At 67.8% G+C, this 115,343-nt stretch carries 99 protein-coding genes, 1 tRNA gene, 1 other RNA gene and 2 pseudogenes (2 of these 103 only partly in view); 21 read left to right on the top strand and 82 right to left on the bottom strand.

All coding sequences use genetic code 11. The features are described 5' to 3' along the window. Positions 1–341, bottom strand: the 5' end (the start) of a protein-coding gene (gene typA / locus BKK79_RS18575; protein WP_071013783.1) for a translational GTPase TypA. 1,480 nt of this gene lie to the left of the window's left edge; the window shows 341 of its 1,821 coding nt (coding positions 1–341); its start codon is at positions 339–341; the stop codon falls past the left edge of the window. 204 nt (positions 342–545) lie between these two features. Between typA and BKK79_RS18570 the strand changes: the two genes are divergently transcribed. The 4 genes from BKK79_RS18570 (at position 546) to BKK79_RS18555 (ending at position 5,538) form a co-directional block, all read left to right on the top strand. Next, positions 546–1,010, top strand: a complete 465-nt coding sequence (locus BKK79_RS18570) for a MarR family winged helix-turn-helix transcriptional regulator (protein ID WP_071013785.1) — start codon at positions 546–548, stop codon at positions 1,008–1,010. Positions 1,011–1,076: 66 nt separating this feature from the next. Then, a complete protein-coding gene (locus tag BKK79_RS18565) occupies positions 1,077–2,624 on the top strand; it encodes an efflux transporter outer membrane subunit (RefSeq protein WP_071038210.1) in 1,548 nt (515 codons plus the stop codon). Positions 2,625–2,669: 45 nt separating this feature from the next. Next, positions 2,670–3,923, top strand: a complete 1,254-nt coding sequence (locus BKK79_RS18560) for an HlyD family secretion protein (RefSeq protein ID WP_071038209.1) — start codon at positions 2,670–2,672, stop codon at positions 3,921–3,923. A 1-nt stretch (position 3,924) separates the two neighbouring features. Further along, positions 3,925–5,538, top strand: coding sequence for a DHA2 family efflux MFS transporter permease subunit (locus BKK79_RS18555; protein WP_071038208.1), 1,614 nt, complete (start codon positions 3,925–3,927; stop codon positions 5,536–5,538). A 26-nt stretch (positions 5,539–5,564) separates the two neighbouring features. Here the strand turns inward: BKK79_RS18555 and BKK79_RS18550 are convergent, their stop codons facing one another. The 11 genes from BKK79_RS18550 to BKK79_RS18505 form a co-directional block, all read right to left on the bottom strand. Then, positions 5,565–6,212, bottom strand: coding sequence for a hypothetical protein (locus BKK79_RS18550; protein WP_071038207.1), 648 nt, complete (start codon positions 6,210–6,212; stop codon positions 5,565–5,567). A gap of 123 nt (positions 6,213–6,335) precedes the next feature. After that, a complete protein-coding gene (locus tag BKK79_RS18545; protein ID WP_071013798.1) occupies positions 6,336–6,716 on the bottom strand; it encodes a GreA/GreB family elongation factor in 381 nt (126 codons plus the stop codon). 370 nt (positions 6,717–7,086) lie between these two features. Continuing rightward, positions 7,087–8,037: a tRNA pseudouridine(55) synthase TruB gene (truB, locus tag BKK79_RS18540; RefSeq protein WP_071038206.1), complete on the bottom strand. Its 951-nt coding sequence runs from the start codon at positions 8,035–8,037 to the stop codon at positions 7,087–7,089. A gap of 91 nt (positions 8,038–8,128) precedes the next feature. Continuing rightward, the gene (gene rbfA, locus BKK79_RS18535) at positions 8,129–8,497 is read right to left on the bottom strand and encodes a 30S ribosome-binding factor RbfA (RefSeq protein ID WP_071013803.1); all 369 of its coding nucleotides are present in this window, start codon (positions 8,495–8,497) and stop codon (positions 8,129–8,131) included. Positions 8,498–8,556: 59 nt separating this feature from the next. Continuing rightward, positions 8,557–11,442: a translation initiation factor IF-2 gene (gene infB / locus BKK79_RS18530; protein ID WP_071013805.1), complete on the bottom strand. Its 2,886-nt coding sequence runs from the start codon at positions 11,440–11,442 to the stop codon at positions 8,557–8,559. A gap of 88 nt (positions 11,443–11,530) precedes the next feature. Beyond that, positions 11,531–13,006, bottom strand: coding sequence for a transcription termination factor NusA (nusA, locus tag BKK79_RS18525; protein ID WP_071013808.1), 1,476 nt, complete (start codon positions 13,004–13,006; stop codon positions 11,531–11,533). Further along, positions 13,003–13,491 (bottom strand): ribosome maturation factor RimP, encoded by a 489-nt coding sequence (gene rimP, locus BKK79_RS18520; protein WP_071038205.1) that lies wholly within the window; start codon positions 13,489–13,491, stop codon positions 13,003–13,005. The genes nusA and rimP overlap by 4 nt, the downstream gene beginning before the upstream one ends. 245 nt (positions 13,492–13,736) lie before the next feature. Continuing rightward, positions 13,737–15,629, bottom strand: coding sequence for a 23S rRNA pseudouridine(2605) synthase RluB (gene rluB / locus BKK79_RS18515; protein ID WP_071038204.1), 1,893 nt, complete (start codon positions 15,627–15,629; stop codon positions 13,737–13,739). Between the two features lie 4 nt (positions 15,630–15,633). Beyond that, positions 15,634–16,539 (bottom strand): SMC-Scp complex subunit ScpB, encoded by a 906-nt coding sequence (gene scpB / locus BKK79_RS18510; protein ID WP_071013813.1) that lies wholly within the window; start codon positions 16,537–16,539, stop codon positions 15,634–15,636. A 205-nt stretch (positions 16,540–16,744) separates the two neighbouring features. Continuing rightward, positions 16,745–17,125 carry a hypothetical protein gene (locus tag BKK79_RS40415; protein WP_157128441.1) on the bottom strand — a complete coding sequence of 127 codons (381 nt, stop codon included), beginning with the start codon at positions 17,123–17,125 and terminating at the stop codon, positions 16,745–16,747. Positions 17,126–17,151: 26 nt separating this feature from the next. Next, positions 17,152–17,910: a sulfite exporter TauE/SafE family protein gene (locus BKK79_RS18505; protein ID WP_071013816.1), complete on the bottom strand. Its 759-nt coding sequence runs from the start codon at positions 17,908–17,910 to the stop codon at positions 17,152–17,154. Positions 17,911–17,990: 80 nt separating this feature from the next. On the opposite strand from BKK79_RS18505, the gene fnr reads away from it, so the two are divergent. After that, positions 17,991–18,716, top strand: a complete 726-nt coding sequence (gene fnr / locus BKK79_RS18500) for a fumarate/nitrate reduction transcriptional regulator Fnr (RefSeq protein ID WP_071013819.1) — start codon at positions 17,991–17,993, stop codon at positions 18,714–18,716. A 75-nt stretch (positions 18,717–18,791) separates the two neighbouring features. Here the strand turns inward: fnr and BKK79_RS18495 are convergent, their stop codons facing one another. The 18 genes from BKK79_RS18495 to ugpB form a co-directional block, all read right to left on the bottom strand. Beyond that, positions 18,792–19,037: a hypothetical protein gene (locus BKK79_RS18495; protein ID WP_071013821.1), complete on the bottom strand. Its 246-nt coding sequence runs from the start codon at positions 19,035–19,037 to the stop codon at positions 18,792–18,794. Then, positions 19,034–19,252, bottom strand: a complete 219-nt coding sequence (locus BKK79_RS18490) for a hypothetical protein (protein ID WP_071016462.1) — start codon at positions 19,250–19,252, stop codon at positions 19,034–19,036. Before BKK79_RS18490 ends, BKK79_RS18495 begins: the two co-directional genes overlap by 4 nt. Before the next feature lie 122 nt (positions 19,253–19,374). Next, on the bottom strand, positions 19,375–20,844 hold the full coding sequence (ccoG, locus tag BKK79_RS18485) for a cytochrome c oxidase accessory protein CcoG (protein WP_071013824.1): 1,470 nt from the start codon (positions 20,842–20,844) through the stop codon (positions 19,375–19,377). A 52-nt stretch (positions 20,845–20,896) separates the two neighbouring features. Then, positions 20,897–21,811, bottom strand: coding sequence for a cytochrome-c oxidase, cbb3-type subunit III (gene ccoP / locus BKK79_RS18480; protein WP_071013826.1), 915 nt, complete (start codon positions 21,809–21,811; stop codon positions 20,897–20,899). Continuing rightward, a complete protein-coding gene (locus tag BKK79_RS18475; RefSeq protein WP_071013828.1) occupies positions 21,808–22,005 on the bottom strand; it encodes a cbb3-type cytochrome oxidase subunit 3 in 198 nt (65 codons plus the stop codon). Before BKK79_RS18475 ends, ccoP begins: the two co-directional genes overlap by 4 nt. Before the next feature lie 4 nt (positions 22,006–22,009). Next, positions 22,010–22,678, bottom strand: coding sequence for a cytochrome-c oxidase, cbb3-type subunit II (gene ccoO / locus BKK79_RS18470; RefSeq protein WP_071013831.1), 669 nt, complete (start codon positions 22,676–22,678; stop codon positions 22,010–22,012). A gap of 18 nt (positions 22,679–22,696) precedes the next feature. After that, positions 22,697–24,145: a cytochrome-c oxidase, cbb3-type subunit I gene (gene ccoN / locus BKK79_RS18465; RefSeq protein ID WP_071013834.1), complete on the bottom strand. Its 1,449-nt coding sequence runs from the start codon at positions 24,143–24,145 to the stop codon at positions 22,697–22,699. Positions 24,146–24,308: 163 nt separating this feature from the next. After that, positions 24,309–24,458, bottom strand: a complete 150-nt coding sequence (gene ccoS / locus BKK79_RS18460; RefSeq protein ID WP_071013837.1) for a cbb3-type cytochrome oxidase assembly protein CcoS — start codon at positions 24,456–24,458, stop codon at positions 24,309–24,311. A gap of 2 nt (positions 24,459–24,460) precedes the next feature. After that, positions 24,461–27,061, bottom strand: a complete 2,601-nt coding sequence (locus BKK79_RS18455; protein WP_084084780.1) for a heavy metal translocating P-type ATPase — start codon at positions 27,059–27,061, stop codon at positions 24,461–24,463. A gap of 170 nt (positions 27,062–27,231) precedes the next feature. Next, positions 27,232–28,329: a cell division protein ZapE gene (gene zapE / locus BKK79_RS18450; protein WP_071013839.1), complete on the bottom strand. Its 1,098-nt coding sequence runs from the start codon at positions 28,327–28,329 to the stop codon at positions 27,232–27,234. 156 nt (positions 28,330–28,485) lie between these two features. Then, a complete protein-coding gene (gene lpdA / locus BKK79_RS18445; RefSeq protein ID WP_071013842.1) occupies positions 28,486–29,910 on the bottom strand; it encodes a dihydrolipoyl dehydrogenase in 1,425 nt (474 codons plus the stop codon). A gap of 105 nt (positions 29,911–30,015) precedes the next feature. Then, on the bottom strand, positions 30,016–31,260 hold the full coding sequence (odhB, locus tag BKK79_RS18440; RefSeq protein WP_071038203.1) for a 2-oxoglutarate dehydrogenase complex dihydrolipoyllysine-residue succinyltransferase: 1,245 nt from the start codon (positions 31,258–31,260) through the stop codon (positions 30,016–30,018). A gap of 92 nt (positions 31,261–31,352) precedes the next feature. Continuing rightward, complete coding sequence (locus tag BKK79_RS18435) at positions 31,353–34,205, bottom strand: 2-oxoglutarate dehydrogenase E1 component (RefSeq protein ID WP_071013845.1); 2,853 nt, start codon at positions 34,203–34,205, stop codon at positions 31,353–31,355. 364 nt (positions 34,206–34,569) lie between these two features. Beyond that, positions 34,570–35,358 carry a glycerophosphodiester phosphodiesterase gene (gene ugpQ, locus BKK79_RS18430; RefSeq protein ID WP_071038202.1) on the bottom strand — a complete coding sequence of 263 codons (789 nt, stop codon included), beginning with the start codon at positions 35,356–35,358 and terminating at the stop codon, positions 34,570–34,572. A gap of 1 nt (position 35,359) precedes the next feature. Beyond that, positions 35,360–36,457: a sn-glycerol-3-phosphate import ATP-binding protein UgpC gene (locus BKK79_RS18425; protein ID WP_071013849.1), complete on the bottom strand. Its 1,098-nt coding sequence runs from the start codon at positions 36,455–36,457 to the stop codon at positions 35,360–35,362. Positions 36,458–36,485: 28 nt separating this feature from the next. Further along, entirely contained in the window at positions 36,486–37,334 is an 849-nt protein-coding gene (ugpE, locus tag BKK79_RS18420; protein ID WP_071013850.1) for a sn-glycerol-3-phosphate ABC transporter permease UgpE, read from the bottom strand. Between the two features lie 21 nt (positions 37,335–37,355). Next, on the bottom strand, positions 37,356–38,237 hold the full coding sequence (gene ugpA / locus BKK79_RS18415; RefSeq protein ID WP_071013852.1) for a sn-glycerol-3-phosphate ABC transporter permease UgpA: 882 nt from the start codon (positions 38,235–38,237) through the stop codon (positions 37,356–37,358). Positions 38,238–38,313: 76 nt separating this feature from the next. Beyond that, positions 38,314–39,630: a sn-glycerol-3-phosphate ABC transporter substrate-binding protein UgpB gene (gene ugpB / locus BKK79_RS18410; RefSeq protein WP_071013853.1), complete on the bottom strand. Its 1,317-nt coding sequence runs from the start codon at positions 39,628–39,630 to the stop codon at positions 38,314–38,316. Positions 39,631–39,856: 226 nt separating this feature from the next. Between ugpB and BKK79_RS18405 the strand changes: the two genes are divergently transcribed. Continuing rightward, positions 39,857–40,648: an HAD-IIB family hydrolase gene (locus tag BKK79_RS18405; protein ID WP_071038201.1), complete on the top strand. Its 792-nt coding sequence runs from the start codon at positions 39,857–39,859 to the stop codon at positions 40,646–40,648. A gap of 113 nt (positions 40,649–40,761) precedes the next feature. On the opposite strand, the gene ntrC is transcribed toward BKK79_RS18405, so the two are convergent. The 4 genes from ntrC to BKK79_RS18385 all read right to left on the bottom strand — a co-directional run bounded on the left by ntrC (position 40,762) and on the right by BKK79_RS18385 (position 45,651). Further along, complete coding sequence (gene ntrC / locus BKK79_RS18400; protein ID WP_071013857.1) at positions 40,762–42,294, bottom strand: nitrogen regulation protein NR(I); 1,533 nt, start codon at positions 42,292–42,294, stop codon at positions 40,762–40,764. Between the two features lie 91 nt (positions 42,295–42,385). Next, on the bottom strand, positions 42,386–43,543 hold the full coding sequence (gene glnL, locus BKK79_RS18395) for a nitrogen regulation protein NR(II) (protein ID WP_071038200.1): 1,158 nt from the start codon (positions 43,541–43,543) through the stop codon (positions 42,386–42,388). 4 nt (positions 43,544–43,547) lie between these two features. Continuing rightward, positions 43,548–44,102, bottom strand: a complete 555-nt coding sequence (locus BKK79_RS18390) for a DUF4124 domain-containing protein (RefSeq protein ID WP_156811290.1) — start codon at positions 44,100–44,102, stop codon at positions 43,548–43,550. A gap of 133 nt (positions 44,103–44,235) precedes the next feature. Further along, positions 44,236–45,651, bottom strand: a complete 1,416-nt coding sequence (locus BKK79_RS18385) for a 3-hydroxylaminophenol mutase (protein ID WP_071013863.1) — start codon at positions 45,649–45,651, stop codon at positions 44,236–44,238. A 502-nt stretch (positions 45,652–46,153) separates the two neighbouring features. Here BKK79_RS18385 and BKK79_RS18380 point away from each other — a divergent pair. After that, positions 46,154–46,618: a rhodanese-like domain-containing protein gene (locus tag BKK79_RS18380; protein WP_071013866.1), complete on the top strand. Its 465-nt coding sequence runs from the start codon at positions 46,154–46,156 to the stop codon at positions 46,616–46,618. Positions 46,619–46,739: 121 nt separating this feature from the next. Here BKK79_RS18380 and BKK79_RS18375 read toward each other — a convergent pair whose 3' ends face one another. From BKK79_RS18375 to hrpA, 6 genes are all read right to left on the bottom strand, one after another. Further along, complete coding sequence (locus BKK79_RS18375; RefSeq protein ID WP_071038199.1) at positions 46,740–47,540, bottom strand: competence/damage-inducible protein A; 801 nt, start codon at positions 47,538–47,540, stop codon at positions 46,740–46,742. Positions 47,541–47,551: 11 nt separating this feature from the next. Next, positions 47,552–48,442, bottom strand: a complete 891-nt coding sequence (locus BKK79_RS18370) for an EI24 domain-containing protein (protein ID WP_071013871.1) — start codon at positions 48,440–48,442, stop codon at positions 47,552–47,554. Between the two features lie 89 nt (positions 48,443–48,531). Continuing rightward, the gene (locus BKK79_RS18365; RefSeq protein ID WP_071038198.1) at positions 48,532–49,506 is read right to left on the bottom strand and encodes a sterol desaturase family protein; all 975 of its coding nucleotides are present in this window, start codon (positions 49,504–49,506) and stop codon (positions 48,532–48,534) included. After that, positions 49,506–50,408: a polysaccharide deacetylase family protein gene (locus BKK79_RS18360; RefSeq protein WP_083384112.1), complete on the bottom strand. Its 903-nt coding sequence runs from the start codon at positions 50,406–50,408 to the stop codon at positions 49,506–49,508. The genes BKK79_RS18365 and BKK79_RS18360 overlap by 1 nt, the downstream gene beginning before the upstream one ends. A 22-nt stretch (positions 50,409–50,430) precedes the next feature. Next, complete coding sequence (locus tag BKK79_RS18355; protein ID WP_071038197.1) at positions 50,431–51,411, bottom strand: YVTN family beta-propeller repeat protein; 981 nt, start codon at positions 51,409–51,411, stop codon at positions 50,431–50,433. A gap of 152 nt (positions 51,412–51,563) precedes the next feature. Then, positions 51,564–55,667: an ATP-dependent RNA helicase HrpA gene (hrpA, locus tag BKK79_RS18350; protein WP_071038196.1), complete on the bottom strand. Its 4,104-nt coding sequence runs from the start codon at positions 55,665–55,667 to the stop codon at positions 51,564–51,566. 23 nt (positions 55,668–55,690) lie between these two features. Between hrpA and argA the strand changes: the two genes are divergently transcribed. The 3 genes from argA (at position 55,691) to BKK79_RS18335 (ending at position 58,257) form a co-directional block, all read left to right on the top strand. After that, positions 55,691–57,127 carry an amino-acid N-acetyltransferase gene (gene argA / locus BKK79_RS18345; protein WP_071038195.1) on the top strand — a complete coding sequence of 479 codons (1,437 nt, stop codon included), beginning with the start codon at positions 55,691–55,693 and terminating at the stop codon, positions 57,125–57,127. Positions 57,128–57,283: 156 nt separating this feature from the next. Further along, positions 57,284–57,556, top strand: coding sequence for an oxidative damage protection protein (locus tag BKK79_RS18340; protein ID WP_071013883.1), 273 nt, complete (start codon positions 57,284–57,286; stop codon positions 57,554–57,556). Positions 57,557–57,852: 296 nt separating this feature from the next. Beyond that, positions 57,853–58,257, top strand: a complete 405-nt coding sequence (locus BKK79_RS18335; RefSeq protein ID WP_071038194.1) for a cupin domain-containing protein — start codon at positions 57,853–57,855, stop codon at positions 58,255–58,257. 32 nt (positions 58,258–58,289) lie between these two features. Here BKK79_RS18335 and rpiA read toward each other — a convergent pair whose 3' ends face one another. After that, entirely contained in the window at positions 58,290–58,976 is a 687-nt protein-coding gene (gene rpiA / locus BKK79_RS18330) for a ribose-5-phosphate isomerase RpiA (RefSeq protein WP_071013888.1), read from the bottom strand. Positions 58,977–59,168: 192 nt separating this feature from the next. Between rpiA and tal the strand changes: the two genes are divergently transcribed. Then, on the top strand, positions 59,169–60,113 hold the full coding sequence (tal, locus tag BKK79_RS18325; RefSeq protein ID WP_071038193.1) for a transaldolase: 945 nt from the start codon (positions 59,169–59,171) through the stop codon (positions 60,111–60,113). Between the two features lie 428 nt (positions 60,114–60,541). After that, positions 60,542–61,414 carry a DMT family transporter gene (locus BKK79_RS18320; protein ID WP_071038192.1) on the top strand — a complete coding sequence of 291 codons (873 nt, stop codon included), beginning with the start codon at positions 60,542–60,544 and terminating at the stop codon, positions 61,412–61,414. 19 nt (positions 61,415–61,433) lie between these two features. Here BKK79_RS18320 and BKK79_RS18315 read toward each other — a convergent pair whose 3' ends face one another. From BKK79_RS18315 to rnr, 4 genes are all read right to left on the bottom strand, one after another. Then, positions 61,434–62,192 (bottom strand): SIR2 family NAD-dependent protein deacylase, encoded by a 759-nt coding sequence (locus BKK79_RS18315; RefSeq protein WP_071013896.1) that lies wholly within the window; start codon positions 62,190–62,192, stop codon positions 61,434–61,436. Between the two features lie 271 nt (positions 62,193–62,463). Then, positions 62,464–63,729: a GGDEF domain-containing protein gene (locus BKK79_RS18310; RefSeq protein WP_071038191.1), complete on the bottom strand. Its 1,266-nt coding sequence runs from the start codon at positions 63,727–63,729 to the stop codon at positions 62,464–62,466. A 326-nt stretch (positions 63,730–64,055) separates the two neighbouring features. Continuing rightward, entirely contained in the window at positions 64,056–64,802 is a 747-nt protein-coding gene (rlmB, locus tag BKK79_RS18305) for a 23S rRNA (guanosine(2251)-2'-O)-methyltransferase RlmB (protein ID WP_071013901.1), read from the bottom strand. 84 nt (positions 64,803–64,886) lie between these two features. Next, positions 64,887–67,484 carry a ribonuclease R gene (rnr, locus tag BKK79_RS18300; RefSeq protein ID WP_071013904.1) on the bottom strand — a complete coding sequence of 866 codons (2,598 nt, stop codon included), beginning with the start codon at positions 67,482–67,484 and terminating at the stop codon, positions 64,887–64,889. A 70-nt stretch (positions 67,485–67,554) separates the two neighbouring features. Between rnr and BKK79_RS18295 the strand changes: the two genes are divergently transcribed. The 3 genes from BKK79_RS18295 to BKK79_RS18285 all read left to right on the top strand — a co-directional run bounded on the left by BKK79_RS18295 (position 67,555) and on the right by BKK79_RS18285 (position 69,271). Beyond that, positions 67,555–67,641 (top strand) — tRNA-Leu (locus tag BKK79_RS18295). A gap of 481 nt (positions 67,642–68,122) precedes the next feature. Further along, complete coding sequence (locus BKK79_RS18290) at positions 68,123–68,557, top strand: Rrf2 family transcriptional regulator (RefSeq protein ID WP_071038190.1); 435 nt, start codon at positions 68,123–68,125, stop codon at positions 68,555–68,557. Positions 68,558–68,659: 102 nt separating this feature from the next. Next, positions 68,660–69,271, top strand: a complete 612-nt coding sequence (locus BKK79_RS18285) for an NAD(P)-dependent oxidoreductase (protein WP_071013909.1) — start codon at positions 68,660–68,662, stop codon at positions 69,269–69,271. A 64-nt stretch (positions 69,272–69,335) separates the two neighbouring features. Here BKK79_RS18285 and BKK79_RS18280 read toward each other — a convergent pair whose 3' ends face one another. The 17 genes from BKK79_RS18280 to ndk form a co-directional block, all read right to left on the bottom strand. Next, positions 69,336–69,896 (bottom strand): phosphoribosyltransferase, encoded by a 561-nt coding sequence (locus BKK79_RS18280; RefSeq protein WP_071013912.1) that lies wholly within the window; start codon positions 69,894–69,896, stop codon positions 69,336–69,338. 136 nt (positions 69,897–70,032) lie between these two features. Beyond that, positions 70,033–71,373, bottom strand: coding sequence for an adenylosuccinate synthase (locus BKK79_RS18275; RefSeq protein ID WP_071013913.1), 1,341 nt, complete (start codon positions 71,371–71,373; stop codon positions 70,033–70,035). 118 nt (positions 71,374–71,491) lie between these two features. Beyond that, positions 71,492–72,643 (bottom strand): ATP phosphoribosyltransferase regulatory subunit, encoded by a 1,152-nt coding sequence (locus BKK79_RS18270; RefSeq protein WP_071013916.1) that lies wholly within the window; start codon positions 72,641–72,643, stop codon positions 71,492–71,494. Between the two features lie 95 nt (positions 72,644–72,738). After that, entirely contained in the window at positions 72,739–72,927 is a 189-nt protein-coding gene (locus BKK79_RS18265; protein WP_071038189.1) for a DUF2065 domain-containing protein, read from the bottom strand. Between the two features lie 94 nt (positions 72,928–73,021). Continuing rightward, the gene (gene hflC / locus BKK79_RS18260; protein WP_071013921.1) at positions 73,022–73,918 is read right to left on the bottom strand and encodes a protease modulator HflC; all 897 of its coding nucleotides are present in this window, start codon (positions 73,916–73,918) and stop codon (positions 73,022–73,024) included. A gap of 11 nt (positions 73,919–73,929) precedes the next feature. Beyond that, the gene (hflK, locus tag BKK79_RS18255; protein WP_071016467.1) at positions 73,930–75,315 is read right to left on the bottom strand and encodes an FtsH protease activity modulator HflK; all 1,386 of its coding nucleotides are present in this window, start codon (positions 75,313–75,315) and stop codon (positions 73,930–73,932) included. 95 nt (positions 75,316–75,410) lie between these two features. Further along, positions 75,411–76,676: a GTPase HflX gene (hflX, locus tag BKK79_RS18250; protein WP_071013929.1), complete on the bottom strand. Its 1,266-nt coding sequence runs from the start codon at positions 76,674–76,676 to the stop codon at positions 75,411–75,413. Positions 76,677–76,912: 236 nt separating this feature from the next. Then, complete coding sequence (gene hfq, locus BKK79_RS18245; protein ID WP_006577126.1) at positions 76,913–77,152, bottom strand: RNA chaperone Hfq; 240 nt, start codon at positions 77,150–77,152, stop codon at positions 76,913–76,915. Positions 77,153–77,362: 210 nt separating this feature from the next. Further along, a complete protein-coding gene (gene der, locus BKK79_RS18240) occupies positions 77,363–78,706 on the bottom strand; it encodes a ribosome biogenesis GTPase Der (RefSeq protein ID WP_071013931.1) in 1,344 nt (447 codons plus the stop codon). 215 nt (positions 78,707–78,921) lie between these two features. After that, entirely contained in the window at positions 78,922–80,103 is a 1,182-nt protein-coding gene (gene bamB, locus BKK79_RS18235; RefSeq protein ID WP_071013934.1) for an outer membrane protein assembly factor BamB, read from the bottom strand. Positions 80,104–80,145: 42 nt separating this feature from the next. After that, on the bottom strand, positions 80,146–80,778 hold the full coding sequence (locus BKK79_RS18230) for a YfgM family protein (protein ID WP_071013937.1): 633 nt from the start codon (positions 80,776–80,778) through the stop codon (positions 80,146–80,148). 110 nt (positions 80,779–80,888) lie between these two features. After that, positions 80,889–82,196 carry a histidine--tRNA ligase gene (gene hisS, locus BKK79_RS18225; protein WP_167366690.1) on the bottom strand — a complete coding sequence of 436 codons (1,308 nt, stop codon included), beginning with the start codon at positions 82,194–82,196 and terminating at the stop codon, positions 80,889–80,891. A 91-nt stretch (positions 82,197–82,287) separates the two neighbouring features. Next, the gene (gene ispG, locus BKK79_RS18220) at positions 82,288–83,580 is read right to left on the bottom strand and encodes a flavodoxin-dependent (E)-4-hydroxy-3-methylbut-2-enyl-diphosphate synthase (protein WP_071013942.1); all 1,293 of its coding nucleotides are present in this window, start codon (positions 83,578–83,580) and stop codon (positions 82,288–82,290) included. A gap of 38 nt (positions 83,581–83,618) precedes the next feature. Continuing rightward, the gene (locus BKK79_RS18215) at positions 83,619–84,653 is read right to left on the bottom strand and encodes a helix-turn-helix domain-containing protein (protein ID WP_071013944.1); all 1,035 of its coding nucleotides are present in this window, start codon (positions 84,651–84,653) and stop codon (positions 83,619–83,621) included. Further along, positions 84,646–85,422 carry a type IV pilus biogenesis/stability protein PilW gene (gene pilW, locus BKK79_RS18210; protein WP_071038187.1) on the bottom strand — a complete coding sequence of 259 codons (777 nt, stop codon included), beginning with the start codon at positions 85,420–85,422 and terminating at the stop codon, positions 84,646–84,648. Before pilW ends, BKK79_RS18215 begins: the two co-directional genes overlap by 8 nt. After that, complete coding sequence (gene rlmN, locus BKK79_RS18205; RefSeq protein WP_071013949.1) at positions 85,419–86,582, bottom strand: 23S rRNA (adenine(2503)-C(2))-methyltransferase RlmN; 1,164 nt, start codon at positions 86,580–86,582, stop codon at positions 85,419–85,421. The genes pilW and rlmN overlap by 4 nt, the downstream gene beginning before the upstream one ends. Positions 86,583–86,670: 88 nt before the next feature. Further along, entirely contained in the window at positions 86,671–87,096 is a 426-nt protein-coding gene (gene ndk / locus BKK79_RS18200) for a nucleoside-diphosphate kinase (RefSeq protein ID WP_071013952.1), read from the bottom strand. Positions 87,097–87,437: 341 nt separating this feature from the next. Here ndk and BKK79_RS18195 point away from each other — a divergent pair, with 341 nt between their 5' ends. After that, positions 87,438–88,139 carry a Bax inhibitor-1/YccA family protein gene (locus BKK79_RS18195; RefSeq protein WP_071013954.1) on the top strand — a complete coding sequence of 234 codons (702 nt, stop codon included), beginning with the start codon at positions 87,438–87,440 and terminating at the stop codon, positions 88,137–88,139. A 109-nt stretch (positions 88,140–88,248) separates the two neighbouring features. Here BKK79_RS18195 and rlmD read toward each other — a convergent pair whose 3' ends face one another. Continuing rightward, entirely contained in the window at positions 88,249–89,655 is a 1,407-nt protein-coding gene (gene rlmD / locus BKK79_RS18190) for a 23S rRNA (uracil(1939)-C(5))-methyltransferase RlmD (protein ID WP_442873235.1), read from the bottom strand. 107 nt (positions 89,656–89,762) lie between these two features. Here rlmD and BKK79_RS18185 point away from each other — a divergent pair, with 107 nt between their 5' ends. Beyond that, positions 89,763–90,617 carry an endonuclease/exonuclease/phosphatase family protein gene (locus BKK79_RS18185; RefSeq protein ID WP_071038185.1) on the top strand — a complete coding sequence of 285 codons (855 nt, stop codon included), beginning with the start codon at positions 89,763–89,765 and terminating at the stop codon, positions 90,615–90,617. Positions 90,618–90,674: 57 nt separating this feature from the next. On the opposite strand, the gene BKK79_RS18180 is transcribed toward BKK79_RS18185, so the two are convergent. From BKK79_RS18180 to surE, 5 genes are read right to left on the bottom strand one after another with little or no spacing between them, the layout of a single operon-like run. Next, a complete protein-coding gene (locus BKK79_RS18180; protein ID WP_071013963.1) occupies positions 90,675–91,520 on the bottom strand; it encodes a 3'-5' exonuclease in 846 nt (281 codons plus the stop codon). After that, positions 91,517–92,680, bottom strand: coding sequence for an RNA polymerase sigma factor RpoS (rpoS, locus tag BKK79_RS18175; protein WP_071013966.1), 1,164 nt, complete (start codon positions 92,678–92,680; stop codon positions 91,517–91,519). Before rpoS ends, BKK79_RS18180 begins: the two co-directional genes overlap by 4 nt. 6 nt (positions 92,681–92,686) lie before the next feature. Further along, positions 92,687–93,544 carry a peptidoglycan DD-metalloendopeptidase family protein gene (locus BKK79_RS18170; protein WP_071038184.1) on the bottom strand — a complete coding sequence of 286 codons (858 nt, stop codon included), beginning with the start codon at positions 93,542–93,544 and terminating at the stop codon, positions 92,687–92,689. Between the two features lie 8 nt (positions 93,545–93,552). Beyond that, positions 93,553–94,443, bottom strand: coding sequence for a protein-L-isoaspartate(D-aspartate) O-methyltransferase (locus BKK79_RS18165; protein WP_071013971.1), 891 nt, complete (start codon positions 94,441–94,443; stop codon positions 93,553–93,555). Between the two features lie 37 nt (positions 94,444–94,480). Then, complete coding sequence (gene surE, locus BKK79_RS18160; protein WP_071013974.1) at positions 94,481–95,233, bottom strand: 5'/3'-nucleotidase SurE; 753 nt, start codon at positions 95,231–95,233, stop codon at positions 94,481–94,483. Positions 95,234–95,420: 187 nt separating this feature from the next. Here surE and BKK79_RS18155 point away from each other — a divergent pair, with 187 nt between their 5' ends. Next, positions 95,421–96,395: an NADPH:quinone oxidoreductase family protein gene (locus BKK79_RS18155; protein WP_071013976.1), complete on the top strand. Its 975-nt coding sequence runs from the start codon at positions 95,421–95,423 to the stop codon at positions 96,393–96,395. Between the two features lie 158 nt (positions 96,396–96,553). On the opposite strand, the pseudogene BKK79_RS18150 reads toward BKK79_RS18155, so the two are convergent. Next, a pseudogene (locus BKK79_RS18150) lies at positions 96,554–97,111 on the bottom strand (porin); the annotation flags it as partial. Between BKK79_RS18150 and BKK79_RS18145 the strand changes: the two are divergent. Further along, positions 97,091–97,680, top strand: a pseudogene (locus BKK79_RS18145) (response regulator); the annotation flags it as partial. The pseudogenes BKK79_RS18150 and BKK79_RS18145 overlap by 21 nt on opposite strands. Continuing rightward, positions 97,677–98,537, top strand: a complete 861-nt coding sequence (locus tag BKK79_RS18140) for a sensor histidine kinase N-terminal domain-containing protein (protein WP_071038183.1) — start codon at positions 97,677–97,679, stop codon at positions 98,535–98,537. The pseudogene BKK79_RS18145 and the gene BKK79_RS18140, both read left to right, overlap by 4 nt. Here BKK79_RS18140 and BKK79_RS18135 read toward each other — a convergent pair. From BKK79_RS18135 to BKK79_RS18080, 12 genes are all read right to left on the bottom strand, one after another. After that, entirely contained in the window at positions 98,534–99,175 is a 642-nt protein-coding gene (locus BKK79_RS18135) for a hypothetical protein (RefSeq protein WP_071038182.1), read from the bottom strand. The two genes, BKK79_RS18140 and BKK79_RS18135, sit on opposite strands and share 4 nt — an antisense overlap. Before the next feature lie 257 nt (positions 99,176–99,432). Then, entirely contained in the window at positions 99,433–100,224 is a 792-nt protein-coding gene (locus tag BKK79_RS18130) for an ABC transporter permease (protein WP_071013989.1), read from the bottom strand. 30 nt (positions 100,225–100,254) lie between these two features. Then, positions 100,255–101,067, bottom strand: coding sequence for an ABC transporter ATP-binding protein (locus BKK79_RS18125; RefSeq protein ID WP_071013992.1), 813 nt, complete (start codon positions 101,065–101,067; stop codon positions 100,255–100,257). Between the two features lie 127 nt (positions 101,068–101,194). Beyond that, entirely contained in the window at positions 101,195–102,238 is a 1,044-nt protein-coding gene (locus tag BKK79_RS18120; protein ID WP_071013994.1) for an ABC transporter substrate-binding protein, read from the bottom strand. Between the two features lie 213 nt (positions 102,239–102,451). Beyond that, positions 102,452–103,453: a Bug family tripartite tricarboxylate transporter substrate binding protein gene (locus BKK79_RS18115; RefSeq protein WP_071016469.1), complete on the bottom strand. Its 1,002-nt coding sequence runs from the start codon at positions 103,451–103,453 to the stop codon at positions 102,452–102,454. Between the two features lie 209 nt (positions 103,454–103,662). After that, on the bottom strand, positions 103,663–104,637 hold the full coding sequence (locus tag BKK79_RS18110) for a hydroxymethylglutaryl-CoA lyase (protein ID WP_071038181.1): 975 nt from the start codon (positions 104,635–104,637) through the stop codon (positions 103,663–103,665). Next, a complete protein-coding gene (locus BKK79_RS18105; RefSeq protein ID WP_071014000.1) occupies positions 104,634–105,830 on the bottom strand; it encodes a CaiB/BaiF CoA transferase family protein in 1,197 nt (398 codons plus the stop codon). Before BKK79_RS18105 ends, BKK79_RS18110 begins: the two co-directional genes overlap by 4 nt. Before the next feature lie 258 nt (positions 105,831–106,088). Further along, complete coding sequence (locus BKK79_RS18100) at positions 106,089–106,994, bottom strand: LysR family transcriptional regulator (protein WP_071014003.1); 906 nt, start codon at positions 106,992–106,994, stop codon at positions 106,089–106,091. A 55-nt stretch (positions 106,995–107,049) separates the two neighbouring features. After that, positions 107,050–107,664: a recombination mediator RecR gene (recR, locus tag BKK79_RS18095; protein ID WP_071038180.1), complete on the bottom strand. Its 615-nt coding sequence runs from the start codon at positions 107,662–107,664 to the stop codon at positions 107,050–107,052. Between the two features lie 61 nt (positions 107,665–107,725). Next, positions 107,726–108,058, bottom strand: a complete 333-nt coding sequence (locus BKK79_RS18090; protein WP_071014008.1) for a YbaB/EbfC family nucleoid-associated protein — start codon at positions 108,056–108,058, stop codon at positions 107,726–107,728. Positions 108,059–108,134: 76 nt separating this feature from the next. Then, complete coding sequence (locus BKK79_RS18085) at positions 108,135–110,405, bottom strand: DNA polymerase III subunit gamma/tau (protein ID WP_071038179.1); 2,271 nt, start codon at positions 110,403–110,405, stop codon at positions 108,135–108,137. A gap of 108 nt (positions 110,406–110,513) precedes the next feature. Next, positions 110,514–113,015 carry an adenosylcobalamin-dependent ribonucleoside-diphosphate reductase gene (locus BKK79_RS18080; RefSeq protein ID WP_071038178.1) on the bottom strand — a complete coding sequence of 834 codons (2,502 nt, stop codon included), beginning with the start codon at positions 113,013–113,015 and terminating at the stop codon, positions 110,514–110,516. A gap of 177 nt (positions 113,016–113,192) precedes the next feature. Between BKK79_RS18080 and ffs the strand changes: the two genes are divergently transcribed. Further along, positions 113,193–113,291: signal recognition particle sRNA small type (ffs, locus tag BKK79_RS18075), an RNA gene on the top strand. Between the two features lie 239 nt (positions 113,292–113,530). On the opposite strand, the gene BKK79_RS18070 is transcribed toward ffs, so the two are convergent. Next, positions 113,531–115,343 carry the final stretch of a UvrD-helicase domain-containing protein gene (locus BKK79_RS18070; protein WP_071038177.1) on the bottom strand. It continues 1,817 nt past the right edge of the window, so the window shows 1,813 of its 3,630 coding nt (coding positions 1,818–3,630); its start codon lies off the right edge, out of view; the stop codon is at positions 113,531–113,533.

The raw sequence follows: 115,343 nt of genomic DNA, 5'->3' as shown, positions 1-115,343 counted from the left end.
CGGGTCACGAAGCGCGTCTGCGGCATCGGGCCTTCAACCGCGTCGACCAGCAGCAGCACGCCGTCCACCATCGACAGCACGCGCTCGACCTCGCCGCCGAAGTCAGCGTGGCCCGGGGTGTCGACGATGTTGATGTGGGTGCCGTTGTATTCGACCGCACAGTTCTTGGCCAGGATGGTGATCCCGCGCTCCTTTTCCAGGTCGTTCGAATCCATCACGCGCTCAGCGATCTGCTGGTTCTCGCGGAAGGTGCCTGCCTGGCGCAGGAGCTGGTCGACTAGGGTGGTCTTGCCATGATCGACGTGGGCGATGATGGCGATATTGCGGATGGCGCGGGTCATTGCTGCGTCTCGCTGAAAGCGGGCCTCGAAAGATAACCCGGCATTCTAGCATGCTGCGTCGCAAAACCTTCTACGTCCAGGCGATGGGAACGCCCGGCCGGCCACGCTATTTATTGCGGATCCCGGAATAGACAATTTCCATCCTTGCCGATAGTGATTCGTAAACATATATTTGCCAGGGCAAAGATTGCATTGGCAAAAAACATGTCGGCCAACCTGATGACGCCTTCCCTGAATCCCGCCGAGTACAACATGCAGGATAGCATCGGCTATCTGCTGGCGCGGGCGAAATCCGCCTTGACGCACGAGGTCGAGCAGGAAGTGAGCGCCCTCGACATCACCCATGTGCAGGCGGTGTGCCTGATGATGCTGGGCACCGGCCGCGCCAGCACCGTCACCGACCTCGGCCGCGAAATGGGCACCGACATGGGATCGGTGACGCGGCTGCTGGGCCGCATGGAAAAGCGCGGCCTGATCGAGCGCCAGCGCAGCACCTCCGACCGGCGCGTGGTGGAACTCTCGCTGACCGAACAGGGCCGGGCCATGATGGTGCACCTGCCCGCCATCTTCATCCGCGTGGTGGAACGCCGCCTGCGCGGCTTCTCGCCGGATGAAATCACCTGCCTGCGCACCATGCTGACGCGCGTCATCGATAACAACAGCGGATAGCGCCCGGCCGCACCGCCACGACAAGACTTGAAAACCAACAGCATGGCTCCGCCTCGGAGCGACACGATGAAATCAGCCCTCCCCTTCCCGCCCGCGCGGGCCGCGCATTTCCTGATGCGTCGCGCCGCCCCGCTGGCGCTGACCGCGCTGGCCGCAGCCGCGCTGGCCGGCTGTGCGGCCTTCGGCGATGCGCACAGCACGCTGAGCAAAACCGACCCGGCCGCGCTGGCCGCCTCGCAGACGCTGCCGGCCGAGCACGGCCAATGGCCTTCGATGGACTGGGTCGACCAGTTCCATGACCCTCAGCTGCGCACGCTGGTGGATGAAGCCATCCAGAACAGCCCGAGCCTGCAATCGGCTTATGCCCGCCTGGCCGCTTCGCGCGCGATGGCCGATGCCACACGCGCCGCGCTTTACCCCAGCGTGGATTTCGAAGGCAGCCTGACACGCCAGCGCTTCTCCCAGACCGACCTGTTCGCCGGCACCCCGTTGGCCGGCGCCTGGGAGAACCAGGGCCGCATGCAGCTGGGCTTGAATTACGATCTCGATTTCTGGGGCAAGAACCGCGCGGCCTTGCAGGCAGCACTGTCCGACGACCGCGTCACCGAGGCCGAAGCCCAGTCGGCGCGCCTGGTGCTGACAACCGCGGTGGCACGCGCCTACGCGCAACTGGCCGCGCTCTACGCCCAGCGCGACGTGGATGTGCGTGCCATCGCCCAGCGTGAAGACCTGAGCAAGCTGTCGCGCGACCGCCTGGCCGCGGGCCTCGACACCCAGGTCGAGACCACCCAGGCACGCGGTACCGTCGCCGCGGCACAGACCGACCTGCAGCGCGTGGACGAGCAGATCGCTCTGGTGCGCAACCAGCTCGCCGCACTGCTGGGCCTGGGCCCCGACCGCGGCCAGGCCATCACCCGCCCCACGCTGCTGGCCAACGCCTCGCCAAACGTGCCTGACGACCTCGCCATCGGCCTGCTGGGCCGGCGGCCCGACCTGGTCGCTGCGCGCTGGCGAGTGGAAGCCGCGTCCAAGGATATCGATGTGGCCAAGGCAGAATTCCTGCCCAACGTCAGCCTGACCGCCTTCGCCGGCTTCGCCTCGCTCGATACCAGCAAGCTGCTGATGGGCATCAGCCGCACCTTCGGCTTCGGCCCCTCGCTGACCCTGCCGGTCTTCGAAGGCGGCCGCCTGCGCGCCAACCTGAAGGGCAAATACGCCAAGTACGACTCGGCCGTCGCCAGCTACAACCAGACGCTGGTCGACGCACTGCGCGAGACCGCGGATGCCATGACCAGCATCCACAGCGTCGACCAGCAGATCCAGACCCAGAAACAGGCGCTGGACCTGGCCGAGCATGCCTATTCGCTGGCCACCACCCGTTACAAGGCCGGCCTGGGTACGCAGCTCACCGTGCTCAACGCCGAGAGCAACGTGCTGCAGCAGCGCCGCCTGGCCGCCGACATGATGTCGCGCCGGCTCGACCTGCAGATGAGCCTGATGAAGACGCTCGGTGGCGGCTACCGCGAGGAGGCCGGCGAAGCCGCCGAGTCCGGCGCCACCCCGGCGCCCGCCAGCCGGTCCACGGCAAATAACGAGGCGGCGGCGCGCGGCTGACGCGGCGCCTTCCGGATTGCACAGCCTATTTCCAGAAAGACAATCATGAGCGAAAACCAGAACGCGGCCGGCAAGCAGCCGCAACAAACCTCGAATCCCAACGGCAAGCGCAAGCGCATGCTGCTGACACTGACCACCGTGATCGTAGTCGCGGGCGTGGCCTACGGCGCCTACTGGGCCATGTACGGCCGCTACTTCGAGAACACCGACGACGCCTATGTCGCCGGCAACGTGGTCCAGGTCACGCCGCTGGTGGCCGGCACCGTGGTCTCGATCTCCGCCGACGACACCCAGCTGGTCACGTCCGGCCAGCCGCTGATCCAGCTCGATCGCGCCGATTCGCAGGTGGCACTCGAACAGGCCGAGGCGCAGCTCGCGCAGGCCGTGCGCGAAGTGCGCACGCTGTATGTGAACAACGGCTCGCTGGCCGCCAATGTGTCGATGCGGGAGGCCGATCTCGCCAAGGCCCGCGAAGACCTGCGCCGCCGCCAGGCGATCTCCGGCACCGGCGCGGTGTCCAGCGAGGAGATCTCGCATGCCCAGACCGCGCTCAAGGCAGCCGAGTCCTCGCTGCTGGCCGCCCGCGAGCAGCTGGCCTCGAACCAGGCGCTGACCGACCACACCACGGTCGAGAAGCATCCCAATGTACAGCGCGCCGCCGCCAACCTGCGCTCGGCCTACCTGGCCTATGCGCGTTCGACGCTGCCGGCGCCGGTCACCGGCTACGTGGCCAAGCGGTCGGTACAGGTAGGCCAGCGCGTCGCCGCCGGCAGCCCGCTGATGGCAGTGGTGCCGCTCGACCAGGTGTGGGTCGACGCCAACTTCAAGGAGGTCCAGATCACCCATATGCGCGTGGGCCAGCCGGTCACGCTGGAAGCCGACGTCTACGGCTCCAAGGTCAAGTACCAGGGCAAGGTCGAAGGCTTCTCCGCCGGCACCGGCTCGGCCTTCTCGCTGCTGCCGGCGCAGAATGCCACCGGCAACTGGATCAAGGTGGTGCAGCGCCTGCCGGTTCGCATTGCGCTCGACCCGCAGCAGCTCAAGGACCATCCGCTACGCGTCGGCCTGTCGATGAACGTCACCGTCGACGTACGCAAGGAGGAAGGCGCCGCCATGGCGGCCGCACCAGCGCCGCGCCCGCTGCAGACCGACGTCTATGAGAAGGTCGGCCACGATGCGGACGCGCTGATCGAGCGCATCATCTCGAACAACAACGGCGGCCGCCCGGCCAGCCTGCCGGCAACCCCGCAGGCCGACAGCGCCAGCGCCAAGCCAACGGCCGCCAACGCCAACAGCTGACATGGCCGCTACCGCCTCCGCTCCGGCCAGCCCGGACCGCAAGCCGGACACGGCTGCGCGCCCGGCGCCGCGGCCGGCTGCACCCGCCCCGCTGACCGGCGGCCGGCTGATCATCGGCACCATCGCGCTGTCGCTGGCCACGTTCATGAACGTGCTCGACTCGTCGATCGCCAACGTGTCGATTCCGGCCATCTCCGGCGACCTTGGCGTGGCGCCCAACCAGGGCACCTGGGTGATCACCTCGTTCGCCGTGGCCAACGCCATCTCGGTGCCGCTGACCGGCTGGCTGACCACCCGCTTCGGCGCGGTGCGGCTGTTCATCACCTCGATCCTGCTGTTCGTGCTCTCGTCGTGGCTGTGCGGCGTGGCGCCGAACCTCGAGGTACTGCTCGCCGCGCGGATCCTGCAAGGCGCCGTGGCCGGCCCGATGATCCCGCTGTCGCAGTCGCTGCTGCTGTCGAGCTATCCACCGCAGAAGAGCACCATGGCGCTGGCCTTGTGGGGCATGACCACACTGGTCGCGCCGATCATGGGACCGTTGCTGGGGGGCTGGATCTCCGACAACATGACGTGGCCGTGGATCTTCTACATCAACATCCCGGTCGGCCTGATGGCGGCCTACGCCACCTGGGTCATCTACCGCGAACGCGAGACACCCACCAAGCTGCTGCCGATCGACCGTATCGGACTGGCGCTGCTGGTGATCTGGGTCGGCTCGATGCAGCTGATGCTCGACAAGGGCAAGGAACTCGATTGGTTCCACTCCACCGAGATCGTGGTGCTCACGCTGGTGGCGGTGGTCGGCTTCCTGTTCTTCCTGATCTGGGAAAGCTACGAGAAGCATCCGATCGTCGATATCAGCCTGTTCAAGGGCCGCAACTTCAGTGCGGGCGTGGTGGCCATCTCCGTGGCCTACGGACTGTTCTTCGGCAACCTGGTGATCCTGCCCCTGTGGCTGCAGACGATCGTGGGCTATACCGCCACCGATGCAGGCATCGTGATGGCCCCGGTGGGGATCTTCGCCATCCTGCTGTCCCCGGTGATCGGCCGCAACCTGCCGCGGATGGATGCGCGCTGGGTCGCCACCACGGCCTTCATCACCTTCGGCATCGTCAGCCTGATGCGCGCGGGTTTCACCACGCAGGTCGACACCCGCACGCTGATGATCCCGACCCTGATCCAGGGCGCGGCGATGGCGATGTTCTTCATCCCGCTGACCTCGATCATCCTGTCGGGCCAGCCGCCGGAGAAGATCCCCGCCGCCTCGGGCCTGTCGAACTTCGTGCGGATCACCTTCGGCGCGATCGGCGCGTCGATCTCGACGACGGTATGGGAGAACCGCTCGGCGCTGCACCACGCGCGGCTGGTGGAGAAGGTCAACCCCTATGACACGGCCTATCTGGACCAGCTCAACCACCTGATGCAGATGGGCATGAGCCAGACCCAGGCCACCGGGGTCATCGAGCGCAATCTCAGCCTGCAGGCGTCGATGCTGGGCGCAAACGATATCTTCTGGATCTCCGGAGTGCTGTTCTTCGTACTGATCGGCTTCGTCTGGCTGACCAAGCCCGCCAAGGGCGGGGGCGGCGCCGACGCAGCGGCCGGCGCGCACTGAGCCCCCGCCGGCGCCGCGGTGCCCCCTCAGGCACCGCGGCGCCGGCCAAGTACCGTCTCGCCGCGCCAGCCCGCCTGCCCTGTCTCGATCCCCACGCGCAAGGCCTGCCATCCCGACGGCCGAGCCGGATTGCTTGCCAGCACATAGGCGGCTCGCAGGCAGCGATAGGGACCGAAGCCGAACCATTCCACCACTGGCAGCGTGCCGAGCACGTCGGGTGCGACGGGCATGGCGGGCTCCGCCAGCAACACTGCGCAGACCGCGTACGGTGTGCCACCCAAGCCGGCGGCTTCAGCGGCCGCCTGTGCATCGACGCTGGCGAGCGCGGCATCCACTGCCTCGAGCCATGCCGCCGGCCCGACACGGCCGATCCGGCCGCCGCTGCCGTTACCGCTGCCGATCGCATCGCCGAGCACGGCCACATGAAGCCGCATCGGCGCCCCTCCCGCGATCTGCGCCACGCAGCAGCCGTGCACCGGCTCATGGTCGACCCGCCCGAGCAACGCGGCCCCCTGCGCTGCCAGCGCGTCGGCCAGGTCCTGGCAGACGAGCCGGTCGCGCAGCCAGCGCCGCTCACCTTCCGGCAACTCCAGCGCGGCGACCTCGACACGCTCCCGCGCCCGGGCAGCGGACATTGGCCAGCGCTGCGCCCCCATCCAACGCATGATGGACATCCCTCTCTTCTCCCCGCTTTGCACACCCGCGGGCGGGCGGCGGCCAGCCGTTAGCGCCGCCCACCCCGCATGACCACGCGCAGCGCCAGTGCAGCGCGTATCGACTGGAAGCGACCGCCGCCCTCAGCCCGGCAGCACTTCCTCGACCAGCAGTTCGAGCGCCTGGCCGTCGCCCTCCACCGGCAAGCGCACCGGGCATCCCACAGGCGTACCCAGCAGCGCGACACCGGCCGGCGACAGAACGCTGAGCCAGCCGCGGCCGAAATCCGCCTGTTCCGGATAAACGATGCGCCAATGGAAGTGCTCGCGATGGCGCACCTCGATGCAGAGAAATGGCGCGTGCAGGCGCACCACCGCCGCCGGCAAGGCCTGGGCGGGACGGATCTCGGCCCGATCGAGCACGGCATGCAAGGAGCGGCGCAGTTCGGGCGCCGTGCGGGTGGAGACTGCCAGCTCGCGCAGGCGTGCGGCTTCGGCCGCGGTCAGGAAAACCGTGTTTCGCATGGCGACTCCCAAAGTCAGGGACGGCGCCGCGCTGGGAAGCGCGTGCCATCGTGTGCAGACAGGGCGCGCCGCGCTGCGCGCCCGAACAGGGTCTTGACGGGAGCGGGTTTCGGCCCGGTGCCTCGGCCTGGCGCGGACAGCGTCAGACGAGGGACCGGGCGGAGATGAGGACGGCGGCTGTCGCCGCGCGCAGGAGATAGGTGACGGCGGTGATCATGGTCGACGGTTCAACGTCCTGGCGATGTCGACATCGACAACCAGGACGGAAGCACCATTCAACCAGATTTCACAACAAAAGTGAAGGATTTTGCCGACGTTGGCCGCAGAAACAGACATTTCGCGAAACCAGGCGATCGAGGCCGCGGTTTGGCTAGAGCCTGACCAGTCGTTCGGGACGCAGCGCCCCTTCGCGCATGCGCGCCACCCCGAGCAACCGCCCGTCCTCCGCCGCGTACACGCGCGCCAGCATCTCTTCCTGCAGAGCCGGTGCGCCGGCCGGCAGGTCGCGCCTTGCGATCCGCTGTCCCTGCAGGAAGCGCGCACTCGCCGCAGCATCGAGGGACACGGGCGGACAGCGCTGCAACAGGGCATCGACGGGCGCCAGCAAGGCCGGACGCTGTTCGTCCGCCTGCTGCTCGATCTGTTCCAGCGTGACAGCACCCGCCAGGCTCAGGTCGCCCACTTGCGTGCGGCGCAGGGCGGTCAGGTGGGCACCACAGCCCAGGGCTTCACCGATGTCTTCGGCCAGGGTGCGGATATAGGTGCCCTTGCTGCAGCGGACACGCATGGAAAAACCCGGTTGTGCCGGCAACGTGCAATCGAGCAGGGCAAGCTCGTGGATGGTGACGCGCCGCGCGGCGCGCTCCACGGTTTGCCCGGCACGGGCATATTCGTACAAGGGCCGGCCGTCCTTCTTCAGCGCCGAGTACATCGGGGGCACCTGCTCGATCTCGCCGATGAAACGCGCCAGCACCGCATTCAGCGCTTCGGGCCCGCACGTCACGGGACGCCGCTGCAGGACCTCTCCCTCCGCATCGCCGCTGGCGGTGGTCACACCCAGGCAGACGGTCGCCTCATAGGTCTTGTCGGCTTCGAGCAGATCCTGCGAGAACTTGGTGGCTTCGCCGAAGCACAAGGGCAGCAGCCCGGTCGCCAGCGGATCGAGTGTGCCGGTATGTCCGGCCTTGTTCGCGCGCAGCAGGCGCTTGGCACGCACCAGGGCGTCGTTGGACGACAGCCCGAGCGGTTTGTCGAGCAGCAGCACGCCATGCACGTCGCGGCGCGGCAGGCGCGGCGGGCGGGACGCGTTGGAATCGGTCATCGGAATCTGGAAGGAAGCGCGGCGGGCGATCGCTACGATGCACGGCCGCGCCGGAAGGCCCCTGCCGTTGCGGCAGGGCCGGCCGCCCGGATCAGTCGTCCTTGGCGCGGTCGGCGTTGGCCTGGTGGATCAGCTTGGACATCTCGATGGCATGTTCCACCGAGGTATCGTGATGGAAATGCAGCGTCGGCACCGTATGGATATGCAGGCGCTTGAACAGCAGCGAGTGCAGGTAGCCTGCCTTCTCGTTGAGAGCCGCCGCGGCCGCCTCGGGTTCGGCGCCCAGCACGGTGAAGTACACCTTGGCGTGCGCGTAGTCCGGCGTCAGCGTGACTGACTGCAGCGTGACCAGGCCGAGGCGCGGATCACGCAGCTCTCGCTGGATCATCTCGGCCAGGTCCTTCTGGATCTGGTCGGAGATACGGAGATTGCGGGAGGAAATGGAGCCTTTCTTGGCCATGCGAACCTGCGTTGTCGAGATGGCGGCGGCCGGTCCGGCCGGCCGCCGCCGCGCCCGCCTTACAGCGTGCGCGCCACCTCGGTGATTTCAAACACTTCGAGCTGGTCGCCTTCCTGAACGTCGTTGAAGTTCTTGATCGACAGACCGCACTCGAAGCCCTGCTTGACTTCCTTGACGTCGTCCTTGAAACGCTTGAGCGAGTCGAGTTCGCCGCTGTGGATGACCACGTTGTTGCGCAGCACACGCACCAGCGACGAGCGCTTGACCAGGCCATCCGTAACCATACAGCCGGCCACGGCGCCGACCTTCGGCACGCGGAACACCTGGCGCACCTCGATCTGGCCGATGGTCGTCTCGCGCTTTTCGGGCGCCAGCATGCCGGACATCGCCGCCTTGATCTCGTCTACCGCATCGTAAATGATGTTGTAGTAGCGGATGTCGATGCCATTGTGCTCGGCCAGCTTGCGCGCGCCAGCGTCGGCACGCACGTTGAAGCCGATGATGACCGCCTTCGAGGCCGTCGCCAGGTTGACGTCGGACTCGGAGATACCGCCCACCGCGGCGTGCACGATCTGCACGCGCACCTCGTCGGTCGACAGCTTCTGCAGCGATTGCACCAGCGCTTCCTGCGAGCCCTGCACGTCTGCCTTGACGATCAGCGGCAGCGTCTGCACTTCGCCTTCGCTCATCTGCTCCAGCATGGTCTCCAGCTTGGCTGCCTGCTGCTTGGCCAGCTTGACGTCGCGGAACTTGCCCTGGCGGAACAGCGCGATCTCGCGCGCCTTGCGCTCGTCCGGCAGCACCAGCACTTCCTCGCCGGCGGCCGGAACCTCGGACAGGCCCTGGATTTCCACCGGGATGGACGGACCGGCTTCCTTGGTCGGCTTGCTGTTCTCGTCCAGCATCGCACGGACGCGGCCGTACGCACTGCCGGCCAGCACCACGTCGCCACGCTTGAGCGTGCCACTGGTGACCAGGATGGTCGCGATCGGGCCCTTGCCCTTGTCCAGCTGGGCTTCCACCACCAGGCCCTTGGCCGGGGCATCGACCGGTGCCTTCAGTTCGAGCACTTCCGCCTGCAGCAGCACCTGCTCCAGCAGTTCGTCCACGCCCGTACCCATCTTGGCCGACACCGGAACGAAAGGCGAATCGCCGCCGTACTCTTCCGGCAAGACCTGCTCGGCCACCAGTTCCTGCTTGACGCGATCGGGATTGGCATCCGGCTTGTCGATCTTGTTGATCGCCACCACGATGGGCACGCCCGCTGCCTTCGCGTGCGAGATCGCCTCCTTGGTCTGGGGCATCACGCCGTCGTCGGCGGCCACCACCAGGATGACGATGTCGGTTGCCTTGGCACCGCGCGCACGCATGGCGGTGAACGCCTCGTGGCCCGGGGTGTCCAGGAAGGTGATCACGCCACGCTCGGTCTCGACGTGGTAGGCACCGATATGCTGCGTAATGCCGCCGGCTTCGCCCGCAGCCACCTTGGTGCGGCGGATGTAGTCCAGCAGCGAGGTCTTGCCGTGGTCGACGTGACCCATCACGGTCACCACCGGCGGACGCGGCAGCTGCTCGGCGTCGGTATGCTCCTCGCCGACGTCCAGCAGGGCTTCCGGATCGTCCAGCTTGGCGGCGAACGCCTTGTGGCCCATTTCTTCCACCACGATCATGGCGGTTTCCTGGTCCAGCACCTGGTTGATGGTCACCATCTGGCCGAGCTTCATCATCTGCTTGATGACCTCGGATGCCTTGACGGCCATCTTGTGCGCCAGGTCGGCCACCGAGATAGTCTCGGGCACGTGCACTTCGCGCACCACCGGCTCGGTCGGCGCGTGGAAATTGCTGCGGCTGTCATCGACCTGCTGCTTGCCACCGCGGCCGCGCGGACCACCGCGCCAGCCACCGACACCACCGGAGGAATCGCCGCGGGTCTTCAGGCCGCCACCCTTCTTCTTGCCTTCGTCCTGCCAGGTCGACGAGCTGCCCGACTTCAGCACCTTGCCCGACTTCTTGTCGGTCGTGGCAGCGGTCGTCGTGGTCGTGGCAGGCTTCTTGTCTTCCTTCTTGGCCTCGGTACCGGCCGGCTTGACCGGCTTGTGCAGGGTGCCGGTCTGCTCGGCCTTCTTTTCCTCGGCCTTGCGCTCGGACGGCGCCTTCAGCACGCGCGCGGGCGCATTCAACATCTGCTGGATGGCGCGGGCCTCGGCCTCGGCGGCCTCGCGACGCTTACGCGCGGCATCCTGCTCGGCGCGCGCCTTGTCGGCGGCTGCCTTGGCATCATCGGCGGCCTTCTGCGCCACGGCACGCTCGGCTGACAGACGGTTCTTCTCGTCCTCGGCCGTCTTGCGCGCCGCTTCCTCGGCAGCATCGTTCGCCGCACGGCTGGCCGCAGCCTCTTCCTCGGCCTTCGCCCTGGCGAGTTCGGCCTGGCGGCGTTCCTCGGCCTCCAGCGCTTCCTGCCTGGCGCGACGTTCGGCCTCTTCGCGCTCGGCGGCCTCGCGGCGCGCCTTCGCTTCGGCTTCCTGGCGAGCCAGCAGTTCCGCCTGCTGACGCTCTTCCTCCTCGCGGCGTGCCTGATCGGCAGCCTCGGCGGCGGCATCGCGGCCGTCGTGCGCGTCGACCTGGCCATCGCCGCCGGCCTCGTCACGCTTGATCAGGACGCGCTTCTTGCGCACCTCGACCTGCACGGTGCGCGTCTTGCCTGTGGAGTCGGCCTGGCGGATCTCGGAAGTCTCGCGCTTGGTCAGCGTGATCTTCTTGCGGGCGCTATCGTCCGCGGCGCCATGGACGCGCTTCAGATAGTCCAGCAGCCGGGTCTTGTCCGACTCGGTAACAATGTCGTCAGCAGTGGCTTTGCCCACTCCAGCTGCCTGCAATTGTTCCAGCAGGGCAGCTGCGCTGCGACTCAGTTCTGCGGCCAGTTGGGCAACTGTTGTGCTTGCCATTCAAACCCTTTCAATGCTCGGTTTCTACGTCGGGACAGTTTCGTTCGCGGAAATCGCGCCCGGGGCGCGCGGGCCCCGGGCGTGTCCCTCAGTTAAACCAGTGTTCCCGTGCCTTCATGATCAGCGCCTTGGCTTCTTCCTCGCTGACGCCGATCATCTCGATCACTTCGTCGACGGCCAGCTCGGCCAGGTCGTCGCGCGTGTGGATATTGCCTTCCGCCAGCTTGCCGATCAGTTCCGGGGTCAGGCCTTCGAGGGAACGCAGATCCTGCGACACCTCTTCCACCCTTTCTTCCCGGGCCAATTCCATCGTCAACAGCGCGTCGCGCGCGCGGTTGCGCAGTTCGTTGACCGTGTCCTCGTCGAACGCCTCGATCTCCAGCATCTCGCTGATAGGCACGTAGGCCACTTCCTCCAGCGTGGAGAAGCCTTCTTCGATCAGGATGTCGGCCACTTCCTCGTCCACGTCCAGCTTGGCCATGAACAGCTTGCGCACGACCTCGCTTTCCTCGGCCTGCTTCTGCGCCGACTCTTCCTGGGTCATGATGTTGATCTGCCAGCCGGTCAGCTCGGACGCCAGCCGCACGTTCTGCCCGCTGCGGCCGATGGCGACGGCGAGGTTCTCCTCGTCGACCACCACATCCATGCAGTGCTTCTCTTCATCGACCACGATCGACTGCACTTGCGCCGGTGCCAGCGCGCCGATGACGAACTGCGCCGGATCCTCCGACCACAGCACGATGTCCACCGCCTCGCCGCCGATCTCATTGCGCACCGCGGTCACGCGCGTGCCACGCACGCCGACGCAGGTGCCGATCGGATCGATACGCTTGTCGTGGGCGACCACGGCGATCTTGGCGCGCACGCCAGGATCGCGCGCGGCGGCCTTGATCTCCAGCAGGCCCTGCTCCATCTCGGGTACTTCGTTCTCGAACAGCTTGACGAGAAATTCGGGCGCGGTGCGCGACAGCTCGATCTGCGGTCCGCGTGCGGTGCGGTCGACGTTCAGGATGTACGCACGCACACGGTCGCCGGTGCGCAGGTTCTCCTTCGGGATGATCTGGTCGCGCGCCAGCAGCGCCTCGACGCGGCCAGACTCGACGATCAGGCCCTTCTTGTCGGCACGCTTGACCGTGCCGGTCATGATCTTTTCGCCGCGGTCGAGGTAGTCGTTCAGGATCTGCTCGCGCTCGGCGTCGCGGATGCGCTGCAGGATCACCTGCTTTGCGGCCTGGGCGCCGATACGGCCGAACTCGACCGACTCGATCTGTTCCTCGATGTAGTCATCGAGCTTGATGTCGGGATTCTGCTCGACCGCCTCGAACAGCAGGATCTGTTTGTCCGGCTCCTGCAGGCCTTGTTCATCGGGAACGACAAGCCAGCGGCGGAACGTTTCATGCTCGCCACTTTCACGATCGATCGCGACACGGATGTCCACGTCTTCCTCGAAGCGCTTCTTGGTGGCCGAGGCAAGAGCCGCCTCGAGCGCACCGAATACCACATCCTTGTCGACGTTCTTCTCACGCGCAAGCGCATCGACGAGCAACAGAACTTCGCGGCTCATTGCTTGTTCCCTTTTCTTTGATTTCCTTTGAAGTCGATCACCGGCACCAGGCGCGCGCGGTCGACATCGGATACAGTGAATTCCAGCAGCGACGGGCCGTTCTTCCCTTCGAACTCCAGGCCGATCTTCTCGGCGCCAAGCTCGCCGGCCGGTGCCTGCAGCACGCCGACGAAGTTCTTCTGCCCGTCGACCGGCAGGCGCAGCGTGACCCTGGCCTGCGCGCCGGCGAAGCGGACGTAGTCGGCCAGCTTCTTGAGCGGCCGGTCCAGCCCCGGAGACGACACCTCGAGGCGCTCATAGTCGACGTTCTCGACCGTCAGCACGTGCGTCAACTGCCGGCTGACCTTCTCGCAATCCTCGATGACGATGCCCGTCTCAGGCTGATCGATATACACGCGCAGCAATCCTGCCGGGGCACGCTCGAGCTCGACCAGCTCGTACCCCATGCCGTTCAGGGTGGTTTCGATCAAATCTGCCAGATGCACTGTATTCCCGAGTAATGGCCTTCAAACACGATCGCGGGCCGTGCGGCATCCGCTTCGGCTCGCCGCGCCACCCCCGAAACGAGAAACCGGATGGAGCAAAAAAAAATGGGCGCAATGCCCATCATTCGCTCACCCATCTGAGGATGACACTTTTGAATAGACTTGGATTATACGCAGATTATGTGCAAAAGGCAAAAGGCCGACCGGGCAGCCACGCCACCCGGCTTTGCGCCTTTCACCGCACCTCAGCGGTTTCCGCCGCGCTGGCCGCCACCACCACCGCCGCCACCGCCGCTACGACCACGCGGGCGCCGGTTGGCGCCACCGGATTTGGCCGCCTTCGGCATCACGTTGCCGTTCACATCGCCGCCACGTCGCTGCTGTTGCTGGCGACCGGCACCACCGCCGCCGCCGGCGCCAGCCTTGCCGCGCCCACCACCCTTGTTGCCGCCCTTGTTGCCACCCACCGGCATGGCTGCACCGGGAAGGCTCACGCCGCTGGCAAGCTTGGAATGCGAAGTCAGCAGGGTGGGACCGTGACTGATGTACCCCATCGACGTCTGCATCGGGTCCGGCTGGCCACGGCCGGCACCATTGCCCCGGCCGCCTGCCGCACGCTCGAAGCGCGGCAGGCCGTCCATGCCGGTCGGCATCGGCATACCTGCCAGCGCCGCTTCCTCGCGCTGCTTGCGGCCGCCGACCTTGGTCACCCCCTTGCTCGATTGCTCGCCCTTGCCGGGCAGCTTGAGCCCGATGCCGCTCATCAGCGCGCGTACCTCTTCGGCCTCCAGCTCGTGCCAGCGACCGCGCTTGAGTCCGCGCGGCAGCAGAAACTGTCCGTAGCGCGTGCGGATCAGGCGCGACACCGTCAGCCCCACCGCCTCGAACATGCGGCGCACCTCGCGGTTGCGCCCCTCGGTCAGGGCCACGTGGTACCAGCGGTTGATGCCCTCGCCGCCGCCATCAGCGATGCGCAGGAAGCTCGCCTCACCGTCGTCGAGCTGGATGCCGTGCAGCAGCCGCTGGCGATCGGACTCGGCCAGCTCACCCAGCGTGCGCACCGCGTACTCGCGCTCGACGCCGTAGCGCGGATGCATGAAGCGGTTGGCGATGTCCCCGGAGGTGGTGAAGATCAGCAGGCCTTCCGTGTTGAAGTCCAGGCGGCCGACCGCGACCCACTTGCCGGTCTTCATGCGCGGCAGGTTGTCGAACACGGTCGGGCGGCCTTCCGGATCCGACTGACTAACGATCTCGCCGGACGGCTTGTGGTAGAGCAGCACGCGCGGCGGCTTGCTCGAAATCTTGCGGGCAATCAGCTTGCCATTGACGCGGACCTGGTCGGTCGGCAGGATGCGCTGGCCGATATGGGCCGGCAGGCCATTGACCGACACGCGCCCCTGCAGGATCAGTTCTTCCATCTCGCGGCGCGAACCCAGCCCGCCATCGGCCAGCACTTTGTGCAGCTTGGGCGCATCATCGTCGGCCGACAGTTCGCGCACCGGCTTCGCCTTGGTGCGCGGCACCACGGTCTCTTCCTGGTCGAACTGGTCCGAGATCACGAAGCGGAACAGATCGTCGGGGCTGCCAGTACCCTTGGACGCGCCCTGACGCGGCTGCGTGGCCTTGCCCTTGGCCTGCGGGCGGCCGCCGGCCTTGGCCGACTCGCCGGCCGGCTTTGCCGCCCGCCCCTGCTGGCCTTGTCCCGGCCTGCGCTTGCGCGCACCACCTTCGCGGCCACCCGGCGCGGCCGGCACCGGCTGCCCGTCCTGGCCCGGCGCAGCCTGTGCCGCTTCGGCACGGATGGCCTCGGCTTCCGCGTCGACCGCTGCAGCCTTGCGCTTGCCGCGGCTGCGCCCTGCCGACTTGCCGCCTTGAGCCGACGCCGCCGGCGCAGGCTCGCCAGGCGCGGCATCGCCGCCTTCGGGCGCCGCGCCACGGCCGGCCTCTCGATCCTGCGCCGCCTGGCGGCGGCTCGCCACCAGATTGCGCAAGCCGCGCCGCAGGCCCTTGCGGCGTGCGCCGCCCTCGGGAGATGCGCCGGACTCGGCCGCACTGCCGGCATCGCTGCCCGGCGCATCCGCGTGGCGGACGTCTTGCTCTACAGAATCGGACAAAGTATTCACAATCGGATGTTGCATGGGTTCAGTTAGGCAGGCGCTCGTCGCGCGCATCGCGCTCGCCGTCTGCCGGCGTGAGAGCATCGGCCGGCTGGGCGGATGCGGTCTCGGTATCGGGTACGCCGTCGGCCGGCGTCCGCGCGGACGCCTCGGCGGCATGGCTGGCTGGCTCAGGTATCTGCCGCACAGCCTGGGGAACGGCGTCAAACCCGGCGGGAACCTGCCCAGGTGCGGCTTCGATGATCGCCTCGGTAAGCGTCGCCGGCGCCAGGCCGCCGGCGACACGGCCGGCCTCGGCGACCGTCATGCCATCCAGGGCCAATTGCCCCTCCGCATCCTGCCCGGCGGGCACGCCGGCCTGGCCAAGCGACTCGAAGTCAATGGCCTGCTGGTCCAGCAAGGCCGCCTGGATCTGCGCTTGCGCATCCTCCAGCTGGGGCAACTCGTCCAGGGTACGCAAGCCGAGATCATCGAGGAAAGCCTTGGTGGTCGCGTACAGCGCGGGTCGCCCTGGCACATCGCGATGGCCGATCACTTCGATCCATTCGCGGTCCTCGAGCCGCTTGATCACCTCCGTGCTGACGGTCACCCCGCGGATCTCTTCGATGTCGCCGCGGGTTACCGGCTGCCGGTACGCGATGATCGCCAGCGTCTCCATCACCGCGCGCGAGTATTTCGGCGGCTTCTCCGGATTCAGGCGATCGAGGTATTCGCGCATGCCGGGCCGGCTCTGGAAACGCCAGCCACTGGCCAGCGCCACCAGTTCCACGCCCCGATCACGCCAATCCAGACGTAACTCGTCCAGCAGCACGCGGATGGTGTCGGCAGCCACCTCATCGGCGAACAACCGTCGCAGTTCCGCCACGCGCAAGGGCTCCTGCGCGCAGATCAACGCAGTCTCGAGGACGATTTTCGCCTCTTGGGTATTCATATACGGATGTGTGCAGCCTGTCTTTGCACCTGCCCCCGGCGGACCGCCGGAGGATTCGGGGATTTCGGATCCAGCGAGGCCGAAGCGCCATCGCCATCTCATTGCGCGGCCGGCCGGCATGCCGTCCGCATGAAAGCCGCGCGCCCATCTTATTCTGCTTCGGGTTGCCGGGTCAGTCCGGCGGAGAATTGCCCTGCTGCCGGCCTCAGCGCCGGCCGAAAGGCCTCTTGCGTTGCACCGCCCTTCTGGAGCGGCGGATCGGCGCGAACGGGTCCAACCCCTTCCGCCGCAAGAACGATGCAGTCATCCGCACGGTGTTGCGCACCTCCCGTCGCGCAACGCCCAGCCGGTCTTTTGAACCGGAGATCTTGTCAACCGGCATGGCTTGCTGCGAGGTGGCTACGTCCGTCAGCAACATTCTGCCCGGACTGGCCTCAGGACGGCCGTTCGAGTTGCCCGGCCATGCGCGCGGCAGCGCCAGCGCGATAGATACTGCAATGCTGCCGATTGTAGGGCATTCCGGCCCGGCGCTGCAACCGCCGATCACCAGCGCGGCGCCTTCGGCACACCCGACAAAGTGCCTCACGCATCACCAAAACAGAAGAACCCCCTTCAGAACACCACACAGAAGCCGTGTGCGGCGAGCGTGTGCGGCAACATCGCCGCCCGCACAAGCCCGGCCGCACCAAACCCCATCACTGCCACGCCGGCACCGACGCGCACCCAGGGCCGGCGCGACCAGCCGCGCAACGCGCCGGACAGGCCGGACAACATCAGCAGGTTGGGCAAGGTCCCGAGACCGAATACCCCCATCAGCAAGGCCCCCGACAACGCGTTGCCGGCAAGCAACGATAGGGTGAGCGCACCGTAAACCATGCCGCACGGCACCAGCCCCCACGCCAGACCGATGCCGAAACGCCTGAGCAAGCGCGGGCGGACCTGAATCGGGGCGGACGGGGCACCGGCGCGCCGCCCGCGGAGGCGGCCTGCCAGGGCTCCGGCCCCACGCGCCACCAAGCGCTCCAGCGCGGCGAACTGCGGCGCGCGCCCGGCCAGCAGCCACAGGCCGGTGCCCAGCAGGACCATGCTGCCAGCGGCAAACAGGCCGCGCTGCAGCGGCAGGTATTGGGCTCGCCAGGCACCGGCGCCGACCGCGCCCAGCGCGGCACCGAGCAGCATGTAAGTCACCACCCGCCCCGCATGCATGGATAACTGTTCACGCAACCAGTCCCGCGGCCTGCGCAGCACGACGACCGGCGCTTCCGCCTGCGGCCGCTCGACCGCCAGTGCAATGCCGCCGCACATGGCTGCGCAGTGCACGCCACCCAGCAAGGCCAGCAGAAAAACACTGAAAAAGACCGCCGCAGTCAACTTTCGCTCCCCTTCGGATGCCTTCACACAGTAAAATGCAGAAATTGCGCCCTCGCAGCTCAACGACAATAGGCCCCGGCTTGCTCAATTCCATCCCCGTCACCGCGATGTCGCCCCGTTGCTCGTCCTGCTCGCTCGGACACCTGTGCGTGCCGGTCGGCATGAACCGCAACGACATCGAAAAGATCGACTCGCTGGTGAAGGAACGCGTGCGAGTCCACAAGGGCGAGACGCTCTACCGGCTCGGCGAACCCCTGAGCGCAGTCTACGCGGTGCGCTTCGGCACCCTGAAGACACACGTGACGATGGAAGACGGGCGCTCGCAGATCACCGGCTTCCACCTGCCGGGCGAAGTCGTCGGACTCGACGGCCTCGGCGAGATGCAGCACGCGTCGGATGCTACCGCACTGGAAGACACCGAGGTCTGCGTGATGCGCTTCAACGACCTGCAGACCCTGTCGACCACCGTGCCGTCGCTGCAGCAGCAGTTCCTGCGCATGATGAGCAAGGAGATCACGCAGGACCAGGTCATGCTGCTGACGCTCGGCTCCATGCGCGCCGAGGAGCGCCTGGCCGCCTTCCTGGTCAACCTGTCCGAGCGCCTGTCGGAACGCGGCTACTCGTCGACCGAGTTCGTGCTGCGCATGAGCCGGGAGGAAATCGGCAGTTATCTCGGCCTCAAGCTGGAAACCGTCAGCCGCCTGTTCTCGCGCTTCGCCGAGGCCGGGCTGATCCAGATCCGCCAGCGCCACGTCAAGCTGGTCGACGTACCCGGCATCAAGCAGATCTACGGCAAGAGCTGCTGACCAAGCCGAGGGCGCAGGCATCCGGCGCCTTCGACAGGCCCCGTTCTGCCCAGCCCTTCGGCCTGCGCGCATCCCCTACTCCAGTTCGTCGGTATCGCCGAGGCGCACCGGCATCGTATAAAAGGTCAGGGCGCTCGACAGCGAGCACAGCAGCCAGGCCAGCAGGAAGCCGATGGTGTAGACCGCCTCGCGCGAGGCCTCGACCGGCCGCCCGAACAGCCTGAGATCGCTTGGATCCACCAGCGAGAACACCGCGGCGGTTGCCACACCGGCGACCAGGAAGGCCGGCCACAGGACCCACATCAGCCAGCGCAGTCTCATGGCCGCTCCGTGGCTGTCGCGCCGGACACTGCCCGCGCCGCGCCCTGCCGCTCGACCACCAGCCCGTGCCGGCTGACGCCCTCCTCGATCGGCTTGTCGGGATGCGTCATCGCCAGCCAGATGGTCACGCCGCAGGCGGCCATCGCCGCCAGCGGCCCGCTCATCAGCAGCCAGGGCCAGGGTTCCTTCCACCACGGCCGCACGGCCTGCTGCATCGTGCCGGCGTCCGTCAATGATTGTCGGGCGGGTCCTTGCATGGCTTCGCTCCTTGCTGTTACGCACGGCGGCATCGTGGCCGCCCCGCTTGTCTGCCCTGCGGCAATCCCCTCCGCACGCCCTACAGGTCGCGCGGCACGATGAAACTGGTCGATTGGTTCACCTCGACGACATGCCCCTCCTCCTGGCCGCCCTGCACCGTCACGCGGATCTTGTGCGTGCCCTGCCGCGCCTGCTCGAGCGGCACGCGCACGCGGATGGCCAGCAGGCGGTTCGAGGTCGGTGCGAGTTCGCCGGTCGCCCCGTCGGACTCCACGCGCAGCTTGCCGAGTTCCGCACTGTCGGCGCGGATGGTGAACTGCATCGGCGCCTCGCTAGTATTGATCAGCTGCAGGCGGTAGACGTTCTCCACCCAGCGCCCCTCGACTTCGCGCCCGAGGCTGCCGCGGTCGCGGATGATATCCACCTTCAGCGGCGTGCGCAGTGACAGCGAGATGGCGAAGCCCGCCAGCAGTGCCAGCCAGATCGCCGAATAGATCATCACGCGCGGACGCAGCAGGCGCTTGCGCGTCGCCTGGGCCGACCAGCCCTTGCGCATCGCGTTCTCCGACGTGTAGCGGATCAGCCCGCGCGGGTAGTCCATCTTGTCCATCACCTGGTTGCAGGCATCGATGCAGGCGCCGCAGCCGATGCACTCGTACTGCAAGCCGTCGCGGATGTCGATGCCGGTCGGGCAGACCTGCACGCAGATGCTGCAATTGACGCAGTCGCCAAGCCCAGCGGCGCGGTGGTCGGCCTTGCGCGAGCGGCTGCCGCGCGGGTCGCCGCGGCCGCTGTCGTAGGTGACGACAAAGGTGTCGCGGTCCACCATCACGCTCTGGAAGCGCGCGTAGGGACACATGTACTTGCACACCTGCTCACGCATGAAGCCCGCGTTGCCCCACGTGGCGAAGGCGTAGAACAGCATCCAGAAGGCCTGCCAGGGCCCGAGCGCGAACGCAGCCACCTGCCCGCCCAGCTCGCGGATCGGCGCGAAATAGCCGATAAAGGTGAAACCGGTCCACAGCGCCACCACGATCCACAGCAGATGCTTGGTCGCCTTGATGCGCAGCTTGCGCAGCGACCACGGATCGCCGTCGAGGCGGATGCGGGCGAAACGATCGCCTTCGACATGCCGCTCGATCCACATGAAGATCTCGGTATAGACCGTCTGCGGACAGGCATAGCCGCAGAACAGCCGGCCGGCGATGGCGGTGAACAGGAACAGGGCCAGCGCCGAGATCACCAGCAGCACGCTCAGGTAGATCACGTCCTGCGGCCACAGCACCAGCCCGAAGATATAGAACTTGCGCGCGCCCAGGTCGAACAGCACCGCCTGGCGCCCGTTCCACTGCAGCCACGGCGTACCGTAGTAGATCAGCTGCGTCAGCAGCACGAGCCAGACGCGCCAGTTCGAGAAGGCACCGCTGACCGAGCGCGGGTAGATCTTGCGGCGGACTTCATACAACGCCTCGTCGACCGACTCGGTCGCAGGCGCTGCGGTTGCCGGCCCGCCCTTGCGGGCCAGCGGTTCCGTCTCCGGTGCATTCATTGGCTGGCTCCGGCGGCGCACGCGCCCTGCGGCGCGGCGCGATGCACTTTCCTCATCGTGACGCCTCCGGCGCGTTCGACAGCCCCCAGACGTAGGCGGTCAGCATGCGGATACGTTCCGGCGTCAGGATCTCTTCATGCGCAGGCATATGGTTGTTGCGTCCCTTCAGGATCCCCTCGACGATGGTGGACTCCGAGCTGCCGTACAACCATGTGTTGTCGCTCAGGTTCGGTGCGCCCAGCGCCTGGTTGCCCTTGCCGTTGGCGCCATGACAGGCCGCGCAGGTGGACTTGAACGTGCCCTCGCCACGTGCGGCACGGATCGGATCGTAGGCCAGGCCCGACAGGGAACGCACATACTGCGCCACGTCGCCGGCGAGCTTGGCATCGATGACCGCCGAGAACGGAGGCATCACGCCATTGCGACCCTTGGTGATGGTCTGCTGGATGGTCTCCGGCTCGCCGCCGTACAGCCAGTCGTGATCGCTCAGGTTGGGGAAGCCGCGGCTGCCGCGCGCGTCCGAGCCGTGGCATTGCGCGCAATAGTTCAGGAACAGCCGCTGCCCGATCTCTCGCGCCTCCGGATCGGCCGCCACCTGCTTGATATCCATCTTCATGTACTTCGCGTAGACCGAGTTCTGCAGTTTCTCCGCGGCCTGCCGGTGCGCTGCGAGTTCGCCTTGTGTGGAGAACTTCAGCAGGCCGGCGTAGGAACCGAGCCCCGGATACAGCACCAGGTAGCCCAGGCCGAAGATGCAGGCCAGCAGGAACATCCACATCCACCAGCGCGGCAGCGGGTTGTTGAGCTCGCGCAGGTCGCCGTCCCAGACATGGCCGGTGTCCTCGACCGCGCCCTGTGCCTTGGCGACCTTGCGTTGCGAGAACAGCAGCCAGACGCACCACACGATGCCCGCCAGGGCGATCGCCGCGATGTAGTAGCTCCAGAAATCCGAGATGAAGTCGCTCATGAACTGATCTTCCTGCTAGATGTGGTATCCACATGGCTGCCCGCGCCCGCCACCGACGTCTCGTCAGGCAGTGCGAACGGCAGCATGGCCGACTCTTCGTTGGCGCGCCGGCGGCCGGCGGACCAGGCCCACCAGCAGATGCCGAGGAAGAAGAGCATCGACAGCACGGTCGAGAATGCGCTCAGCATGGCCATGGCCTCACTCCTTGGCCGGCTGCCCGCCGGCAACCGCGGTGTCGACCCGCACATTGCGCTTGTTGATGCCCAGGCCCTGCAGATAGGCCACCAGCGCGTCTTCCTCCGTCTTGCCTTCCAGCTCGGCCGGCGCCTTGGCGATCTCGTCGTCCGTGTAAGGCACGCCCAGGCGGCGCAGCGCATGCATGCGCGCCTGCACGTCATGCGTTGGCAGCACGGTCCTCTCCAGCCACGGGTAGGCTGGCATCACCGATTCCGGCACCACGTCACGCGGGTTGCGCAGGTGGATGCGCTGCCAGTCGTCCGAATAACGGCCGCCCACGCGCGCCAGATCCGGGCCGGTACGCTTGGAACCCCACAGGAAGGGATGGTCGTAGACCGACTCGCCCGCGGTGGAGTAATGGCCGTAGCGCTCGGTCTCGGCCTGCAGCGTGCGGATCTGCTGCGAGTGGCAGCCGACACAGCCCTCCCGGATATAGATGTCGCGGCCCATCAGGCGCAGCGCCGAGTATGGCTTGATGCCGGGATCGGGCTCGGTGGTCGAGTGCTGGAAGAACAGCGGCACGATCTGCACCAGGCCGGCAATGCTGACGACCACGATGGTGCAGATGATCAGCCAGCCGACATTCTTCTCCAGCGTCTCGTGCGAAAAGAAGCTTCGATTCTCAGACATGGTCCTTTCCTGGGCGTATCAGTGGGCGGTGGCCGGCAGGCTCGCCGGGATCGGTGCATCGACCGCGGGCCGCCCGACGATCGTCTTGGCCACGTTGTAGGCCATCAGCAGCATCCCCGAGAGGAAGCAGATACCGCCCGCCAGGCGGATCAGGTAGAACGGGTACTTGGCCTTGACCGCCTCGACGAAGGCGTAGGTCAGCGTGCCGTCCGGCTGCGTGGCACGCCACATCAGGCCTTCCATCACGCCGGCGATCCACATCGAGGCGATGTACAGCACCACGCCGATGGTGGCGATCCAGAAGTGCAGCTCGATCAGGCGCACGCTATACATCTGCTTCTCGCCGAACAGGCGCGGGATCAGGTAGTAAAGCGAGCCGATCGAGATCATCGCCACCCAGCCCAGCGCACCCGAGTGCACGTGGCCGATGGTCCAATCCGTGTAGTGCGACAGCGCGTTGACGGTCTTGATCGACATCATCGAGCCCTCGAAGGTCGCCATGCCGTAGAAGGACAGCGCCACCACCAGGAACTTGAGGATGGGATCGGTGCGCAGTTTGTGCCAGGCGCCCGACAAGGTCATAATGCCGTTGATCATGCCGCCCCAGGACGGCGCCAGCAGGATCAGCGAGAAGACCATGCCCAGCGACTGCGCCCAGTCGGGCAGCGCGGTGTACTGCAGGTGGTGCGGGCCGGCCCACATATAGGTGAAGTTCAGCGCCCAGAAGTGGACGATGGACAGGCGGTACGAATAGATCGGACGCTCGGCCTGCTTGGGAATGAAGTAGTACATCATGCCCAGGAAGCTGGTGGTCAGGAAGAAGCCCACCGCGTTATGGCCGTACCACCACTGCACCATGGCGTCCTGCACGCCGGCATAGGCCGAGTAGGACTTCCACATCGACACCGGCATCTCGAGGTTGTTGACGATGTGCAGCAGCGCGATGGTCAGGATGTAGGCGCCGAAGAACCAGTTGGCCACGTAGATATGCTTGGTCTTGCGCTTGATGATGGTGCCGAAGAACACCACCGCGTAAGCCACCCACACCAGCGTGATCAGGATATCGATCGGCCATTCCAGCTCGGCGTACTCCTTCGAGCTGGTGATGCCCATCGGCAGCGTGATGGCCGCCGCCACGATCACCAGTTGCCAGCCCCAGAAGGTGAAGGCCGCCAGCGGACCGCAGAACAGGCGGGCCTGGCAGGTGCGCTGGACCACGTAGTACGAGGTCGCGAACAGCGCGCTGCCGCCGAAAGCGAAGATGACTGCATTGGTGTGCAAGGGGCGCAGGCGCCCGAACGACAGCCACGGCGTGTTGAAGTTGAGCTCCGGCCAGATCAGCTGTGCTGCGAGCAGCACGCCGACGGCCATGCCGACGATCCCCCAGACCACAGTCATGATGGCGAATTGCCTCACGACGCCGTAGTTGAAGGTGTCGACGCGTGAAGACGCGGCAGTGACATCCATTCAGACCCCCCAAGACTAAGTAGTGAAAACCGATCTGGCGAAAGCGCCGATGATGTGAATGTATGAAGCCCGGGCCCCGCGTGCGTTGATCTGCATCAAGCGCCCCCCGCTGCGCGCAGAACCGAAGGCATCGGCCACGGTCGCACGCCACCTGCCACCGCCCTCAGGACGGCTTGTCGTTGTCGAGCAGCACCGCTTCGGCGGGCCGGTCGAGGTCGTCGTACTGGCCGGCGTGCAAGGCCCACCAGAAGGCGCCGGCAATCAACACGACCAGCGCCAGACTCAGCGGCACCAGCAGGTAAAGCGTTTCCATGGTCAGTCCTCCGAGGCTGGATCCGTCGCACCGGACGCGGCCGGCGCCGACAGCAGGCGCCAGGCATTCGCCACCACCAGCAGCGAGGAGATCGACATGCCGAGACCCGCCATCCAGGCCGTGACGAAGCCGGTGGCCGCCAGCGGGATCGCCAGCACGTTGTAGAGGAAGGCCCAGGCGAGGTTCTGCCGCACCACGCGGCGCGTGCGGCGAGCGATGGCCAGCGCCGTCGCGATCTCGTCGACGCCACCGTGCGCCAGCACCGCGTCCGCGCCGGCCTGCGCCAGCGGAGCGCCGCTGCCGATCGCGATCGAGACCTGGGCCTGCGCCAGCACCGGCGCGTCGTTGATGCCGTCACCGACCGCCAGCACGACCGCGCCGCGCTGCTGCAGCGCGCTCACATAGTCGCGCTTGTCCTCGGGCGTGGTGCCGCCGCGGGCACCGGCGATGCCGAAGCGGCGCGCCCACCAGTCGACCGTCGCCGGATCATCGCCGGACACCAGGTGGCAGCGCACGCCCAGGCCCCGCAGTCGCGCCAGCAGGACGCCGGTACGGGCGCGCTCGACATCGTGCAGCACGAAAGCCGCCAGCCAGCGGTCCGCTTCGCCGAGCCAGACCGTGGTGGCGCCTGCCGGAAGATCGGGCTCGGCCGCACCGTGCAGAAGATCGCCCGGGGCGCCTCCCGCCAGTTCCGCGACGAAGGACTGGCGTCCGAGCCGCAGGCGCCGCGCGCCGATGCGGGCCTCGAGGCCCTGCCCCGGCACGCTGCGCAGCGCGGCGACCGGCACCACCTGGGGCGGGGAGTCCCCCTCCCCATCGGCCGCCGTGGCCGCGCGGCGCTCCTGCGCCGCCGCCACCAAGGCCTGTGCGATGGGATGCTCGCTTGCCGCCTCCATGGCAGCGGCGAGCGCCAGGCACTGGTCGGCTGGCGCGCCCTGCGCCGCACGCACCTCGGCCAGCGCGAAGCGTCCTTCGGTCAAGGTCCCGGTCTTGTCGAGCACGACATCGCTGACCTGCGCCAGCGTTTCCAGCGCATGGCCGCGCGTCAGCAGCACGCCGCGCCGCGACAGCGAGGCGCCGGCAGCCGCCAGCGCAGCCGGCGTCGCCAGCGACAGCGCGCAGGGACAGCTCACCACCAGCACCGCCACCGCCACCAGCAACGCGCGCGCCGGATCGATCCAGGCCCACCAGACCAGGCCGGTCACGCCCGCCAGCAGCAGCAAGGCGGCCACGAACCAGCCAGCGACGCGGTCGGCCAAGGTCGCCAGGCGGGGCTTGTCGGCCAGCGCACGGTCCAGCACGGCGACGATCTCCGCCAGGCGCGTGCCTGCGCCGATGCGCTCGACGCGGATTTCGAGCGGGCTGGCGGTGTTGAAGCAGCCGGCCAGCACCGCTTCGCCGGCCGCGCGCCGGACCGGCCGGCTCTCGCCGGTCAGCATCGACTCATCGAGCGCGCTGCTGCCGGCCTCGACCACGCCATCCGCCGGCACCACCTCGCCTGCCTTGACACGGATGCGGTCGCCGGCGCGCAAGCGCGCCACCGGCACGCGCTCCACATTGCCGCCGGCGTCCAGGCGTTCACAGGTGGCCGGCAACTGGCGCGCCAGCATCTCCGCGCCGCTGCGCGAGGCCTGCCGCATGCGCAGCTCCAGGTATCGCGCCGCCAGCAGGAAGGCGACGAACATGGTGACCGAATCGAAGTAGACCTCGCCGCTGCCGTGCACGGTCGCCGCCACGCTGGCCAGGAAACCCGCGCCGATGCCCAGTGCCACCGGCACGTCCATGCCGGCGTGGCCCCGGCGCAGGCTGCGCCAGGCACCGGCGAAGATGGGGGAGGCGGAATACAGCACGACCGGCAGCGTCAGCAGCAGGCTGGCCCAGCGCATCAGCTGCAGCATGGCGGGGTCGATGGTGGCCTCGTGCGTGTAGATCGGCCACGCGTACATCATCACCTGCATCATGCCCAGCATGGCCACCGCCAGCCGCATCAGCAGGCCGCGGCGCTCGCGCCGGTCATCCGCGTCCGAGCGCGACAGCTCGAAGGGCCAGGCAAGGTAGCCGATCTCGGCCAGTGCCGCCAGCAGGCCGGCAACGCCGGTCTGCTGCGGGCGCCAGCGCACCAGCACGCGGCGGGTGGCCACGTTGGCCACGACCGACTCGACGCCCGGCAGCCGCGCCAGGTGCTGCTCGATCAGCCAGGCGCAGGCGGCACAGCGGATGTTCTCGGGGGTCAGCGTGATTTCGGCGCGCCCGCCATCGAGCGGCCGCACGAACTGCGCGCGCAGTTCCTCGCTGTCGTAGGCTGCCCACACCGGCTCAGCCTCGCGCCGCGCGGCATCGTCGATCGGGCGGGCGAAACGCGTCTGGTCGCCATAGAGATGGCCGAAGCCGGCCGCGTGCAGCGTCTGCGCCAGGGCCTGGCAACCTCCGCAGCAGAATGCACGCGCCTCGCCATCGATGTCTGCGCGGAGGACACCGGCCTCGGGCAGGGCCTGCCCGCAGTGAAAGCAGGCTGCCGCGGCGTGGCGCCCCGTCCCGCCCGCAAGCGGGCGCGGCACGGCACGCGTGCCGGCTGGCAGGGGACATGTGTCGGCAGAAGGCATCGGGGGTCTCTTTTTACCCGATGCATGGTAGAGGCACAGCCGTCAAACGAACTTGACGCAGATCAAGTCCCGGGCCGGCTGCCGCCGGGAAAGGCGGCCTGTACCTGGGGCCGGCATCCCCCGCAGGCAGGGACCCGTGAGCCGGCGCCCCGGCGGGCCGGCGGCCGCCTTCAGGTCAGTGTCGTATCCACCACGCGCCGCTCGGACTCGAGATACTCGCGCGACTGCATCTCGATGATGCGCGACACCGTGCGGTGGAATTCGTTGGCCATCTGGCCTTCGACGTAGAGCTCGTCGGCGGGCACCTCGGCCGACATCAGCAGCTTGACCTTGTGGTCGTAGAAGACGTCGATCAGCCAGGTGAAGCGGCGCGCCTCGGACGACATGCGCGGCGTCATGCGCGGCACCTCGGACAGGATCACCGTGTGGAACTGCGAGGCGATCTCGAGATAATCGTTCTGCGAGCGCGGGCCGCCGCACAGGGTGGCGAAATCGAACCACACCACGCCGTTGGCGCGCCGCAGCGCACGCAGCTCGCGGTGCTCGATATGCAGGATCGGCGATTCGTCAGCCACCCCGGCCAAGCCGGTGAAGGCATCGCGCAGGGCCGAATTGGCCTTGGCCCCGAGCGGGGTATGGTAGGCCTGCACCTGCGCCAGCGTGCGCTTGCGGTAGTCGATGCCGGCGTCCACGTTGAGGACATCGAGCTTCTCCTGCAACAGCGCGATGGCGGGCAGCACGCGGTCGCGGTGCAGTCCGTCCGGATAGAGCAGATCGGGCCGGTAGTTGGACGTCATCACGAACTGCACGCCGTTGGCGAACAGCTGCTGCAGCAGGCGATGCAGGATCATCGCGTCGGCGACATCGTTGACGTGGAATTCGTCGAAGCAGATCAGACGGAAGCGCTTGGCGATGCGGCGTGCCAGTTCGTCGAGCGGATCGGGCCGGCCGCGCAACTCTTCGAGCTGGCGGTGCACCTCGCGCATGAACTCGTGGAAATGCAGGCGGGTCTTGCGCACCACCGGCACGCAGGCGTAGAAACTGTCCATCAGGAAGGACTTGCCGCGCCCCACCCCGCCCCACATGTAGACGCCGCGCGGTACCTCGGGATGGACCAGCAGTTTCTTCAGCGCATTGTTGCGGCGGCCCTTGTAGGCGACCCAGTCGTCGTAACACCGCTGCAACCGCTCGACCGCGCGCAGCTGGGCCTCGTCCGAGGTGTAGCCGCGCTGCTTCAGTTCCTGATCGTAGTACTCGCGAACGTTCATGCTGTCTGCTGTCTTGTGTTGCCGGCGGCGGCCGCGACCGCTGCCGGACTGTGCGTCGGCGCGGAAGAGGCGATGCCGCGCCTGAAAGCGAAAACGGCGCGCCGTGCGAACGGCGCGCCGAAGCTGCAAGATGTCAGGCCTGCAAAGGCGCGGACCTTACATATTGAGCTGACGCTTGTCCACGGCCAGCGCAGCTTCGCGCATGACCTCGGACATCGACGGGTGCGGGTGGCAGACACGGCCGATGTCTTCGCTGGCGGCCTTGAACTCCATCGCCACCACGGCTTCGGCGATCAGGTCCGACGCGTTGGCGGCAACCACGTGCACGCCCAGGATCTCGTCGGTCTTGGCGTCCGCCAGCATCTTGACGAAGCCGTCGGCGTGGCCCATGCCCAGCGCACGGCCATTGGCCATGAAGGGGAACTGGCCAGCCTTGTACTCTCGGCCCTCGGCCTTGAGCTGCTGCTCGGTCTTGCCGACCCAGGCGATTTCCGGGAAGGTGTAGATGACCCAGGGAACGCAGTTGTAGTCGATATGCGGCTTCTGGCCGACGATGCGCTCGGCCACGGCCACGCCTTCGTCTTCCGCCTTGTGCGCCAGCATCGGGCCGCGCACCACGTCGCCGATGGCCCACAGGCCCGGCACCTTGGTCGCGCAGTGGTCATCGACCTCGATGAAGCCGCGCTGGTCGGTCGCCAGGCCGACGGCTTCCAGGCCCAGGTTGTCGGTGTTGGGCACACGGCCGACCGAGACGATCAGGCGGTCGACTTCCAGCGTCTGCGCCGCGCCATCCTTGTCGGTATAGCGCACGGTCACGCCATCCTTGCCGGTGGTGACCTCGTCGACCTTGACGCCCAGGTGGAACTTCAGGCCTTGCTTGGTCAGCTGCTTCTGCGCTTCCTTGGCTACGCCTTCGTCGGCGGCGCCCAGGAAGGCCGGCAGGGCTTCCAGCACGGTCACGTCGGCACCCAGGCGACGCCACACCGAGCCCAGCTCCAGACCGATCACGCCGGCGCCGATCACGCCCAGTTTCTTCGGCACGGAGGCGAACTTGAGCGCGCCTTCGTTATCGCTGATCAGGTTGTTGTCGACGGCGATGCCAGGCAGGTGACGTGCCTTCGAGCCGGTGGCGATGATGACCTGCTTGGCGGTGACGACTTCGCCGGCGATCTCGACCTGGAAGCCCTCGGCGGTCTTGCCGACGAACTTGCCGTAGCCCTTGAGCAGCGTGACCTTGTTCTTGCGGAACAGGAACTCGATGCCCTTGGTCATCTTGCCGACGATATCGTCCTTGCGCTTGAGCATCTTGGCCACGTCGACCTTGACGTCGCCCACGGTGATGCCGTGGTCGCCCAGGTGGTGCGAGACGTTCTCGAACTCTTCCGAGGAGGCCAGCAGCGCCTTGGAGGGAATGCAGCCCACGTTCAGGCAGGTGCCGCCCAGGCGGGGCTCGTTCTTCGGATCGTCGTAGGCGTTGCCTTCGCAGCAGGCCACGTTCAGGCCCAGCTGGCCGGCGCGGATGGCAGCGATGTAGCCGCCGGGACCGGCGCCGATCACCAGCACGTCGAATTGTTTGCTCATGGAGATTCCTTTTGCGGCCCGCCCGGCAGATGCCGGCCGGGGCGCTTTCGATTCTTCAGGCCACCGGCCGCGCGGGCGCGGCGGCGGCATGGCGTGACAGCCGGATTACAGGTCCAGCAGCAGGCGGGCCGGATCTTCCAGCGCGTCCTTCATGGCGACCAGGCCCAGCACGGCTTCGCGGCCGTCGATGATGCGGTGGTCGTAGGACATGGCCAGGTAGTTCATCGGACGGATCACGATCTGGCCGTCTTCCACCACGGCACGCTCCTTGGTGGCGTGCACGCCCAGGATGGCCGATTGCGGCGGGTTGATGATCGGGGTCGACAGCATCGAACCGAACACGCCGCCATTGGAGATGGAGAACGTACCGCCGGTCAGTTCTTCCAGCGACAGCTTGCCGTCGCGGGCCTTCACGCCGAATTCGGCGATCTTCTTCTCGATGTCGGCCAGGCTCATCTGGTCGGCATTGCGCAGGATGGGCACCACCAGGCCACGCGGCGAACCGACCGCGATACCGATGTCGAAGTAGCCGTGGTAGACGATGTCGTTACCGTCGATCGAGGCATTGATCAGCGGGAACTTCTTCAGCGCGTGCACCGCTGCCTTGACGAAGAAGGACATGAAACCCAGCTTGACGCCGTGTTCCTTCTCGAACTTGTCCTTGTACTTGTTGCGCAGGTCCATCACCGGCTTCATGTTCACTTCATTGAAGGTGGTGAGGATGGCGTTGGTGGCTTGCGATTGCAGCAGGCGCTCGGCGATACGGGCACGCAGGCGGCTCATCGGCACGCGCTCTTCCGGGCGGTCGCCCAGGGCGGCGAAGTCGACCGGGGCGGCGACCTGCTGCAGCGCCGGCTTGGCGGCTGCCGGAGCGGGAGCGGCCTTGGCGGCCGGTGCCGGGGCGGCGGAGGCGGCCAGCACGTCACCCTTGGTGATGCGGCCATCCTTGCCGGTGCCGGCGACCTGGCCGGCCGACAGATTGCCTTCGGCCATCAGCTTGGCGGCCGACGGCATGGCGACGGCGCCGGCCGGAGCGGCAGCCGGAGCGGCAGCGGGCACGGCGGCCGGAGCGGGCGCGGCGGCGGCCGGGGCCGGGGCGCCGGCGGTGGCTTCGGTGTCGATCTTGGCGATGATTTCGTCGGCGACGACGGTGTCGCCGTCATTCTTGACGATCTGCGACAGCACGCCGGCGGAGGGGGCCGGCACTTCGAGCACGACCTTGTCGGTCTCGATTTCGATCAGGATTTCGTCCTGGGCGACAGCCTCGCCGGGCTTCTTCTTCCAGTTCAGCATGGTCGCTTCGGCGACCGACTCGGACAGTTGGGGAACCTTGACGTCAACAATAGCCATGGTTGGATATTCCTAGATGTATGCGTGTGTTCTTCGACGATGCATGGCACCGGGCGGCGCGATCGGTGATCGCGCCGCCCGGGCAGTCTCGATTACTTGGTCAGCACGAAGCCCTTGAGCTTGGAGAAGGCCGCGTCGAGCAGCGCCTTCTGCTGCTCGTTGTGCTTGGCGTAGTAGCCCACGGCAGGCGAGGCCGAAGCCGGGCGACCGGCGTAGCCGAGCTTCTGGCCGTCGGTCATGTTCTCCATGATGTAGTGCTGCACGAAGAACCATGCACCCTGGTTCTGCGGCTCGTCCTGGCACCAGACGATCTCGGTCGCGCCCGGGTACTTCTTGAGCTCGGCCGCCAGTGCCTTGTGCGGGAACGGGTAGAGCTGCTCCAGGCGGATCACGGCGGTATCCGACGCGTCGCGTTCCTTGCGGGTATTGACCAGGTCGTAGTAGACCTTGCCCGAGCACAGGACCACGCGCTTGACCTTGGCGGCGTTGAGGTCGCCCTGGTCGCCGATCACGGTCTCGAAGTGGCCCTTGGCGAGGTCGGCCAGCGGCGACACCGCATCCTTGTTACGCAGCAGCGACTTCGGCGTCATGATGACCAGCGGCTTGCGGAACAGGCGGATCATCTGGCGGCGCAGCAGGTGGAAGATCTGCGCCGGCGTGGTCGGCTGGGCTACCTGCATGTTGTGGTCGGCACACAGTTGCAGGAAACGCTCGATGCGCGCCGAGCTGTGTTCCGGACCCTGGCCTTCGTAGCCGTGCGGCAGCATCAGGGTCAGGCCCGAGGCGCGGCCCCACTTCACTTCGCCGGAGCTGATGAACTGGTCGATCACCACCTGGGCGCCGTTGACGAAGTCGCCGAACTGGGCCTCCCAGATCACCAGGGCGTTCGGCTCGGCGGTCGAGTAACCATATTCGAAGCCCAGCACTGCCTCTTCGGACAGCACGGAGTCGATCACGGTGAACGGGGCCTGGCCTTCCGAGACGTTCTGCAGCGGCACGTAGGAACCGGCATCCCAGCGCTCACGGTTCTGGTCGTGCAGCACGGCGTGGCGGTGGGTGAAAGTGCCACGGCCGGCGTCCTGGCCGGTGATGCGCACGGCGTAGCCCGAGGCCACCAGCGAGGCGAAGGCCAGGTGCTCACCCATGCCCCAGTCCAGCGACTGGTCGCCACGGCCCATGTTGGCGCGGTCCTTGATCACCTTCTCCACCAGCGGGTGCAGCTTCAGGTGCTCGGGGATGGTGGTGATACGCTCGGCCAGGCGCTTGAGCTCGGTCACCGGCACGGCGGTGTCGGCGGCGTCGGTCCACTTGCGGTTCAGGAAGGGGATCCAATCCACCGCGAACTTGTTCTTGAAGTTCGACAGCACCGGGTCGACGGTCAGCTTGCCCGCATCCATGGCGGCACGGTATTCCTTAACCAGCTGGTCGCCGAACTCGCCGCCGGTCAGGTTCTGCGCCGTCAGCTTGTCGGCATACAGCTTGCGCGTGCCGGGGTGCTGGCCGATCTTCTTGTACATCAGCGGCTGGGTGACGGCAGGCGTGTCCTGCTCGTTGTGGCCCAGCTTGCGGAAGCAGATGATGTCAACGACGACGTCCTTGTTGAATTCCATGCGGAAGTCGACTGCCAGCTGCATGGCGAACACCACGGCTTCGGGATCGTCGCCGTTCACGTGCAGCACCGGCGCCTCGATCATCTTGACCACGTCCGTGCAGTACAGCGTCGAACGTGCGTCACGCGGGTCGGAGGTGGTGAAGCCGATCTGGTTGTTGATCACGATGTGCATCGTGCCGCCCGTGCCATAGCCGCGGGTCTGCGCCAGGTTCAGCGTTTCCATCACCACGCCCTGGCCGGCGAAGGCTGCGTCGCCGTGCACCTGCACCGGCAGCACTTCCTTGTGGCCGGCACCGCCGCGGCGTTCCTGGCGGGCCTTGGACGAACCCTCGACCACCGGGTTGACGATTTCCAGGTGGGACGGGTTGAAGGCCAGCGACAGGTGGACCGGGCCGCCCTCGGTGGAGACGTCCGACGAGAAGCCCTTGTGGTACTTGACGTCGCCGGCAGGCAGGTCATCGACGTGCTTGCCTTCGAACTCGGCGAACAGGTCCGCCGGCATCTTGCCCAGGGTGTTGACCAGCACGTTCAGGCGGCCGCGGTGGGCCATGCCGATCACGATTTCCTGCACGCCCTTGCCGCCGGCGTGCTGGACCAGTTCATCCATCGCGGCGATGAAGCTTTCGCCGCCTTCCAGCGAGAAGCGCTTCTGGCCGACGTACTTGGTGTGCAGGAAGCGCTCGAGGCCTTCGGCGGCGGTCAGGCGCTCCAGGATGTGCTTCTTCTTCTCCAGCGTGAACACCGGCTTGGAACGCGTGGTTTCCAGGCGCTCCTGCCACCAGCGCTTCTGCGCCTGGTCGCTGATGTACATGAACTCGGCGCCGATGGTGCCGCAGTAAGTCTCGCGCAGGTTGTTGATCAACTCGCGCAGGCTCATCGACTCCTTGCCGAAATAGGTATTGCTGGCATTGAAGACGATGTCGAGATCGCTCTCGGAGAAACCGTAGAAGGCGGGATCCAGGTCCGGCAGGGGCGGACGCTCCTGGCGCTTGAGCGGATCGAGGTCGGCCCAGTGCGAACCGATGTTGCGGTAGGCGGCGATCAGCTGCGTGGCGGCCACGCGCTTGCGGCCCATGTCCGAATCGGCCGAGGCGACGATGGTCTTGATCGGGCCTTGCTTGGCGCGCTCGGCGAACGAGGCGACGATGGGAGCGTGGGGGATGTCGCGGGCGTTGGAACCATCGACGGCGGGCACGTTCTGCATCGCGTCGAAATACGCACGCCAGTTGTCGGGAACCGAGGCGGGGTTTTCGAGATAGGCTTCGTACAGCTCTTCCACGTAGGGCGCGTTACCGCCGAAGAGGTACGAATTGCTCTGATACTGCTGCATCATGGGGCGCTCACTATTCTCCGGGACTGCCGGAGTTAAGCGGGTTCATCAACCTTCCGCGACACGGCTTGACCGGTTAGCGGATTGCAAACAACTCTTTGAAGCCCCTCTTAAGCAAACGGCGCCAGCCTGGTTTGGGCGGCGCCGACACTGCTGAGGACCTTCAAGGGCAAGTTGTGCGGGAAGGACCTAAGTCTTCACTCGCATAAGCATAGCACGTTTGCCTAGGCGCGCCCGCGTTTTTTCCGGGTATACGCGGTAGTACTACAACAGTGCCGGCGATTATTGCCGGAAAGTGACGGATTCGGTCTGCGGGGTGTCGCCCATCACCCCCGCGCGCAAGCATGCAGCCCTTGCGGCCGACTCGCTATGCCACCGGATCGGGCACGATGTGGTCGACCGCATCGGTGATCAGGGCATCGAGCCCCCAGCCGAGCAGCTCCGCCGCGCGGGCGGAGTCGTTGACCGTGTAGCAGGCCACGCGGAAGCCCGCCTGGTGGGCGGCCTCGATCACCTGCCGGTCCAGCTCCCGATGGTTGGCATCGAGGGCCACGCAATCAAGCCGGCGCAGCCGTTCGAGCCAGTCGGCGGGCAGGCGGTCCATCAGCAGGGCCCGCGGCAGCGTCGGCACGGCTTCGCGCGCGGCCTCCAGCGCGGCTTCCGAGAAGGAAGACAGCAGCGGCGGCACCGCGCTGCCGGCCCACAGCGCCGCCGCGTCCAGCGCCACGGCGGCACCGGTCCGGCGCTCGGCGCCGGTTACCGGCTTGATCTCGATATTGACCAGGAAGCCGTTGGCGCGGGTGTAGCGCGCCACTGCCGCCAGCGTGGGGATGGGCTCGCCGGCGAAGGCCGGACTGTGCCAGCCGCCGGCATCCAGCATGGCCAGTTCGCCCAGCGTCAGCGCGTCGGCACGGCCGTGGCCGCTGGTGGTCCGGTCGAGCGTCGCGTCGTGCAGCAGCACCGGCTTGCCGTCGGCAGACAGCTTCACGTCGAACTCGAACATGCGGTAGCCGAACGAGGCACCGTGGCGGAAAGCCGCCAGCGTGTTCTCCGGCGCCAGCTTGCCGGCGCCGCGGTGGGCGATGTGGCGCGGATACGGCCAGGGCGCCGGCCAGGGGGCGAAAGCGGCCGCGGCCGCGGTGTCGGGTGCGGACATGTCAGGCCTCGATGCGCTTGCCGGAATCGGTATCGAAGAAGTGCAGGTGGTCGGCGCTGGACGTGATCGGCAGGCGGTCGCCCGCGCGCACCTTGAGCTGGCTGTCCAGCCGCACCACCACCGGCTGGCCGCCCAGCGCGCCGTAGGCGAACGAGTCGGCGCCGAGCGCCTCCACCACGCGCACTTCGACCTCGGCAATGGCCTCGTGCGCGGCGCATGGCTCGATGTGCTCGGGGCGCAGGCCGAGCAGCGCGCGCTCGGGCAGGTGCAGCCCCATCGGCAGGTGGCCCAGCGAAGCGCCAGCGCCACCACCCTGCCCCGCCACCACCTTCATGCCGACCTGGCCGTTGGCGCCATCCCGCACCACCGGCACCAGGTTCATCGGCGGCGAACCGATGAAGCTGGCGACGAAGGTGCTGGCCGGACGCGAGTACACCTCGAGCGGCGTGCCGATCTGCTCGACGCGGCCACCGTTGAGCACCATCATGCGATCGGCCAGCGTCATCGCCTCGACCTGGTCGTGGGTCACGTACAGACTGGTGGTTCGCAGGCGCCGGTGCAGTTCCTTCAGCTCCAGGCGCATCTGCACGCGCAGCTTGGCGTCGAGGTTCGACAGCGGCTCGTCGAACAGGAAGACCGCCGGCTCGCGCACGATGGCACGGCCCATGGCCACCCGCTGGCGCTGGCCGCCGGAGAGCTGGCGCGGCCTGCGCGACAGCAGCGGCGCCAGCTCGAGGATGCCCGCGGCATGCTCGACGCGCTTGGCGATCTCGGCCTTGTCCATGCCGCGGATCTTCAGCCCGTAGGCCATGTTCTCGTAGACGCTCATGTGCGGATAGAGCGCGTAGTTCTGGAACACCATGGCGATATCGCGCTCGGCCGGTTCCAGCTGGTTGACCACGCGCTCGCCGATCCAGACTTCGCCGCCGGTGATGGCCTCCAGGCCGGCCACCATGCGCAGCAGCGTGGACTTGCCGCAGCCGGAGGGGCCGACGATCACGATGAACTCGCCGTCGGCGATCTCCATGTCGATGCCGTGCACCACCTGGACATTGCCGGCGTAGGTCTTCTGGACGTTGCGTAGGGACAGTTTTGCCATTGCGGATTGACTTCCAATATCTTGTCTTTTACTTCTCGGTTTCCACCAGGCCCTTGACGAACCAGCGCTGCATGAAGATCACCACCAGGGCGGGCGGGACCATCGCCAGCATCACGGTGGCCATCAGCAGGTTCCAGTCGGTGGCGGAATCGCCGGACCGCGAGATCATCTGCGTCACGCCCAGCACGATCGGCGTCAGGCTCTTGTCGGTGGTGATCAGCAGCGGCCACAGGTACTGGTTCCAGCCGTAGATGAACTGGATCACGAACAGCGCGGCGATGCTGGTGCGCGACAGCGGCAGCACCACGTCCCAGAAGAACTTCAGCGGACCGGCCCCGTCGATGCGGGCGGCTTCGGCCAGTTCGTCCGGAATGGTGAGGAAGAACTGGCGGAACAGGAAGGTGGCGGTGGCCGAGGCGATGATGGGGATGGTCAGGCCGAAGTAGCTGTTGATCATGCCCAGGTCGGACACCACCTTGTAGGTCGGCAGGATGCGCACTTCCACCGGCAGCATCAGCGTGACGAAGATCAGCCAGAAAAAGGTCTTGCGCAGCGGGAAGCGGAAATAGACGATGGCGAAAGCCGAGATGATGGAGATGGCGATCTTGCCGAGCGAGATCCCCAGCGCCATGATCAGGCTGTTCATCAGCATGGTGCCGACCGGCGTGGCCGAATTGCCCATGCCTTGCGTCAGCACCTGGCGGTAGTTCTCGATCAGGTGCGGGCCGGGGATCAGCGTCATCGGCGCCTGCAGCACGTCCTGCGCCGTCAGCGACGACGCGACGAAGACCACATACACCGGGAAGGCGACGATCACCACGCCCAGAATCAGCACGAGGTGGGTGAGGAAGTCCAGGAATGGACGGCGTTCGATCATGGGTCCGGACCCTTGTATTGCTTAGTATTGGACTTTGCGCTCGACGTAGCGGAACTGGACGATGGTCAACACGATCACCACCGCCATCAGGATCACCGATTGCGCGGCCGAACCGCCGATGTCCAGCCCGCGCACGCCGTCCTGGTAGACCTTGAAGACCAGCGTCTCGGTGGCCTTGAACGGGCCGCCCTGCGTCACCGAGTCGATGATGGCGAAGGTGTCGAAGAAGGCGTAGACGATGTTCACCACCATCAGGAAGAAGGTGGTGGGCGACAGCAGCGGGAAGACGATCGACCAGAAGCGCTTCCAGGGCCCGGCGCCGTCGATGGCGGCGGCCTCGATCAGCGACTTGGGGATGCTCTGCAGCCCGGCCAGGAAGAACAGGAAGTTGTAGCTGATCTGCTTCCAGGCGGCGATGACCACCACCAGCAGCATGGCCTGCCCGCCGTTGAGCACGTAATTCCACTCCACCCCCATCATGCGGATGACGTAGGAGACGATGCCCAGCGTGGGATTGAACAGGAAACTCCACAGCACCCCGGCCACGGCCGGCGCGATCGCGTAGGGCCAGATCAGCAGGGTCTTGTAGAAGGTCGCGCCGCGCAGCGCGCGGTCGGCGAAATAAGCCAGCGCCAGCGACGTGCCCAGGCCGACCACCGTCACGCCGATGGCGAACAACGCGGTGGTCTTGAAGGACCCGAGGTAGGTGGGGTCGCCGAGCAGGTCCTGGAAGTTCTCCAGGCCGACGAATTCGAGGCTGATGCCGAAGGCGTCCTGGCGCAGCAGCGACTGGTACAGGGCCTGCCCGGCCGGCCAGAAGAAGAACACCAGGGTGACGACGATCTGCGGCGCCACCAGCAGGTAGGGCAGCCAGCGCGATCGGAAGACAACTCGCTTTTCCATGAAGACTCTCAAAATGCACTGCCGGCCCGCGCTTTCGCCGCGGGCCGGCAGTGAGGCGGCGCGCACGCCCGTCGTGTTATTCCTTGACGGTCTTCTCGAAGCGGACCAGCAGTTCGTTGCCGCGCGCCACGGCCTCGTCCAGGGCAGCCTTCGGCGTCTTCTTGCCGGCCCAGACGGATTCCAGCTCCTCGTCGATCACCGAACGGATCTGCGGGAAGTTGCCCAGGCGGATGCCGCGCGACTTGTCGGTGGTCTTGACGATCATCTGCTTGACCGCGACGTCGGCACCCGGGTTCTTGTCATAGTAGCCGGACTTCTTGGTCAGTTCGTAGGCCGCCATGGTCACCGGCAGGTAGCCGGTCGACTGGTGCCAGTCCGCCTGGATCTCCGGACGCGACAGGAAGGTGAAGAACCTGGCCACGCCCTTGTACTCGTCGGCCTTGTGGCCGCCCATCACCCACAGCGAGGCGCCGCCGATGATGGTGTTCTGCGGCGCGCCGGGCACGCCGGCCTCATAGGGCAGCGGTGCCGGAGAGAAATTGAACTTGGCGTTCTTGCGGATGTTGGCCAGCGCGGCCGACGAACCGGTGTGCATCGCGCACTCACCGGCGATGAACTTCGCCTTCGGCTCGTCCTTGCGGCCGGCGTAGGTGAAATAGCCCTTCTTTGCCATGTCGAGCATATGCTCGATGTGCTGGACCTGGACCGGACCATTGAAATTCAGGCGAGCCTTGGGACCGCCGAAGCCGTTGTTCTCGGTGGCGAACGACACATTGTGCCAGGCCGAGAAGCTCTCCAGGTGCACCCACGACTGCCAGTCAGTGGTATAGCCGCAGGGCACGCCGGCGGCCTTCAGCTTGGCCGCGTCGATCGCCACTTCCTGCCAGGTTGCGGGCGGCTTGTTCGGATCCAGGCCCGCCTTCTTGAAGGCGTCCTTGTTGTAATACATGATCGTGGTCGAGCTGTTGAAGGGGAAGGACAGCATGTCCCCCTTGCTCGAGGTGTAGTAGCCGGCCACGGCGGGCACGTAGGCCTTGGCATCGAACTTCTCGCCGGCATCCTTCATGACCTTGCTGACCGGCACGATCGCGCCCTTGGCATTCATCATGGTGGCCGTGCCCACCTCGAACACCTGCAGGATGGCCGGTGCGTTGCCGGCGCGGTAGGCCGCGATGCCGGCGGCCAGCGACTCGTCGTACTGGCCCTTGTACACCGGCACGATCTTGTAGTCGGACTGGCTGGCGTTGAACTTGTTGGCGAGTTCGTTGACCTTGTCGTTCAGGGCGCCCTCCATCGAATGCCACCACTGGATCTCGGTAACGGCATGAGCCGATCCCGCGGCAACCATCAGCGGCAGCGCGGCGAGCGTCAAGGCGGTACGTTTCAGGAACATGAGCGATCTCCGGTTTCTTGCGCCACCCGTTTCGGCGCAAGGTAATGTTTGGAAACGAAACGAAACGAACAACAAAAGCGTTCGAATCTATTCCAGTTTTATGACAGCGGGATGTTACCCTCGCTTTCGCCGCGTGGAAACCGGGCAATCCCTCACAATCGAAAAAAAAAGACAAAGATGGCAGAAAGGTCGTTCGCCTGCGCGGACACGGATAGAATGCGCCGCCATGCAAGCCATCCAGACCCTGCCCCCCGCCGCCCTGCGCGGTATCCGCGGCGTGCTGACCGATATCGACGGCACCCTGACATCCGACGGCCGCCTGCCGGCAGCCACCTACCTCGCCATGCAGCAGATCAGGGATGCCGGGCTGCACCTGATCCCGGTGACGGGCCGCTGCATCGCCTGGGCCGAAATCCTGGCCCGGCTGTGGCCGGTCGACGCGATCATCGGCGAGAACGGCGCTTTCTATTCGCATCTGCGCGCGGGTCGATTGCATACGCGCTTCCTCGACGATGCCGCCACGCGGGCGGATAACCTGGCGCGCATCCAGGCGCTGGGCGCGCGCATCCTGAGGGAAGTACCGGGTTCCGCACTGGCTTCGGACCAAGCCTGGCATGCGGCCGACCTGGCCATCGACCATGCCGAGGACGTGGCGCCCCTGCCCGCGCCGGCGGTGGCGCGCATCGCGGCGCTGATGCGCGACGCCGGCATGACCGCGACAGTCAGTTCGATTCATGTGAACGGCTGGTTCGGCCAGCATGACAAGCTCAGCATGAGCCGGCTGTGCGCGACCGAACTGCTGGGGGCCGACCTCGACGCCGAGCGCGGGCAGTGGCTATTCATCGGCGACTCGGCCAACGACGCCTCGATGTTCGCGCACTTCCCGCTCTCGGTCGGCGTCGCCAATGTGCGCGCCATTGCCGACCAGTTGCCGACACCGCCTGCCTACGTGACCGAGGCCAGCGGCGGCGAGGGTTTTGCCGAGATGGCCGGCCTGCTGCTCGCGGCACGCGGCTGAACGCCGCCGTCCGCCCGGCTGGGCGGCGGGAAGAAAAACGGCCGGGACTGGCCCGGCCGCAGGGCTCGCCGAGAAGCCCGGTTGACTGGTCCGCGGGCACGCCCGCCGGGCGCTCAATCGAAGCCCAGCTCCTGCAGCTTGCGCGTGATCGTGTTACGCCCGATGCCCAGGCGGGTGGCGGCCTCGACCCGGCGTCCGCGTGTGACGCCAAGCGCTGCCTCCAGCACGGCCTTCTCAAAGCGCCGGGTCAGGATGTCCATGACCTCGGGCTGGCCTGATTCCAGCATGGCACGCGCCTCTCCCGCCAGCAGGCTCTCCCAGTCGGGCAGCGCGGCGGCCGGCCGCCCCGCCAACGGAACGGGCGCGGCCTCCAGCACGGGCATACCGCCCCCCTCGGCCAGCAGCGCCTCGCTGCCCTCCCCGGCGCGGCCTGCGCCGTAGGCTTCGACCATACGCTCCGGCTGGCGCATCGGCGCAGGCATGGCAGGCACCTCGCCACCGATCATCTCGCGCGGCAGGTCCTTCACCTCGACGGTCTGCGCCGGCGCCATCACCGTCAGCCAGTTGCACAGGTTCTCGAGCTGGCGCACATTGCCCGGGAAAGGCAGCGTGCTGACATAGGCCAGGGCCTCGTCCGACATGCGCTTGGGCTCGACACCGAGTTCCTTGGCGCTCTTCTGCAGGAAATGCCGCGCCAGCAGCGTGATGTCCTCGGGCCGTTCGCGCAGCGGCGGCAGGCGCAGGCGGATCACGTTGAGGCGATGGAACAAGTCCTCGCGGAACAAGCCGTCCTTGACGCGGGACTCCAGGTTCTGGTGGGTGGCGGCAATCACCCGCACATTGGCGCGCAGCGGATTGTGCCCGCCCACGCGATAGAAGTTGCCGTCCGACAGCACGCGCAGCAGGCGCGTCTGCAGGTCGAACGGCATGTCGCCGATTTCATCGAGGAACAGCGTGCCCCCCTCGGCCTGCTCGAAGCGCCCGCGCCGCATGGTCTGCGCGCCGGTGAAGGCACCGCGCTCGTGGCCGAACAGCTCCGATTCCAGCAGGTCCTTGGGAATGGCCGCGGTATTGAGCGCGATGAATGGCCCGTTGGCGCGCGGGCTGTGCTTGTGCAGGGCACGCGCCACCAGTTCCTTGCCGGTGCCGGACTCGCCGGTGATCATCACCGTCACGTTCGACTGCGACAGGCGCCCGATGGCGCGGAAGACATCCTGCATTGCCGGAGCCTGGCCGAGGATCTCGGGCGCGTCCGCCAGGCGCTCGTCCATCTCCTCCTCGCGCAGGCTCTCTTCCAGCGCGCGGCGGATCAGCTCCACCGCCTTGTCCACGTCGAAGGGCTTGGCCAGGTATTCGAAGGCCCCGCCCTGGAAGGCAGCGACCGCGCTGTCCAGGTCCGAGTAGGCCGTCATCACGATCACGGGCAGTCCGGGATGGCGCGCCTTGATCGCTTGCAGCAGGTCCAGTCCGGAGCCGCCCGGCATGCGGATGTCGGAGATCAGCACCTGCGGCTCATCCTCCTCCAGCGCGGCCAGCACGTCGCGCACATTGGTGAAACTGCGCGAGAGCAGGCTTTCCCGGGCAAGGGCCTTTTCCAGGACCCAGCGGATTGATTGATCGTCGTCGACTATCCAGATCGGCTTCATATGCGTCGCTTGTCTGCTCGGTGTCATATGGTCTTCCGTCGCTCCGGCTGCCAGCGGCCTGCGATGCGGTCGCCCGGTACGCCGATGCGGACTAATGCAGCGGCAGCAGGATGCGGAAGTCGGTACAGCCCGGCCGGCTCTCGCATTCGATCAAGCCTTCGTGCTGCTGCACGAAGGTTTGAGCGAGTGTGAGACCGAGACCGCTGCCGCCATCCTTGCCCGACACCAGCGGGTAGAAGATGCGTTCGCGAATGTCCTCGGGAATGCCGGGGCCGTTGTCGATGATATGCAAATCCAATGCCAGCTTGAAAAGCCGCTTGGCGATGGTCACCTGGCGGGCCACGCGCGTGCGCAGCACGATCTGCGCATCACCGGCGGCGATGCGGTCCGCCAGCGCCTGCGCCGCGTTGTGGACGATGTTGAGCACCGCCTGGATCAGTTGCTCCTTGTCGCCGCGCAGGTCGGGCAGGCTGGCATCGTAGTCACGCACGATCTCCAGGCCGTTGGGGAATTCGGCCAGCACCACCAGGCGCACGCGCTCCAGCACCTCGTGGATATTGAGCTCCGAGACGATATGGGGGTGCCGGTGCGGCTCCAGCAGGCGGTCGACCAGCGTCTGCAGCCGGTCCGACTCCTTGATGATGACCTGGGTGTACTCGCGCAGCCCGCGCTCGGGCAACTCGAACTCGAGCAGCTGGGCGGCGCCGCGGATGCCGCCGAGCGGGTTCTTGATCTCGTGCGCCAGGTTGCGGATCAGTTCCTTGTTGGCGGAGGTCAGGTCGAGGATGCGCTCCTCGCGCTCGCTGCGCACCTTCTGCTCGTTGGGCAGCACCTCGACCAGCACGGTGTCGGCGGTGGCCTCGAGCACGCCGACCACCACGTGGGCATGGCTAGGCTCCTGCAGCGCGCGCTGCAGCACCACGTCCTGGCGGCGCACGTCGAACTGCCGCGTGCGCACGCTCTCGATCATGCCGGCCAATTCCTCGGAGGGCCCGAACAGTTCCGGCAGCGTCATCTCGCGCATGGACTTGCGCGACACCGCGAAGCTGGCCTCCGCCGCGGCATTCGCATAGACGATGCGCAGGCTGGCGGCACGCACCAGCAGCACGGGGTTGGCCATCACATCGAGGCCGGCGTGCAGCGGGGCCTCCGCAGGATCCTCCTGCACGCCGGCGGCCTGGCCGGCGGCCGCGGCACCACGGTCGGTGGCTGTCACGCGGCGCGAAACGCTGCGAATCAAGCGGCGCATGGATTCAGTCCTTCAGGTTGGCGAGTTCCCGCTGCAACGCCGCGACGTTGGCTTCGCTGCGCGTGATGTTGTCACGCAGCGCGGCGGTGCGATCGAGATACTTCTGGTAATTGCGTTCATTGCCTTGACGCTCTGGCTCGCCGTTGTTGTATTCGGCACGCAGCGACGCCAGCCTGGCCTGCTCGCTCTGCAATTCCTGCTCCAGCACCGCGCGGCGCTCGCCATCGCGGCTCTTCTGCGTGGCACCGTCCACACGCGGGAAGCCCCCCGGCGCCGGCCTGGCGGTGGCCGCGGGCGCGGTGCGCCCACCGGGTACGGCCACCACCTCCGGCAGGTTCAGCTTGCGGCAGTTCTTGCCGCCGTTGCCGTTGCGGTACTCCGGCACGCCGTTCGGGCCCGTGCAGACATAGACGTCGGAGGACTGCGCCGCCACCGGCATGCTCCAGCCTGTGGCGGCCAGCACCAGAATGGCACCAAGGACAGGGATCGATTCACGCAAACGGTGCAGGCGCCGGCAGTTGGAGGTGAGCAGCGTCGGGACGGACGGTTGGGTTGGCATCGACATCAGAGCTAGGGTTGAGCGCGGAGCCCCATTCTAGTTCAGCGGAACTGCGACAAAAGAAAAAGGGACAGCCTAGGCTGCCCCTTTCCAGTGCTTCTGTTGCCAGGTCACAACCGGGCAACGGTTGCGCTTACAGCGAGTAGTACATCTCGAATTCGACCGGATGGGTCGTCATGCGGAAGCGGGTCACTTCTTCCATCTTCAGCTCGATGTAGGCATCGATCATCGAGTTCGAGAAGACGCCGCCACGGGTCAGGAATTCGCGGTCCTTGTCCAGGTACTCGAGGGCCTGGTCGAGGCTCGAGCACACGGTCGGGATCTTCGCGTCTTCTTCCGGCGGCAGGTCGTACAGGTTCTTGTCGGCAGCCTCGCCCGGGTGGATCTTGTTCTGCACGCCGTCCAGGCCGGCCATCAGCAGCGCCGAGAAGCCCAGGTACGGGTTCATCAGCGGATCCGGGAAGCGGGTCTCGATACGACGGCCCTTCGGGTTCGCCACGTACGGGATACGGATCGAGGCCGAGCGGTTGCGGGCCGAGTAGGCCAGCTTGACCGGGGCTTCGAAGCCCGGCACCAGACGCTTGTACGAGTTCGTGCCCGGGTTGGTGATGGCGTTCAGCGCGCGCGCATGCTTGATGATGCCGCCGATGTAGTACAGCGCGAATTCCGACAGGCCGGCGTAGCCGTTACCCGCGAACAGGTTCTGGCCGTCCTTCCACACGGACTGGTGCACGTGCATGCCCGAGCCGTTGTCGCCGACGATGGGCTTCGGCATGAAGGTGGCGGTCTTGCCGTAGGTGTGGGCGACGTTCTGGATCACGTACTTCTGCAGCTGGGTCCAGTCGGCGCGCTGCACCAGCGTGCTGAACTTGGTGCCGATCTCGTTCTGGCCCTGGCCCGCCACTTCGTGGTGGTGGACTTCCACGGGGATGCCCAGCGATTCCAGGATCAGGCACATCTCCGAACGGATGTCCTGGAAGGTGTCGATCGGGGCGACGGGGAAGTAGCCACCCTTCTTGCCCGGACGATGGCCGCTGTTGCCATGCTCGAATTCCTTGGCCGAGGACCACGGCGCTTCTTCCGAGTGGATCTTGACGAAGCAGCCCTGCATATCGACGTTCCAGGTCACGCCGTCGAAGATGAAGAACTCGGGCTCCGGGCCGAAGAAGGCGGTATCGCCCAGGCCGGTGCTCTTCAGGTAGGCTTCGGCGCGCTTGGCGATGGAGCGCGGATCGCGGTCATAGCCCTTGCCATCCGAGGGCTCGATCACGTCGCAGGTCAGCACCAGCGTCGGCTCTTCGTAGAACGGGTCGACGTGGGCGGTGTTCGAGTCCGGCATCAGCAGCATGTCCGAAGCCTCGATACCCTTCCAGCCGGCGATCGACGAACCGTCGAAGGCGTGGCCGCTCTCGAACTTGTCCTCGTCGAAGTGCGACACGGGCACGGAGACGTGCTGCTCTTTGCCCTTGGTATCGGTGAAGCGGAAATCGACGAACTTGACGTCGTTTTCCTTCACCAGCTTCATCACGTCTGCAACGCTGTTGGCCATGCCTATCTCCTGGGAATGCGGCTGAGTTCAGTAAGAGCCATTCTTTCGTCGATCCTCCTGGCGGTTCAGCCATTCAGCCATGGCGCGCCTGGGAAAATCGGCCTCGAAAGGGACGAGGAATGTTAGCAGAAAGCATGCCAGCGGAATCCCCAAAATGCGCTGCTGCTCCCGAAAAATGTGCACCCGCTGCAGCGCCTGCGCGACACGGCGCTCACCCGGCGTGCGCGCCGCGCCACCGCCTGGCGCGCCGGCGAATCGCCTCCGAGACCGCGCGGGGCACCACGGCAAACCGGTTCGGGCGCACAAACACCAATCCGGTGCAAAACAACGACTTAAAGCACCGAAATAGTGCCGACACAGGAAATATGCATCGATATGGTGCGGACGCCCGCATCAACCGCCCGGGGCGCACGAGGCCGTCGCGGTTGGGGCGACCGCCCTGGCGCGCTAGAATAGCCTCCTGGCAATCCCGCCATTCCATCTTCCCGTTTTTGTCGCCCAGATGACCGCACGAGACGAACTTCTCCAGGCCGCAGCCCGCCGCCAGCAAGCGCAGCAACTCCCGTATTTCGGCGCGCTCTCGCCGCAGGAAGCCTTCGGCCTGCTGCAGGCCGACCCGGCGGCCGTGCTGGTGGACGTGCGCACGCAGGCGGAACTGGACTGGGTCGGCGGCCCCGACCTGCCGGACGCGCAGCAGCTTCACATCGAGTGGATCACCTATCCGGCCGGCACGCAGAACCCGGCGTTCCTCGACCAACTGAAGGCACGCGTGCCGACCGGTGCGCCGGTGCTGTTCCTGTGCCGCAGCGCGGCCCGCTCCAAGCATGCGGCACGCGTGGCGACAGCGGCCGGTTACCAGTTCGCAATGGATGTGCTGGAAGGGTTCGAAGGCGCGCGCAACGAGCAGCATCACCGCAAGACCGTCGAGGGCTGGTGCTTCCGCGGACTGCCCTGGCACGGCGCCTGACGCGTCGCAGGCGCGGCTGCGGCTCCGGCGTGGGGCCAAGCACTTGGCTGCTCCATCCGCCGGGACAGGGGCGGCGGCCTGGCCGGCGATGCCCGGCCTCGGCCCGCGCAGCTGCGACAGACTAGTTTTCGACGACCTCGAATCCCAGCCCCGTCACGCCATCGCGCAGCATCGCGTAGGCGGCCTCGACGTGCTCCGCCGCCCCCTTGACCCCCAGGTCGATGTGGCGCCGCGCGAAGATCTCGCCGCGCTGTGCGTCGCCCACCGAAGGCAGGCTGAACACACGGATGCCCGGGAAGGCGGCTTCCACGCGCTCCATCAGCGGCGTCAACGTGGACTCGGGCGCCTCGAACACGAAGAAACTGCGCTCGGCCTGTCCGCGCTGGTGGAACAGGTCGGCGTAGTAGGTGTCCAGCACCCACTCCATCATCGGCCACGCCATCACCGGAAAGCCGGGCATGAAGTGGTGATCGGCCACCGAGAAGCCGGGGATCCGGTTGTAGCTGTTCGGGATGATGCGCGCGCCCACCGGGAACTCGCCCATCTTGAAGCGGTGCTGGTTGTCCGGGCGGTTCAGGTCGGCCTTGGCGGGGTCACCTTCGGCGGTTTCGATGATGCGCTGGGTGATCTGCTCGCGCGCCTCCGGGTGCAACGCGAGCGGCACCCCGAGTGCGGCCGCGGCACACTGGCGCGTATGGTCGTCCGGCGTGGCGCCGATGCCGCCCGTGCAGAACACCACGTCGGAACCGGCGAAGGTGCGGCGCAGCGTGGCGGTGATGCGCTCACGCTCGTCGCCGACGTACTCCGCCCAGTCCAGCGCCAGGCCGCGCGCGCCCAGCAATTCGATGGTGCGGCGCAGGTGCTTGTCCTCACGCCGCCCCGACAGGATCTCGTCACCGATGACGATCAGGCCGAACCCCATGATTTCCCCACTCAGGATTGTTCAATGCGCCGGACATCTTCCGGCGCGAGATCGATGACACCGGACAGCGTACCGCCCGACGGACTGGCCGGGCCGGCCGCTGCCGCGGCGCGCTCGGCGCGCAGCTTCTCCAGCGCGAGCAGGCAGAAATGCCCGAACCACAGCGCCGAGAAGATGAAAATCAGGACATAGAGCCACAGCGTGCCGACCAGCACGAAGGGAAAGAGGAAGATGATGGCCGCCGACGATACCCACAGCAGCGTCGGCGCCGAGCCGAGCAGCCCGACCGCCACGCCGATCGCCAGCAGCGGCGTGCGGTGGCGGCGCATCAGCGTCTTGCGTTCCTCGGCGGTGGCATGCTCAGCGAGTGCGTCGTAGCTCATCACGCGGTAGGTCAGCCAGCCCCACAGCAGCGGGGGGATCAGGGCGAAGAACGGCGGCACCAGCCACAGCGGCAACGTCACCAACACCAGCAGCAGGAACACCAGCGTGCTGCCCAGCGACTGCAGCACGCTGCCGACCACGCTGCCGCCGCGTGCCTTGGCCAGGCCGGGATAGCCGCGCTCGAGGTAGCGCATCACCGCGGGCACCGAGCACAGGCTGATGAACAGCAGCATCGAAGCGATCACCAGCGGGATCATCAGGGCCGCCACGAACAGCGGCGCCACTACGGCACGCAGCGATTGCAGCGTCATCCAGTCGAGCGCGGCGTAGATCCAGCGGGTCAGCGCCCAACCTTCGAGCAGCGTGCGCGCGGCCTGCATGATGGGATCCCAGCCCCACCACAACAGTCCGCCCCACAGCGCGGTGGCAAGCAGGAAAGGCAGCACGGTCAGCAGCAGCATGCGGGGATGCAGCTGGCTGACCATGGCACGGGCAAACGAGCGGAACAGGTCGTTCATGCAGCAGGAGCGGTCGACAATCTAGCCAGGACGAAGAGACTAGCATACGCCGGCCGCGCCCGCGCCGCCTGCGCGAGCGGGCGCGGCGCTCAGCCGATACGCAGCAGCCGCTTGAGGCCCAGCCACTGCTGCTGCAGCAGGCCGGCACCGTAGTCGCGCCCCTTGCCCACCGGCGGCAGCATCTGGTCGCGGATACCGGTCGGATGGTAATCGGCGGAAAAGTCCGCGGTACCGAACAGCATGTCCCACCAGGGGAACAGCACGCCGTAGTTGCAGCCGCCCAGGCGGCCGGGGCGACCGGACTGCTCGTGACCGAGGCCGACCGCGTGGTGCGTGCGGTGGAAGCGAGGGGAAATCAGCAGCCGCTCGCCCAGCCGGCCGAAGTGCAGGCGCAGGTTGGCGTGCTGCAGGCTCTGCAGCAGTTGCGACAGCGCCACCAGCAGCACGTACTGCGACGGCTCGACGCCCACCGCCAGCGCCGCCACGGCGAACACCACGTCGCGCAGCATATCGTCGAGCAAGTGGTTGCGGTTGTCGCTCCACAGCGTCATCTGGCGCTGGCTGTGATGCACCGCGTGCAAGGCCCACCACCAGCGGAAGGTATGCGAGAGCCGGTGGTACCAGTAGTCGAGCAGGTCGAACAGCAGCAGGTAGACGAAGAAGCTGACCAGAGGGATCGAGGTCACGCCCGGCCACCACGCCTCGACGTTGACGCGCTGCAACCCGAGCAGGCGCAGGTGTCCTTCCAGGCCGTCCATCAGCGGATCGAGCAGGAAGAACATCGCCAGCCGGAACAGGCCGAGCCGGTGCACCAGCGTATAAAAGATATCGGTGCGTACCGCACCGCGGTCGGTCACGGGCTCCACCGGACGCCAGCGCTCCAGCGGTCCGAGGATGAGGACCATCACGCCGATCTGCACCAGGCCCACCAGCAGCCATTCCGTCGCCGTATAGGCATCCTCGGCGTAGCCGCCCAGGCCGAGGTGGTAGACCAGCGGCAGCACCACGTTCTGGAACAACGCGCCTTCCAGCGCGCCGATCCAGCCGCCGAGCACATCCCACATCAGCGCCGGCCCTCGGCCTGCCCGGGGGCCCGCTTTGTCTGCTCCGCCGCCTGCTCCTCGAACCACTTGCGGTAGGCCGGGTGCTCGCGCAAGGTGGCGAAGCAGAAGCCCTTGTGCTCCAGGCCGCTGATCAGCGGCTCCAGCACCGCCGGTGCCCACGGATCCTTGCGCGACCAGATGCCCAGGTGGGCCATGGTGATGTCGCCGTCGCGCAGGTCGCGCAGCGCCCGCTGCAGCAGCACCGCATTGGGGAAGCGGTCGGACGGCAGCTCATCGCCGAGGAAGCCGGCCGAGGCCCAGCCCACGTGCTTGAAGCCGCATTGCTCGGCCCAGCGCAGCGTCTGCGGCGCGGTGCGCCCGCCCGGTGCGCGCCAGAGTGGCAGCATGGTCTGCCCGGTATAGGCGTGCAAAGCGGCGGCGCTGCGGCGCAGCTCGTCGCAGAAATCGCCCGCACGCATCTCGACGTCACGCCCGCCCTCGGCGCCGAACTGCGGCCGCATCGTCACCCGGCCGTCGCGCACGCTACGCAGGTAGACGTGGTCGAAGGTATGCGTGCCGAAGGCATGGCCGTCCGCGGCAAGCTCCTTCCAGTACGGGGCCCAGGCCTTGTCGAGCGAATTGTCGCCGCGCACCGTGGGCTCGTTGGCAAGGAAGAAGGTCGCCTTGATGTGGTGTTTGCGCAGCGTGCTGGCGATCAGCTCCGCCTGGCTCATGCTGCCGGTATCGAAAGTCAGGTAAAGCGTGCCGGCGCTGCAGGCGGGCGCCGCGCCAGGGGTGCCGGTGGGCACGCCGGTGGCGGCACCGGCAGCGGGCAGCAGCGCCGGCGCGGCCAGCCCGGCGCACAGGCCCAGTGCGGCCAGCACGAGACGGCTGCGGCTGCAGAAAATCGAAGATCTGCGCATGTTTGCGTTCGCGTGCCTGTCGTCAGTACAGCGGCGCGCGCGTGTGGAAGTAGATGCCATGGGGCGAGCGGCCGACGCGGATGGTCTTGACCAGCTTGCGGCTGGCCACGTCGATCAGGCCCACCGAACGCGCCCAGCGGAAGCTGACCCACAGGGTCTTGCCGTCGGCCGTCAACTCCATGTCGTCCGGGCCGGGCGGCAGGCCGGTGATGTCACCCACCTTGGTCAGGGTCTGCTGGTCGATGATGCTGATGGTGCCGGAGACCCGATTGCTCAGGAACAGGTGGCGCTTATCGCCGAGCGCGCGGAAGTTGTGGGCACCCTTGCCGGTCTGGATCTGCTTGACCACCGAGCGGGTATGCCAGTCGACTACGGCGACATAGTCGGCGCCGGTCATGCCGACCAGCACGTACTTCTGGTCGGTCGTGACCCATACGCCGGCCGGCGCCGAACCGGTGGTCATGCGCCACATCACGGTCTGCGTGGGCAGGTCGATGGCGACCAGTTCGTTGGAGTCCTGCAGCGTGACGAAGGCGACCTTGCTGTCCGCGGTGAAGGCGATATGGCTCGGCGTCTTGGCCAGCGGCAGCTGCTTGGCCAGCTTCAGCGCCTTGCCATCCCAGCGGTACAGGTCGACGCGGTCGAGCCGGTTGCCGGTGGTGAGGAACCACTTCTGGTCGGGCGAGAAACCGATCTGGTAGGGGTCGTCGATATTGGGCACGCGCTGCTGCACCTTGCCCGAGAGCGGATCGAGGAAGACCAGGTCGTTACCGACCGCGTTGGCCACGATCAGCGACTTGCCGTCCGGCGTCGCGATCAGGTGGTGCGGTTCCTTGCCGACCGGGAAGGTCTCCAATACCTTCTGCGTGTCCTTGTCGATCAAAGTGATGGTGGCATCACCGGAATTCAGTGTCACCACCACCTCGGCCCGCGCAGGCGCCGACACCAAAGCCAGTGCGCCGGCCGTGGCCAGACCTGCAACAACTCTACGCAATACGAACATAGGACCGGGATTCTGATTCGGAATGGAGCATTCTAACGGTTTCACCTGCCGCGCCGATGACCTGGCGCAAGATTCCGCGCGATTCCGGCCTCAAGAAATACCGCAGGGCGCCGTTAACCGCGCCCCGGCGAGGATGCCGCGCGCGCCGGCCGTCAGCGCTGCATCGACTCCCACACCTTCTGCAGCCGCTTGACCGACATCGGTACCGGCGTGCGCAGCTCCTGCGCGAAGAGCGCCACGCGCAGTTCCTCCAGCATCCAGCGGAACTCGTCGAGCCTGGCGTCTTCCACGCCGCGCCCTTGCGCACGCAACTGCTTTTCGGCACGCTGCCACTGCTGCTGCAGCGGCGCCATTTCCTGCATGCGCTGGCCATCGCGCGCCGGATCGCCCTTGATCTTGTCGACACGCATGGCGATACCCTTCAGGTAGCGCGGATAGTGCACCAGCTGGGCATAGGGCGTGTCGATGACGAACTGCTTGCCCATCAGCCGCCCGAGCTGCCCTTCCATGTCCGCGTAGGCGGCGGCGAAGGACTTGGCCTGCAGCAGCTTGCGCGGCAGCCCCGCATACTCGGCCAGCACCGCGCCGACCAGCCGCGCGATCTCCTGCGCGAGCAGGGACAGGCGCGCCCTGCCCTCGTCCTTGCGCGCGGCGAACTCCTCCGCGTTGCGCGGCAGCGGCTCCTGCAGGCAGGCACGCTCCAGCGCCAGCGCCACGATCTGGTCGCGCAGCATTTCCTGCGTGCCCAGGTTCATGTACTGCATCGCCATCTGCTGCAGCCCCGGGATGTTCTTCTCGACGAACTTGACCTGCTCGCGCAGCTGCAGCGCGAACAGGCGGCGCAATCCGGTGCGGTGGATGCGCGCCGCTTCCTGCGGATCGTCGAACACTTCGATGTCGCAGTGGCTGCCGCGGTCGACCAGCGCCGGATAGCCGAACAGCGTCTGGTTGCCCTTGCGCACCTCCAGCAGCTCCGGCAGCTCGCCGAACGACCAGGCCGTCAGCCGCTCGTACTGTCCGGCCGGCACCGCGGCGGCACCACTGCCGCCGGCCGCCTGCGCCTGACCCGCGCCGCGCGCGGCCAGGCTCTGGAACGACTGCTGCGCCTGCCCGCCGAGTTCGGCGCGCAGTTGCGCCAGGTTGCGCCCCATCTCCAGTTGGCGGCCGTGCTCGTCGACCACCTTGAAATTCATGAAGTGGTGAGCGGACAAGGTCTCGAGCTTGAAGTCGGCACGCTTGACCATGGTGCCGGTCTGCTCGCGGATATCGGCGATCAGCACGTCCACCAGCTCGCCTTCGCCGAAGGGACGGCGCTCGACGAAGCCGGCCGCGTAGTCGGGCAGCGGCACGCAGTGGCGGCGCAGCTTCTGCGGCAGCGACTTCAGCAGCAGGTGCACCTTCTCCTTGATCATGCCCGGCACCAGCCATTCGCAGCGCTCGGGGCGGATCTGGTTGAGGGCATACAGCGGCACCGCCAGCGTCACGCCGTCGCGATGGCTGCCCGGCTCGAAATGGTAGGTCAGCGCCATGTCGACGCCGGCCACGCTCAGCACCTTGGGAAACAGCTCGGTGGTGATGCCAGCCGCTTCGTGCCGCATCAGCTCGTCGCGATTCAGGTAGAGCAGCTTGCGGTCGTCGGCGGCGGCCTGCTTGTACCACTGCTCGAAGCTGGCCTGCTGGTGGATGTCGGCGGGGATGGCGCGATCGTAGAAAGCGTAGATCAGTTCATCGTCGACCAGCACGTCCTGCCGGCGCGACTTGTGTTCGAGGTTCTCGATCTCGCGCACCAGGCGCTGGTTGTGCGCGAAGAACGCCAGCCGGGTGTCCAGCTCGCCGTCGACCAGCGCACGCCGGATGAAAATCTCGCGCGCCTCGGCCGGATTCATCGGCCCGTAATGCACGCGCCGGTGCTGGTAGACCACCAGGCCGTACAGGGTGGCGCGCTCCAGCGCCAGCACCTGGCCGGCCTTTTTCTCCCAGTGCGGGTCGCTCCAGCTCACCTTGAGCAGGTGGCCGCCGACCTGCTCCAGCCACTCTGGCTCGATGCGTGCCAGCGTGCGCGCGAACAGCCTGCTGGTCTCGACCAGCTCTGCCGCCATGATCCAGCGCCCCACCTTGCGCGCGATAAAGGAACCCGGCCACAGGTGGAACTTGATGCCGCGGGCGCCCAGGTACTCGCGGCCGCGTCCGTCGGCCTCTTCCAGCTTGCAGCCGATATTGCCCAGCAGGCCGGTCAGCAGGGCCTTGTGCATCTGTTCGAAGGTCGGCTCGCTGTCGTTCAAGCGCCAGCCCTGCTCGGTCACGGTGGTCAGCAGTTGCGAATGCACGTCGCGCCATTCGCGCAGGCGCACGTGGGAGAGGAAATGCGCGCGGCACTGCTCCTGCAACTGTCGGTTGGTCTTCTTGTGCGCAACCGCCTCCTCGAACCACTTCCACATGCGCACCCAGCCGAGGAACTCCGACTTCTCGTCGACGAACTTGCGGTGGGCCTGGTCGGCCGCCTCCTGGGCTTCTTGCGGGCGTTCGCGCGGATCCTGCACCGACAGCGCGCTGGCGATCACCAGCACCTCGCGCAGGCACTGGTGGTCGCGCGCGGCCAGGATCATGCGGCCCACGCGCGGGTCCAGCGGCAGCTTGGCAAGCTGGCGCCCGACGGGCGTCAGCTCGTAGCTGTCGCCCTTGTTGTCGATCGCGCCCAGCTCCTGCAGCAGCTGGTAGCCGTCGGCGATGGCTCGGCCGAGCGGCGGCTCGATGAAGGGGAATGACTCGATCGCGGTCAGGCGCAAGGCCTTCATGCGCAGGATCACCGCGGCCAGCGACGAGCGCAGGATCTCGGGATCGGTGAAGCGCGGGCGGCCGGCGAAATCCGATTCCTCATAGAGCCGGATGCAGACGCCGTCCGCGACCCGGCCGCAGCGGCCGGCGCGCTGGTTGGCCGCCGCCTGCGAGATCGACTCGATCTGCAACTGCTCGACCTTGTTGCGATAGGAGTAGCGCTTGACGCGCGCCAGGCCGGTATCGACCACGTAGCGGATACCGGGCACGGTCAGCGAGGTTTCCGCCACATTGGTGGCCAGCACGATGCGGCGTGCGTTGGAGGGCCGGAACACCCGCTCCTGCTCCTGCACCGACAGCCGCGCAAACAGCGGCAGGATCTCCGTGTGCGGTGGATGGTGCTTGCGCAGCGCCTCCGCCGTCTCGCGGATCTCGCGTTCGCCCGGCAGGAACACCAGCACATCGCCCGCCCCCAGCCGGCACAGCTCGTCGACGGCATCGACGATGCCGTCGTACAGGTCGCGCTCGCGCGCGGCAGCGGCCTTGTGCGGGTCGCCTGCCGTGCCCGGCGTGCCCGGCGCATCCTGCTGGATAGGCCGGTAGCGCACCTCCACCGGGTACAGGCGGCCGCTGACCTCGATCACCGGCGCCGGCTTTCCCTGCAGGGTGAAGTGCTCGGCAAAGCGCTGTGCGTCGATGGTGGCCGAGGTGATGATGACCTTCAGGTCCGGCCGCCGCGGCAGGATCTGCCTCAGGTAGCCGATCAGGAAATCGATGTTGAGGCTGCGTTCGTGCGCCTCATCGATGATGATCGTGTCATAGGCGCGCAGCAGCGGATCGTTCTGCGTCTCGGCCAGCAGGATACCGTCGGTCATCAGTTTGACCGAGGCGCCGGGCGACATGGTGTCGTTGAAGCGCACCTGGTAGCCGACGTGCTCGCCGATCGGCGTACCCAGCTCCTGGGCGATGCGCTTGGCGGTGGAGGTGGCCGCGATGCGGCGCGGCTGGGTATGGCCGATCAGGCCGCCACTGCCGTCCGCGCCCGGACCGCGCCCGATCGACAGGCAGATCTTGGGCAACTGCGTGGTCTTGCCCGAGCCGGTCTCGCCCGACACCACCACCACCTGGTGCGCGCGCAGCGCCGCGGCGATCTCTTCCCGCCGCGCCGAAACCGGCAGCGCCTCGGGGAACGTGATCTCCGGCAGCGGATTGGCCGGGCGGCGCGGCCGTGGGGTCCGTGGGGGACGCTCGGCATCGCCCTGGCGCGGGCGCGCGCCGCGCTGCGCGCGGCCGTCCGGTGCCGGCCCGCCGGCACGCACCGGCGCAGCGGCGTCGGCCGCGCCGACGGCGGTCCGGCGCGGGGGCTGCGGGCCGTTCGGGCTGGCGGACTGAGGGCCGGGACGGGGCGCCGGGCGGGACCTGGCCGGCGCGGCGTGCTGCCGCTCCGGCGGCAGCGGCTTGACGGGACGTTGTTCTGACATTGGGCGGGATTATAATCCGCCGGATGAACGCCAGAACCGACACGCCGCAGCCGGCGCCCCAGCCCGCCGAGCCGGCCGAACCCCAGCCCGCGCCCCCCGCCACCCCGGCCGACGCCGCCCCTGCCGCGCCCCTCGAGCGCGGGGCCCCGGCGCCGAGCCACCAGCAGTTCGTCGACTGGCTGCGAGCGGTGGCGCCCTATATCCACGCCTTCCGCGGCAAGACCTTCGTGATCGCCTTCGGCGGCGAGCTGGTCAAGGCGGGCTGCCTGGACGCCCTGGTCAACGACGTCGCGCTGCTGCACGCGATGGGCATGCATGTCGTGCTGGTGCATGGCTCGCGCCCACAGGTGCAGGAACAGCTGGCGTTGCGCCAGGTGGAATCCGAGTTCGTCGATGGCGTGCGCATCACCGACAATGCCGCCATCGAATGCGCCAAGGAGGCGGCCGGCGAATTGCGCCTGGACATCGAGGCCGCCTTCAGCCGCGGCCTGCCCAACACGCCGATGGCGGGCGCCCAGCTCTCCGTGGTATCGGGCAACTTCGTCACGGCGCGGCCGCTCGGCATCGTCAACGGCGTCGACTTCCAGCACACCGGCCTGGTGCGCAAGGTGGACGCGGAGTCGGTGCAGATGTCCCTGCATCACGGCAAGGTCGTGCTGCTGTCGCCGCTGGGCTTCTCGCCTACCGGCCAGGCCTTCAACCTGTCGATGGAAGACGTGGCCAGCGCCACCGCCAGCGCGCTGAAGGCCGACAAGCTGATCTTCATCACCGAGGTGCCCGGCGTACCCGACCCGGTCGGCAAGCTGATCCCCGAACTGTCACTGCGCACGGCGGTGGAACGGCTGCAGAACAACCACCTGCCGCGCGACGTGGCCTACTACCTCGAGCACCTGGTGAAGGCGCTCAAGGGTGGCGTGCCGCGCGCCCACCTGATCCCCTACGCGCTCGACGGCTCGGTGCTGCTGGAGCTGTTCCTGCACGATGGCGTCGGCACCATGGTCTCCGATACCGACCTGGAAAGCCTGCGCGAGGCCACGCTGGATGACGTCGGCGGCATCGTGCAGCTGATCGCGCCGCTGGAAGCCGACGGCACGCTGGTGCCGCGCGGACGCCACCTGATCGAGCGCGACATCGCCAACTTCAGCGTGATCGAACACGATGGCGTGCTGTTCGGCTGCGCCGCGCTCTACCCCTACCCGCGCGAGGGCATGGCGGAAATGGCCTGCCTGACGGTCTCGTCCGAGGCACAGGGCACCGGCGACGGCGAGCGCATCCTCAAGCGCATCGAGCGGCGCGCACGCGCGCTCGGCCTCGACCGGCTGTTCGTACTGACGACGCGCACCGAGCACTGGTTCCTCAAGCGCGGCTTCGTGCACGCCACCGTGGACGACCTGCCGGAAGACAAGCGCAAGCTGTACAACTGGCAGCGCAAGTCCATGGTGCTGCTGAAGAAGCTCTGAAGACACACTGAAGACGCTGCGCGCGATAGGGGCGTGGGCACCGGGTCGCCCGCGCTTCGCTACAATAGCGCCACCCACGCACGGCACGCCGCCCGCCGCCCCGGCGCCGGCGGCGCGTCCCGACAATCGCACCGCACAAAATTCCAAGGAGTCTCCATGGCCCGCATGGTCCACTGCGTCAAGCTGAACAAGGAAGCCGAAGGCCTCGACTTCCCGCCGCTGCCCGGCGAACTGGGCAAGAAGATCTGGCAGAACGTGTCGAAGGAAGCCTGGGCCGGCTGGCTCAAGCACCAGACCATGCTGATCAACGAGAACCGCCTCAACATGGCCGACACGCGCGCACGCCAGTATCTGCTCAAGCAGACCGAGAAGTATTTCTTCGGCGAAGGCGCCGACCAGGCCGCCGGCTACGTGCCGCCGCAGAGCTGAGCGCCGCACATCGACCGTGATGCGGCCGTGATGCGGCCATGACGCAAAAGGGTGCCGAGGCACCCTTTTTTGTTTGCCAAGTTCCGCCCGCCTGTTACGCTGGCCGCCGGCCTTTGCTACGATGCGTCCACATCCGCACGGCGCGCCATCCGGCCCGCCCCTGCATCACCCCTGCATCACCCCTGCATCACCCCTGCATCTGCGGCCAGCCTGCCGCCCAGGCAGCCGCCATGGCAACGGCGCAGCCTGAAGCAAATCGAAGCAGAACGACAACCCCGGGCAGAGGAGGAGAGGAGATGGACCGCAAGATGACGCAGTACGCCGGCGCGCTGGCATTGGCCGGCCTGGCGCTGGCTTCCGGCACGGCGCTGGCCCAGGCCGGCGGCCTGACGCGCACCCTGGTCTCGCGCGAGGACACCTCGGTGCCAGGCCGCGAGGCCGTGGTGGCGAAGGTGGAGGTGGCGCCGGGCGCTCATGCCGGGCGCCATACGCATCCCGGCGACGAAATCAGCTACGTGACCGAGGGCGAGGCCGAGTTGCTGGTGGACGGCCAGCCGCCGCGCCGGATCAAGGCGGGAGAAGCCTTCGTGGTACCGGCCGGCGTGGTCCACGACGCGCACAATCCCGGCGCTACGCCGGTCCGGCTGGTCGGCGTCTATGTGGTGGAGAAGGGCAAGCCACTGGCCAGCCCGGCTCCCTGAACGGGCCGGCACGCAGGCCGGCCCCGACGGCATCAGAAGTCGGTGCGCCGCACGCCGTCCTGCGTGCCGAGCAGCAGCACGTCCGCCCCGCGCAGGGCGAACAGGCCGACCGTGACCACGCCAGGCAGTTGGTTGATGTCGGCTTCCATGCCCTTGGGATCGGTGATGCGCAGTCCGGCCACGTCCAGGATCACATTACCATTGTCGGTCTTGTAGATCCCGCCTTCCTTGGTCATGCGCAGCTTGGGCTGGCCGCCCAGCGCCGCCAGCCGGCGCGCGACGGCCGCACGTGCCATCGGCACCACCTCGACCGGCAGCGGGAACGCCCCCATGGCCTCGACCAGCTTGCTGCCGTCGGCGATGCAGACGAAGCGTGCCGCGACCGAGGCCACGATCTTCTCGCGCGTCAGCGCGCCGCCGCCGCCCTTGATCATGGCGCCGCTGGCGTCGATTTCGTCGGCGCCGTCGACATAGACGGGAATCTCGTCCACTTCGTTCAGGTCCAGCACGGTGAAACCATGCTGCTGCAGACGGCGCGTCGATGCCTCGGAGCTCGATACGGCACCCGCGAAGCGGTCCTTGAAAGCCGCCACGGCATCGATGAAGAGGTTGGCGGTCGAGCCGGTGCCGACGCCGAGCACCGCGCCCTGCGGTACTTCCTGCTTCACGTAGTCGGCGGCAGCCTGGGCGACCAGCGCCTTGAGTTCGTCCTGATTCATGACAGAGCCAGTGGATGCATTGGATGGAAACCCCGTAGTGTAGCGGATCGCACCGGGCGGTCCTGCACGCCGGAAGCCACGGGTACAATGGCCGCAAGGGGTGCCGCCCTGCGCGCCCTCCCCCATCCTCCTCTCTGCCGGGCCGTGCCGCCACCGGCGGCGGCGCCCGCGCAGGCCAGCAATGGACCGATCATGAACCAGCTCGCGCAACTGAAGCAGTTCACCACGGTGGTCGCCGACACCGGCGACTTCCAGCTGATGAAGCAGTACACGCCACAGGACGCCACCACCAATCCTTCGCTGATCCTGAAGGCCGTGCAGAAGCCTGACTACCGCCCGCTGCTCGAACAGGCCGTGCGCGACCATGGCGCCGCCGGCACCGATGCGGTGATGGATGCGCTGCTGATCGCCTTCGGCTGCGAGATCCTGGCGATCGTGCCGGGACGTGTCTCGACCGAGGTCGACGCGCGCCTGTCCTTCGACACGGAGGCCACGGTCGCCAAGGCACGCCACCTGATCGCCCTCTATGAGCGGCGCGGCGTCGCGCGCGAGCGCGTGCTGATCAAGATCGCCTCGACCTGGGAGGGCATCCGCGCCGCCGCCGTGCTCCAGCGCGAGGGTATCCGCTGCAATATGACCTTGCTGTTTTCCCTGGCCCAGGCTGTGGCTTGTGCCGAGGCCGGCGCGCAACTGATATCGCCCTTCGTCGGCCGCATTCTCGACTGGCACAAGAAGCAGGCCGGCGACAAATGGGACGCCGTCGCCAACGCCGGCGACAACGACCCGGGCGTGCGCTCGGTGCGCCAGATCTACGAGTACTACAAGAAGTTCGGCCACGCCACCGAGGTGATGGGCGCCAGCTTCCGCAGCACCGGGCAGATCCTGGCCTTGGCCGGCTGCGACCTGCTGACCATCAGTCCCGAGCTGCTCGAACAGCTTGCCGCCGGCGAGGGCGCAGTCGAGCGCAAGCTTTCCGTCGAGCAGGCACAGTCCGCCAATGTGGCGCGCGTGGCCAGCGACGAGCCGGACTTCCGCTGGCAACTGAACGAAGACGCGATGGCCACCGAGAAGCTGGCCGAAGGCATCCGCCTGTTCGCCGCCGATGCGGTCAAGCTGGAAACGCTGATCGCCGCCTGAGCCCGGCCAGCGACGGGCGCTTGACGCCAGCGCCCGTCGCCTCTAGCATCTTTGCTGGCCTGTCCGCCCTTAAGTCCGCCCTTAAGTCCTCCCTGAAGCGCCTGAAGCGCGGCGGAGGCCATCCGGAACACCGAACTTCCCATGACACCACGCACCCGCCTGCCGCAAGCCGTATGCCCCGACCATCGGGCGCACGGCTTCGCACGCACCGCGCGCACTGGTGTCGTCGCATCTGTCGCGCCTCCCCCGGCGTCCCCGCCGTGCGGCGTGGTCGCCGCGGTCGTCAGCCCGCCGGCCACGGCCGTCGTGCTCGGCTGATCCTCTCAGCCCTTTTCCGCTCCAGCCTGCCCTGATCCGCCGGTCGTGCCGACCGGGGCGCCGCTTTGCGCGCGGCTGGAGCCTGTTGTTGCCTCGACAGGTGCAAACCCATGAAATCCAATGGAAGTCTGTGGACCGCCTATGGTCCGACCACCCTCTTCGTGCTGCTTTGGGGTAGCGGCGCGATCTTCTCCCGCTGGGGCCTGGACCACGCCAGCCCCTTCGTCCTGCTGTCGCTGCGCTTCGCGCTGGCCGGCGGCTCGCTCGCCGCGCTCGGCCTGTTGCGCGGCGAGGAATGGCTGCCGGCGCCGGGCACACGCCTGCGCGTCGCGCTGATCGGCTTGCCGCTGATCGGCGGTTACACGGCATGCTATTTCCTCGCGCTGGCACATGGCATCACACCCGGGGTACTGGCCACGGTCTGTGGCGCCCAGCCCATCCTGACGCTGGCCTGGCTGGAACCCGGCGCGCATCCGCGCCGGCGGTCCGGCCTGGCGCTGGCACTGGGCGGCCTGGCACTGGTGGTCGGCCAGGGCATCGCGGCGGCACACTTTTCCGCTGCCGGCATGCTGTCCGCCCTGGGCGCGCTCGCCTGCATGACGGTCGGCGCGATCCTGCAGAAAGGCATCGCACAAACACCGGCTCAGGTCCTGCCGCTGCAATATGGCATCAGCCTGCTGCTGTGCCTGGCACTGCTGCCGGCACAGCCGGTGGCACTGGAGCCCGGCATCGGGCTGCTGCTGCCGCTGCTCTGGCTGGGCCTGGTGATCTCGGTCGGCGCGCAGCTGCTGCTCTACCGCATGATCCGGGGCGGCAACCTCGTCAATGTCACCAGCCTGTTCTACCTGGTGCCCGGCGTCACCGCCGCCATGGATTTCCTGCTGCTGGGCAACCGCATGTCGGCGTCCAGCCTGGCAGGCATGGCCATCATCCTGTGCGGACTCTACCTGGTGATGCGCGCCCCGGTGGCGGTGGCTCGCTGAATCCGGACAGGACGGCGCCTCAGGCGCCGTCCTGCCGGACCAGCAGCGGCAGGCAGGCCCCGGCCGGCGCGCGCAGCACCAGGTCGGCGGTCTCGTCCAGTGCGGAAGGCTGGGGATTGATCACGATCACTCGCGCCCCTTCGTCCTTGGCGATGCCGGGCAACGCAGCCGCCGGATAGACCAGGCCCGAGGTACCGACCACCAGGCACAGGTCGCAATGCTGTGCCGCCTGCTCGGCGCGGAAGCGCGCCACGCGCGGCAGGTCCTCGCCGAACCAGACCACACCTGGTCGCAGCATGGCGCCGCAGGTGCCGCAGCGCGGCGGCTCGCCCGGCACCGCCGTGGCGATGTCGCAGCGGCCGCAGCCGTCCAGCCACTTGTCGGCGAACAAGCTGCCGTGCAGTTCCACCACGTCCTGGCTGCCGGCGCGCTGGTGCAGGCCATCCACGTTCTGCGTGACCAGCGTCAGCGTCTTGCGGCCGGCCAGCTCCGCCAGGGCCGCGTGGCCCGGGTTTGGCTGCGCAGCAGCCACCATTTCGCGGCGATGCTGGTACCACTTCCAGACCATGCCCGGATGGCGGCGGTATGCCGCAGCACTGGCCAGCTCCTCAGGATCGTAGCGCGCCCACAGCCCTGTCAGCGCGTCGCGGAAGGTCGGCACGCCGGACTCGGCCGAGATGCCGGCACCGGTCAGGACGAAGATGTCCCGGGCTGCAGCGACCCATGCGCGCGCGGTCTGCACCTGCTGCGGATCCAGTAATTCCTTTGTTTCACTCATGACTTCTCCCGCGCCCGCCTCCGGTGCGCCGCGATGCCGGCGCCGCCGCGGACGGCATGCCCGCGATTCTAGTCCACTGCATCAGAGAAAACGCACCCGGGCGCGCAGCCGAGCGGCAGTGCCTCCAGGTCGCAGGCTAGGCGCAAAGCGCAGCCATGGCACGGCTATGGCGAGCATTTGCAACGACGCATGTGGCCTGGACGCGCTGTCGAACGGGGGGGCTTTTCGAATGACGCAATGGACCAGTGCCCTGCACCACCAATGCGTCGACTCAGGGCACCAGCCGCCCGCCCGGCTCGCCCTGGCGCACCGTGTCCGTCCACGGGCTGGACTCGTACAGGGTCAAGGGCAGCGAGCCCTCTGCGCGCACCATCGGCCTGCCGCCCCATTCGCGGTAGCGGATCGTATTGCGGCCCGCGTGCTTGGCCTCATACAGCAAGGCATCCGCTGCGGCTACCAGGGAAGCTTCCGTCACCGACTCGCCAACGGTGGCGAAATTCACCGCGAGCACACCGAAACTGGCCGTCGCAGCGATAGCCAGCCCGGCGTTGTCCACCTCGGGCCTGCCGGCGATCGCGGCACGCAGCCGCTCCGCCACCGCGAGAGCGCCATCCAGGTCGGTCTGCGGCAGCACCACCAGGAACTCCTCGCCGCCGAAGCGCACCACGCTGTCGACATGGTCACGCGAGGCGCTGCGCAACTGGGCGGCGACCCGCTGCAGCACCACATCGCCGGCCTGGTGGCCGTAGGTGTCGTTGATCGACTTGAGGCGATCGATGTCGCAGACCATCAGCGTCAGCCAATGCCGGAAGCGGCGTGCCCTGGCGATCTCCATCGGCAGCAGTGTCTGGTGCAGGTGGCGCCGGTTGAAGCAGGCGGTCAGGGGGTCGTGCACGGACAGCTGCTGCAGGTCCATCAGGACGCGGTACTCATCGCGCCAGAGCCGATGATAGCGGCGCGCCGCCACGATGCCGAAGCTGTTGACGAGCAGCAGCAGCATCGCCATGGTCTGCGCATCGGATGGCTCGAGCTTGCCGATGCGCACGGCAAGCAGGATGAACGCCGCGGTCGCGGCGAGCGCGATACCTTGCGCGATCCAAAGCCGGTTGGGAATGAACACGTAGACCACGATCAGCATGATGCACAGCGACATCGCGTGCCACGGGATTTCGTGCGGCCGGAACCAGACGATCAGCATGAAGGTGGACATGCCGACGATCTCGGCAATGCTCGCCGCGAACCAGACCGTGTTGACGGACTCGGGCTGCTGGCGCACCAGGTGCAGGCCCAGCACCGCCGTGACCGCGACCAGCGTGCGCGCGGCGAGCAGGCAGAGCGCTGCGCGGCCTTGCCCCAGGACCGCTACGTCCGTCAACGAAAATGCGACGTAGAAAAGCGAGCAGAACAGCAGCGTGAGGCGCAGCGACGCCTGGGTGCGGCTGAGATGGTGCAGCTGAAAATCCCGCTCGGTTTCAGGCTGCGTGAATTCGACGCGCAGCCGGTCTAGTGCAAGTTCGGTACGGACTTCCGGATTCAAGGTGAGTGGCGCAGCGATTGGGATGGCGCGAATGTATTACAAAATCACCGATCCCGCCCTGCCTTTTGGCCGATGCGATCAAAAAGTCAGCGCAAATGCGTCACTATGTCCGGATTTCTGAGAGTTTTTGTCGGGATTTCCCGCATTTGCGCGATGGCTGCCCGCCTGCGGCAAGCATCCGGCCGGGCAGAGCATGCCGCCCGGTACCGTCGACGCAGCCCCAGGCCCGTTGCGCAGCGGCAGGGGCCCTGGGACAAGATCCAGAAACGAAAGGAGGGAGCGATAGAGAAGGAAAGCAGCAAGCCCGGCCGGATGCGCGAACTCTGTCAGCCCGCCAGCACGCGGCGCTGGCGCACGGCCTCGTACAGGCAGACGCCGCTGGCCACGGAAACGTTCAGGCTCTCGACACCGCCGGCCATCGGGATGCCGACCAGTTCGTCGCAGGTCTCACGCGTGAGGCGGCGCATGCCCTCCCCTTCGGCCCCCATCACCAGCGCCATCGGCCCCTTCAGGTCGACATCGTAGAGCGTCTTGTCGACGCCGTCCGCGGTGCCGACCACCCAGATGCCGCGTTCCTGCAGTTCGCGCAGGGTGCGCGCCAGATTGGTCACCGTGATGTAGGGCACGGTCTCGGCCGCGCCGCTGGCGACCTTGGCCACGGTGGCGTTGACGCCGACGCTGCGGTCCTTGGGCGCGATCACGGCGTGCGCGCCGGCCCCGTCGGCCACGCGCAGGCAGGCACCCAGGTTGTGCGGGTCGGTGACGCCGTCGAGCACCAGCAGCAGCGGCGGGCCTTCGATGCCGTCTAGCAGTTCATCGATGGTCAGCGCCAGCGATGCCTCCTCGGCGCGTGCCACCACGCCCTGGTGGCGGTCGGTGCCGGCCAGGCCGCGCAGGCGCTCGGCATCGACCGGATGCAGGCGCACCCCCAGGCTCTCGGCCAGGCGGATGAAGTCCTGCATGCGGCGATCGCGGCGCGCCGACTCGACATAGACATCGGTGACACCGGCCGCGTTCTGGCGCAGCCGGGCGGTGACGGCATGGAAGCCGATCAGAAGTTTGTGTTTAGCCATGGCGCGATTGTACCCGCCCGGCCGGCCGGGCCCGGCGGGAACCGGGCGTCGGGGGCCGGAAGGCAAGCGGCAGGAACACCGGGCTCAGCGCTTGCGCGCGGGGCGGCCGCTCTTGCCGGCAGGCTTGGGACGCGGCTTGGCGCCCTTGCGCGGCGTGGCGAGGTGCTGCGGCTTGGGCTTGGCGGCACGCTTGGCGGGCTTGCCCGCCGGCACGTGCGCCTTGCCGGGTGCCTTGGCTGGCATGATCACGGCCTCGAACACTGGCTGTTCCTCGATCACGCGGTCCAACGTTTCGTCGAAGGACTCTTCCGGCTTGGAGGTGCCGCCAAGCAGGGCTGCCAGTTGCTTGCCGCGCTTGCGCGCCGGCTGGGCGTGCGCGGCCGGCACGTGGGGGGCAGTCTCCGATGCAGGCGGGCGGCCGCCGCGCAACGCCTTGGCAGAGGGTTCCTGCACCAGGCCGAAGTCGATCTTGCGCGCGTCCAGGTCGACGCGCAGCACCTGCACGCGTACGCGGTCGGTCAGGCGGTAGCGGATCCCGGTACGCTCGCCGCGCAGTTCGTTGCGCGCCTCGTCGTACTGGAAATAGTCGCTGCCCAGCTCGCTCACATGGATCAGGCCCTCGACGTACAGCTCGTCGAGCTGCACGAAGATGCCGAAGGAGGTCACGGCGCTGACGGTGCCGGCGAACTCATTGCCCAGCTTGTCGCGCATGAAGTAGCACTTGAGCCAGGCCTCGACATCGCGCGAAGCCTCGTCCGCGCGGCGCTCGTTGGCCGAGCAGTGCAGGCCCAGCTCGTCCCAGATCGCCTCGTTGCGGCGCGCGCGCGCGGCCACCCGTTCGGCCTTCTGCTCCGCATCCTTGGCCTGCAGGCGGCGCGCCTTGGGTGCGATCGCGGTATTGAGCACGACGCCGTCGGCATAGGCCGGCTGATACTTGGTATGGGCCAGCACCGCCTTGATGGCGCGGTGCACCAGCAGGTCCGGATAGCGCCGGATCGGGCTGGTGAAGTGCGTGTAGGCGGAATAGGACAGGCCGAAGTGGCCGATATTGTCCGGGCTGTAGACAGCCTGCTGCATCGAGCGCAGCAGCATGGTCTGCAGCATCGGCGCATCGGGACGCGACTTGATCTTGTCCATCACCTCGGCATAGTCCGAGGCCTGCGGCTTGTCCCCGCCGCCCAGGCTGAGGCCGGCGGTCTTGAGGAACTCGCGCAGCAGCTTCAGTTTTTCCTCGCTCGGGCCCGCATGCACGCGGTAGAGCGCAGGGTGGCCGAAGCGTTCGAGGAAGTCGGCCGCGCACACGTTGGCGGCCAGCATGCACTCCTCGATCAGGCGGTGCGCATCGTTGCGGGTACGCGGCAGGATCTGCTCGATCTTGCCCTGCGCATTGCAGACGATATAGGTCTCGGTGGTGTCGAAGTCGATCGCACCGCGCGCGCGCCGGGACTTGAGCAGCACCTGGAACAGCTCGTACAGGTCCTGCAGCTGGGGCACCAGCTCGACGCGCTTGTGGGCTTCGGGCCCCTTGGTGTTCGACAGCACGGCCCAGACCTCGTTGTAGGTCAGGCGCGCGGCCGAGTGCATCACCGCGGGATAGAACTGGTAGGCCTTGATCTCGCCCTTGGCGGTGATGACCGCGTCGCACACCATGCACAGGCGGTCCACCTGCGGGTTCAGGGAGCACAGGCCGTTGGACAGCTTCTCCGGCAGCATCGGGATCACGCGGCGCGGGAAGTAGACCGAGGTGGCGCGGTCGAGCGCGTCGGTGTCGAGCGGCGTGCCGGGGCGCACGTAGTGCGACACGTCGGCGATCGCCACGATCAGGCGCCAGCCCTTGCTGCGGCCGATCTTGACCGGTTCGCAATAGACCGCGTCATCGAAATCGCGTGCGTCCTCGCCGTCGATGGTGACCAGCGGCACGTCGCGCAGGTCGATGCGGTGCTGCAGGTCGGACGGCTGCACCGTGTCGGGCAACGCGGCCGCCTCGGCCGCGGCTGCAGCGGAGAAGGCATGCGGCACGCCGTACTTGCGCACGGCGATTTCGATCTCCATGCCCGGGTCGTCGATGTCGCCCAGCACCTCGACCACGCGCCCCACCGGCTGCACGTAGCGGTCCGGGTATTCGACGATCTCGACGCTGACCACCTGCCCCACCTTGGCCTTGCCCTGCGCGTTGGGCGGGATCAGGATGTCCTGGCTGATGCGCTTGTCCTCCGGCGCCACCACCAGCACGCCGCCCTCGCTGAGCAGGCGGCCGATCACGCGCCGGTTGGCGCGCTCCAGGATCTCGACGATCTGGCCTTCCGGACGACCGCGCCGGTCGTAGCCGACCACGCGCACCTGCGCGCGATCGTTGTGCATGGCCTTCTGCAGTTCGCGCTCGGGCAGGAAGATATCGTCGTCGCCGTCGTCGCGGATCAGGAAGCCGAAGCCGTCGCGGTGGCCTTGCACGCGCCCGGTGACGAAGTTCGGCTGGTGGGCCAGCTCGTAGCGGCCCTTGCGGTTCAATTCGACCTGCCCGTCGCGCTCCATGGCGGCGAGCCGTTTCTGGAAGCCGTCATGCTCCTTGCGCGTGACGGCCAGAGCCTTGGCGATATCCCCCGCCGACAGCGGCGAGCCGGAAGTTCTCAGCACGCCCAGGATTTCTTCCCGGCTGGGGATCGGATAGTTGTTCTGATTCAATTTCTTCAAAGAATGATTTGACAAACGCTTTGCGCTCTCTATAATGAGCGCTTCGGTTGTTTCGACACCTGCCCAGGTGGCGGAATTGGTAGACGCACTAGGTTCAGGTCCTAGCGGTGGCAACACTGTGGAGGTTCGAGTCCTCTCCTGGGCACCAGATCACCGGGAAACCCGCAGCGCTTTCGAGCCCTGCGGGTTTTTTGTTTTCCACTTTGCTGTTTCCCGGACCCGGCAAATTCCACTCCCCGTTCGCGCCGCAGCGCGTGAATGCGTGAACGAAACGCTCGATCGCGCGATTACTCTATTGCTCTATTGCTGCTCTAGTGCTCGAATGCAACTGGGCCGCAATACGACAGCCCTGCTGACGCAGCCGGCGGATATCGTCTGGATGTCCGCGGGCCACCTGGCAACCGACCCTCTGGCAGGCCACGGTTGCGCCGTGGGCCAGTGTATCAGTTTCAGTGCCGCTTCCGGCATCCTTCCGACAGAAACGCTCAGATGCTGTTGGAAGTACCCCTCTTCGGACCAGCAAAGCAGCCCGACGCCGACAGTCCGCGCAGCCGCCCGCCTCACCTGGTCGTCCGCCTTGACAGGCCGGTCTATCTGTAACTATGATGGTTTCATATTGACCGCCCACCATGACCACCAGCAGCCGCTTCGCCGTCGCCGTGCATATCCTGACCCTGCTTGCGCAGGCTGGCGAACCATTGCCGTCATCGCTGATCGCGGGCAGCGTGGGCACCAACCCCGCCCTGATCCGCCGACTCATCGGCCGCCTCGCGGAAGCCGGCATGGTGACCACGGTCATGGGCAGCACCGGTGGCGCCGCGCTGGCCCGCCCGGCCGCCGGCATCACCTTGCTCGAGGTCTTTCGCGCCGTCGAGACGAGCGCGCTGATCTCGCCGCACCACAGCGCGCCCAACCCGGCCTGCATGGTAGGCCGCGAGATCACCGGGGCGCTCAAGCAGGTGGCGACGCGTGCCCAGGACGCGATGGACCAGGCGCTGGCCGGCATCACGATTGCCGGCATGCTGGAAGAAGTCGAACAGGCCGCACAGCGCCACCGGCGCTGATTTTTTTATCCCGATATGTAACCACAATAGTTTCATATCGACCGCCCGCAATACGCGGGCATTGACTAAGCTGTCATCAACCTGCAGACAAGGAGAATTGCAATGAAGATCGCCATCATCGGTGCCACCGGCCGCGTCGGCACGCGCCTGATCGACGAGGCCCTGCGCCGCGGCCACACGGTGACCGCACTCTCGCGCAAGGCCACCTCCCTCGCGCCGCGCGCCGGCCTGAGCACGCTCGACGTCGACGTGGCGGATGGCGCCGCCCTGGCCGCCGCCCTCGCTGGCCAGGATGTGGCCATCAGCACGGTGCGCTTCCTGGACGCGAAGCCGGAACAGATCCTCGGCCCGGTCAAGCAGGCCGGCGTGCCGCGCCTGCTGGTGGTCGGCGGCGCCGGCAGCCTCTTCGTGGCGCCGGGCACGCAGCTGGTGGATGCGCCGCAGTTCCCCGAGATCTACAAGGCCGAGGCGCTCGCCGGCCGGGACTTCCTCAACGCACTGCGCAGCGAGACCGCGCTGAACTGGACCTTCCTGTCGCCTTCGGCCTTGTTCGAGCCTGGCACGCGCACCGGCAGCTACCGCACGGGAGAGGAAACGCTGCTGGCGGACGCCAGCGGCAAGAGCTGGATCTCGATGGAAGACTACGCCATCGCGATGCTGGACGAGATCGAGAAGCCGGCGCACGAACGCCAGCGCTTCACAGTGGGCTATTGAACCAGCGCAGCATCAGCAGGCGACGGCCGGGGCGGTAAGCCCTCCCCGACCGCTAAGCGCGGGCTCAGCCCTGGGTTGCGTCGCCGCCGTGGCGGCCGCGCTTGAGCCAGGCCGACAGGTTGTGCGGACGTAGCGTGTCGTATTCTTCGAAGGGTTGGTGGATCCAGGGATTGGTCGCCAGGTAGGCGACGTGGTAGTCCGGCGCCACCTTGGAGCAGGCCTTGTACCACAGCACCGCCGACCGCACTTCGGTCACGGCGGGATAGCGCTCCTTCAGGTGCCGGCCCACACGCTCCAGGGTCACGCCCGAATCGACCAGGTCATCGACCAGCAGGATCTTGCCGGTCAGTTCGCCGCGCGTCATGGTGATGTACTGGGCAATATCGAGCTCACCCTGCTGCGTGCCGGCCGCCTCGCGATAGCTGCTGGTGGCCAGGATGGCGAGCGGCACATCGAAGATGCGCGACATCTGGTCGCCGACGCGCAGGCCGCCGCGCGCCAGGCACAGGATCTTGTCGAACTTCCAGCCGGACTCGTGCACGGTCAACGACAACCGCGCGATCAGGCGGTGATATTCGTCCCAGGAGACCCACAGGTTCTCGTCGTCGTTGCTCGGCAGGTTCATGATTGGCTCTTCACTTTGGCGCGGTGTCGCGCTCGTCTTGTCAGGGCCTCCGGTGCCGGAGGCGGATACGTTTCGGCCCGCTTGCGCGGGCCGTATTGCTTGCCGACGCGCCGCCGGTGGGCGGCACCCGGAGGCGTCAAGCCAGGTAGGGGTGACGCAGCAGAATGGTCTCGTCGCGGTCGGGGCCGGTCGAGATCATGTCGATCGGGATGCCGACCACTTCTTCGATGCGCTTCAGGTAGACACGGGCCGCCTCAGGCAGTGCGTCCCACTGCTTCACGCCAAACGTGGACTCATTCCAGCCCGCGAATTCCTCGTAGACCGGCACGCAGCGCGCCACGGCATCCGAGCCGCGCGGCAGGATGTCGACGGTGTTGCCGTCGAGCGTGTAGCCCACGCACAGCTTGATGGTTTCGAGGCCGTCGAGCACGTCGAGCTTGGTCATGCACAGGCCCGACACGCCGTTGATCTGCACCGAGCGCTTGAGCGCGGCGGCGTCCAGCCAGCCGGTGCGGCGCGGACGGCCGGTCACCGAGCCGAATTCCTTGCCGACATTGGCCAGGCGCACGCCGACCGGATCCTGGCGCGACGGATTGTCGTTGTCGTACAGCTCGCTGGGGAACGGCCCCGAGCCCACGCGCGTGCAGTAGGCCTTGGTGATGCCCAGGATGTAGTTCAGGCGGCCCGGGCCGACGCCCGCGCCCGCGGCAGCGGCACCGGCCACGCAGTTGCTGGAGGTGACGAAGGGATAGGTACCGTGGTCGACGTCGAGCAGCGTGCCCTGCGCGCCTTCGAACATCAGGTTGCCACCGGCCGCGTTGACCGCGTACAGCTCGGCCGAGACATCGGCCACCATCGGCGCCAGGCGCGGCGCATAGGCCAGCGTCTCGTCCAGCGTCTGCTGGAAGTCGACCGCTTCGGCGCCGAGGTACTGGGTCAGCACGAAATTATGGAAGTCGAGGTTCTCGCGCAGGCGTTCGGCGAACTGCTGCGGGTCGAACAGGTCCTGCACGCGCAGTGCACGGCGCGCCACCTTGTCCTCGTAAGCCGGTCCGATACCGCGGCCCGTGGTGCCGATCTTGCCGGCGCCGCGACGCGCTTCGCGTGCCTTGTCGATGGCCACGTGGTAGGGCAGGATCAGCGTGGTCGCCTCGGACACGCGCAGGCGGTTCTGCACCTGCAGGCCGGCCGACTCCAGTTCCTCGATCTCGCGGAACAGCGCTTCCGGCGACAGCACGACACCATTGCCGATATAGCAGATCGTGCCTTCGCGCATGATGCCCGACGGAATCAGGCGCAGGATGGTTTTCTTGCCGCCGATGATGAGCGTGTGGCCGGCGTTATGGCCGCCCTGGAACCGCACCACGCCCTTTGCGTGGTCGGTAAGCCAATCGACGATTTTCCCTTTGCCTTCGTCACCCCACTGGGTGCCGATCACGACGACATTGCGTCCCTGGCTTACTGCAGAAGCGGACATGTTGATTCGGTCAGAAGGTTAAAAACGTATTCTACTCTCGTTGCGCGGCACGCCCGCCATTTTGGAGGCGCAAGCGCGCACGGGCCGCCCCACGCGGCCCTGCCGGTGATGCGAAGGCTCAGCGCGGAATGACTTTCCAGGCTCCGTCCTGGCGGACGAGCTGGCGGTCGCAGTTGAACTCGTCGAGTTCCTTGGTATGCCCCGGCAGCGACTGGATGACGATCTCGCCACCCGCGCGCAGCGCCGCGATCGCCGCGCGCAGCGCGGGATCGGCATCCCACGGCGCGAATACGGCCAGCGCCCGCACTTCGACGGGCGACAACGACGCCACCTCGCGCAGGTCGAGCGAGAAGCCGGTCGCCGGACGGGCCCGGCCGAAGGCCTCACCGACCTTGTCGTAACGGCCGCCGCGCGCCACATAGTTGGGCAGGCCGGCAACGTAGGCGGTGAACATCACGCCGCTGTGGTAGTGGTAGCCGCGCAGGTCAGCCAGGTCGATATTGACGCTGGCGTCGCGCACCTCGCTGGCGAGGAAGGTCAGCTCGTCGAGCGCGCGCTGGATCTTCGGGCTCGCCGGCAATACGGCGCGCGCGCGCTCCAGCACCTCGACTCCACCGTACAGCGTCGGCAGCGCCAGCAGCGCATCGCGCTCGGCCTCCGGCATGCCTGCCGTGATCGCGCGCAGCGCGGGCACGTCCTTGGTCTCGAGCGCGGCGAACAGGTCGGCCTCGATCTTGCGACCAGACGGCAGCCCCTCCAGCAGAGCCTCCAGGATGCCGGCATGACACAGGTCCAGGCGGATGCCGGACAGGCCAGCCGCACGCAGCGCGGCGAGCATCAGCTCCTGGATCTCGACGTCAGCCTCCAGGCCGGCATGGCCGTAGATCTCGGCACCGATCTGGATCGGCTCGCGCGTGGCATGGAAGCCCGCCGGCCGCGCATGGAGCACATTGCCGGCATAGCACAGCCGCGTGACCCCGGGACGGTTCAGCAGGTGCGCATCGATACGCGCCACCTGCGGCGTGATGTCCGCGCGCAGGCCCAGAGTCCTCCCCGAGAGCTGATCCACCAGCTTCAGCGTGCGCAGGTCGAGGTCGTGGCCGGTACCGGTCAGCAGGGACTCCAGGTATTCCATCATCGGCGGCATCACCAGCTCGTAGCCGTAGGTGCGGAACAGGTCCAGCATGCGGCGGCGCAGTTCTTCGATCTTGCGCGCCTCCGACGGCAGCACGTCGGCAATGTTTTCAGGCAGCAGCCAGTGGTCGGACATGGGGGAATCTCTTCTCGGTGAATCTGGTAATCGGTTGCGGGCGGCCGGTCCGGCCAGCCGCCCGGGGCGGCACGCGCGTTCAGGACTTCAGGACATCAATGCCGCAGCAGCAGGACGCCCAGCAGGCCGGCAGCCATCGCTACCAGCCCGAACACGCGCAATTGTGCATCAGGCAGCTGTGCCAGGCGAAGCATCGCCTGGCGCCACAACGCCGGCGCGGCAAAGGGAAGCATCCCCTCGAGCACCAGCAGCAAGGCCAGCGCGAGCCAGAGTGCGTCACTCATCGAAGTGCCCCAACAAGCATCGTCGCACCCGCCATCCGGACAAAACCCCGGCCGGGGCCGGGGTCTCGCCTGAAGCCGGGGCTGGCCGGACCGGTCAGCGGCGTCCCGCCGGTGCCGGCGCCGCACCGCCGCTCGAACGCATGTACTTGAAGAACTCGGAATCGGGCTCGAGCACCATCAGGTCGCGCTTGTCGCGGAAGGTGTTGCGATAGGCTTCCATGCTGCGCCAGAACTGCGCGAACTGCGGATCACGGCCGAAGGCCTCGGCGTAGATCTGCGACGCGCGCGCATCGCCCTCGCCCTTGGCCTTCTGTGCATCGCGGTAGGCCTCGGCCAGCAGCACTTCGCGCTGGCGGTCGGCATCGGCGCGGATCTTCTCGCCCTCGGCTGCCCCGGTAGAGCGCAACTCGTTGGCCACGCGCTTGCGCTCGGCCTCCATGCGGCGATAGACGGACTCGCTGATCGCCGGCAGCAGGTCGACCCGCTTGAGCCGCACGTCGAGGATCTCGACGCCGACCGACTGCGCGTACTCCGCCATGCCGGCGCGGATGTTCTGCATGACCTTCTCGCGTTCGCCGGCGACCACATCGGCAACGGTGCGCTTGCCGAATTCCTCACGCGCGACCGAGTCGATGCGCTGGGTCATGCGGTCCTGGGCGCCGCGGATATTGCCGCCGAAGGCCACATAGAACTTGCGCGGATCCGTGATACGCCACTTGACGAACCAGTCCACCACCATGCTCTTCTTCTCGGCGGTGAGGAAGCGCTCGTTGGCTGCCACGTCGATGGTCTGCAGGCGGCGGTCCATGAACACCACGTTCTGGAACGGCGGCGGCAGCTTGAAGTGCAGGCCGGGCTCGCGCACGACCTGCTTGATCTCGCCGAAGGCGAAGACCACCGCGTATTGGCGCTGGTCCACCACGAACAGCATGGAGGAACCCACGGCCAGCACGATCAGCAGGCCGATGACGAAGGAAATGAGTCGATTCATGTCTGGCCTCCTCAGCGCGAGTCGCGGTCGCGGTTGCGCAGGGCATCGCGCGAACGGCTGCTGTCGCCGGACATGTCGGGCGCCGAAGCTGCGCCCGCACCGCTGGCCGACTGCGACGATGCCGGCGTCTGCGCGGCGGGCGCCGCGCCACGCGCGTCACCCTGCGCCTGTGCCAGCAGCTTGTCCAGCGGGAGGTAGAGAAGGTTGCCGCCCTGGCGGGCATCGACCAGGATCTTGGTCGTGTTGCTGTAGATCTGCTGCATGGTCTCCAGGTAGATCCGGTCACGCGTGACCTGCGGTGCCTTGGCGTACTCGGCCTGAACCTGGCGGAAACGCGAGCCATCGCCCTCGGCCTGGGCCACCACGCGCGCCTTGTAGGCCTCGGCTTCCTCCACCAGGCGCGCCGCCGTGCCCTTGGCACGCGGGATCACGTCGTTGGCGTACGCCTGGCCTTCGCTGATCGCGCGCTCGCGATCCTGGCTGGCCTTGTTGACGTCATCGAACGCCGCCTGCACCTGCTCGGGCGGCTGCACGCTCTGCACGTTGACGGAAATCACGCGGATGCCCGACTTGTAGGCGCTCAGGATGCCCTGGATCGACTTTGCCAGCGACTGCGCGATCTGCTCGCGGTTCTCGTAAAGCGCCGCATCCATGCGGTTGCGGCCGATGATCTCGCGCACCGAGGTCTCGGCGGCCTGGGTCACCAGTTCCTCGTCACCGCCACGCTCGGTCTTGTTGTAGAAGAGGTAGTCCTGCGCATTGTCGATGTCGTACTGCACCGTGAAGCGCACGTCGATGATGTTCTCGTCCTGCGTCAGCATCGACGAGTCCTTCAGGTTCGTATCCTTGATCGAGGTCGAACGGCCCACCTCGACCGAACGCACGGCCGACAGGTTGACGATTTCGGCCGACTGGATCGGCCAGGGCAGGCGCCAGTTGATACCCGGGCCGGTGCTGTACTTGAACTTGCCGAACTGCAGGATGACGGCGGTCTGGCCTTCCTGCACCATGAAGAAGCCGCTGGCCAGCCAGATACCGAGCGCGGCCACGACGATGACGCCGACACCGACGCCGGAACCCTTGCCACCCGGGCGGGGTGCGCCGCCGAAGCCCTGGTTGCCGCCACCGCCCTGGTCCTTGCGGCCCAGCAGGCCGTTCAGGCGCCGGTTGAAATCCCGCCAGAGTTCGTCGAGATCGGGCGGGCCGTCAGGCCGCTGGTTCTGCTGACGATTGTCGTCGCGCCCTTCCTTGTCGCGCCCCTCGTCATCCTGACCATTGCGGCCCCAACGGGGATCGTTCAGCGAGAAGATGGCGCGTAGCCGCAGCCAAGCCTCGCGCAACGGGGCTGCGCCGCCGGCGAGGCGGTGCGAGGCAGGATTCCGGGAGAACTGGGGCATGAAGTGCACGGGTCCAGGAAGTTTGTAACAGGGGGATTCTAGCAGCCATCGACGCCACATTTGGCGAACCCGGCCAAATTGCCGGCGAATTGCGGCTAACGGGCGGGAACCTGGGCGCTGCCGGCTTCCCCGTCAGCGCCGCCCTCGGCGTCATCCGCCCCCTGCTCGCCGGCACCGCCGTGCGGCGCCATCTCGGTCAGGTGCGCCAGGCGCGGGTCGAGCGGCTCGGGATCGTCCGGCCGTTCGGCCAGCCAGTGCGCGACCTCGACGATGGCCCCACGCAGCGCTTCCAGGCCCAGCCCTTCGCGCGCACTGACGAAGACGCGCGTCGGCACGCCCGCTTCGTCCCGCTCCACGCGCGGACCCTGCGCAGCCAGTTCGGGCGACGCATCGATCTTGTTCATCACGACGATCTGCCGGATATCCGCCGCGTCGATCTCCGCCAGCACCCGGTTGACCTGTTCCACCTGCTCGTGCCGCACCGCGCTGGAAGCATCGACCACGTGCAGCAGCAGGTCGGCGTGCACGGTCTCCTCGAGCGTGGCACGGAAGGCCGCCACCAGTTGCGTGGGCAGGTCGCGGATGAAGCCGACGGTGTCGGACAGCACCACATTGCCCAGACCCTCCAGGTACAGGCGGCGCGAAGTCGTGTCGAGCGTGGCGAACAGTTGGTCGGCCGCATAGGCGCGCGCCTTGGTCAGCGCATTGAACAGCGTCGACTTGCCCGCGTTGGTATAGCCCACCAGCGAGATGCTCAGCGTGTCGTTTCGTTCGCGCGCGCGCCGGCGCGTGCTGTGCTGGCGCTGCAGCCGCGCGAGGTCGGACTTGAGCCGCTTGGCCCGGTCGTCCAGCATGCGGCGGTCCAGTTCGAGCTGACGTTCGCCAGGGCCGCCGCGCATGCCGATACCGCCCTTCTGCCGCTCCAGGTGGCTCCAGGCGCGGACCAGGCGCGAGGCCTGGTACTGGACCTGGGCCAGCTCCACCTGCACCTTGCCGACGTGGCTCTGCGCGCGCTGCGCGAAGATGTCCAGGATCAGGCCGGTGCGATCGATGACGTGGCGGTTCAGGAAGCGCTCGAGGTTGCGCTGCTGCGCCGGGCTCAAGGCATGGTTGAACACGACCACGTCGGCATCGAGCGCATCGGCGGCCTCCCGCAGCTCCTCGGCCTTGCCCGAGCCGATGAACAGCGAGGGGTCGGGACGCGAGCGCTTGCCGGTCAGCGTATGGACGGGCAGCGAACCGGCCGTCGTGGCCAGCAGCGCCAGTTCGCCCAGGCTCTCCTGGAAGTCGTGCTTGCCGAAATCGACGCCGACCAGGATGGCGCGGGTGGGCGCGGAATTAGAAGTGTCTCTGGGTTGCAAGCGGGTCGGGCGCAGCGCGCCGGGGGGAAATCAGGGTGGAATAGCCTGCCACGCGTTTGGCGCCGGGGCCAATTGTGCCCGGCCGGTCGATCACACGGCGGGGGAGTGGCGCAGGTGCCGGCATACCGCAATCGGCCAGGCCTAGAGCAGCGCCGCCGCCCTCGCGGGGCGGCGGCACCGATCCGTAAAACGATAGCCGCGCGGGCGCGCGGCTGGCGATGTCGGTCGCCGTCGTATCAGCCTTCGGCCGAATCATCGACGCGGAAATTGACCGCGCGCGCCGGGACGACGGTGGAGATCGCATGCTTGTAGACCATCTGCGTCACCGTGTTGCGCAGCAGGACGACGTACTGGTCGAAGGACTCGATATTGCCCTGCAGCTTGATGCCATTGACGAGATAGATGGAAACCGGCACGTGCTCCTTGCGCAGCGCGTTCAGGAACGGGTCTTGTAGCAGTTGCCCTTTGTTGCTCATGGCACACTCCAAATTTATAGGTTTAGTGATGATCAATGGGGACATCAGTCCCCGATTTCAAGTCGATCGGCGCAAGAACGCGCCAGAAAAAAAACAAAACGGTGGTACCAAGCCGGTTTCAACAGGCGGGTGGCCCCGCTTACGTGAATTTAGCCTCAGTTCCAAGCGAACGCAAACGAAACTTGCCGTGGCAAACGCCCCGGCGCCGACTCACTCGTTCGATTCCGCAAACGGGTTTTTGTTCGTACGGAATTCGATGCGCAGCGGCGTGCCCTTGAGGTTGAACGCCGCACGGAATCGGTTCTCCAAGTAGCGCCGGTAGGTCTCCGGCACGCCCGACAGGGAGTTCCCATGCACCACGATGATGGGCGGATTGGAACCACCCTGGTGCGCGTAGCGCAGCTTCGGCCGGGTCGCACCGACGCGGCGCGGCTGCTGGAACTGCACGGCCTCCTCCAGCACCCGCGTCAGGCGCGGCGTCGGCATCTTGATCATGGCCGCCGCGTAGGCTTCGTCGACCGAGCGCATCAACGCGCCGATGCCGGAGCGCTCGCGCGCGGAGATGAAGTGGAAGTTGGCGAAGTCGAGGAACTGCAGCTTGCGCTGCAGATCGTGCTTGATGCGGTCGCGGGCGTGGCCGTCCAGCCCGTCCCACTTATTGACGCCGACTACCAGCGCCCGTCCCGACTCGACCACGAAGCCGGCGATGTGAGCGTCCTGGTCGGACACGTCCTGCTGGGCGTCGAGCAACAGCACGACCACGTTCGCATCGTCGATGGACTGCAGCGTCTTCACCACCGAGAACTTCTCGATCGCCTCGAACACCTTGCCGCGCCGGCGCAGGCCGGCCGTGTCGATCAGGGTATAGGGCTTGCCCCCGCGCTCGAATTCCACATAGATGGCATCGCGCGTGGTACCCGGCATGTCGAAGGCGATCACGCGCTCTTCGCCGATCAACGTGTTGACCAGGGTCGACTTGCCGACGTTGGGACGACCGACGATCGCGATCTTGGTGCCACGGGCACCCGCGTCATCCGTCTCGGCAAGCTCGGGGCGCTCCTGCACGGCGATCTCGAGCGCTTCGTCGACGAGCTCGCGCACGCCATCGCCGTGGGTGGACGAGATGGCATAGGGATCGCCCATGCCGAGCTCGTAGAAGTCGGCCGCCACCGAGGTGTACTTCATGCCCTCGGCCTTGTTGACGGCGAGCATCACGCGCCGGCCGGTCTTGCGCAGGTAATCGGCGATGACGCGATCCTGCGGCGCCAGGCCGAGACGGCCGTCGACGAGGAAGATCACGACATCGGCTTCGACCACGGCCTGGCGCGTCTGCTTGGCCATCTCGGCCATGATGCCGTCCTTGGCCACGGGCTCGAAGCCGCCGGTATCGATGACGATGAATGGCCGCTCGCCGATGCGCCCCTCGCCATAGTGGCGATCACGCGTCAGCCCGGGCAGGTCGGCGACGAGGGCGTCGCGCGAGCGGGTCATGCGATTGAATAGCGTCGACTTGCCCACATTGGGCCGTCCGACGAGTGCGATAACTGGTTTCATGCAAAAAAAGGAAGCGGGGGCCGGCACCTGCCGCCCCCCGGGCTCCGGAGTCATATTGGTCCGACGGCAGGCCGCATCTGAGCGCGGCCTGCCGCTTGTCCTGTCGGGATCCTCCGCGCCGCGGCGCGGTTCATGCTACCGGATCAGCGCCGCCCCCGCCGACAGGTGCGCGGGCGGCGCCGTGTACTGGCGCGCGGCTGGCGCCGCGCCGCCGCTCAGTCCGGCACGTAGCCGTAGAGATCGCCGTCGCGGGTCTGTACCACCAGCGTCTGGCCGGCGAGGACCGGCGCTGCGCCGATCGCGCTGCCATCGGTCTTCATGCGCGCCACGATCTGGCCGTCGTCGCGCGACAGGAAATGCACATACCCTTCGAAATCCCCCACCACTACCGAGCGGCCCACCACGGTCGGGATACCGAGGCGGCGGTTCTGCAGCTGGTCGTCCTTCCAGCGCTCATTGCCATTCTGGCGGTCGAAGGCGTGGACCACCGAGCGCTCATCGCTGGCGAACAGGGTCGTCTCGTCCTGGGCCAGGCCCGCCGGCGACGAGAAGTCGCGCGCCCATTGCGGCTGTCCATTCGACAGCTCCAGGCAGGCGATACGCCCCTGGAAGGTCGTCGCGCAGACCTGACGTCCCATCACCACCGGCGAGCCGGTGACGTCGTTCAGGCGCTCGATCTCCGAAACCCCCTTCGGATAGGACACGGTGCTTTCCCAGCGCAGCACGCCGTTGGATGGCGCCAGGACGCCGAGCTTGCCGCCCGGGAAGCCCATCACGATGCCGTCGCCGGCGAACACCATGCCCATGCCGGCGCGCAGGTTCAGCGCCGCCTGTGAGCGCTGGTAGATCCAGCGGCGATCGCCGTTCTGTGCATCGAGGCCGAGCACGCGCGTATCGGTGGTGCGCACCACGACCATGCCATTGCCGACCAGGGGCGTGGACAGTACTTCACCGTTGACCTGCTTCTTCCAGATCTGCTTGCCGGTATTGTCGAACGCGTAGATCACGCCCTTCTCGCCCGCCACCGCCGTCACGTTGCCGTCGCTGCCGGGACCGGTGGTCAGGTCGACATCGGTCTCCGCCTTCCACAGCACGCGGCCGCTGGCGCCTTCCAGCGCCACCACCTTGCCGCCGTTCGAAGAGGCATAGACCTTGCCGTCGGCCACGGTGGGCTGCAGGATGTACGGACCGCTCTTGCCGACGCCGGCCTTCCAGGCCTGGCGCACCGACAGCGTCGCCGTGATCGGCTTGAGCTCGGCCGGCGGATGCTTGTCCTCCTTGCCGAACAACGAGCAACCGCCCAGCACCGCCAGGCAGGCGCCGACGGCCATGGCACGGGCCAGGGCACCGCCGCGCTGGCTGGAGGCGGATCCGACTGCGGAAAGCAATGACGTCATAAGGTTCCGATAGTGTTTTGGGTGAGAACGCGCGAGGCGGGATCAGGCCGTACCGAGCGCGTCCAGCTTGAACTGGATGATCTGGCGCATCGCGGCGTCGCCGCCGCCGAGCTTGTCGATGGCCTGCTGGTAGGCTGCACGCGCGTCGGCCCGCTTTTCCTGGGCGGCCAGCAGATCACCGCGGCGATCCGCGTACAGCGCGGCAAACGCGGCCGGCGGCTCGCCGGCCAGCAGGGCCAGCCCCTGATCGTATGCCTTTTCGTCCAGCAGCAGCCCGGCCAGGCGCACGCGCGCCAGGCTGGCATATTCGGCGTTGCCGTGATCGATGGCCCACTGCAACTGCGTCTTGGCCGTGGCGAGATCGCCTGCATCGTACAGCACCTTGGCCGCCACCAGCGCGCTCATCGGACCGTAGGCGGTCTTGCCGAACTTCTCTTCCAGGTCGCCGGCAGCGCGCTTGAGCAGCGCTGCGTCGCGTGCATCCGCGGCCTTCAGCACCTGTTCATAGAGCACGGCCGCCTCGGCGGCCTGCTTGCGCTGCCAGTACTTCCAGCCGTTCCAGCCAGCAAAGACCAGCAGGCCGGCAATCACCAGCCAGGTCAGGGCGTTGCCATACTGGCGCCACCAGGCCTTGAGACTCTCAAGCTGTTCCTGTTCTTCTAGATCGTAAGCCATATCGAGGCGTCTACCGGAGTGTAAGGTTCGCTGCGTTTGTCACATTCAGTGCTTGCCGCCGCCATCGCGCGAGTCGCCTCGACGCGGCAGCGGCCCTGGCTGGTGGCGTCCTATTCGCTGGCGCCCACCATGGCGTCGACGATGTGGTCGACCAGGGCCTCGAGCGGCACCGAGACCTGCTGCCCGCCGCCCTCGGCCTGCGCGCCGCCGCGCAGTTCCTTGACCTGGGCCGCGCCGGCGGCCATTTCATCGTCGCCAATGATAACGGCGTAAGCAGCACCGCTACCGTCGGCGCGCTTCATCTGCGACTTGAAGCTGCCGCTCTTGCCGTCGGCCGTGGCATGCAGCACCACGTCCAGCCCGGCATCGCGCAGGCGCTCGGCGGCGATCATCGCCTGCTGTGCGGCGGCCTCGCCCTGGTGCACCAGGTAGACGTCGCAACCCTCGGCCTCGGGCACGAGCCCTTCCTCGCGGATCAGTTCGATGATGCGCTCGATCCCCATGGCCCAGCCGCAGGCCGGCGCCGCTTTGCCACCCATCTGGCTGATCAGCGGATCGTAGCGGCCACCGCCGGCGATGGTACCCTGCGCGCCGAGCTTGTCCGTGATCCACTCGAACACGGTCAGGTTGTAGTAATCGAGCCCGCGCACCAGGCGCGGGTTGATGGTGAACGGCACGTTGTTGGCCTTCAGCAGGCGCTGTACGCCATCGAAGTGGGCCAGCGACTCCTCGCCGAGGAAATCGATCAGCTTGGGCGCGTTGGCTGCCATCTCCTGCAGCGCGGGATTCTTGGTGTCGAGCACGCGCAGCGGGTTGGTGTAGAGACGGCGCTTGCTATCCTCATCGAGGATGTCCTGGAAGCCCTCCAGGTACTTGATCAGTTCCTCGCGGTGCGCGGCGCGCTCATGCGCCTGGCCGAGCGAGTTCAGTTCCAGCCGGACACCGACCAGGCCCAGGTCATCCCACAGGCGCTGGCACATCAGGATGATCTCAGCGTCGACGTCCGGACCGGCAAAACCCAGCGCCTCGGCGCCAAGCTGGTGGAACTGCCGGTAGCGGCCGCGCTGCGGACGCTCGTGGCGGAACATCGGGCCGGTGTACCACAACCGCTTCGGGCCGTCGTACAGCAGGTTGTGCTCGATGGTGGCACGCACCGCCGCCGCCGTGCCTTCGGGGCGCAGCGTCAGGTGCTCGCCGTTCAGCGCATCGGTGAAGGAGTACATCTCCTTCTCGACGATATCGGTCACCTCGCCGATGCCACGCACGAACAGTTGCGTATGCTCAACGATAGGCGTACGCAGTTGCTGGTAGCCGTAGGCGCGCAGCATGGCGCGGGCCGCATTCTCGAAATGCTCCCACAGCGCCGCATCGGCGGGCAGCATGTCGTTCATGCCCTTCACGCCCTTGATGGCCTGCATCGGCTTGGCCTTGGCCTGGCTCTCGGTCTTGGCAGCGTCGGCTGCCGGCTTCACGGATTCGCTCATCTTTTCCAATCTTGCCGCGGCGCCCTCAGGCGGCCGCCTCGGCCGCCGCCTTCACGGCGCCCGGTCCATAGTGCGTACGCACATACTCATCGACGATCGCCTGGAACTCCTCGGCGATGCGTTCTCCGCGCAGCGTCCTGACCTTGACGCCGTCGACGAACACCGGTGCCGCCGGCGACTCGCCCGAGCCCGGCAACGAGATGCCGATATTGGCATGCTTGCTCTCGCCCGGACCGTTGACGATGCAGCCCATCACGGCCACGTCCATCTCTTCGACGCCCGGGTAGGCGGTCTTCCATACCGGCATCTGCTCGCGCAGGTAGGCCTGGATGCTGGCAGCCAGCTCCTGGAATACCGTGCTGGTGGTACGCCCGCAGCCCGGGCAGGCAATCACCATCGGGGTGAAATTGCGCAGTCCCATGGTCTGCAGGATTTCCTGCCCCACGTAGACCTCCTTCTCGCGCGGCGCTCCCGGCTCAGGCGTCAGCGAGATGCGGATGGTGTCGCCGATGCCTTCCTGCAGCAGCACCGACAGCGCGGCGGTGGAAGCGACGATGCCCTTGCTGCCCATGCCGGCCTCGGTCAGGCCCAGGTGCAGCGCATATTCGCAGCGGCGTGCTAGTTCGCGGTAGACGGCGATCAATTCCTGCACCTGCGAGACCTTGCACGACAGGATGATCTGGTTGCCCGGCAGCCCGATCTCCTCGGCCTTGCGCGCCGACTCGATGGCCGAGGTGATCAGCGCCTCGACCATCACGCTCTGGGCCGGCCACGGCTCGGCGCGGTTCCCGTTCTCGTCCATGATGCGCGCGAGCAGGTCCTGGTCGAGGCTGCCCCAGTTGACGCCGATACGCACCGGCTTCTGGTAGCGGCAAGCCATCTCGATCATCTGGGCGAACTGCGTGTCGCGCTTGGCGCCCTGGCCGACGTTGCCGGGGTTGATACGGTACTTCGACAGCGCTTCGGCGCAGGCCGGATGGTCCTGCAGCAGCTTGTGGCCGTTGTAGTGGAAATCGCCGACCAGCGGCACGTCGATCCCCATGCGGTCGAGCTGCTCGCGGATGGCGGGCACGGCCGCCGCAGCCTCCGGCGTGTTCACGGTGATGCGCACGATCTCCGAGCCGGCACGGGCCAGTTCCTTGATCTGGATGGCGGTGCCGATCGCGTCAACCGTATCGGTGTTGGTCATCGACTGCACGCGCACCGGTGCATCGCCGCCGATGGTGACGACATTGCCGCCCCAGACGACGCGCGCCTGGCGCGTCTGCCGGCGCGGTTGCGAGCCGGGCAGTACCGGCTGACAGGCCTGTTGGTTCATGGTCAATCCTACCTTGCTAAGCTGCTCGCCCGCTGCCCTCAGGGCAGCGTCAGGCGCGCCACGTTATTGCGGTTGGCCGCCTGCAGGTCGACCGGCGCGCCATTGCGGGTCATCGATTCGACGCCCTTTACGTTGCCGATCACTACCTTGTAGGGAGCCTCGCCGCCACCGCTGACTTCCTGTCCAGCCTTGGCGGAACCACCCAGCACGACCTTGCCGCGGCGATCGCGGATCTCGTACCAGGTCTCGGCGGCGAACCGGATCTGCAGCTCGCCATTGCCGGCGGCTGCCGTCGCGGCCGGGCTGGCCGGCGCTGCCGCCACGGGCGCCGAAGCTGCCGCAGCCGCCGTTGCCGCCGCAGCCGGCACGGTGGCTGCGGGCACCTGGGCCGCAGGCACGGACGCCGTCGCCGCTGCACCGCTCGCAGCCGCACCGCTGGCGGCCGAAGTATCCTCGGACGGCGCCGGACTGTCGGCACCGTTCATGACCGTGGGCAGGGTCGCCGAGACCGTGCCCGGGGCGGCATCGGGTTGGGATGCTGCAGCATCTTCCGCCGGCTGGGCATTGACGGCGGCCTTGCGCGCTTCCAGCCATTCCTTGGCATGGTCCAGGCCGAAATAGGCACCGGCGCCGATCACCACGACCACCAGTGCCAGCCAGATCCAGCGCCCACCCGAACTGCGCGAGCCGACCGGGCTGCGCGAGGCGAAGCGGTTGCGCCCATCGAAGCTCTGGTTCAACCCGCCGTCGCGGCGCGCGACCAGATCGACGGTCGGTTCCGGACTGGGTTGCAGCCGTGCCAGCAGCGCGTCGACGTCGGCATGGAGCATGCGCGCATAGGCGCGCATCACGCCCTTGGCGAAGATGACGTCCGGCATGCCGCCCAGCTCACCCGCCTCGAGCGCCTTGAGCTTGGCAGCGGCGACCTTCAGCCGCGCGCTGACATCCTCGATGGAAAGACGCTGCGCCTCGCGGGCCTCGGCCAGCCGCGCGCCGATCTCGCGCACGACCGCATCGCGCTCGGCGCTACCTGCCGAAGGCTGGCTGTCGACGCGATCCCCCTGTTCACTCATCCCAAGCTCCTTGTTCATATGCGGCCAGTTCGGGCGACTCCGGGAAGCGGCTGCGCAACTGCGCAATCATCGCCTCCTGCGCGGCAGCGTCGCCCTGCCGGTGGGCAATGCGCGCTCCTAGCCAGAGGGATTGCGCGCTGGCGGCACTGCCGCCATTGACGCGCCCGACGGTCTGCCAGGCACGCGGGAATTCGCCGCGCCGGTAGTAGACCAGCGCGAGGTTGGTGATCGCCGCCGCGTTGCTGCGATCGTAGCCGAGGGCCCTCTGCAGGCTCTTCTCGGCGCCGTCGAGGTCGCCGCGGCGCAGCCGGCAGACGCCCAGGCTGATCTGCGGCTTGAGCGGGCCGCTGGCCGACGGGGCGGCGACGGCACGCTCCAGCATCGGCAGCGCCTCCTGGTAGCGCGCCTGCTGGCACAGGAACCAGCCGAAGTTATTGAGCAGGTCGCCATCGTCACCACGCAGCGACAGCGCGCTGCGGAAGCTCTGCTCGGCCAGTGCGCCCTCGTTCATGTTCGCGTAGACCAGTGCGCGCACATGGTAGGCATCCGCCAGTTCGGGATCGATGGCGATGGCCTGCTGCGCCTCCTCCAGCGCAACGGCGTTCTGGCCCGCCTGCATGTAGTTGGTGGCCAGCTGCAGGCGGATGATGGCGCGCCGCTTGAGGTCAGCCTGGCTGTTCGCCTGGACCTCCGGCGCCGGCGGACGCGGCGCCTGGCAGGCGGTCAGCATCACCAGCCCCAGCAGGGCCGCGATCAACAGGCGCATCATGCAGGGCGAACCTCCCGGGACGGCGTGTCCGGGCCGCTGGCGGCGACGGGCACGAGCGGCGTGATCTTGCCGAACTTGCCGCGTTCGGCCAGCCGGGTGCGGTCCTTGACCTCGCCGGCCAGCTGCCCGCAGGCGGCGTCGATATCGTCGCCGCGCGTCTTGCGGATGGTAGTGACGATACCGGCATCCATCAGCACTTGGGCGAAGCGGCGGATCTGCTCGTTTCCCGAGCGCTTGAGGCCGGATTCCGGGAAGGGATTGAAGGGAATCAGGTTGAACTTGCAGGGCACATCGGCCACCAGTTGCAACAGTTCCCGCGCATGCTCGACGCCATCATTGACGCCGTCCAGCATGCAGTATTCGAAAGTGATGAAATCGCGCGGCGCGAACTCCAGGTAGCGGCGGCATGCCGCCATCAGCTCGGCCAGCGGGTACTTCTTGTTCAGCGGCACCAGCATGTCGCGCAACGGATCGTTGGACGCGTGCAGCGATACTGCCAGCGCGACCGGCAGGTCCTTGGCCAGGCGATCCATCATGGGCACCACGCCCGAGGTGGACAGCGTGACGCGGCGGCGCGACAGTCCATAGGCATTGTCGTCCAGCATCAGGCGCATGGCCGGCACCACCTGGTCGTAGTTCAGCAGAGGCTCGCCCATGCCCATCATCACCACGTTGGAGATGACACGGTCGTCCTTCGGGCCGCGCCCGAGGCGTGCGCGCATGGCGAACTCCGCCATCCAGAGCTGGCCGATGATCTCGCCCGCGCTCAGGTTGCGCGAAAAGCCCTGCTTGCCGGTGGAGCAGAAACGGCAATTGACGGCACATCCCGCCTGCGAGGAAACACACAGCGTGCCGCGTGTCTCCTCCGGGATGTAGACCGTCTCCACCGCATTGCCGGCGCCGACGTCGAGCAGCCACTTGCGCGTACCGTCCGCCGATTCATGATCGGCGATGACGGACGGCGCCCGGATCTCGGCCCGCGTCGCGAGCTTCTCGCGCAGCGACTTGGCGAGATCCGACATGGCATCGAAGCGGCTGGCACCGAACTGGTGGATCCAGCGCTGCAGCTGCCGCGCACGAAACGGCTTCTCGCCGAGCTCGCCGCAATAGGCGGTAAGCGCGTCCGCGTCCAGATCGAGCAGGTTGACGAGATCGTTCATGAGGGCAGCTTGGGTCTTGCGTCTTGCTTGAGGCGTTTGAAGCGTTACGAGTCGCTTTGAGTCTAGTCCTGGGCTACAGGCGAGACAATCAGCGGCTGTAAACGTTCATGCCGGGGAAGAAGAAAGCCACTTCCACGGCTGCGGTTTCCGGCGCGTCCGAACCGTGCACGGCGTTGGCGTCGATGCTGTCGGCGAAGTCGGCGCGGATGGTGCCCTTCTCGGCCTTCTTCGGGTCGGTGGCGCCCATCAGGTCGCGGTTCTTGCTGATGGCGCTTTCGCCTTCCAGGGCCTGGATCATGACCGGGCCGGAGACCATGAAGTCAACCAGGTCCTTGAAGAAGGGACGCTCCTTGTGCACAGCGTAGAACTGCTCGGCTTCGCCGCGCGACAGGTGCACCATCTTGGCGGCAATGATCTTCAGGCCGGCAGCTTCGAAACGGGCGTAGATCTGGCCGATGACGTTCTTGGCCACGGCATCCGGCTTGATAATCGAGAGGGTGCGTTCGATCGCCATAAAAACTCCGAAAAATGAAGGGGTTACAAATGGATTAAACCTGCAATTCTAGCACGAGACAATGAACGCACGGCGTATCCGGCAATGGCGCGCGGGCCGTCAGCGGGGCGCCGGTGCAGCCGCCCGCACCTGTGCCTTCTACCATACATTCAAGAATAGCCATGATTGTCGGGAACAGATTGCGAGTTTTCTCGCTCCAATGCGAGCAAGTGTGAAGGCAGCAGCACCCTGATGTGCCGTATAAGCTGCCCAGGCCTTGCAATTCGGGCCATGCGATGCCACATTGCCACTGAGCCCGCCCGGGCCCGCCCGGCGCCTCACCTTTCGAGACAGGAGTCACCATGGACAACAAGCTGAACACCTACGGTTTCGGCAATGCAGGGAGCGTCACCGATGTCACGGTGCGCAACAGGGTCTTGCGCAACACCTACTGGCTGCTGGCCATTTCGATGATCCCGACGGTGCTCGGCGCCTGGATCGGCGTCGTCAGCGGCTTCAGCCTGATGGCCGGGCGCCCGGGCCTGTCGCTGATCCTGTTCCTGGGCATCGCCTTCGCCTTCTTCTACGGCATCGAGAAGACCAAGAACAGCGGCATGGGCGTGGTCCTGCTGCTGGCCTTTACCTTCTTCATGGGCCTGATGCTGTCGCGCCTGATCAATGCGACGCTGCAGTTCTCCAACGGACCGGCGCTGATCATGTATGCCTTCGGCGGCACAGCGGCCGTATTCGGCGCCATGGCGACGGTGGCCACCGTCAGCAAGCGCGATTTCTCCGGTCTGGGCAAATTCCTCTTCGTCGGCGTGATCCTGCTGTTGCTGGCCAGCGTGGCCAATATCTGGCTGCAACTGCCGTCGCTGATGATCACCGTGTCGGTGATCGCCATCGGCATCTTCTCCGCCTACATCCTGTTCGACGTGCAGCGCGTGGTCAACGGGGGCGAGACCAACTACGTGACCGCTACCCTGGCGATCTACCTGGATGTCTACAACGTGTTTGCCAACCTGCTCGCTCTGCTGGGCATCTTCGGCGGCAACCGCGACTGACGGGCTCGGTGCGCCCGGCCCGGGATGCACCGGCAACAAAGAAAAAAGAGCCGGCTTCATGCCGGCTCTTTTTCGTCCGGGTGGCCCTGGCCACCCTTGCCTGCCGGGCTCAGCCGCGCTCGAACACCGCGATCGACTCCACGTGCGAGGTGTGCGGGAACATGTTCACCACGCCGGCACCGGCCAGCCGGTAGCCTGCCTCGTGCACCAGCAGCCCGGCATCGCGCGCCAGCGTGGCCGGGTTGCAGGAGACGTAGACGATGCGCTGCGGCAGTACATCGCTACCCTGCTGGGCCAGTTCGCCCAGCGCCTTGCAGACGGCCAGCGCGCCTTCGCGCGGCGGGTCGACCAGCCAGCGGTCGAAACGGCCCAGCGCGGCAATGTCGGCGGCTTCCACCTCGAACAGGTTGCGGCAGGCGAACTCGGTCTTGTGATCCAGTCCATTGGCCTTGGCATTGGCCAGCGCGCGCGTGGTCAGCGCTTCGCTGCCTTCAATGCCCATTGCCGAGCGCCCCTGGGTTGCCAGCGGCAGGGTGAAGTTGCCGATACCGCAGAACAGGTCCAGCAGGCGATCGCCGGGCTGCGCCTCGAGCAGTCGCAGCGCCCGGCCGATCAGCACGCGGTTGATCTGGTGGTTGACCTGGGTGAAATCGGTCGGCTTGAAAGGCATGCGGATACCGAACTCGGGCAGCGTGTAGGCCAGCTCCCGATCCAGCGGGTAGAAGGGCACTACCGTATCCGGCCCCTTGGGCTGCAGCCAGAACTGCACGCCGTGGCGATCGGCGAAGGCGCGCAGCAGGTCATGGTCTGCCTCGTTCAGCGGCTCCAGCACGCGCAGCACCAGCGCCGTGACATCGGCGCCGACCGCCAGCTCGATCTGCGGCATGCGGTCGCGGATCGACAGCCCCGCCACCAGTTCGCGCAGCGGCACCAGCAGCGCCGACACATGCGGCGGCAGCACCTCGCAGCGCGTCATGTCGGCCACATAGCTGCTCTTGCGCTCGTGGAAGCCCACCAGTACCCCGCCCTTCTTGGCGACGTGACGCACCGTCAGTCGCGCGCGGTAGCGGTAACCCCAGTCCGGGCCGGCGATGGGCCGGAACACTACGTCGGGACGGATCTTGGACAGGTGCCAGAGATTGTCCTCGAGCACGCGCTGCTTGATCGCCAGCTGTGCACGCCCATCCAGGTGCTGCATGGAGCAGCCACCGCAGACGCCGAAGTGCTGGCAACCCGGCTTCACCCGCATCACCGACTCCCGCTTGACCTCGACCAGGTGCGCCTGCTCGTAGCTGGGCTTGCGGCGGTAGCTGCGATAGCTGACCATTTCACCTGGCAGTGCCCCTTCGACGAAGATCACCTTGCCCGGCGTGCCGTCCTCGTTGACGAGGCGGCCGACGCCACGCGCCTCCATGTCAAGGCTGTCGATCTGGACAACGGGATCCGGCGCGGGCGCGGAAGCGGCGGGTGCGGCGCCGGCGGCACCCGAGGAAGGCTTGGCTTGGGAAGAAGACACGGCTTGGGACACCAGGGGAAGCTGTCGTATTGTTTTGCGAAAGCGCGATTGTATTCCAGTCGGAGTCCGCTCGCGCCATTCTCAGGCCTGGATCTGCGGAGTACGCGATGGAACTGATCTGCTGGAACATCCAATGGGGCCGGGGCGCCGACGGTAAGGTCGACCTGGGCCGTACGGTCCGCACGCTGCAAGGAATGGCAGATGCCGACGTGCTGTGCCTGCAGGAGGTCACACGCGGCTTCAGCGACCTTGCCGGCGCCCCCGGCCTGGACCAGGTCGCCGAACTGTCGGCCCTGCTTCCCGGCTATCGCCTGCTCTTCGCACCGGGCGTGGACCGCGTCGACGCCCGCGGTGGCCCACGCCAGTTCGGCAACCTGATCGCGACCCGGCTGCCGGTGCGCGAGGTCTTCCGCCGCACCCTGCCCTGGCCCGCCGACCCCACGGTGGCATCGATGCCGCGCGTGGCCCTGGAAGTGACGCTCGAGGCCGGCGATCGTCCCCTGCGCGTGATCTGCACTCACCTCGAATATTATTCGGCAAAGCAGCGGCTGGCCCAGGCCGAGGCGCTGCGCGCCTGGCACCAGGAGGCCTGCGCCCATGCACGCCACCCGGGTCCCGGCGAGGCCGCGCCCGGGCCCTTCACGCCCGAGGCCAGGCCCAGCGCGGCCATCCTTTGCGGCGACTTCAACTGCCGCATCGATGACCCCGCCCTGCTACGGCTGCTCGCCCCCTTCGGCGACGGCGCGCCGGACTGGAGCGACGCCTGGCGGCATACCCATCCGGGCCAGGCCAATGCACCGACCTGCGCGCTCTATGACAAAGCGCAGTGGCCCGAGCCGCCCTTTGCCTGCGACTTCATGCTGGTCACGGAAGATCTGCTCGGGGACGTGGTGCGCTGCGAAGTGAACAGCCAGACGGATGCGTCCGACCACCAGCCGCTGCGCCTGACATTGGCCGCCTGAGCCCGCCCGGCAGCGGGAAGCCGGGGCGGCAACGAGCCGCCGCGGAGGGTTGCCCGCTCAGTAATCGGCCTCCTCTTCCTCGCCGCCCGTGTGCAGGGGCGTCACGCGGAAGGCGCGCAGGTATTCCATCCACTGCGGGCCGGGCAGTTCTGCCAGCGATTCCTGGACGAACTCCACCTCGCGATCGAATTCCTTGGCGGAGAAACCACCGCGCATCAGCTGGAAGCGGCAGTACATCAGGTAGGTATTGACGACGTCGGTCTCGCAGTACGCACGGATCTCGTCGAGCTGGCCGTCCTGGTAGGCCTGCCAGACCTTGCTGCCATCCATCCCCATCTTGCCGGGGAAACCGCACAGCTTGGCCAGGTCGTCCAGGGGCGCGGCGGCGCGCGGCTGGTACATGGCCAGCAGGTCCATCAGGTCGAGATGCCGCATGTGGTAGCGGCTGATGTAGTTGTTCCACTTGAAGTCGCGGCTGTCGTCGTCGCGACCCTCGCCCATCTCCCAGTAGCGGGGAGCGGCGATCCCGTGCACCAGCCCGCGGTAGTGCAGCACGGGCAGGTCGAAGCCGCCGCCGTTCCAGGACACCAGCTGGGGGCTGTAGCGCGCGATCAGGTCATAGAACTTCTGGATCAGCACGGCCTCCCCATCGTCGAGCGAGCCCAGCGAGCCGACATGGAATACCGCGCTGCCGTCGCGCTGGTTGCGCCGCAGGACGCAGGAGATCGCCACCACACGCTGCAGGTAGTGCGGCAGGAAATCACTGCCGTTCTTCTCGCGGCGAGCGGCGAAGGCTTGTTCGGCGACTTCGGCGTCGCTGAGGGAATCGGGGTGATCGTTGAGCCGGCGCAGGCCGGCGACATCGGGAACGGTCTCGATGTCGAATACCAATACAGGGGTCACAGAACAGCGTCCTTGCGCACGCCTTGCGAGGCGAAATGCCGCTTGAGCTTGACCAGCGCCTCCTGCTGGATCTGGCGCACGCGCTCGCGCGTCAGCCCCATCTCCTCGGCCAGCTCCTCCAGTGTGGCCGGCTCGATATGGTTCAGGCCGAAACGGCGTTCCACCACGTAGCGGTGTTTTTCAGAAAGCCGTGCAAGCCACAGCTTCATCAGGTTTTCCAGCTCGCGGTGCGCGACCTCCTGGTCCGGCGCGGCATTGTGCTCATCGGAAAGGAAGTCGAGCAGGCTCGAGCCAGGGTCCAGGTCGAACGGGGTATCCAGCGACGTGGTGTGCTCGTTGAGCGCCAGCACGTCCTGCACCTCGTCGGCCGTCTTGCCCAGCAGGTGGGCGATATCCTCGAGACTCGCATCGCGTCCGTCGGTGCCGCTCTTTTCGAGATGGCGCTTGGCACGCAGCACCTGGTTCAGCTCGCGGATCACGTGCACCGGCAGGCGCACCGTGCGCGCCTGGTTCATGATCGCGCGCTCGATGCTCTGGCGGATCCACCAGGTGGCATAGGTGGAGAAGCGGAAGCCGCGCGACGGGTCGAACTTCTCGATCGCGTGCATCAGGCCGAGGTTGCCTTCCTCGATCAGGTCGAGCAGCGGCACGCCGCGGTTCAGGTAGCCCTTGGCGATGCTGACCACCAGGCGCAGGTTGCGCTCGATCATCACCTGGCGCGCGGAGAAGTCGCCGTCCTTGGCCAGCGTCGAGAAATGCAGTTCCTCGGGCGCCGACAGCAGCGGCTTGATGCTGATGCGATTCAGGTAGTGCTGGACGGTATCGGCCGCCAGTTCGGTATGGAGCACCGAGCGGAAATCGTCGTGCTCGGCGGGCTCGGCCTCCTCTTCTTCCTCTTCTTCGTCGTCCCGATCCGCGTCGTCGTCGTGGAGGGAGGCCTCGGCATCGTCGCCGAGCATGTCGCCGGCACCGAGCACGGCGCCACCGCCGGTGGCGATGGGCTCTTCGGTCAGGGGAATCAGTTCGGCCGCCGCGTCCACATCCTGGCCGAAAGGCTCGGCCTGAGGATCAGCCGCCGCCACGCCAGCCTTCACTTCCGGCTGCTTGGGACGACGGGTCCTGCTGGCGGTTCCGGATGAGACAGTTTTCTGGCGTGGCATGCAACCTCACTGTGGCGGTAAGTAACGCATCGGGTCAACCGGTTTCCCGTCCTTCCGGACCTCGAAATGCAGCTTGACACGGTCGGTGTCGGTGCTGCCCATTTCCGCGATCTTCTGACCCTTGCGTACCGTCGACTGCTCGGCCACAAGAATCTTGTCGTTGTTGCCGTATGCAGTTAGATATGTCTCGTTGTGCTTGATGATGACAAGATTCCCGTAGCCGCGCAAGGGGCCGACATGAATCACGCGGCCATCGTCAGCGGCTACTACCGCCTCGCCGCGCTTGCCCGCGATATCGATGCCTTTATTGGCCTTTTCGTCAAAGCGGGCGATCACCTGTCCACTGGCCGGCCAGGCCAGCCGGATGCTGCCGTCGGCCGCCGGCTGCGATGCCGCCACCGGCGGCGTGCGCACCGGTGCGGGCGGCGTCGCGGCGGCAGGCGTGCTGCCGGCGGGAGGCAGCGGCCGCGCCTGGTCGATCGGCTGGGCCTGCACGCCGGCGGCGGCGACGGGCGCAGTCGAGACACCCTGGGGCGTGCCGGCATCGGCGCCGGGCGGCACCACCCGCAACAACTGGCCGACCTCGATCTGGTTCACGTTGGCCAGATTGTTCCAGGCCGCCACGTCGCGATAGGACTGGCCGTTTTCCAGGGCGATCCGGTACAGCGTATCGCCGCGCTTGACCCGATAGTACCCGGGCGGCGGCGGCTCGAGCGGCGCTGCGGGGGCGGCGGTCGAGGTCCGGTCGACCACCGGAGCCGGCATCGGCGTCGAGGCGCAGGCCGCCAGCAAGCCGAGCAGCGAGGACGCGAGCGCGAGGCGTCCGGCGCGGGCGATGGGTTCCGATTTCACGATGTTGTGCATAGTTCGACTCAGATGGTGCCCGATTTTAAGGGCACAAAGAATACGGCTTCAAGCGCGGTCCGGTGAAAGCGATGCCGGTTCAGGCGCTCGATCAGCAGAAGCTGTTGCGTCACCGTCTGCCCGGGCCCGCCGGCCGGCGGCACCACGGCCACCGGCGCGATCAGCCGGCCGCCGACCGCGAGTTGCTCGAGCAAAGCCTGCGGCACCTCCATGCCCGCGGCCGCCAGGATGATGGCCGAGAACGGTGCCGCCTGCGGCAGTCCGAGCATGCCGTCGCCATAATGCAGCCGCAGGTTTGGCACACGCAGCGGCCGCAAGTTCGCCTTGGCTTGTTCGTGCAGCGGACGGATGCGTTCAATGGAGAACACTTCGGCCGCCACCTGGCTCAGCACGGCGGCCTGGTAGCCGCAACCCGTGCCGATCTCCAGCACGCGGCCGAGCGGCTGGTCCGCGCCGAGCCCGTCGCGCAGCAGTTCGATCATGCGCGCCACCACGGAGGGCTTGGAGATCGTCTGCTGGTGGCCGATCGGCAGTGCCGCGTCTTCGTACGCCTGCGAGGCGAGGCCGGGATCGACGAACAGGTGGCGGGGCACCGCCCCGATCGCCAGCAGCACCCGCTCGTCGCGGATGCCACCCGCGCGCAGGCGCGCCGCCAACGCCCCCCGCGCGCGCTCCGAAGCCATGCCGCCGCCGCCGGCGCTGGCCGCGGTGGCACGCGCTTCCACCGCGCTGCCTGGCACGGCGGCAGGCGCCACCGGCTTGGCCCGGACCTTGCTCGTGGCGGCGGTACGCGCGCCGCCCACCGCCGGCATGCCAGCGGTACGCGCCGGGGCCGGCTTGCGCTCGACCACGGCATCCAAGGACAGGGGAAACTTCGGACGACGCGTTGGGGAGTTCATCGGTACTGCAGGCTGCGTGCGGCTGCCGTGGGAATGCCTACGGCAGCCACTGGCTGAGCTGATCCAGCTGGCCGCGATGCGTCAGGTCCAGCTGCAGCGGCGTCAGCGAGACGAAACCGTTCGCGGTGGCATGGAAATCCGTGCCTTCGCTGGCATCGCGCGCGTCGCCGGCCGGACCGATCCAGTAATTGGTTTCGCCGCGCGGGTTGACCTGCGTGATGACCGGCTGCGATGGGTGGCGCTTGCCCAGCCGCGTCGCGCGGTGGCCGCGCAGCAGCTCGTACGGCAGGTTCGGGATGTTGACGTTGAGCAGGAAGGGCTCCGCGGGCGGATTGGCAATGACACGCTCGACGATGGTACGCGCCACGCGGGCCGCGCTGTCGAGCTGGTCCCAGCCCTTGTCCACCTGCGAGAAGGCGATCGAGGGGATGCCGAACAGGTAGCCTTCGATGGCAGCTGCGACCGTGCCCGAGTAGAGCACGTCCTCGCCCATGTTCTGCCCCTGGTTGATGCCCGACACCACCAGGTCCGGCTTGTCCTGCAGCAAACCCGTCAAGGCGACGTGAACGCAGTCGGTCGGCGTGCCGTTGACGAAGCGGAAACCCTTCTGCACCCCTTCCCGCGCGTCATAGACCGACAGCGGCCGCTGCAGCGTCAGCGAGTTCGATGCGCCGCTGTGATTCTGCTCGGGCGCGATCACCGTGATGCGGCCAAGCGGGGCCAGCGCGGCATGCAGCGCCGCCAGGCCCGGCGCGAGGTAACCGTCGTCGTTTGCGAGAAGGATATGCATGGCCGCGATTGTACCCGAGGCGGGACCGCATCGCGGACCACGGGCGCCGCGCGGCGGAGGCCCGGGAAGAAACAGAACGACCGTGCTATTCTGCGCTACACTTGCCCTGCACTGCGCGGCGGCGCGTTGGCGCGGCCGGGCCGGACACACCACCGATACCACCAGAGATATCACCACCGGAGACAAGATGAAAGCCGTACTGTGCAAAGCCTGGGGACCGCCCGACTCGCTCGTGATCGAAACCCTGCCCGACCTCGTGCCGGGCGCCGGCGAAGTGGTCATCGACGTCAAGGCCGCGGGGGTCAACTTCCCCGACGTGCTCATCATCCAGAACAAGTACCAGGCCAAGCCGGCGCTGCCCTTCTCTCCGGGCTCCGAGCTGGCCGGCGTGGTCAATGCGGTCGGTGAAGGCGTGACCCACGTCAAGCCTGGCGACAAGGTCATCGCCTACCTGGGCAACGGCGCCTTCGCCTCGCAGGCCAAGGCGCCGGCCAGCGCCGTGGTGCCGATGCCGCCCGGCATCGACTTCGACACCGCGGCCGCATTCACCCTGACCTACGGCACCTCGCACCACGCGGTGGTCGATCGCGGCGAGCTCAAGGCCGGCCAGACCATGCTGGTGCTGGGTGCCGCTGGCGGCGTGGGACTTGCCGCGATCGAGATCGGCAAAGCCATCGGCGCCCGCGTGATCGCCGCCGCCTCGACCGACGAGAAGCTGGCAGTGTGCAAGGAGCACGGCGCCGACGCGCTGATCAACTACAGCACCGAAGACCTGCGCGAGCGCGTCAAGGCGCTGACCGATGGCAAGGGTCCGGATGTCATCTACGATCCGGTTGGCGGCATCTACGCCGAACCGGCCTTCCGCTCCATCGCCTGGCGCGGCCGCTACCTGGTGGTCGGCTTCGCCAACGGCGAGATCCCCAAGATCCCGCTGAACCTGGCCCTGCTCAAGGGCGCTTCGCTGGTCGGCGTGTTCTGGGGCGAGTTCGTGCGCCGCGAGCCCAAGGCCAACCAGGCCAATATGGCGCAGATGCTCGGCTGGATGAAGGAAGGCAAGATCCGCCCCCACATCTCGGCACGCTACTCCCTCGATCAGGCACCGCAGGCGCTCAAGGACATGGAAGCGCGCAAGGTGACCGGCAAGATCGTCATCGTGCCCTGAAGCCGGGCCACCGGCGCGCGGCCCTCGCCCGCCGGCCGGAAAAATAAAGGGCGCGGACTCGCATCCGCGCCCTGCCGAGGCAAGACACCTCAAAAGCTGCCGCCCTCCGCACGAGCCCTCGCGCCGGCGGTCAGCAGCCTCCCAACACCTGTCTATGTTCAGAAGCGGTGCTGCAGGCCGGCCGTCACGGCGAACTGGTTGTTGCCGTAGCCGACCAGGTCGCGCGACACGCTCACGTTGTGGCCCTGCTGCGCGGTGGCATAGGCCGCCGACAGATAGGCCGTGGTGCGCTTGGACAGTGCGTACTGGCCGCGCAGCGAGAACATGATCAGATCGCCGCCGCTCTCCTTGACGACCTGCTTGTAGACCGCGCCGTACAGCGTGAAGGCCGGCGTGAAGTCGTAGCTGGCGCCGGCCCAGTACATAGCGCTGCGCTGCGAAGCCGCCGAGGTGGTGAATGCGCGCTTGTAGTTCCGGTAGCCGGCATAGAGCTTCAGGCTGCCGAAGTCGTAGCTGGCGCCGGCATGGATGCCCTGGATATAGTCGGTGGCATCGGCCGGCGTGGTGCTGGTGCCGGCGCCGTTCTGGCGATCCCAGGTGACCACTGCGGCAAAGCCGCCGGTGCTGTAGCCGACCCCCACGTCATACTTGGACGCGCTGCGGAAGCTGCCGGCCACCTCGCCCAGCGCCACCGTGGCGCCGACCATGTACTGTCCACGCAGGACTACGCGCTGGCCATCCTCGACCTGGGCCTGCCCCGGCTCGACGGGCTGGAGGTATTGCGCCGGCTGCGCCAGCGGCGCAATCCGGTGCCGGTGCTGATCCTGACCGCGCACGGCTCGGTCGAGGATCGCGTGCGCGGCCTGAACCTCGGCGCCGACGACTACCTGGCCAAGCCCTTCGACCTATCCGAACTGGAGGCTCGTGCGCGAGCGCTGATCCGGCGCAGCCATGGCATGACCGCACCGAACTGAGCTGCGGCCCGCTGCACTACGACAGCATCAGCCGCGCCTTCACGCTGCATGGCGAACTGCTCGCGCTGACCGGCCGCGAACGCGCCGTGCTGGAGGTCCTGCTGTTGCGCGACGGACGCGCCGTCAACAAGGCCGCGCTGTCGGAGAAGATCTTCGGCATCGACGAGTCCGTCAATGCGGACGCCATCGAGATCTACGTACACCGCCTGCGCAAGAAGCTGGACGGCAGCGGCGCCGCCATCGTCACGCTGCGCGGCCTGGGCTATCTGCTGGAGGCACGCGAACCCGGCGCAACGGGCGCCGGCTCATGAAGGCCGCCAGCCTGCGGCTGCAACTGTCGCTGTGGCTGCTGGTGCCGCTGCTCACCCTGCTCGCGCTCGATGCCTGGTTGACCGACCGGCGCGCCACCGCGGCCGCGCACCAGGCCTTCGACCGCACGCTGGATGCCTCGCTCAAGGCGATGCGCGAAGGCGTCAGCCTGCGCGACGGCCGCATCGAAGTGGAGCTGCCCTACCTGGCGCTGGAGGTCTTCGAGTCCGAATCGGGCTCGCGCATCTACTACCGGGTGCGCGACGAGCATGGCGAGACCGTGACCGGCTACGATGCGCTGCCGATGCCGCCGGGCAGCGACCATCCGCTCTACCAGACCGTGTTCTACGATGCCGAATTCCGCGGCGAGCCACTGCGCATGGCAGCCATCACGCTGCCCTTGCACGACGTCGGCTCCGCCCGCGCGCGCTTGGTTTGGCTGCTGGTGGCCGAGACCATCGAGCCGCGCGAACAGCTCGCCCACGAGATCCTGATCGGCTCGCTGCTGCAGGAACTGCTCGGTAACCTGCTCGATAACGCCATCCGCTATGCCGGCCCGCACGCCGAGGTCACGGTGCGGGTCGGACAAGGCACGACGCACGCCGGGGACGGTGCCTGGCTGCAGGTCGTCGACAACGGGCCGGGCATCGATGCCGGCGAACGCGAGCGCGTATTCTCCCGCTTCTATCGCGGCGAGAGCGGTACCGCACGACCTGGCAGCGGCCTGGGCCTGTCGATCGTGCGGGAGATCGCGCGGCTACATCGTGCGCATGTCGACCTGGCGCCGACAGCGGGGGGCGGCCTGACCGTCACCGTGCTGTTCCCGCCGGGTCACGGATGCGCTGACGCAAGGGACTAGCGCGGCGGACAGTTGGTGGGCGCTGCCAGCTCCTGGCGGAAGGGATCGACCTTGAGGCCGGACTCCTTGGTGCGCAGGCAGTAGCTGCCCAGTGCGCCCTGCACGCGCGCGCCACGCCCACCCGCGAACCCGGTTTCTTCATAGCCGCTCGTACGCCCGGCCGCGTCCATGCCGGCAGCCAGGCGCTGCGATGCCGACGCGGCCGCATCGGAGGCGCCCCGGGCAAAGCGTGCCGCGCCGCGCTGGGCACTCCGCGCAAGATTCTCCTGGAGCGGGTCCGTGCCGCGCGCCATGGAATCGGATACGGGCTCGGAGGACAGGCGGGGACGTACCAGGGACACGGCGCGCCCATCCGCAGGCAGCGCCGCAGGAGGCCCCGGTGGGGGCAGCATGATCGCGGTCGAAGACGGCGGTGCCGGCGCGACACTGCGCACGGATGGCGCCGGCCGGGCCGGAGTCGCGCCCGGTGCCGGTCGTGCCACCTGCACGGCAGGCGGCGGCGGCGCAGGCGGCGGGCGCAACTGCACCCACTGCAAGGCGGGCCGCCGCTGCGCCGGCGCGATCGCGCGATCCGCCGCCCCCGGCCAGGGCAAGGTACCCAGCAGCCAGGCATGGCCCAGCAGTACGAGTGCGACCACTCCCGCACGCCGCCAGCGCCGCCGGAGCGGCCGGCCGGAGCGTGGCGCCGGCAAGCTCAGCGCCGCCACATCGCACCGTGCCAGGCGTTCATCGGAGCACCTCCGGGGAGATCGGACTCAAGGAGACTCGATTCTACGGACGGCCTGGCGCCAGCCGGGGGCAAGCGAGCAATTTATAACAATTTCCCCGGCGCTTGCGGGTCGGGGCGCGGCGCTCAGCATGCGGAGCCGGCCATGCCGGCCCCGCATGCGCGGGATCACAGTTTCTCGGTCTCGCCGCTGCGCGGCTGCCAGCGCATCAGCCGTTTCTCGCCGAGACCGACGATCCCGTCGAGCACCAGGGCGAACGCAGTCAGCACGACGATGCCGGCGAACACCGTGTTGATGTCGAAGGTCCCTTCCGCCTGCAGGATCAGGTAGCCGACGCCGCTGGCCGAGCCCAGGTACTCGCCCACCACCGCGCCCACGAAGGCCAGGCCCACCGAGGTGTGCAGCGAGGAGAAGACCCAGCTGGTCGCGCTCGGCAGGTAGACGTGGCGCAGCAGCTGCTGCCGGTTGGCGCCGAGCATGCGCGCGTTGGCCAGCACCACCGGGCTTACCTCCTTGACGCCCTGGTAGACGTTGAAGAAGACGATGAAGAAGACCAGTGTCACCGCCAGCGCCACCTTGGACCAGATGCCCAGCCCGAACCACACGCCGAAGATCGGCGCGAGGATCACGCGCGGCATGGAATTCGCGGCCTTGATGTAGGGATCGAGCACGGCCGAGGCGAACGGGCTCAGCGCCAGCCACAAGCCGACACCCAGCCCGCTCGCGGTGCCGATGCCGAAGGCGAGCACGGTCTCGGCCAGCGTCACGCCGAGATGCAGGTAGATGTCGCGCTCGACGACGAACCAGCTCCAGATACGCTGCGCGACCACCAGCGGCTCGCCGAAGAAGAAGGCAACCTGCTGCGAGCGCGTGGCCGCGTGCCAGATGCCCAGGATCACCACCAGGAGCAGCAGCTGCCAGATGCGCAGCATGCCTTGCGAGTCTTTGCGGAATGCCATGACTGTTCGGATTCGGTTGTTGCCGCGGCCTCAGGCCGCGTTGCGCTGCTGGGCGTAGCCCTTGAGCACTTCCTCGCGCAGCACGTCCCAGATGGCGGCGTGCAGTTCGACGAAGCGCGCATGGTTGCGGATCTCGGCCACGTCGCGCGGACGCGGCAGGTCGATGGTGAACTCGCCGATCGGATGCGTGCCCGGACCGGCCGACAGCACCACCACACGATCGCTCATGGCGATCGCTTCGTCGAGGTCGTGGGTGATGAACAGCACCGCCTTGCGCTTGGCGGCCCACAGTTCGAGCACCTCGTTTTCCATCAGCTGCCGCGTCTGGATATCGAGCGCCGAGAACGGCTCGTCCATCAGGATGATGTCGGGGTCGAGCACCAGGGTCTGGGCCAGGCTGACGCGCTTGCGCATGCCGCCCGACAGCTGGTGGGGATAGCGGTCGCCGAAGCCGCCCAGGCCGACGCGGCGCAGCCAGTGCTCGCCCTGCTCGAGGGCCTGCGCGCGCGGCATGCCGCGGAACTCGAGGCCGGCGGCGACGTTGTCGAGGGCGCTGCGCCAGGGCATCAGCGCCTCCGCCTGGAACATGTAGCCGGCGCGCCGGTTGATGCCGGTCAGCCGCTCGCCGAAGACGCGCACCTCGCCGCTGGAGGGCTGCAGCAGCCCGGCACCGACGTTGAGCAGCGTGGACTTGCCGCAGCCGGTGGGACCCACCACGGAAACGAACTCACCTGGCTGCACGTCCAGGGTCACGTCGCGGACGGCGGTATAGCGCTGGCTGCGGTCCTCGCGCGAGACGAAGGTGCAGGTGACGTTAGCAAGGGAAAGTGCGGGAGTACTCATGGATTTCCATCGGAATGCGCCGCCATGCGGCGCCGGGTGCTGAGCAAGGGGCTGCACGGCGCGGCGGCTGCCGCAGGCACGGCAGCACGCCGCGCGCGCTTACCGGCCCTGCTCGCCCTGCCCTGCCTTACTTGTACCTGGCGTTGGCCTTCTGCACGAAGGCATTGGTGTAGGTAGTGTCGAGCTTGATGTTCTTGCCGCGGATCTCGGCGTCGAACTGCTGCAGCGTGTTCAGGGCCGTGCGCGGACCGTCGGCCGGCATGGTGCCGTCCGGCGAGATGGCTTCGCGCACCTTCTCCCACGCCGCCAGGTAGAGCGCCCGGTCACCCAGCAGATAGCTTTCCGGCACCGTCTTGACGATATCCGACGGGCCCGCCTTCTGCAGCCACTTGAGCGCGCGCACCATGGCGTTGGCCATGGCCTGCGTGGTGTTCGGGTTCTGCTGGATGAAAGCGGTCGACGCATAGAGGCAGCCGGCCGGCATATTGCCGCCGAACACCGCCTGCGTTTCCTTCAGCGTGCGGGTATCCGAGGCGATCTTGACCTCGTCCTTCTGCGTCAGCATCGAGATCACCGGATCGAGGTTGGCCATCGCGTCGATCTGGCCCGAGCGCATCGCCGCCACCGCGCCCGCGCTGGCGCCTACGCCGATGAAGGACACGTCGCTCGGTTTCAGGCCGGCCTTGGCCAGCACGAAGTTGACCATGATGTTGGTGGACGAGCCCGGCGCGGTCACACCGATCTTCTTGCCCCTCAGGTCGGCGATCGACTTGTAGTTGGGCATGGTCTTGTTCGACACCACCAGCACGATCTGCGGCGCGCGGCCCTGCAGCACGAACTCCTGGTACTGCTGGCCCTTGGCCTGCAGTGCCAGCGTGTGTTCGTAGGCTCCCGAGACGACATCGGCGCTGCCGCCCACCACCGCCTGCAGTGCCTTGGCGCCGCCGGCGAAATCGACGATCTGCACGTCCAGGCCTTCGTCCTTGAAATAGCCCAGGCGCTCCGCGATGGTCAGCGGCAGGTAATAGAACAGGTTCTTGCCGCCCACGGCGATGGTGACCTTGCTCTTCTCCAGCTTGGCCTGCGCCATCGCACTGCCCCCGGCGCACAGGCCGGCCACGGCCAATGACAGCGCCAGCAGGACGCGCCTGCGTGAATTCTTGTTATCCATGCTCTCTCCTACCTGTTTTGTACCCGGAAGCGCCGCTGCGCGGCAGGATGCGATGCTACGCGAGTGCCTTGCCAGCCGCATCGGGATATTCACCTAGTCGCGCCGAATGCCGCTGCCTGGCGACGCCATCGCGCGGCCGGGCCAGGCTGACGATACCCGGCAAGCCTTTCGGAAGGCTTGCCTCGGTGCATTCATTCCGCGCTCATTCCGCACTCATTCGGCGTGGATGTCGGCGCTCTTGATCACCTTGGCCCAGCGTGCCAGTTCGCCGCGCTGGTACTGCGCCAGTTGCTGCGGCCCCATGAACTGGGCTTCGGCCCCCATTTCCTCGGCCTTGGCGCGGAACGCGTCGCTGCGCATGATCTTCTCGATCTCGGCCGCCAGCTTGTCGATCACCGGCTTGGGCGTACCGGCCGGCGCGTACATGGCGAACCAGGACGACACCTCGAGGTCGGGATAGCCCGCCTCCGGCGCCGATGGCACGTCCTTCAGGCTGGGCAGCCGTTTCTTGCTCGTCACCACCAGCGGGCGCAGCTTGCCGGCCTGGATATGCCCCATCAGCGGCGGCGGCGTGGTGATGGTCAGGTCCACCGAGCCGCCGAGCAGATCGGTCATGGCGGGGCCGGTGCCCTTGTAGGGCACGTGCGTGATCTCGATGCCGGCCATCTGCTTGAGCAGCTCGGTCGAGACATGCTGCAGGGAGCCGTTGCCCGAGGAGGCGTAGTTCAGCTTATCGGGGTGCGCCTTGGCGTAGGCAACCAGCTCCTTGAGCGACTTCACCGGCAGGCCCGGCCGCACCACCAGCACCTGGGGCGCCGACAGCACGTTGGCCACCGGCGCGAAGTCCTTGACCGGATCCCAGCTCAGGTTCTTCACCAGCAGCGGCGTGATGACGTGGAAGCCCGAGTACTGCAGCAGCAGCGTGTAGCCGTCCGGCCTGGCGCGCGCGACGAGCTGCGCGGCGATGCTGCCGGCACCGCCCGGCCGGTTGTCGACCACCACCGGCTGGCCCAGCGCCTTGGCCAGCGGCTCGGCGATCATGCGCGCCGCGATGTCCGTGGTGCCCCCGGCGGCGGCCGACACCACCAGCGTGACGTTGCGGCTCGGATAGGCACCATCCTGGGCAAGAACCGGCCGCGCGGCGAAGCTGCCGGCGCCGGCAAGGGCCAGCCATGCCAGTGCACCGGACAGGCGCCGGCGACGGCCGGCAAGCATCGCGTCGGCCCGCGCCTTGGCAGCGGGAATTGCGGGAATCGGGGTCTGCATGCGCGTCTCCTGTCTCTTTGATTGTCTGTTTATCTGTTGGTCTGCCTGCACCTGCCTGCGCCAGCCTTGGCCAGCCGGCCCTCGGCCGTCTCCGGCGCCGGGCGCGCTCCTCTGCGGTACCCGCCGCAGCGGGCAAGCTCTCGCGGGCAGCATGGGATTCAGGCGGCGCCGGGCGCGGCGAAATGCGCGGCCAGCCAATCCGGCGGCCGGTGCGTGCGCAGGCGCGGGCCGGCTCGCAGCAGCTGGCTGCCGGGATCGCGCCCGATCATGTCCGGCAGCCCGGCCACGGCCTGCAGCAGGCGGCCGAGATCCACGCCGGTTTCCACGCCCATGGCGGCGAACATATGGACCAATTCCTCGGTGCTGACATTACCGCTCGCGCCCGGCGCGTACGGACAGCCGCCCAGCCCACCGGCAGCAGCATCGAAGCGTGTCACGCCGGCCTGCCAGGCGGCCAGCGCGTTGGCCAGACCCATGCCGCGCGTGTTATGCAGGTGGATGGTCAGGGCGGCGGCCGGCAGCCGCGCCTGGAACGCCATGCACAGGTGCGCGACCTGGTCGGGATAGGCCATGCCGGTGGTGTCGCACAGCGTGATGCCCGCCGCGCCGGCCTCGGCCAGGCGTTGCGCCAGCGCCAGCACCTCGGCATCGTCCACCTCGCCCTCGAAGGGGCAGCCGAACACCGTCGACAAGGACACGTTGACCGGCACCCCGGCCTTGCCCGCCTCGGCGATCATCGCTTCGAGCTGGGCCAGCGACTGCGCGCGCGTCATGCGCAGGTTGGCACGGTTGTGGGTCTCGCTGGCCGACATCACCAGGTTCAGCTCGTCGGGCGCACACGACAGCGCGCGCTCCAGCCCGCGCAGGTTGGGCACCAGCGCGGTGTAGCGCACGCCGGGGACGCGCTGCATGCGGTGCATCACGGCCTCGGCATCGGCGAGCGCGGGGATGGCCCGCGCCGAGGTGAAAGAGGTTGCCTCGATGCGAGCGAAGCCGCAGGCGGACAAGGCGTCGACAAAGCCCAGCTTGGCCTCGGTCGGCACCACCAGCGGCTCGATCTGCAGCCCGTCGCGCGGCGCCACTTCGTTGATCTCGACGTGCGCCGCGCCGCGCACGAACGCGGCGGCATTCATGCGATCACCCCGCGTGCACGCAGGTCGGCAATGGTGGCGGCGTCGAAGCCGGCCTGCGCCAGCACCGTGTCGGTGTGCTCGCCGAGCCGGGGCGCGCGCTCCCGGATCGCACCCGGGCTGGCGGAGAGCTTGGGCATGATGCCCGGCACCTCCACCGACAGGCCACCGGCCGAGGTGACCTGCTCGATCACCCCGCGCGCACGGTAGTGCGGGTCTTCGGCAATATCCTTGACCGTATAGATGCGTCCGGACGGCACCTCGGCGGCGCGCAGCACGGCCAGCGCGGCTTCCACGGTCTGCGTGCGCGTCCACGCCGCGATGGCGGCGTCGATCTCGTCGACGCGCTGGACGCGGCCGTCGTTGCGCGCGAGTGCCGGATCCTCGGCCAGGTCCGGGCGGCCGATACCGTGCATCAGGCGCTTGAAGATGGCGTCGCCGTTGGCCGCCACCAGCACGTACTCGCCGCTGGCGCAGGGGTAGGCATTGGAGGGCGCAATGCCCGGCAGCGCACCGCCGGCCGGCTGGCGCACGGCGCCGAAAGCCGAATACTCGGGCAGCAGGCTCTCGCTCAGGTTGAACAGCGACTCGTACAGCGCCACGTCGATCACCTGGCCCTGGCCGCCGCGCGCATCGCGCTCGTAGAGCGCCAGCAGTACGCCGAGCGCCCCATGCAGCCCGGCGATGGTGTCGCCCAGCGACAGCCCGGCGCGCACCGGCGCACGGCCCGGCTCGCCGGTCAGGTGGCGCAGGCCGGCCATGGCCTCGGCGACTGCGGCGAAGCCCGGCTCGTCCTTCTTCGGCCCGGTCTGCCCGTAGCCCGACACGCGCAGCATGATCAGGCGCGGATTCAGCGCGTGCAGGGCTTCGGGGCCCAGTCCCCATTTCTCCATCGTGCCGGGGCGGAAGTTCTCGATCAGCACGTCGGCCCCGGCGGCCAGCTTGCGCACCAGGTCCTGCCCTTCCGGCTGGCGCAGGTCGACGCAGACCGATTGCTTGTTGCGCGACTGGGCTTCCCACCAGACCGAGGTGCCCTCATGCAGCATGCGCCATTTGCGCAGCGGATCGCCCTGGCCGGGCGGCTCGACCTTGATGATCTGTGCGCCGAAGTCGGCCAATGTCTTGGCGGCGAACGGGCCGGCGATCAATTGCCCGAGTTCCAGTACCCGGATGCCTTCGAGGATCTGTCGCGTCATGGGATTCCTGCGGTGGGTGGGGCGCGCTTGCCGCGTCGCGATCCGCAGCGCGGAACGGGCGGAGGCACCGATGCAATGGGGCGCAGTGTGCCGCAGCCCTTCGGGGCGGGGAATCGGCAATCGGTGAAGCGGGCTTTCTCGGAATGCGAAAGGCCGTCGACGCCACGGCCCCGACGATCGGACGACCGGGCGGCCGCGCAGGCGCCCGCCCCGGCGAAGCGGCTCAGCCCGGACGTGCGCCCGGACGCTGCACGGCGCTCAGAACGGCGCCCGGTCTCCGCACAGGTGGGAAATCAGCAGCCGTCCCGACACGGTCAGGCCGGCCGGGTCACGCATGCCGATCAGCAGCGAGCGCCGCGCCCAGGCATCCTGCAGTGGCACCAGCGACAAACCCATGGACTTGACGTGCGGCTCGGCCGCGATGCGCGGCAGCACACCCACGCCCAGGCCGGCCATCACCATGCGGCACATGGCGTCGAAGCTGCGCACCTGGATGCGCAGGCGGAACGGGCGGTCCAGCCGGCTGCTCTCCTCGAGCAGGCGCGCGGCCAGCGAAGTCACCTGCGGCAGGCTGACGAAGTCGAATTCGAGGGTGTCGGCATAGCGCACCGGTCCGCGCGTGGAGAGCGGGTGGCCCGGCGGCGTGACCAGCACCAGCTCGTCCTGGCGGTATTCGACCGTGACCAGCCCCTCGCACGGCGTGCGGTCGGCGAAGATGCCGACATCGGCGCGGTTCTCCACCAGCGCGGCCACGATCTCGCTGCTGTTGAGCTCCTCCAGTTCGATGCGGATGGTCGGGTGCATCCGCATGAAGGTGGCAAGGTCGTCGGGCAGGAACTGGGTGATGGCCGAGGTATTGGCGCAGACCCGCACCTGCCCGCGCACGCCGCTGGCGTAGTCCGACATGACGCCGGCCATGCGCTCGACGTCCTGCAGAATGGTCAGGGCGTGATGGAAACAGGCCTGGCCAGCCTCGGTCAGCTGGACGCCGGAAGCCCGGCGGAAGAACAGCGGCGCGCCGACCGCGGCCTCCAGGTCGGAGATGCGCTTGCTGGCGGCCGCCACGGCCAGGTGCGACTGGCGCGCCCCGGCCGAGATACTGCCCTGCCGGGCCACCGCGACGAACAGGCCGAGCGTGACGAGGTCGAAGCGCGCGAGATTCATGCCGGCGCGCGCTGGGCCGGGGCCGGCGGGTGGCTGGGCATCGGCATGGAGCGGGCTACAGTGTGCGGCGGTCCATCACCGCCCGCGCGATGGTGCCGGCATCGACGTACTCGAGCTCGCCGCCGACCGGCACGCCGCGCGCCAGGCGCGTGACCTTGAGGCCGCGGGCCTTGAGCATCTCGCCCACATAGTGGGCGGTGGCCTCGCCCTCGCTGGTGAAGTTGGTGGCGACGATCACCTCGGACACCGGGCCGCCGAGCGCGGGATCGGTGGCGCGTGCCAGCAGCCGGTCGAGATGGATCTCGCGGGGGCCGATGCCGTCCAGCGGCGAGAGCCGCCCCATCAGCACGAAATACTGTCCGCGGTAGGTCAGAGTCTGTTCGATCATCACCTGGTCGGCGGGTGTTTCCACCACGCACAGCAGCGAGGCGTCGCGCCCCGCGTCCAGGCAGGTCTCGCAGACATCCTGCTCGGTGAAGGTGTTGCAGCGCGCGCAGTGATGGATGCCATCGGCCGCGCCGCGCAGGGCATCGCCCAGCCGGCGCGCGCCTTCGCGGTCGTGCTGCAGCAGGTGGTAGGCCATGCGCTGGGCGGACTTGGGCCCGACGCCGGGCAGCACCCGCAGCGCCTCGATCAGGGCCTGCAGCGAGGTCGGCGGCGCGCCCTTCATCGCCCGCCTCCCGTCCGCACCGGCATCCTCGCTGGACTGCGCATGGCTTGCCCGCCGACGCTCAGAACGGCAGCTTGAAGCCCGGCGGCAGCGGCAGGCCGGAGGTCATCGAGCCCATCTTCTCCTGGGAGGTGGCCTCGGCCTTGCGCACCGCGTCGTTGAAGGCGGCGGCAACGAGATCCTCCAGCAGTTCCTTGTCCTCGCCGTCGGCGAGCAGGCTGGGATCGATGGAGACGCGCTTGACGTCGTTCTTGCAGGTCATGGTCACCTTGACGAGGCCGGCGCCGGACTGGCCCTCGACCTCGATCTGGGCGAGCTGCTCCTGCATCTTCTTCATGTTTTCCTGCATCTGCTGGGCTTGCTTCATCAGCCCGGCCAGTTGGCCCTTCATCATGGCGGTGTACTCCTGAATACGGTGGGTTTGAAACGATAACGGGAGCCGGCCGATGCCGCTCCCCGGAAATCCTCTGTCAGCCGACGCGCGGCTGGATCGAGCCCGGCACGATCTGCCCGCCGAATTCGCGCAGCAGGCCCTGGACGAAGGGATCGCCATCGATGCTGGCCTCGGCCTCGCGCTGGCGCTGCTCGCGCGCCTCGGCATCGGCCGCGGCGGCGGTCTCGACAACGGCACCGACCTCGCACTGCACGCGCACGGGCTGGCCGAAATGTTCGGACAAAGCCTGCTGCAGCCGCTCGACCACGCCGGCCTCGGTGATGGCGGCCACCGGTGCGCGCAGGTGGATGGTGTTGGCGACCACGCGCGCCAGCTCGCTCTGGTAGGCCAGTTGCTGCGCCAGCCCCTTCAGCGACAGGCTCGCCGCGAGGCCGGGCCAGTCACCGGTGAAGACCGGCGGTACGCCGCCTTCCTCGACGAAGGTGACGGGCTGGCGCGGCGCCGGCTTGGCTGCGAGCGGCTTGCCCGCGGGCGGGTCGATGTTCGTCTCCGGGCTCCGGCCCTCGGCGCGCTCGCCGGCCATCCGCTCCGGCCGCGCCTCCACGGCGGCGGCGCGCGCGGCAGGACGGGCCCGCGGCATCGAAGGCTCGGCATCGCTGCCGTAGGGGCCGATCAGCGGCAGGTCGGGGGGCAGTTCCTCCCAAGGCGGCACGTCGCTGCCCCCGGCGCTTTCCCAAGGGGGCACGAACTCGGCTTCCGGCGCTGCCGCGGGACGGTTGCGGGCCGGCGCGGCAACCGGGGCCGGTGCGGCCACAGGTGCAGACGGCATGGCGGGGGCAGCCGCCGCAGGCGCCGGGCGCGCAGCCCCGGGCGGACGCAGCGGCTGGGGTGCCGGCTTGGCTGCCGGCGCCGTGGTACTGGCGGCGGCAGGACCCGGCGCCTGCAGGGCCGAGGCCGGCTGGCGCGCGCCGCCGCCACGTGCGGCGGAGGCCTGGCGGGCCGCCGCCAGCGCGGCGCGCGCGGGAGACATGGCACCGGCCGCGGGGCCGGCGGGCACCGCAGCAGCCGCAGCAGCCGGCGCAGACGCCTCGGCAGCCGGCGCCGGCTCAGCGGACGTCTCGGCGGCCGGCACAGCCTGGGCCGGCGCGGCACGGGCCACGGGCGCCGCCGCCACCCCTGCGCCGGCGGCCGCCCGCGGACGCGGTGCCGGTACGCCGCCGCTCTGCACCGGCGTGGCGGCCGGCGCCGCCGACGGGCGGAAGGCCAGCATGCGCAGCAGCGTCATGGTGAAGCCCGCGTACTCGTCCGGCGCCAGCGCCAGTTCGCTGCGGCCAAGGTTGGCGATCTGGTAGAACAGCTGCACTTCCTGCGCGTCGAAGGCGGAGGCCAGGCGGCGCACGTCGGCCGCCTCCGGCCATTCGTCCTGCACCGAGGCCGGCACGGCCTGCGCCAGCGCGATCTTGTGCAGCAGGGAGCCGAGATCCTGCAGCGCGCCGGCGAAGGACAGGCTGCGGTCGGCCATGGTGTCGGCGATGCCGAGCAGCGCGGCGCCGTCCTCGGCGGCCAGCGCGTCGAGCATCTGCACCAGATAGCCCTGGTCGATCGCCCCCAGCATGCCGCGCACGGCCTCTTCGCCGACCTGGCCGGCGCTGTAGGCGATGGCCTGGTCGGTCAGCGACAGGGCGTCGCGCATCGAGCCGTGGGCCGCCTGGGCCAGCAGGCGCAGCGCATTGCCGTCATGCTCGATGCCTTCCTCGCGCAGGATATGGTCCAGGTGGGACACGATGTGTCCCGGCGGCATCTGCTTGAGGTTGAACTGCAGGCAGCGCGACAGCACCGTGACCGGGATCTTCTGCGGGTCGGTGGTCGCCAGGATGAACTTGACGTGTCCGGGCGGCTCCTCCAGCGTCTTCAGCATGGCGTTGAAGGCGTGGTTGGTCAGCATGTGCACTTCATCGATCATATAGACCTTGAAGCGCCCGACTGTCGGCGCATAGACCGCCTTGTCCAGCAGTTGCGCCATCTCGTCGACGCCGCGGTTCGAGGCGGCGTCCATCTCGATGTAGTCGACGAAGCGCCCGCTGTCGATCTCCTGGCAGGCCTTGCACTGCCCGCAAGGCGCGGCCGTGATGCCGCCACTGCCGTCAGGCCCGGTGCAGTTGAGCGCCTTGGCGAGGATGCGCGACAGCGTGGTCTTGCCGACTCCGCGCGTGCCGGTGAACAGGTAGGCGTGGTGCAGCCGTTGCTGTTCCAGCGCATGCGTGAGCGCGCGCACCACGTGCTCCTGGCCGACCAGCGTGGAGAAATCCCGGGGGCGCCACTTGCGCGCTAGAACTTGATAACTCATGGCGGCGATTGTAGCAAAATGCGGCCCCCTTTCCGGCGCCGGCCAGGCCCGCCCGGACCGCCGCCGGCCGTCCCCTGCCGCCGCCGCCCGTGACGCCGGCATGGCACGCTAGCCGCACTCACCGATGTAGCCGCAGTTGGCGCACTTGGCGCAACCGTCGATCTTGTGCAAGGCGTGTGCGCCGCACTCCGGACAGGGCTTGCCCGAGCCGACGCCCGGCGCAGCCGGCACCGGGCCGGCCGCCGCGTGCCCCGCGGCCGGCCGCCGCCCGGCCGGCGCGTCCGGTCGCTCGGTCAACCGCTCGGCCAGCCGCGCCACCGGCACCTGACGCCCCTCCTCATCGAGGAAGCCGCGCTGGATCAGGATGCGTTGCAGCGCATAGCCGATCGCCGCCACCTCGGAATCGTGGAAGCGCGGCACTTCGCTGCCGTCCTGCCGCACCAGCACGCCATAGCGCACCGTGCCCTTGTCCCAGACCACGTTGCGCATATCGGCCAGGGCCTTGGCCACCGAGCCCCCGGAGCGTGCCACCATCGACAGCAGCCGCATGGTGGAAGTGATCCACTGCTGCCCCTCGCTGCGCTGGCCTGCCGGCATGAAGAATTCCACCGGACGCTCGATGGTGGCGGGCCTGCCGCCCACGGTGCCGGTCACCCGCATGAAATTGACGGTCAGGTAGACGGTCCTGCGCCCCTCATAGGTCATGTACTCGATCTTCGAGGTCACCCCCTCCAGGTCACCGACCGGCCGGCTCGAGAAAGGCCTGCGCAGCAGGTCGTCGCCGCCCGCCGGCGCCGGGGGGGCGGCCGCGGCCGGCGGCGTGACCGACAGCACCGCCCCCAGCACACGGTTGGGGCGATAGGTCGCCAGCCCCTTGAGGCCTGCCTTCCAGGCTTCCAGGTAGAGGTCGCGGAAGGCATCGTAAGGATAGTCCTCCGGCACGTTGACCGTCTTGCTGATGCTGGTGTCGATATAGGGCTGCACGGCCTGCAGCATGCGCATGTGGTCCAGCGCCGACATCTGCAGCGCCGTGACGAAGCTGTCCGGCAAGCACGCCACGTCGCCACCCAGGTGCCGGTAAAGCCGCCAGGCATGGTCGGCCACCTCGAACGACTGGTAGCCGCCATCCGGCATGCGCTTGCGCCGCTGGTAGGTCCAGGAGAAGGCCGGCTCGATGCCGTTGGACGCGTTGTCGGCAAAAGCCAGCGTGATGGTGCCGGTCGGCGCGATCGACAGCAGGTGCGAATTGCGCAGGCCGCCGGCCCGGATGGCGGCGCGCAGCGGTTCGGGCAGGCGCGCCACGAAGCCGCCAGCCAGGTAGGCATCGGCATCGAACAGCGGGAAGGCGCCCTTCTCCCCGGCCAGCGCGGCCGAAGCCCGGTAGGCCTCGTCGCGCAGCACTTCGGCGATGCGCGCGGCCAGCGCCCGTGCCGGCTCGGTGTCGTAGCGCAGGCCGAGCATCACCAGCGCGCTGCCCAGGCCGAGGAAGCCCAGCCCCACGCGGCGCTTGGCGCGCGCCTCCGCCTGCTGCTCCGGCAGCGGCCAGTAGGTGATATCGAGCACGTTATCGAGCATGCGCACTGCCACCTGCACGACCTCGGCGAAGCGCGCGAAATCGAAGGCGCTGTCCGCCGCGAACGGCCGCTCGACGAAGGCGGTCAGGTCGATCGAACCGAGATCGCAGCAGCCGTAGGCTGGCAGCGGCTGTTCCGCACAAGGATTGGTCGCCTCGATGCGCTCGCAGTAATAGAGATTGTTGTCGGCATTGATATGCGACAGGAACAGGATGCCGGGTTCGGCATGGTCGTAGGTCGCATGCATGACCTGCTCCCACAGCGCGCGCGCCGGCACGCGCCGGTAGACCCACTGGCCGTCGGCGCGGCGGTAGGCGCCGGCGGCGATCTGCTCGGCGCCGGGCTCGGCCTCGTGCACCAGCTCAACCTGGGCATCGGCCTCGACCGCGCGCATGAAGTCATCGCTGACGCCGATCGAGAGGTTGAAGTTGCTCAGCTCGCCGCGGTCCTTGGCATGGATGAAGATCTCGATGTCCGGATGGTCGCAGCGCAGCACACCCATCTGCGCGCCGCGCCGCGCGCCGGCAGACTCCACCGTGGCGCAGGACGCATCGAAGACCTTCATGAACGAGACCGGCCCCGAGGCGCGCGAATGCGTGCCGCGCACCAGCGCGCCGGACGGCCGGATCGCGGAGAAGTCGTAGCCGACCCCACCGCCGCGCCGCATGGTCTCGGCGGCCTGCGCCACCGCCGTGTAGATGCCGGGCTTGACCCCGTCCGGGCCGGCGACGGGATCCGACACCGAATCGCCCACCGGCTGCACGAAGCAGTTGATCAGCGTCGCCTGGATCCCGGTCCCCGCTGCCGAATTGATGCGCCCGGCAGGGACGAAGCCGTTCTCCTGCGCCCACAGGAAGCGCTCGGCCCAGGCCTCGCGCCGCGCAGGCGGCTCGGCCTCGGCAAGCGCACGCGCCACGCGGCGGCGTACCTGCCCGACGCTGTCCTCCTCCCCCTTGGCGTACTTTTCCCGCAGCACCTGTTCCGATATCTCCTGCGGCGGCAGCGCCGCGTGCAGTATCTGTTCCTTGGCGTTCATGGTTCGCTCGCTAGCTCGTCTGCCGTCCGTGACCGTGCCGGCCGCAACCGGGCCGGCGCTTCGGCGCGCCGCCCCCGCTCATGCTGCGCCGCTGGCGCGGCCCGATCCCCCCGCGCCAGGCAAGAATTTCATTGCAAAGGGGCCCAAGTCCGCCGCGCTGGGTTACAATGCCGCTCGGACGGGCCTCCTCGCATGGCGGCGCGGTCAACCTGGTCAGGTCGGGAACGAAGCAGCCATAGCCGTTTTCCGCCAGTGCCGAGGGCCAGGCTCGTCCACCTCCCCCATCCCTCCCGCAGTCCCGCCTTCCGGCAACCTCCCCCGCAACACATTCCAAGCCTGCCCGCCCGAAGTCGCGCTGTGCCGTCCGCACGTCCATCGGATACCGCCGCGGCGGGCTCCGCACGTTCGCAGCGCCGCTCTCGCCACCTGGCGTATCCGGCAAGCCGCCCCAACAGCACTATGGCACTTCCAGCGCCGTTTGCAAGGCGGCTGCCCAAGCGGCTCAGCCGACCGCCTCAGAACAACGAGCCTTGCTGCGGCTGGCGTGCGCCGGCGCGCAGGCGCTCGAGCGGAATCCACTCGCCGTCGGCCGTGGCCACTCCGGCTTCGATGCGCCGCCCCGGGAACATCGGGCCGAGTGCGGCCGCATAGCGCCCGAGCTGGGCGGCATAGTCCGCATGCTCCTGGGGCAGCAGGCGCAGCTTGTAGTCGATGATGACCACGCGCTCCGGGTATTCGACCAGCCGGTCGATGCGCAGCAGCCTGCCGCGCGCATCGTACAGTTCGACCTCATTGCGCGCGCTCAGCGCGCCGCGCCCCGACAGCAGCGCCGCCAGCGCCGGCGCGTCCAGCATCGCGCGCGCGGCATCCACCGCGGCCTGCGCCTGCCGGCGCCACAGCTCGCGCGCCTGCGCGCTGCCCACGCCGGCCAGCGGGAACCAGCGCAGCACCGTCTCCACCGCGGGAACCGCGCCGAACGCATGCGGATAACGCGTCAGCCGTTCCAGCAGCGCATGCAGCAGTTCGCCATGCCGCGCGGCGGCGGCATCGAAGACGATGGCCTCCTCCTGCACTACGTCTTCCGCACCTTCCGCGCCCTCTGCCGCCTCCGCGGTCCCGGCCCGTGCCGCCAGCCGCTCGGCATCGCGGTAGCGCGTGCGGAAGTCCGTGTAGCGCACGGCTTGCGGCGCCGCGCGCGCGCCTTCGCCGGCAGGCGAGGCGCCTTCGCCCGGACGCGCCGCGACCGCCTCGGCCACGCCGGCCGCCTGCAGCCGCACGTACCAGCTGCCCGCGATCTCGGCATCGTTGCCTTCCTCCGCGGCGCGCGCCGCGCGCCCCTTGACACCGCTGACCAGCAGCCCCTGCTGCGCGCGCGTCATGGCCACATAGAGCAGGTTCCAGTTTTCGCGCTCGGCCAGCGCGGCTTCCGTCTCGAACAGCGGCGCGCGGGCGCGGCCGCGCTCGCTGCGCTTGCCGTAGGCCGAGAAATGCCGCGGCACCTGCGCCTGTGGCGGCCAGTCGACCAGAATGCCGCTGCGGTCGGCCGCGGGCTCGCTGTGATTGGCATCGAGCAGCACCACGAAGGGCGCCTCCAGCCCCTTGGCGGCATGCACGGTCAGGATGTGCACGGCGTCCAGCCCCTGGCCGTCGGCGGCGTCGGCCGCGTCCTGTTCGGGATCGTCGCTCATGCCGCCCTCGTCCGGGCTCTCCGTCTCGTCGCCACGCCGGATCTCGTGCAGTTCATCGATGAACTTCGGCAGGCTCGGATAGCGGCCGCCATCGAGATCGAGCGACAGCTTCAGGAAAGCGTCCAGGTTGGCCAGCACCTGCTCGCGGATGCTGGCCGGCGCGGCCTCGGCGTAGCGGCGCCGCACCTCGCCGCTGTGGTAGATGTGGTCGATCAGGTCGTGCACCGGCCGCTGCGGCGCGATCGCCAGCCACCCGCGCAGCCTCGCCACGCCCTCGCCCAGCGCGGCGGAGGCACCCTCGGGTACGCCACCGGCCTGCAGGCGCGCCCACCAGCCGCCCTCGCCCGGCTGCTGCGCGAGTGCGACCAGGTCGTCGTCGGAGGCGCCGACCAGCGGGCTTTTCAGAACGTGCGCCAGGTCGAGGTCCGATTCGGGCGTCATCAGGAAAGCCAGCAGCGCCGACAGGTCGAGCGCTTCCAACGTGGCCAGCAGGCCGCCGCGGCGCGGGCTCAGGCAGGGAATGCCGGCCTCGCGCAGGGCCCGCTCGTAGTCGGGCAGATAGCTCTTGCGCCGGACCAGCAGGTAGATGTCGCTCCAGCGCACCGGGCGCTCACCCGCGTGGTCCTGCACCATCACGGTC

This window comes from Cupriavidus sp. USMAA2-4 (assembly GCF_001854305.1).
Classification (GTDB): domain Bacteria; phylum Pseudomonadota; class Gammaproteobacteria; order Burkholderiales; family Burkholderiaceae; genus Cupriavidus; species Cupriavidus malaysiensis.
The sequence above is the reverse complement of the archived record's forward strand: the minus strand, read 5'-3'. Positions and strand labels throughout refer to the sequence as shown.

Coding starts and splice junctions, on each gene's coding strand:
- BKK79_RS18570 (WP_071013785.1), top strand. CDS start 546: ATGTCGGCCAACCTGATGACGCCTTCCCTGAATCCCGCCGAGTACAAC.
- BKK79_RS18565 (WP_071038210.1), top strand. CDS start 1,077: ATGAAATCAGCCCTCCCCTTCCCGCCCGCGCGGGCCGCGCATTTCCTG.
- BKK79_RS18560 (WP_071038209.1), top strand. CDS start 2,670: ATGAGCGAAAACCAGAACGCGGCCGGCAAGCAGCCGCAACAAACCTCG.
- BKK79_RS18555 (WP_071038208.1), top strand. CDS start 3,925: ATGGCCGCTACCGCCTCCGCTCCGGCCAGCCCGGACCGCAAGCCGGAC.
- BKK79_RS18550 (WP_071038207.1), bottom strand. CDS start 6,212: ATGTCCATCATGCGTTGGATGGGGGCGCAGCGCTGGCCAATGTCCGCT.
- BKK79_RS18545 (WP_071013798.1), bottom strand. CDS start 6,716: ATGCGAAACACGGTTTTCCTGACCGCGGCCGAAGCCGCACGCCTGCGC.
- truB (WP_071038206.1), bottom strand. CDS start 8,037: ATGACCGATTCCAACGCGTCCCGCCCGCCGCGCCTGCCGCGCCGCGAC.
- rbfA (WP_071013803.1), bottom strand. CDS start 8,497: ATGGCCAAGAAAGGCTCCATTTCCTCCCGCAATCTCCGTATCTCCGAC.
- infB (WP_071013805.1), bottom strand. CDS start 11,442: ATGGCAAGCACAACAGTTGCCCAACTGGCCGCAGAACTGAGTCGCAGC.
- nusA (WP_071013808.1), bottom strand. CDS start 13,006: ATGAGCCGCGAAGTTCTGTTGCTCGTCGATGCGCTTGCGCGTGAGAAG.
- rluB (WP_071038204.1), bottom strand. CDS start 15,629: ATGCAACATCCGATTGTGAATACTTTGTCCGATTCTGTAGAGCAAGAC.
- scpB (WP_071013813.1), bottom strand. CDS start 16,539: ATGAATACCCAAGAGGCGAAAATCGTCCTCGAGACTGCGTTGATCTGC.
- BKK79_RS18495 (WP_071013821.1), bottom strand. CDS start 19,037: ATGAGACTGCGCTGGCTGATGTGGGTCCTGTGGCCGGCCTTCCTGGTC.
- BKK79_RS18490 (WP_071016462.1), bottom strand. CDS start 19,252: ATGCAGCAGGCCGTGCGGCCGTGGTGGAAGGAACCCTGGCCCTGGCTG.
- ccoG (WP_071013824.1), bottom strand. CDS start 20,844: ATGAATGCACCGGAGACGGAACCGCTGGCCCGCAAGGGCGGGCCGGCA.
- ccoP (WP_071013826.1), bottom strand. CDS start 21,811: ATGAGCGACTTCATCTCGGATTTCTGGAGCTACTACATCGCGGCGATC.
- BKK79_RS18475 (WP_071013828.1), bottom strand. CDS start 22,005: ATGGCCATGCTGAGCGCATTCTCGACCGTGCTGTCGATGCTCTTCTTC.
- ccoO (WP_071013831.1), bottom strand. CDS start 22,678: ATGTCTGAGAATCGAAGCTTCTTTTCGCACGAGACGCTGGAGAAGAAT.
- ccoN (WP_071013834.1), bottom strand. CDS start 24,145: ATGGATGTCACTGCCGCGTCTTCACGCGTCGACACCTTCAACTACGGC.
- ccoS (WP_071013837.1), bottom strand. CDS start 24,458: ATGGAAACGCTTTACCTGCTGGTGCCGCTGAGTCTGGCGCTGGTCGTG.
- BKK79_RS18455 (WP_084084780.1), bottom strand. CDS start 27,061: ATGCCTTCTGCCGACACATGTCCCCTGCCAGCCGGCACGCGTGCCGTG.
- zapE (WP_071013839.1), bottom strand. CDS start 28,329: ATGAACGTTCGCGAGTACTACGATCAGGAACTGAAGCAGCGCGGCTAC.
- lpdA (WP_071013842.1), bottom strand. CDS start 29,910: ATGAGCAAACAATTCGACGTGCTGGTGATCGGCGCCGGTCCCGGCGGC.
- odhB (WP_071038203.1), bottom strand. CDS start 31,260: ATGGCTATTGTTGACGTCAAGGTTCCCCAACTGTCCGAGTCGGTCGCC.
- BKK79_RS18435 (WP_071013845.1), bottom strand. CDS start 34,205: ATGATGCAGCAGTATCAGAGCAATTCGTACCTCTTCGGCGGTAACGCG.
- ugpQ (WP_071038202.1), bottom strand. CDS start 35,358: ATGTCCGCACCCGACACCGCGGCCGCGGCCGCTTTCGCCCCCTGGCCG.
- BKK79_RS18425 (WP_071013849.1), bottom strand. CDS start 36,457: ATGGCAAAACTGTCCCTACGCAACGTCCAGAAGACCTACGCCGGCAAT.
- ugpE (WP_071013850.1), bottom strand. CDS start 37,334: ATGATCGAACGCCGTCCATTCCTGGACTTCCTCACCCACCTCGTGCTG.
- ugpA (WP_071013852.1), bottom strand. CDS start 38,237: ATGGAAAAGCGAGTTGTCTTCCGATCGCGCTGGCTGCCCTACCTGCTG.
- ugpB (WP_071013853.1), bottom strand. CDS start 39,630: ATGTTCCTGAAACGTACCGCCTTGACGCTCGCCGCGCTGCCGCTGATG.
- BKK79_RS18405 (WP_071038201.1), top strand. CDS start 39,857: ATGCAAGCCATCCAGACCCTGCCCCCCGCCGCCCTGCGCGGTATCCGC.
- ntrC (WP_071013857.1), bottom strand. CDS start 42,294: ATGAAGCCGATCTGGATAGTCGACGACGATCAATCAATCCGCTGGGTC.
- glnL (WP_071038200.1), bottom strand. CDS start 43,543: ATGCGCCGCTTGATTCGCAGCGTTTCGCGCCGCGTGACAGCCACCGAC.
- BKK79_RS18390 (WP_156811290.1), bottom strand. CDS start 44,102: ATGCCAACCCAACCGTCCGTCCCGACGCTGCTCACCTCCAACTGCCGG.
- BKK79_RS18385 (WP_071013863.1), bottom strand. CDS start 45,651: ATGGCCAACAGCGTTGCAGACGTGATGAAGCTGGTGAAGGAAAACGAC.
- BKK79_RS18380 (WP_071013866.1), top strand. CDS start 46,154: ATGACCGCACGAGACGAACTTCTCCAGGCCGCAGCCCGCCGCCAGCAA.
- BKK79_RS18375 (WP_071038199.1), bottom strand. CDS start 47,540: ATGGGGTTCGGCCTGATCGTCATCGGTGACGAGATCCTGTCGGGGCGG.
- BKK79_RS18370 (WP_071013871.1), bottom strand. CDS start 48,442: ATGAACGACCTGTTCCGCTCGTTTGCCCGTGCCATGGTCAGCCAGCTG.
- BKK79_RS18365 (WP_071038198.1), bottom strand. CDS start 49,506: ATGTGGGATGTGCTCGGCGGCTGGATCGGCGCGCTGGAAGGCGCGTTG.
- BKK79_RS18360 (WP_083384112.1), bottom strand. CDS start 50,408: ATGCGCAGATCTTCGATTTTCTGCAGCCGCAGCCGTCTCGTGCTGGCC.
- BKK79_RS18355 (WP_071038197.1), bottom strand. CDS start 51,411: ATGTTCGTATTGCGTAGAGTTGTTGCAGGTCTGGCCACGGCCGGCGCA.
- hrpA (WP_071038196.1), bottom strand. CDS start 55,667: ATGTCAGAACAACGTCCCGTCAAGCCGCTGCCGCCGGAGCGGCAGCAC.
- argA (WP_071038195.1), top strand. CDS start 55,691: ATGAACGCCAGAACCGACACGCCGCAGCCGGCGCCCCAGCCCGCCGAG.
- BKK79_RS18340 (WP_071013883.1), top strand. CDS start 57,284: ATGGCCCGCATGGTCCACTGCGTCAAGCTGAACAAGGAAGCCGAAGGC.
- BKK79_RS18335 (WP_071038194.1), top strand. CDS start 57,853: ATGGACCGCAAGATGACGCAGTACGCCGGCGCGCTGGCATTGGCCGGC.
- rpiA (WP_071013888.1), bottom strand. CDS start 58,976: ATGAATCAGGACGAACTCAAGGCGCTGGTCGCCCAGGCTGCCGCCGAC.
- tal (WP_071038193.1), top strand. CDS start 59,169: ATGAACCAGCTCGCGCAACTGAAGCAGTTCACCACGGTGGTCGCCGAC.
- BKK79_RS18320 (WP_071038192.1), top strand. CDS start 60,542: ATGAAATCCAATGGAAGTCTGTGGACCGCCTATGGTCCGACCACCCTC.
- BKK79_RS18315 (WP_071013896.1), bottom strand. CDS start 62,192: ATGAGTGAAACAAAGGAATTACTGGATCCGCAGCAGGTGCAGACCGCG.
- rlmB (WP_071013901.1), bottom strand. CDS start 64,802: ATGGCTAAACACAAACTTCTGATCGGCTTCCATGCCGTCACCGCCCGG.
- BKK79_RS18290 (WP_071038190.1), top strand. CDS start 68,123: ATGACCACCAGCAGCCGCTTCGCCGTCGCCGTGCATATCCTGACCCTG.
- BKK79_RS18285 (WP_071013909.1), top strand. CDS start 68,660: ATGAAGATCGCCATCATCGGTGCCACCGGCCGCGTCGGCACGCGCCTG.
- BKK79_RS18280 (WP_071013912.1), bottom strand. CDS start 69,896: ATGAACCTGCCGAGCAACGACGACGAGAACCTGTGGGTCTCCTGGGAC.
- BKK79_RS18275 (WP_071013913.1), bottom strand. CDS start 71,373: ATGTCCGCTTCTGCAGTAAGCCAGGGACGCAATGTCGTCGTGATCGGC.
- BKK79_RS18270 (WP_071013916.1), bottom strand. CDS start 72,643: ATGTCCGACCACTGGCTGCTGCCTGAAAACATTGCCGACGTGCTGCCG.
- BKK79_RS18265 (WP_071038189.1), bottom strand. CDS start 72,927: ATGAGTGACGCACTCTGGCTCGCGCTGGCCTTGCTGCTGGTGCTCGAG.
- hflC (WP_071013921.1), bottom strand. CDS start 73,918: ATGAATCGACTCATTTCCTTCGTCATCGGCCTGCTGATCGTGCTGGCC.
- hflK (WP_071016467.1), bottom strand. CDS start 75,315: ATGCCCCAGTTCTCCCGGAATCCTGCCTCGCACCGCCTCGCCGGCGGC.
- hfq (WP_006577126.1), bottom strand. CDS start 77,152: ATGAGCAACAAAGGGCAACTGCTACAAGACCCGTTCCTGAACGCGCTG.
- der (WP_071013931.1), bottom strand. CDS start 78,706: ATGAAACCAGTTATCGCACTCGTCGGACGGCCCAATGTGGGCAAGTCG.
- bamB (WP_071013934.1), bottom strand. CDS start 80,103: ATGACGTCATTGCTTTCCGCAGTCGGATCCGCCTCCAGCCAGCGCGGC.
- BKK79_RS18230 (WP_071013937.1), bottom strand. CDS start 80,778: ATGGCTTACGATCTAGAAGAACAGGAACAGCTTGAGAGTCTCAAGGCC.
- hisS (WP_167366690.1), bottom strand. CDS start 82,196: ATGCAGGCCATCAAGGGCGTGAAGGGCATGAACGACATGCTGCCCGCC.
- ispG (WP_071013942.1), bottom strand. CDS start 83,580: ATGAACCAACAGGCCTGTCAGCCGGTACTGCCCGGCTCGCAACCGCGC.
- BKK79_RS18215 (WP_071013944.1), bottom strand. CDS start 84,653: ATGAGTGAACAGGGGGATCGCGTCGACAGCCAGCCTTCGGCAGGTAGC.
- pilW (WP_071038187.1), bottom strand. CDS start 85,422: ATGATGCGCCTGTTGATCGCGGCCCTGCTGGGGCTGGTGATGCTGACC.
- rlmN (WP_071013949.1), bottom strand. CDS start 86,582: ATGAACGATCTCGTCAACCTGCTCGATCTGGACGCGGACGCGCTTACC.
- ndk (WP_071013952.1), bottom strand. CDS start 87,096: ATGGCGATCGAACGCACCCTCTCGATTATCAAGCCGGATGCCGTGGCC.
- BKK79_RS18195 (WP_071013954.1), top strand. CDS start 87,438: ATGGACAACAAGCTGAACACCTACGGTTTCGGCAATGCAGGGAGCGTC.
- BKK79_RS18185 (WP_071038185.1), top strand. CDS start 89,763: ATGGAACTGATCTGCTGGAACATCCAATGGGGCCGGGGCGCCGACGGT.
- rpoS (WP_071013966.1), bottom strand. CDS start 92,680: ATGCCACGCCAGAAAACTGTCTCATCCGGAACCGCCAGCAGGACCCGT.
- BKK79_RS18170 (WP_071038184.1), bottom strand. CDS start 93,544: ATGCACAACATCGTGAAATCGGAACCCATCGCCCGCGCCGGACGCCTC.
- BKK79_RS18165 (WP_071013971.1), bottom strand. CDS start 94,443: ATGAACTCCCCAACGCGTCGTCCGAAGTTTCCCCTGTCCTTGGATGCC.
- surE (WP_071013974.1), bottom strand. CDS start 95,233: ATGCATATCCTTCTCGCAAACGACGACGGTTACCTCGCGCCGGGCCTG.
- BKK79_RS18155 (WP_071013976.1), top strand. CDS start 95,421: ATGAAAGCCGTACTGTGCAAAGCCTGGGGACCGCCCGACTCGCTCGTG.
- BKK79_RS18140 (WP_071038183.1), top strand. CDS start 97,677: ATGAAGGCCGCCAGCCTGCGGCTGCAACTGTCGCTGTGGCTGCTGGTG.
- BKK79_RS18130 (WP_071013989.1), bottom strand. CDS start 100,224: ATGGCATTCCGCAAAGACTCGCAAGGCATGCTGCGCATCTGGCAGCTG.
- BKK79_RS18125 (WP_071013992.1), bottom strand. CDS start 101,067: ATGAGTACTCCCGCACTTTCCCTTGCTAACGTCACCTGCACCTTCGTC.
- BKK79_RS18120 (WP_071013994.1), bottom strand. CDS start 102,238: ATGGATAACAAGAATTCACGCAGGCGCGTCCTGCTGGCGCTGTCATTG.
- BKK79_RS18115 (WP_071016469.1), bottom strand. CDS start 103,453: ATGCTTGCCGGCCGTCGCCGGCGCCTGTCCGGTGCACTGGCATGGCTG.
- BKK79_RS18110 (WP_071038181.1), bottom strand. CDS start 104,637: ATGAATGCCGCCGCGTTCGTGCGCGGCGCGGCGCACGTCGAGATCAAC.
- BKK79_RS18105 (WP_071014000.1), bottom strand. CDS start 105,830: ATGACGCGACAGATCCTCGAAGGCATCCGGGTACTGGAACTCGGGCAA.
- BKK79_RS18100 (WP_071014003.1), bottom strand. CDS start 106,994: ATGAATCTCGCGCGCTTCGACCTCGTCACGCTCGGCCTGTTCGTCGCG.
- recR (WP_071038180.1), bottom strand. CDS start 107,664: ATGAAGGGCGCGCCGCCGACCTCGCTGCAGGCCCTGATCGAGGCGCTG.
- BKK79_RS18090 (WP_071014008.1), bottom strand. CDS start 108,058: ATGATGAAGGGCCAACTGGCCGGGCTGATGAAGCAAGCCCAGCAGATG.
- BKK79_RS18085 (WP_071038179.1), bottom strand. CDS start 110,405: ATGAGTTATCAAGTTCTAGCGCGCAAGTGGCGCCCCCGGGATTTCTCC.
- BKK79_RS18080 (WP_071038178.1), bottom strand. CDS start 113,015: ATGAACGCCAAGGAACAGATACTGCACGCGGCGCTGCCGCCGCAGGAG.